124 protein-coding genes, 1 tRNA gene, 4 pseudogenes and 1 other annotated feature (2 of these 130 cut by a window edge) are annotated in these 111,774 nt (G+C 67.5%); of the genes and pseudogenes, 32 read left to right on the top strand and 97 right to left on the bottom strand.

Annotated features, from left to right (window positions below):
- On the bottom strand, positions 1-754 hold the 5' portion of the coding sequence (locus tag V9G04_14655) for a magnesium chelatase (GenBank protein MEI2714492.1). The gene continues 632 nt to the left of window position 1, outside the view; the window shows 754 of its 1,386 coding nt (coding positions 1-754); the start codon lies at positions 752-754; its stop codon lies beyond the left edge, outside the window.
- Positions 755-824: 70 nt separating this feature from the next.
- On the opposite strand from V9G04_14655, the gene V9G04_14650 reads away from it, so the two are divergent.
- Positions 825-1,073, top strand: a complete 249-nt coding sequence (locus V9G04_14650; protein MEI2714491.1) for a hypothetical protein — start codon at positions 825-827, stop codon at positions 1,071-1,073.
- Positions 1,074-1,104: 31 nt separating this feature from the next.
- A complete protein-coding gene (locus tag V9G04_14645) occupies positions 1,105-2,034 on the top strand; it encodes an SPFH domain-containing protein (protein ID MEI2714490.1) in 930 nt (309 codons plus the stop codon).
- 18 nt (positions 2,035-2,052) lie between these two features.
- Here the strand turns inward: V9G04_14645 and V9G04_14640 are convergent, their stop codons facing one another.
- Genes V9G04_14640 through V9G04_14605 form a run of 8 tightly spaced genes read right to left on the bottom strand, consistent with a single transcriptional unit; the run spans position 2,053 to position 6,458 of the window.
- Positions 2,053-3,261 (bottom strand): lipid-transfer protein, encoded by a 1,209-nt coding sequence (locus V9G04_14640; GenBank protein ID MEI2714489.1) that lies wholly within the window; start codon positions 3,259-3,261, stop codon positions 2,053-2,055.
- Positions 3,258-3,701 carry an OB-fold domain-containing protein gene (locus V9G04_14635; protein MEI2714488.1) on the bottom strand — a complete coding sequence of 148 codons (444 nt, stop codon included), beginning with the start codon at positions 3,699-3,701 and terminating at the stop codon, positions 3,258-3,260. The genes V9G04_14640 and V9G04_14635 overlap by 4 nt, the downstream gene beginning before the upstream one ends.
- Before the next feature lie 56 nt (positions 3,702-3,757).
- Positions 3,758-4,486 (bottom strand): VOC family protein, encoded by a 729-nt coding sequence (locus tag V9G04_14630; protein ID MEI2714487.1) that lies wholly within the window; start codon positions 4,484-4,486, stop codon positions 3,758-3,760.
- A gap of 8 nt (positions 4,487-4,494) precedes the next feature.
- Positions 4,495-5,025 (bottom strand): DinB family protein, encoded by a 531-nt coding sequence (locus V9G04_14625; protein MEI2714486.1) that lies wholly within the window; start codon positions 5,023-5,025, stop codon positions 4,495-4,497.
- A 41-nt stretch (positions 5,026-5,066) separates the two neighbouring features.
- Positions 5,067-5,426, bottom strand: coding sequence for a hypothetical protein (locus tag V9G04_14620; GenBank protein MEI2714485.1), 360 nt, complete (start codon positions 5,424-5,426; stop codon positions 5,067-5,069).
- Positions 5,427-5,479: 53 nt separating this feature from the next.
- The gene (locus V9G04_14615) at positions 5,480-5,950 is read right to left on the bottom strand and encodes a hemerythrin domain-containing protein (protein ID MEI2714484.1); all 471 of its coding nucleotides are present in this window, start codon (positions 5,948-5,950) and stop codon (positions 5,480-5,482) included.
- Entirely contained in the window at positions 5,947-6,177 is a 231-nt protein-coding gene (locus V9G04_14610; protein ID MEI2714483.1) for a hexameric tyrosine-coordinated heme protein, read from the bottom strand. Before V9G04_14610 ends, V9G04_14615 begins: the two co-directional genes overlap by 4 nt.
- Positions 6,178-6,221: 44 nt before the next feature.
- The gene (locus tag V9G04_14605) at positions 6,222-6,458 is read right to left on the bottom strand and encodes a hypothetical protein (protein MEI2714482.1); all 237 of its coding nucleotides are present in this window, start codon (positions 6,456-6,458) and stop codon (positions 6,222-6,224) included.
- 193 nt (positions 6,459-6,651) lie between these two features.
- On the opposite strand from V9G04_14605, the gene V9G04_14600 reads away from it, so the two are divergent.
- The gene (locus V9G04_14600; protein MEI2714481.1) at positions 6,652-7,800 is read left to right on the top strand and encodes an alkaline phosphatase family protein; all 1,149 of its coding nucleotides are present in this window, start codon (positions 6,652-6,654) and stop codon (positions 7,798-7,800) included.
- 74 nt (positions 7,801-7,874) lie between these two features.
- Positions 7,875-8,258: a pyridoxamine 5'-phosphate oxidase family protein gene (locus V9G04_14595; protein ID MEI2714480.1), complete on the top strand. Its 384-nt coding sequence runs from the start codon at positions 7,875-7,877 to the stop codon at positions 8,256-8,258.
- 74 nt (positions 8,259-8,332) lie between these two features.
- On the opposite strand, the gene V9G04_14590 is transcribed toward V9G04_14595, so the two are convergent.
- From V9G04_14590 to V9G04_14565, 6 genes are read right to left on the bottom strand one after another with little or no spacing between them, the layout of a single operon-like run.
- Complete coding sequence (locus V9G04_14590; protein MEI2714479.1) at positions 8,333-9,271, bottom strand: hypothetical protein; 939 nt, start codon at positions 9,269-9,271, stop codon at positions 8,333-8,335.
- A complete protein-coding gene (locus V9G04_14585; GenBank protein ID MEI2714478.1) occupies positions 9,268-9,891 on the bottom strand; it encodes a YigZ family protein in 624 nt (207 codons plus the stop codon). The genes V9G04_14590 and V9G04_14585 overlap by 4 nt, the downstream gene beginning before the upstream one ends.
- Positions 9,888-10,898, bottom strand: coding sequence for a YihY/virulence factor BrkB family protein (locus tag V9G04_14580; GenBank protein MEI2714477.1), 1,011 nt, complete (start codon positions 10,896-10,898; stop codon positions 9,888-9,890). Before V9G04_14580 ends, V9G04_14585 begins: the two co-directional genes overlap by 4 nt.
- 17 nt (positions 10,899-10,915) lie before the next feature.
- Positions 10,916-11,695, bottom strand: coding sequence for a TSUP family transporter (locus tag V9G04_14575; GenBank protein MEI2714476.1), 780 nt, complete (start codon positions 11,693-11,695; stop codon positions 10,916-10,918).
- Between the two features lie 3 nt (positions 11,696-11,698).
- Positions 11,699-12,115: a hypothetical protein gene (locus V9G04_14570; GenBank protein MEI2714475.1), complete on the bottom strand. Its 417-nt coding sequence runs from the start codon at positions 12,113-12,115 to the stop codon at positions 11,699-11,701.
- Positions 12,112-13,494, bottom strand: a complete 1,383-nt coding sequence (locus tag V9G04_14565; protein ID MEI2714474.1) for a cystathionine beta-synthase — start codon at positions 13,492-13,494, stop codon at positions 12,112-12,114. Before V9G04_14565 ends, V9G04_14570 begins: the two co-directional genes overlap by 4 nt.
- A gap of 87 nt (positions 13,495-13,581) precedes the next feature.
- On the opposite strand from V9G04_14565, the gene V9G04_14560 reads away from it, so the two are divergent.
- Positions 13,582-14,595, top strand: coding sequence for an SGNH/GDSL hydrolase family protein (locus tag V9G04_14560; GenBank protein MEI2714473.1), 1,014 nt, complete (start codon positions 13,582-13,584; stop codon positions 14,593-14,595).
- 63 nt (positions 14,596-14,658) lie between these two features.
- On the opposite strand, the gene V9G04_14555 is transcribed toward V9G04_14560, so the two are convergent.
- The 8 genes and pseudogenes from V9G04_14555 to eno form a co-directional block, all read right to left on the bottom strand.
- On the bottom strand, positions 14,659-15,255 hold the full coding sequence (locus tag V9G04_14555) for a Bax inhibitor-1/YccA family protein (GenBank protein ID MEI2714472.1): 597 nt from the start codon (positions 15,253-15,255) through the stop codon (positions 14,659-14,661).
- Positions 15,176-15,502: pseudogene (locus V9G04_14550) on the bottom strand (Bax inhibitor-1/YccA family protein). Before V9G04_14550 ends, V9G04_14555 begins: the two are co-directional and overlap by 80 nt.
- Before the next feature lie 125 nt (positions 15,503-15,627).
- Positions 15,628-15,701: transfer RNA gene (locus V9G04_14545), tRNA-Leu, on the bottom strand.
- Positions 15,702-15,719: 18 nt separating this feature from the next.
- Positions 15,720-16,551 (bottom strand): annotated as a pseudogene (locus V9G04_14540) (uracil-DNA glycosylase).
- Positions 16,548-17,453 carry an exopolyphosphatase gene (locus V9G04_14535; GenBank protein MEI2714471.1) on the bottom strand — a complete coding sequence of 302 codons (906 nt, stop codon included), beginning with the start codon at positions 17,451-17,453 and terminating at the stop codon, positions 16,548-16,550. Before V9G04_14535 ends, V9G04_14540 begins: the two are co-directional and overlap by 4 nt.
- Positions 17,454-17,473: 20 nt before the next feature.
- Positions 17,474-17,953, bottom strand: a complete 480-nt coding sequence (locus V9G04_14530; GenBank protein ID MEI2714470.1) for a DUF501 domain-containing protein — start codon at positions 17,951-17,953, stop codon at positions 17,474-17,476.
- A gap of 41 nt (positions 17,954-17,994) precedes the next feature.
- Entirely contained in the window at positions 17,995-18,558 is a 564-nt protein-coding gene (locus V9G04_14525; GenBank protein ID MEI2714469.1) for a septum formation initiator family protein, read from the bottom strand.
- A gap of 20 nt (positions 18,559-18,578) precedes the next feature.
- Positions 18,579-19,856 carry a phosphopyruvate hydratase gene (gene eno / locus V9G04_14520; GenBank protein ID MEI2714468.1) on the bottom strand — a complete coding sequence of 426 codons (1,278 nt, stop codon included), beginning with the start codon at positions 19,854-19,856 and terminating at the stop codon, positions 18,579-18,581.
- Positions 19,857-19,960: 104 nt separating this feature from the next.
- On the opposite strand from eno, the gene V9G04_14515 reads away from it, so the two are divergent.
- Together V9G04_14515 and V9G04_14510 are read left to right on the top strand one after the other, a co-directional pair.
- Positions 19,961-21,196 (top strand): APC family permease, encoded by a 1,236-nt coding sequence (locus tag V9G04_14515; GenBank protein ID MEI2714467.1) that lies wholly within the window; start codon positions 19,961-19,963, stop codon positions 21,194-21,196.
- 130 nt (positions 21,197-21,326) lie between these two features.
- Complete coding sequence (locus V9G04_14510) at positions 21,327-23,954, top strand: esterase-like activity of phytase family protein (protein ID MEI2714466.1); 2,628 nt, start codon at positions 21,327-21,329, stop codon at positions 23,952-23,954.
- Positions 23,955-23,965: 11 nt separating this feature from the next.
- Here V9G04_14510 and V9G04_14505 read toward each other — a convergent pair whose 3' ends face one another.
- From V9G04_14505 to V9G04_14490, 4 genes are all read right to left on the bottom strand, one after another.
- The gene (locus tag V9G04_14505; protein ID MEI2714465.1) at positions 23,966-24,553 is read right to left on the bottom strand and encodes a MazG family protein; all 588 of its coding nucleotides are present in this window, start codon (positions 24,551-24,553) and stop codon (positions 23,966-23,968) included.
- Complete coding sequence (locus V9G04_14500) at positions 24,550-25,230, bottom strand: hypothetical protein (GenBank protein ID MEI2714464.1); 681 nt, start codon at positions 25,228-25,230, stop codon at positions 24,550-24,552. Before V9G04_14500 ends, V9G04_14505 begins: the two co-directional genes overlap by 4 nt.
- A gap of 41 nt (positions 25,231-25,271) precedes the next feature.
- The gene (gene mfd / locus V9G04_14495) at positions 25,272-28,802 is read right to left on the bottom strand and encodes a transcription-repair coupling factor (protein MEI2714463.1); all 3,531 of its coding nucleotides are present in this window, start codon (positions 28,800-28,802) and stop codon (positions 25,272-25,274) included.
- An 86-nt stretch (positions 28,803-28,888) separates the two neighbouring features.
- Entirely contained in the window at positions 28,889-29,524 is a 636-nt protein-coding gene (locus V9G04_14490) for a lytic murein transglycosylase (protein MEI2714462.1), read from the bottom strand.
- Between the two features lie 234 nt (positions 29,525-29,758).
- Between V9G04_14490 and V9G04_14485 the strand changes: the two genes are divergently transcribed.
- Positions 29,759-30,436, top strand: coding sequence for an HNH endonuclease family protein (locus tag V9G04_14485; GenBank protein MEI2714461.1), 678 nt, complete (start codon positions 29,759-29,761; stop codon positions 30,434-30,436).
- A gap of 239 nt (positions 30,437-30,675) precedes the next feature.
- Here V9G04_14485 and V9G04_14480 read toward each other — a convergent pair whose 3' ends face one another.
- The 26 genes from V9G04_14480 to rpsJ form a co-directional block, all read right to left on the bottom strand.
- Positions 30,676-31,155, bottom strand: a complete 480-nt coding sequence (locus V9G04_14480) for a hypothetical protein (protein ID MEI2714460.1) — start codon at positions 31,153-31,155, stop codon at positions 30,676-30,678.
- A gap of 94 nt (positions 31,156-31,249) precedes the next feature.
- On the bottom strand, positions 31,250-31,699 hold the full coding sequence (locus V9G04_14475) for a hypothetical protein (protein MEI2714459.1): 450 nt from the start codon (positions 31,697-31,699) through the stop codon (positions 31,250-31,252).
- Positions 31,700-31,926: 227 nt separating this feature from the next.
- Positions 31,927-32,745, bottom strand: coding sequence for a type I methionyl aminopeptidase (gene map, locus V9G04_14470; GenBank protein MEI2714458.1), 819 nt, complete (start codon positions 32,743-32,745; stop codon positions 31,927-31,929).
- A gap of 5 nt (positions 32,746-32,750) precedes the next feature.
- Positions 32,751-33,326: an adenylate kinase gene (locus V9G04_14465; GenBank protein MEI2714457.1), complete on the bottom strand. Its 576-nt coding sequence runs from the start codon at positions 33,324-33,326 to the stop codon at positions 32,751-32,753.
- Positions 33,326-34,630 (bottom strand): preprotein translocase subunit SecY, encoded by a 1,305-nt coding sequence (secY, locus tag V9G04_14460; protein MEI2714456.1) that lies wholly within the window; start codon positions 34,628-34,630, stop codon positions 33,326-33,328. The genes V9G04_14465 and secY overlap by 1 nt, the downstream gene beginning before the upstream one ends.
- A 129-nt stretch (positions 34,631-34,759) precedes the next feature.
- Positions 34,760-35,200, bottom strand: coding sequence for a 50S ribosomal protein L15 (rplO, locus tag V9G04_14455; GenBank protein ID MEI2714455.1), 441 nt, complete (start codon positions 35,198-35,200; stop codon positions 34,760-34,762).
- Between the two features lies 1 nt (position 35,201).
- Positions 35,202-35,384 carry a 50S ribosomal protein L30 gene (gene rpmD, locus V9G04_14450; protein ID MEI2714454.1) on the bottom strand — a complete coding sequence of 61 codons (183 nt, stop codon included), beginning with the start codon at positions 35,382-35,384 and terminating at the stop codon, positions 35,202-35,204.
- The gene (gene rpsE / locus V9G04_14445) at positions 35,384-36,028 is read right to left on the bottom strand and encodes a 30S ribosomal protein S5 (protein MEI2714453.1); all 645 of its coding nucleotides are present in this window, start codon (positions 36,026-36,028) and stop codon (positions 35,384-35,386) included. The genes rpmD and rpsE overlap by 1 nt, the downstream gene beginning before the upstream one ends.
- A gap of 46 nt (positions 36,029-36,074) precedes the next feature.
- Positions 36,075-36,458, bottom strand: coding sequence for a 50S ribosomal protein L18 (gene rplR, locus V9G04_14440; protein ID MEI2714452.1), 384 nt, complete (start codon positions 36,456-36,458; stop codon positions 36,075-36,077).
- A gap of 3 nt (positions 36,459-36,461) precedes the next feature.
- Entirely contained in the window at positions 36,462-37,001 is a 540-nt protein-coding gene (gene rplF, locus V9G04_14435) for a 50S ribosomal protein L6 (GenBank protein ID MEI2714451.1), read from the bottom strand.
- A gap of 26 nt (positions 37,002-37,027) precedes the next feature.
- Positions 37,028-37,435 carry a 30S ribosomal protein S8 gene (rpsH, locus tag V9G04_14430; protein MEI2714450.1) on the bottom strand — a complete coding sequence of 136 codons (408 nt, stop codon included), beginning with the start codon at positions 37,433-37,435 and terminating at the stop codon, positions 37,028-37,030.
- An 82-nt stretch (positions 37,436-37,517) separates the two neighbouring features.
- Positions 37,518-37,703 (bottom strand): type Z 30S ribosomal protein S14, encoded by a 186-nt coding sequence (locus V9G04_14425; protein ID MEI2714449.1) that lies wholly within the window; start codon positions 37,701-37,703, stop codon positions 37,518-37,520.
- Between the two features lie 58 nt (positions 37,704-37,761).
- A complete protein-coding gene (gene rplE / locus V9G04_14420) occupies positions 37,762-38,364 on the bottom strand; it encodes a 50S ribosomal protein L5 (GenBank protein ID MEI2714448.1) in 603 nt (200 codons plus the stop codon).
- A 1-nt stretch (position 38,365) separates the two neighbouring features.
- Entirely contained in the window at positions 38,366-38,722 is a 357-nt protein-coding gene (rplX, locus tag V9G04_14415; protein ID MEI2714447.1) for a 50S ribosomal protein L24, read from the bottom strand.
- Positions 38,722-39,090, bottom strand: a complete 369-nt coding sequence (gene rplN, locus V9G04_14410; protein ID MEI2714446.1) for a 50S ribosomal protein L14 — start codon at positions 39,088-39,090, stop codon at positions 38,722-38,724. The genes rplX and rplN overlap by 1 nt, the downstream gene beginning before the upstream one ends.
- 109 nt (positions 39,091-39,199) lie before the next feature.
- Positions 39,200-39,478, bottom strand: coding sequence for a 30S ribosomal protein S17 (gene rpsQ, locus V9G04_14405; GenBank protein MEI2714445.1), 279 nt, complete (start codon positions 39,476-39,478; stop codon positions 39,200-39,202).
- On the bottom strand, positions 39,475-39,717 hold the full coding sequence (gene rpmC / locus V9G04_14400; protein ID MEI2714444.1) for a 50S ribosomal protein L29: 243 nt from the start codon (positions 39,715-39,717) through the stop codon (positions 39,475-39,477). Before rpmC ends, rpsQ begins: the two co-directional genes overlap by 4 nt.
- Complete coding sequence (gene rplP, locus V9G04_14395; protein MEI2714443.1) at positions 39,717-40,136, bottom strand: 50S ribosomal protein L16; 420 nt, start codon at positions 40,134-40,136, stop codon at positions 39,717-39,719. The genes rpmC and rplP overlap by 1 nt, the downstream gene beginning before the upstream one ends.
- A 3-nt stretch (positions 40,137-40,139) precedes the next feature.
- On the bottom strand, positions 40,140-40,967 hold the full coding sequence (gene rpsC, locus V9G04_14390) for a 30S ribosomal protein S3 (GenBank protein MEI2714442.1): 828 nt from the start codon (positions 40,965-40,967) through the stop codon (positions 40,140-40,142).
- Entirely contained in the window at positions 40,967-41,401 is a 435-nt protein-coding gene (gene rplV / locus V9G04_14385; GenBank protein ID MEI2714441.1) for a 50S ribosomal protein L22, read from the bottom strand. Before rplV ends, rpsC begins: the two co-directional genes overlap by 1 nt.
- Entirely contained in the window at positions 41,401-41,682 is a 282-nt protein-coding gene (rpsS, locus tag V9G04_14380) for a 30S ribosomal protein S19 (GenBank protein MEI2714440.1), read from the bottom strand. The genes rplV and rpsS overlap by 1 nt, the downstream gene beginning before the upstream one ends.
- A gap of 15 nt (positions 41,683-41,697) precedes the next feature.
- On the bottom strand, positions 41,698-42,531 hold the full coding sequence (gene rplB, locus V9G04_14375; GenBank protein ID MEI2714439.1) for a 50S ribosomal protein L2: 834 nt from the start codon (positions 42,529-42,531) through the stop codon (positions 41,698-41,700).
- Between the two features lie 28 nt (positions 42,532-42,559).
- Positions 42,560-42,862 (bottom strand): 50S ribosomal protein L23, encoded by a 303-nt coding sequence (gene rplW / locus V9G04_14370; protein ID MEI2714438.1) that lies wholly within the window; start codon positions 42,860-42,862, stop codon positions 42,560-42,562.
- Complete coding sequence (gene rplD / locus V9G04_14365; protein MEI2714437.1) at positions 42,859-43,770, bottom strand: 50S ribosomal protein L4; 912 nt, start codon at positions 43,768-43,770, stop codon at positions 42,859-42,861. The genes rplW and rplD overlap by 4 nt, the downstream gene beginning before the upstream one ends.
- A 5-nt stretch (positions 43,771-43,775) precedes the next feature.
- The gene (gene rplC, locus V9G04_14360) at positions 43,776-44,441 is read right to left on the bottom strand and encodes a 50S ribosomal protein L3 (protein MEI2714436.1); all 666 of its coding nucleotides are present in this window, start codon (positions 44,439-44,441) and stop codon (positions 43,776-43,778) included.
- 22 nt (positions 44,442-44,463) lie between these two features.
- A complete protein-coding gene (gene rpsJ, locus V9G04_14355) occupies positions 44,464-44,772 on the bottom strand; it encodes a 30S ribosomal protein S10 (GenBank protein ID MEI2714435.1) in 309 nt (102 codons plus the stop codon).
- Positions 44,773-45,150: 378 nt separating this feature from the next.
- Between rpsJ and V9G04_14350 the strand changes: the two genes are divergently transcribed.
- From V9G04_14350 to V9G04_14335, 4 genes are read left to right on the top strand one after another with little or no spacing between them, the layout of a single operon-like run.
- Positions 45,151-46,878 (top strand): DUF4129 domain-containing protein, encoded by a 1,728-nt coding sequence (locus V9G04_14350; GenBank protein ID MEI2714434.1) that lies wholly within the window; start codon positions 45,151-45,153, stop codon positions 46,876-46,878.
- Complete coding sequence (locus tag V9G04_14345) at positions 46,875-47,987, top strand: DUF4350 domain-containing protein (GenBank protein ID MEI2714433.1); 1,113 nt, start codon at positions 46,875-46,877, stop codon at positions 47,985-47,987. The genes V9G04_14350 and V9G04_14345 overlap by 4 nt, the downstream gene beginning before the upstream one ends.
- Positions 47,984-48,967: a MoxR family ATPase gene (locus V9G04_14340; protein MEI2714432.1), complete on the top strand. Its 984-nt coding sequence runs from the start codon at positions 47,984-47,986 to the stop codon at positions 48,965-48,967. Before V9G04_14345 ends, V9G04_14340 begins: the two co-directional genes overlap by 4 nt.
- Positions 48,968-48,977: 10 nt before the next feature.
- The gene (locus tag V9G04_14335; GenBank protein ID MEI2714431.1) at positions 48,978-50,270 is read left to right on the top strand and encodes a DUF58 domain-containing protein; all 1,293 of its coding nucleotides are present in this window, start codon (positions 48,978-48,980) and stop codon (positions 50,268-50,270) included.
- A 2-nt stretch (positions 50,271-50,272) separates the two neighbouring features.
- Here the strand turns inward: V9G04_14335 and V9G04_14330 are convergent, their stop codons facing one another.
- Positions 50,273-51,268, bottom strand: a complete 996-nt coding sequence (locus V9G04_14330; protein ID MEI2714430.1) for a stage II sporulation protein M — start codon at positions 51,266-51,268, stop codon at positions 50,273-50,275.
- Positions 51,269-51,351: 83 nt separating this feature from the next.
- On the opposite strand from V9G04_14330, the gene V9G04_14325 reads away from it, so the two are divergent.
- On the top strand, positions 51,352-52,185 hold the full coding sequence (locus tag V9G04_14325) for an RDD family protein (protein ID MEI2714429.1): 834 nt from the start codon (positions 51,352-51,354) through the stop codon (positions 52,183-52,185).
- Here V9G04_14325 and V9G04_14320 read toward each other — a convergent pair.
- Positions 52,142-53,467, bottom strand: coding sequence for an MFS transporter (locus V9G04_14320; protein ID MEI2714428.1), 1,326 nt, complete (start codon positions 53,465-53,467; stop codon positions 52,142-52,144). The two genes, V9G04_14325 and V9G04_14320, sit on opposite strands and share 44 nt — an antisense overlap.
- A 115-nt stretch (positions 53,468-53,582) precedes the next feature.
- On the opposite strand from V9G04_14320, the gene V9G04_14315 reads away from it, so the two are divergent.
- The 3 genes from V9G04_14315 (at position 53,583) to V9G04_14305 (ending at position 54,996) form a co-directional block, all read left to right on the top strand.
- Positions 53,583-54,029 carry a hypothetical protein gene (locus V9G04_14315; GenBank protein MEI2714427.1) on the top strand — a complete coding sequence of 149 codons (447 nt, stop codon included), beginning with the start codon at positions 53,583-53,585 and terminating at the stop codon, positions 54,027-54,029.
- Positions 54,030-54,167: 138 nt separating this feature from the next.
- Positions 54,168-54,650, top strand: coding sequence for a hypothetical protein (locus V9G04_14310; protein ID MEI2714426.1), 483 nt, complete (start codon positions 54,168-54,170; stop codon positions 54,648-54,650).
- Positions 54,651-54,756: 106 nt separating this feature from the next.
- Positions 54,757-54,996, top strand: a complete 240-nt coding sequence (locus V9G04_14305) for a hypothetical protein (protein ID MEI2714425.1) — start codon at positions 54,757-54,759, stop codon at positions 54,994-54,996.
- Here the strand turns inward: V9G04_14305 and V9G04_14300 are convergent.
- From V9G04_14300 to V9G04_14235, 14 genes and pseudogenes are all read right to left on the bottom strand, one after another.
- Complete coding sequence (locus V9G04_14300; protein MEI2714424.1) at positions 54,965-55,675, bottom strand: hypothetical protein; 711 nt, start codon at positions 55,673-55,675, stop codon at positions 54,965-54,967. The two genes, V9G04_14305 and V9G04_14300, sit on opposite strands and share 32 nt — an antisense overlap.
- Before the next feature lie 439 nt (positions 55,676-56,114).
- Positions 56,115-56,846 carry a tRNA (guanosine(46)-N7)-methyltransferase TrmB gene (gene trmB, locus V9G04_14295; protein ID MEI2714423.1) on the bottom strand — a complete coding sequence of 244 codons (732 nt, stop codon included), beginning with the start codon at positions 56,844-56,846 and terminating at the stop codon, positions 56,115-56,117.
- Between the two features lie 34 nt (positions 56,847-56,880).
- Positions 56,881-57,300, bottom strand: a complete 420-nt coding sequence (locus V9G04_14290) for a DUF2177 family protein (protein ID MEI2714422.1) — start codon at positions 57,298-57,300, stop codon at positions 56,881-56,883.
- Between the two features lie 23 nt (positions 57,301-57,323).
- On the bottom strand, positions 57,324-58,373 hold the full coding sequence (locus tag V9G04_14285; GenBank protein MEI2714421.1) for an alpha/beta hydrolase: 1,050 nt from the start codon (positions 58,371-58,373) through the stop codon (positions 57,324-57,326).
- A 9-nt stretch (positions 58,374-58,382) separates the two neighbouring features.
- On the bottom strand, positions 58,383-59,645 hold the full coding sequence (locus tag V9G04_14280) for a hypothetical protein (GenBank protein ID MEI2714420.1): 1,263 nt from the start codon (positions 59,643-59,645) through the stop codon (positions 58,383-58,385).
- Positions 59,646-59,649: 4 nt separating this feature from the next.
- Positions 59,650-60,267 (bottom strand): mismatch-specific DNA-glycosylase, encoded by a 618-nt coding sequence (locus V9G04_14275; GenBank protein MEI2714419.1) that lies wholly within the window; start codon positions 60,265-60,267, stop codon positions 59,650-59,652.
- A 216-nt stretch (positions 60,268-60,483) separates the two neighbouring features.
- Positions 60,484-61,677, bottom strand: a complete 1,194-nt coding sequence (gene tuf, locus V9G04_14270; GenBank protein MEI2714418.1) for an elongation factor Tu — start codon at positions 61,675-61,677, stop codon at positions 60,484-60,486.
- A gap of 97 nt (positions 61,678-61,774) precedes the next feature.
- Positions 61,775-63,839, bottom strand: a pseudogene (gene fusA / locus V9G04_14265) (elongation factor G).
- Positions 63,840-63,971: 132 nt separating this feature from the next.
- Positions 63,972-64,447: pseudogene (rpsG, locus tag V9G04_14260) on the bottom strand (30S ribosomal protein S7).
- Entirely contained in the window at positions 64,448-64,822 is a 375-nt protein-coding gene (gene rpsL / locus V9G04_14255) for a 30S ribosomal protein S12 (protein ID MEI2714417.1), read from the bottom strand.
- Positions 64,823-65,094: 272 nt separating this feature from the next.
- Complete coding sequence (locus tag V9G04_14250) at positions 65,095-65,331, bottom strand: hypothetical protein (protein ID MEI2714416.1); 237 nt, start codon at positions 65,329-65,331, stop codon at positions 65,095-65,097.
- Positions 65,332-65,358: 27 nt separating this feature from the next.
- Positions 65,359-65,928: a hypothetical protein gene (locus V9G04_14245; GenBank protein ID MEI2714415.1), complete on the bottom strand. Its 570-nt coding sequence runs from the start codon at positions 65,926-65,928 to the stop codon at positions 65,359-65,361.
- A 38-nt stretch (positions 65,929-65,966) separates the two neighbouring features.
- Complete coding sequence (locus tag V9G04_14240) at positions 65,967-66,431, bottom strand: MFS transporter (GenBank protein ID MEI2714414.1); 465 nt, start codon at positions 66,429-66,431, stop codon at positions 65,967-65,969.
- Positions 66,376-66,837, bottom strand: coding sequence for a MarR family transcriptional regulator (locus V9G04_14235; GenBank protein MEI2714413.1), 462 nt, complete (start codon positions 66,835-66,837; stop codon positions 66,376-66,378). The genes V9G04_14240 and V9G04_14235 overlap by 56 nt, the downstream gene beginning before the upstream one ends.
- A gap of 88 nt (positions 66,838-66,925) precedes the next feature.
- On the opposite strand from V9G04_14235, the gene V9G04_14230 reads away from it, so the two are divergent.
- Entirely contained in the window at positions 66,926-68,236 is a 1,311-nt protein-coding gene (locus tag V9G04_14230) for a glycoside hydrolase family 16 protein (protein ID MEI2714412.1), read from the top strand.
- On the opposite strand, the gene V9G04_14225 is transcribed toward V9G04_14230, so the two are convergent.
- Complete coding sequence (locus tag V9G04_14225; protein MEI2714411.1) at positions 68,197-69,675, bottom strand: NCS2 family permease; 1,479 nt, start codon at positions 69,673-69,675, stop codon at positions 68,197-68,199. The two genes, V9G04_14230 and V9G04_14225, sit on opposite strands and share 40 nt — an antisense overlap.
- 85 nt (positions 69,676-69,760) lie before the next feature.
- On the opposite strand from V9G04_14225, the gene V9G04_14220 reads away from it, so the two are divergent.
- Positions 69,761-70,039, top strand: a complete 279-nt coding sequence (locus tag V9G04_14220; protein ID MEI2714410.1) for a DUF2530 domain-containing protein — start codon at positions 69,761-69,763, stop codon at positions 70,037-70,039.
- Positions 70,040-70,042: 3 nt separating this feature from the next.
- Here V9G04_14220 and V9G04_14215 read toward each other — a convergent pair whose 3' ends face one another.
- Positions 70,043-70,819, bottom strand: coding sequence for a DUF3027 domain-containing protein (locus tag V9G04_14215; GenBank protein ID MEI2714409.1), 777 nt, complete (start codon positions 70,817-70,819; stop codon positions 70,043-70,045).
- A gap of 75 nt (positions 70,820-70,894) precedes the next feature.
- Between V9G04_14215 and V9G04_14210 the strand changes: the two genes are divergently transcribed.
- Entirely contained in the window at positions 70,895-72,301 is a 1,407-nt protein-coding gene (locus V9G04_14210) for an MFS transporter (GenBank protein MEI2714408.1), read from the top strand.
- Here V9G04_14210 and V9G04_14205 read toward each other — a convergent pair.
- The 3 genes from V9G04_14205 to V9G04_14195 form a co-directional block, all read right to left on the bottom strand.
- The gene (locus V9G04_14205) at positions 72,286-72,681 is read right to left on the bottom strand and encodes a cold-shock protein (GenBank protein ID MEI2714407.1); all 396 of its coding nucleotides are present in this window, start codon (positions 72,679-72,681) and stop codon (positions 72,286-72,288) included. The genes V9G04_14210 and V9G04_14205 overlap by 16 nt on opposite strands.
- Positions 72,682-72,772: 91 nt before the next feature.
- Positions 72,773-73,414, bottom strand: coding sequence for an HAD hydrolase-like protein (locus V9G04_14200; protein MEI2714406.1), 642 nt, complete (start codon positions 73,412-73,414; stop codon positions 72,773-72,775).
- 26 nt (positions 73,415-73,440) lie between these two features.
- Positions 73,441-75,057 carry an AMP-binding protein gene (locus tag V9G04_14195; protein MEI2714405.1) on the bottom strand — a complete coding sequence of 539 codons (1,617 nt, stop codon included), beginning with the start codon at positions 75,055-75,057 and terminating at the stop codon, positions 73,441-73,443.
- A gap of 47 nt (positions 75,058-75,104) precedes the next feature.
- Here V9G04_14195 and V9G04_14190 point away from each other — a divergent pair, with 47 nt between their 5' ends.
- Entirely contained in the window at positions 75,105-75,890 is a 786-nt protein-coding gene (locus V9G04_14190; protein ID MEI2714404.1) for an inositol monophosphatase, read from the top strand.
- A 15-nt stretch (positions 75,891-75,905) separates the two neighbouring features.
- On the opposite strand, the gene V9G04_14185 is transcribed toward V9G04_14190, so the two are convergent.
- From V9G04_14185 to V9G04_14175, 3 genes are read right to left on the bottom strand one after another with little or no spacing between them, the layout of a single operon-like run.
- A complete protein-coding gene (locus V9G04_14185; GenBank protein MEI2714403.1) occupies positions 75,906-77,093 on the bottom strand; it encodes an RDD family protein in 1,188 nt (395 codons plus the stop codon).
- Positions 77,094-77,107: 14 nt separating this feature from the next.
- Positions 77,108-78,322, bottom strand: a complete 1,215-nt coding sequence (locus V9G04_14180; GenBank protein MEI2714402.1) for an FHA domain-containing protein — start codon at positions 78,320-78,322, stop codon at positions 77,108-77,110.
- The gene (locus tag V9G04_14175; GenBank protein MEI2714401.1) at positions 78,319-79,137 is read right to left on the bottom strand and encodes a protein phosphatase 2C domain-containing protein; all 819 of its coding nucleotides are present in this window, start codon (positions 79,135-79,137) and stop codon (positions 78,319-78,321) included. The genes V9G04_14180 and V9G04_14175 overlap by 4 nt, the downstream gene beginning before the upstream one ends.
- A gap of 96 nt (positions 79,138-79,233) precedes the next feature.
- Between V9G04_14175 and V9G04_14170 the strand changes: the two genes are divergently transcribed.
- From V9G04_14170 to V9G04_14160, 3 genes are read left to right on the top strand one after another with little or no spacing between them, the layout of a single operon-like run.
- Positions 79,234-81,522 carry a helicase C-terminal domain-containing protein gene (locus V9G04_14170; protein ID MEI2714400.1) on the top strand — a complete coding sequence of 763 codons (2,289 nt, stop codon included), beginning with the start codon at positions 79,234-79,236 and terminating at the stop codon, positions 81,520-81,522.
- A gap of 9 nt (positions 81,523-81,531) precedes the next feature.
- Positions 81,532-83,184 (top strand): DNA repair helicase XPB, encoded by a 1,653-nt coding sequence (locus V9G04_14165; GenBank protein MEI2714399.1) that lies wholly within the window; start codon positions 81,532-81,534, stop codon positions 83,182-83,184.
- Entirely contained in the window at positions 83,181-84,527 is a 1,347-nt protein-coding gene (locus tag V9G04_14160; GenBank protein MEI2714398.1) for a cytochrome P450, read from the top strand. The genes V9G04_14165 and V9G04_14160 overlap by 4 nt, the downstream gene beginning before the upstream one ends.
- A gap of 15 nt (positions 84,528-84,542) precedes the next feature.
- Here V9G04_14160 and V9G04_14155 read toward each other — a convergent pair whose 3' ends face one another.
- The 3 genes from V9G04_14155 to V9G04_14145 all read right to left on the bottom strand — a co-directional run bounded on the left by V9G04_14155 (position 84,543) and on the right by V9G04_14145 (position 86,443).
- Positions 84,543-85,331, bottom strand: coding sequence for a hypothetical protein (locus V9G04_14155; GenBank protein ID MEI2714397.1), 789 nt, complete (start codon positions 85,329-85,331; stop codon positions 84,543-84,545).
- A complete protein-coding gene (locus V9G04_14150; protein ID MEI2714396.1) occupies positions 85,328-85,642 on the bottom strand; it encodes a hypothetical protein in 315 nt (104 codons plus the stop codon). Before V9G04_14150 ends, V9G04_14155 begins: the two co-directional genes overlap by 4 nt.
- Positions 85,643-85,723: 81 nt before the next feature.
- The gene (locus V9G04_14145) at positions 85,724-86,443 is read right to left on the bottom strand and encodes a GntR family transcriptional regulator (GenBank protein MEI2714395.1); all 720 of its coding nucleotides are present in this window, start codon (positions 86,441-86,443) and stop codon (positions 85,724-85,726) included.
- A gap of 102 nt (positions 86,444-86,545) precedes the next feature.
- On the opposite strand from V9G04_14145, the gene V9G04_14140 reads away from it, so the two are divergent.
- The 5 genes from V9G04_14140 to V9G04_14120 all read left to right on the top strand — a co-directional run bounded on the left by V9G04_14140 (position 86,546) and on the right by V9G04_14120 (position 89,382).
- A complete protein-coding gene (locus tag V9G04_14140; GenBank protein MEI2714394.1) occupies positions 86,546-87,073 on the top strand; it encodes an alpha-ketoglutarate-dependent dioxygenase AlkB in 528 nt (175 codons plus the stop codon).
- A 192-nt stretch (positions 87,074-87,265) separates the two neighbouring features.
- Positions 87,266-88,096, top strand: a complete 831-nt coding sequence (locus V9G04_14135; protein MEI2714393.1) for a hypothetical protein — start codon at positions 87,266-87,268, stop codon at positions 88,094-88,096.
- 60 nt (positions 88,097-88,156) lie between these two features.
- Complete coding sequence (locus V9G04_14130; GenBank protein MEI2714392.1) at positions 88,157-88,360, top strand: hypothetical protein; 204 nt, start codon at positions 88,157-88,159, stop codon at positions 88,358-88,360.
- Positions 88,361-88,362: 2 nt separating this feature from the next.
- Positions 88,363-88,770 (top strand): hypothetical protein, encoded by a 408-nt coding sequence (locus tag V9G04_14125; GenBank protein ID MEI2714391.1) that lies wholly within the window; start codon positions 88,363-88,365, stop codon positions 88,768-88,770.
- 3 nt (positions 88,771-88,773) lie between these two features.
- The gene (locus tag V9G04_14120) at positions 88,774-89,382 is read left to right on the top strand and encodes a hypothetical protein (GenBank protein MEI2714390.1); all 609 of its coding nucleotides are present in this window, start codon (positions 88,774-88,776) and stop codon (positions 89,380-89,382) included.
- A 122-nt stretch (positions 89,383-89,504) separates the two neighbouring features.
- Here V9G04_14120 and V9G04_14115 read toward each other — a convergent pair whose 3' ends face one another.
- Positions 89,505-90,242, bottom strand: coding sequence for a hypothetical protein (locus V9G04_14115; GenBank protein MEI2714389.1), 738 nt, complete (start codon positions 90,240-90,242; stop codon positions 89,505-89,507).
- 333 nt (positions 90,243-90,575) lie between these two features.
- Here V9G04_14115 and V9G04_14110 point away from each other — a divergent pair, with 333 nt between their 5' ends.
- Both V9G04_14110 and V9G04_14105 read left to right on the top strand, forming a co-directional pair.
- A complete protein-coding gene (locus V9G04_14110) occupies positions 90,576-90,749 on the top strand; it encodes a hypothetical protein (GenBank protein MEI2714388.1) in 174 nt (57 codons plus the stop codon).
- Positions 90,749-91,249, top strand: coding sequence for a hypothetical protein (locus tag V9G04_14105; GenBank protein MEI2714387.1), 501 nt, complete (start codon positions 90,749-90,751; stop codon positions 91,247-91,249). Before V9G04_14110 ends, V9G04_14105 begins: the two co-directional genes overlap by 1 nt.
- 133 nt (positions 91,250-91,382) lie before the next feature.
- Here V9G04_14105 and V9G04_14100 read toward each other — a convergent pair whose 3' ends face one another.
- The 14 genes from V9G04_14100 to V9G04_14035 all read right to left on the bottom strand — a co-directional run bounded on the left by V9G04_14100 (position 91,383) and on the right by V9G04_14035 (position 107,457).
- The gene (locus V9G04_14100; protein MEI2714386.1) at positions 91,383-91,514 is read right to left on the bottom strand and encodes a hypothetical protein; all 132 of its coding nucleotides are present in this window, start codon (positions 91,512-91,514) and stop codon (positions 91,383-91,385) included.
- Positions 91,511-91,864 (bottom strand): recombinase family protein, encoded by a 354-nt coding sequence (locus V9G04_14095; protein ID MEI2714385.1) that lies wholly within the window; start codon positions 91,862-91,864, stop codon positions 91,511-91,513. Before V9G04_14095 ends, V9G04_14100 begins: the two co-directional genes overlap by 4 nt.
- A gap of 99 nt (positions 91,865-91,963) precedes the next feature.
- A protein-coding gene (locus V9G04_14090; protein ID MEI2714384.1) for an IS3 family transposase occupies positions 91,964-93,231 on the bottom strand; the annotation gives its coding sequence in 2 pieces (ribosomal slippage) (positions 91,964-92,928 and positions 92,928-93,231; 1,269 coding nt in all).
- A gap of 331 nt (positions 93,232-93,562) precedes the next feature.
- The gene (locus tag V9G04_14085) at positions 93,563-93,844 is read right to left on the bottom strand and encodes a hypothetical protein (protein MEI2714383.1); all 282 of its coding nucleotides are present in this window, start codon (positions 93,842-93,844) and stop codon (positions 93,563-93,565) included.
- Positions 93,841-95,913, bottom strand: coding sequence for a phage/plasmid primase, P4 family (locus V9G04_14080; protein ID MEI2714382.1), 2,073 nt, complete (start codon positions 95,911-95,913; stop codon positions 93,841-93,843). The genes V9G04_14085 and V9G04_14080 overlap by 4 nt, the downstream gene beginning before the upstream one ends.
- Before the next feature lie 452 nt (positions 95,914-96,365).
- The gene (locus V9G04_14075) at positions 96,366-97,361 is read right to left on the bottom strand and encodes a recombinase family protein (GenBank protein MEI2714381.1); all 996 of its coding nucleotides are present in this window, start codon (positions 97,359-97,361) and stop codon (positions 96,366-96,368) included.
- A 97-nt stretch (positions 97,362-97,458) separates the two neighbouring features.
- Positions 97,459-98,699, bottom strand: a protein-coding gene (locus V9G04_14070) for an IS3 family transposase (protein MEI2714380.1) whose coding sequence is annotated in 2 segments (ribosomal slippage) — positions 97,459-98,417 and positions 98,417-98,699 — 1,242 coding nt in all. Because the reading frame shifts where the segments join, the coding sequence is not laid out codon by codon here.
- Positions 98,290-98,418, bottom strand: a sequence feature (AL1L pseudoknot). Its footprint overlaps the gene before it by 129 nt.
- A 275-nt stretch (positions 98,700-98,974) precedes the next feature.
- Positions 98,975-99,547, bottom strand: a complete 573-nt coding sequence (locus V9G04_14065; protein ID MEI2714379.1) for a LemA family protein — start codon at positions 99,545-99,547, stop codon at positions 98,975-98,977.
- A gap of 85 nt (positions 99,548-99,632) precedes the next feature.
- Positions 99,633-101,414 (bottom strand): DUF2207 domain-containing protein, encoded by a 1,782-nt coding sequence (locus tag V9G04_14060; GenBank protein ID MEI2714378.1) that lies wholly within the window; start codon positions 101,412-101,414, stop codon positions 99,633-99,635.
- A 40-nt stretch (positions 101,415-101,454) separates the two neighbouring features.
- Positions 101,455-102,204, bottom strand: a complete 750-nt coding sequence (locus V9G04_14055; protein MEI2714377.1) for an SRPBCC domain-containing protein — start codon at positions 102,202-102,204, stop codon at positions 101,455-101,457.
- Positions 102,204-103,061 carry a xanthine dehydrogenase family protein subunit M gene (locus tag V9G04_14050; protein ID MEI2714376.1) on the bottom strand — a complete coding sequence of 286 codons (858 nt, stop codon included), beginning with the start codon at positions 103,059-103,061 and terminating at the stop codon, positions 102,204-102,206. The genes V9G04_14055 and V9G04_14050 overlap by 1 nt, the downstream gene beginning before the upstream one ends.
- Positions 103,058-105,529, bottom strand: a complete 2,472-nt coding sequence (locus V9G04_14045; protein ID MEI2714375.1) for a xanthine dehydrogenase family protein molybdopterin-binding subunit — start codon at positions 105,527-105,529, stop codon at positions 103,058-103,060. Before V9G04_14045 ends, V9G04_14050 begins: the two co-directional genes overlap by 4 nt.
- Before the next feature lie 2 nt (positions 105,530-105,531).
- A complete protein-coding gene (locus V9G04_14040) occupies positions 105,532-105,996 on the bottom strand; it encodes a (2Fe-2S)-binding protein (protein ID MEI2714374.1) in 465 nt (154 codons plus the stop codon).
- 219 nt (positions 105,997-106,215) lie between these two features.
- Positions 106,216-107,457, bottom strand: coding sequence for a transcriptional regulator (locus tag V9G04_14035; GenBank protein MEI2714373.1), 1,242 nt, complete (start codon positions 107,455-107,457; stop codon positions 106,216-106,218).
- A gap of 93 nt (positions 107,458-107,550) precedes the next feature.
- Here V9G04_14035 and V9G04_14030 point away from each other — a divergent pair, with 93 nt between their 5' ends.
- On the top strand, positions 107,551-108,429 hold the full coding sequence (locus V9G04_14030) for an oxygenase MpaB family protein (protein MEI2714372.1): 879 nt from the start codon (positions 107,551-107,553) through the stop codon (positions 108,427-108,429).
- 226 nt (positions 108,430-108,655) lie between these two features.
- Here V9G04_14030 and V9G04_14025 read toward each other — a convergent pair whose 3' ends face one another.
- Positions 108,656-109,825, bottom strand: a complete 1,170-nt coding sequence (locus tag V9G04_14025) for an XdhC/CoxI family protein (GenBank protein ID MEI2714371.1) — start codon at positions 109,823-109,825, stop codon at positions 108,656-108,658.
- 98 nt (positions 109,826-109,923) lie between these two features.
- Here V9G04_14025 and gdhA point away from each other — a divergent pair, with 98 nt between their 5' ends.
- Positions 109,924-111,261 carry an NADP-specific glutamate dehydrogenase gene (gene gdhA / locus V9G04_14020; GenBank protein MEI2714370.1) on the top strand — a complete coding sequence of 446 codons (1,338 nt, stop codon included), beginning with the start codon at positions 109,924-109,926 and terminating at the stop codon, positions 111,259-111,261.
- A 6-nt stretch (positions 111,262-111,267) separates the two neighbouring features.
- Here the strand turns inward: gdhA and V9G04_14015 are convergent, their stop codons facing one another.
- On the bottom strand, positions 111,268-111,774 hold the 3' portion of the coding sequence (locus tag V9G04_14015) for a VWA domain-containing protein (GenBank protein MEI2714369.1). 621 nt of this gene lie beyond the right edge of the window; only the last 507 of its 1,128 coding nucleotides appear in the window; its start codon lies beyond the right edge, outside the window; it ends in the stop codon at positions 111,268-111,270.

Below are 111,774 nucleotides of genomic sequence, written 5' to 3'. Positions count from 1 at the left end.
GATAGTGCGTGCGGATCTCGGCGCCGAAGCGGTCTTTGAGTGGCGTGATGATCCGCCCGCGGTTGGTGTAGTCCTCCGGGTTGGCGCTGGCCAGCACCAGCACGTCGAGCGGGAGCCGCAAGACGTACCCCCTGATCTGGATGTCGCGCTCCTCCATCACGTTGAGCATCGCCACCTGGATCCGCTCGGCGAGGTCGGGCAACTCGTTGATCACCACGATGCCGCGGTGTGAGCGCGGGATAAGTCCGAAGTGGATCGTCTCGGGGTCACCGAGGTGTCGGCCCTCCGCGACCTTCATCGGGTCGACGTCGCCGATCAGGTCCGCAACCGAAGTGTCAGGGGTGGCGAGCTTCTCGGCGTACCGCTCGTCGCGGTGGCGCCATTCGACCGGCAGGTCGTCGCCCTGTTCCTGGGCCAGCCGCTGCGAGGCGACGGTGATCGGGTCGTACGGATGCTCGCCCAACTCCGAGCCCGCGATCACCGGCGACCACTCGTCGAGCAGGCTGACCATCGAGCGCAGCAGCCGGGTCTTGCCCTGCCCGCGCTCGCCGAGGAGGACCAGGTCGTGGCCGGCCAAGACCGCGCGCTCGACCTGGGGGATCACGGTCTCCTCGAAGCCGTGCAGGCCGGGCCACGGGTCGACGCCGTCTCTAAGCTTGGCCAGCAGGTTGTCGCGGATCTCCTGTCGCAACGTCTTCTGCTCGTGTCCGCTCGCGCGGAGTTCGGCCAGGGTCGAGATCGAGGGCGCGGTCACGAAACTCACGCTATCGCCGACCGCAACACCCCCACGGTTGATCTCATCGAGAACAGGGCAGGATGTGTCCATGCCGCTCGCGATCGCCTTCGTTGTCGCAATCGTGGCCGTTGCCGCAGGCACCATCGGCTACTTCCTGGGCGTGTCGGCCGGTGACAAGCGCCCGGGTGAGGCTGCCGAGATCGCCGAACGAGACGAGTTCATCGAGCATCTGCGCGAGTTGGCTTGGCAGCATCGAGACATCTCGCCCGAACTCTCCACCATCTTGATCGACGAGGTGTCCGCACGACACCGAAAGCAAATGCCCCCCTCGTCATGAGCAGGTCAGCATGAGTAGAAAGAATCCCTCCGTGAGCAACGTCAACACTGTCAAGGCCCGCGCGGGCGCCCTCGGGAAGGCGCTGGTCACCCTGGGGGCGATCCTGGTCGTCGGTCTCGGGCTGCTGATGTTCATCCGCCCCACGACCGTGTCCACCGGGCCCGACCAGGTGGCCCTGCACTACAGCGACGGTGCCTTCACCCCGCGCCGATTCAAGGAGTGCATCCCGAGCTCGACGCGCGCCTGGGACGGTCCTGGCGACAAGCACTATTCGTACCCGTCGTCTCAGCGCAACTACGTTTTCGGTGAGGGTGGCGATCGCGGCGCGATGACGTTCGTGACCAAGGACGGCATCGAGATGTCGGTCGACGGCGTGGCCGCCTTCATGCTCAACACCGAATGCCGGACCCTGCAGAAGTTCCACGACCTGATCGGCAACCGCTACTCGGCGTACATGGACTCGGCCGAGGGCAACGGATCGAGTGGCTGGCTGTCCATGCTCAGCGTCTATCTTTCACGGCCGCTCGAGACCGCTGTCGACAGGGCCAGCCAGAACTACACCTACACCGAGCTCTACACCGACCCCGCGGTGAAGGCGAAGTGGGAGCAGGACGTGCTCGCGCAGTTGCCCGACCTGGTCGGTCGCCAGATCGACGGCGACGAGGAGTTCTTCACCGACTTCGCGATCACGCTGCAGAAGCCGGTCCCGCCCGAGGCCGTGAAGGACGCGCTGGTCGCCCAGCAGGAAGCGGTCGCTCGCGCCAAGGCCAAGGAGGCCGAGGCGTCAGCTCAGGTGAAGGCCGCGCAGGCACAGGTCGAGGTCGAGAAGGCCGAAGCCGCCAAGATCGCCGAGCGGATCAAGGTGCTGGGGCGCGAGGGCTACCTCAAGCAGTACGCCATCGACCACGGGCTGAACCCGTATCAGCCCACGACCGGTGGGCTGATCACCAACCAGGACTGATCAGAGGACCAGGACTGATCAGCGGGCCAGCAGCACCGACGATCCGTGACCGAAGAGGCCCTGGTTGGCCGTAATGCCGACCCGGGCCCCTTCCACCTGACGGCCCTCGGCCTGACCCCGCAGTTGCCAGGTCAGCTCGCACACCTGCGCCAGCGCCTGCGCGGGCACCGCCTCCCCGAAGCACGCCAAGCCACCACTGGGGTTGACCGGGATCCGGCCCCCGATCGTGGTGTCGCCGTCGCGCAGCAACTGCTCGGCCTCACCCTCGCCACACAGTGAGAGGTCCTCGATCCAGTCGAGTTCGAGAGCGGTCGAGAGGTCGTACACCTCCGCCACATCGACGTCCGCAGGGTCGATGCCCGCTTCCTCGTACGCCGCGTCGCCGATGGACTGCTTGAAGGTGCGAACCGGTGGTTGAGGAGCAGCCGAAGGCTGCGTCTGGAAACCAGCCGGGTCCGTCGCCAGCAGCGGCATGTCGATCACCGTGTTGGGGAAGGTCGGCGTCACGGTCGAGATCGCCGCGATCCGGACCGGGTCGGCACCGATCTTGCGCGCGTACGCCTCCGAGCAGACCACGACCGCAGCCGCACCGTCCGAGGTCGCGCAGATGTCGAGCAGGTGCAGCGGATCGCTGACAACGGCTGATTCGAGGACGTCCTTGACGCTGACCTCCTTGCGATAGCGCGCGTACGGGTTGGCCAGACCGTGCCGCGCGTTCTTGACCTTGACGGCCGCGAAGTCCTCGCTGGTCGCGCCGTAGAGGTCCATCCGGCGGCGCGCGTAGAGCGCGAAGTACGCCGGGTTGGTCATGCCGAGAAGGCGGAAGCGCAGCCAGTCGGGATCGTCCCAGCGCTCACCGGCGTTGGGCGCGAGGAAGCCCTTCGGCGTGGTGTCGGCACCGACGACCAGTGCGACCTCGGACATCCCGGCCAGGATGCGCGCACGCGCGGTGTCGAGTGCCTGCGCACCCGTGGCACACGCGGCGTACGAGGTCGCGACCCGCGCGCCGTTCCAACCCAGCGCCTGGGCGAAGGTGGCGCCCGCGACATACCCGCCGTACCCATTGCGGACGGTCTCCCCGCCGACGATCAGGTCGACGTCGGTCCAGGGGATGCCCGCGTCTTTGAGGGCCGCGCGAGCGGCGACCACGCCGTACTCGGTGAATGGTCGGCCCCACTTGCCCCAGGCGTGCATGCCCACGCCGATGATCGGCACACTCGTGCTCACTGGTCGGCCTCCTGTCCCAACTCGGCAACCGGCAGCCAGCGCCAGATCAGCTCGCCCTCTCGGGCCTGCTCGATCACGAGTTCCATCTCGGCGCCGACCTTGAGGTCATCGACGCCATAGCCCTGCGCGACCTGGCCGAGGACCGTGATGCCCTCGGGCAAGGTGACGGCGGCAAGCGCGAACGGCTCGTACGGGTCCGTCGGCGGCTGGAACGGCGGCGGCGGCTGATAGCGGGCGTCGGTGTAGGACCAGACGGTGCCGTGGCGGGAGAGTTCGACGGTCTCGAAGTCCGTGCTGTCGCAGGAGGGGTTGCGGCAGAACGCGGCCTCACCGACCGGCGGGAAGTACGTCGACGCGCACCCTTCGCAGCGCGAGCCGAGCAGTGCAGGCGTGTCGCCGGTGGTGAACCAACCCTCGATGGCGGGCTTGAGATCAGGCATGGGGTCAGACTAGAACACGTTCTCGTTCTCGGGTTGGGCTGCGAGGTCGAGATACATCACAACTCCTTGGTGGCCGGGTCGCGGTCGGTGATGCAGTAATGCAGCCCCGCCGGGTCGGACATCACGGCCCAGAACTCCTCATCCAGCACCGTCCGGGCGCCGAGTTCTCGATGCCGCGCCACCTCGACCGGGCGGTGATTGGAGCCACAATCGAGGTGGGCTCGGGTGTCGCCCTCTGGTTCATCGAGGCGCTGCAGGAGTACGTCGAGGGGCAACTCTCCGCGCGGTCGCAGCCAGGCGAACTCACGGCGTCGTTCCAAAGGCTCGTCCCTCGCGTCGAGCAGTGCCTTCCAGAACGCCGACTCCTGCTCATAGATGTCGGCCGGGATGTCGAGGCAGACCTGATAGACGCCACCGGTCTGCCCACCCGGCCAGATGCGTACGGGTGGGCGCACGGCGTCACCGTGGTGGGAGACGAGGCAGAACGCCAACCCGCCCGGCGATCGCATCACGAAATAGCCGTGATCAGCCACTTCCATTGCCCCGAGGGCGACGGCCGCGTCAGCAGCCGCGCGTGGGTCGTCCACATGCAGGTCGAGATGGATCCGGCTCGGGCCTTCGCCCAGCCGTTGCGCCCTGAGAGTCGCGTCTCCCGTCGGCGGCAGGAGTGTCACGAACTCGGCGTACTCCCCGCGCGGTTCGCTGAGCGTGGCGCCCGTGACTGCGCACCAGAAGGCGGCTGCGACGTCGTACGACTCGGGCTCCAGGTCCAGGAAGACGGTCAACCAGCGGATCACAGATCGGTCGCCCCGTCGATGGACTCGCGGATGAGGTCGGCGTGACCGGTGTGGCGGGCGTACTCCTCCACCAGGTGCACCAGGATCCAGCGCAGTGTCGGCGTCTCGCGCCCGGCCCCGCGCTCGCGCTTGGCCTGCTGGTCGAGGCCGCCGGTCGCCAAGGCGGCGTCGAGGATCTTGTCGGAGTTGGCGATCGCGGTGACCAGCAGCGAGTCGAGTTCGGCGTACGACAGCCGCTCGGCAAGGTGCCAGTCCCAGTCGTTGTCGCTCTCCCAATCCACCTCGGCCCAGGGCTGCGACGGCGGCTGACCGGCCAGGACGTGGGTGAACCAGTAGTCCTCGACGAACGCCAAGTGGCTGAGCATCCCACCCAAGGTGAGCGGGCTCGGCCCGAGGGGTTGTCGCAACTGCTCGTCGCTAAGCCCGTCGGCCTGGCGCCGGATCGTGGCACGGAAGGCGTCCAGGAACGACCGCAACATCGTGACCTCGTCGGCGGCCAGCGGCGGGTCTATGCGCTGGATCGTCATGTCGAAGATGGTCTCACCGGGACGTTCGGTCTAGCCACGCATTAAGAGCCGCCGGTCCAGATCTCCACCGGCACCAGGGAATCGGTCGTGCTGTTGTTGCCCAACAGGCCATTGCCGTTGCTGCCCCAGCACATCGCGGTCCCGGCGCTGGTGACACCGCACGAACTCACCCAGCCGAGCGCCACCTGTTGCCAACTGCTGGGCATCTTCGCGGGGACCAAGGAATCGTGAGTCGTGCCGTCACCGAATCTGCCTGCGTTGCCGCCCCAGCACCATCTGCCGCCGTCTTGAGCGATGCCGCACGAATAGCCCTGGTCGGCTTGGATGTCCCACCAGGTGCCAGGCACCTGGAAGACCGCGTGTTCGCCCTGCTGTTGGGAAACGGTGGTGCCGTTGCCCAATTGGCCACTCTGCGCGCTGCCCCAACACCACGGTCGCGGTCGGGCGTGAGCGCTCAGGTTGTCGCCATCTGGCACACCCAGCCGTCCGGCATCGTCTCGGACTCGAGGGCATAGCGCACGTCGTCCGAAGCCTCTTGCGAGAGCAACTCATCGCCGGTCGGATACACGATCTGTTCTTCCTTGGCGTTGTGCGCTTCCAGGATCGCCGCGAACTCGGCCCAGGTCTGGCGTGCCTCGGCGGGCGCCCCCGCCGCCACCTGCTGCTCCAAGACCCTCAACAGGTCCCACAACTGCCCATGCTCTCTGAGCATCACCAGGATCGGCCCCATCAGCCCGCCGGCTCGCAAGGGTGGGAAGTGCATCGTCTCCTCCACCCAGATGTGATGGCGCAGGCCGGCGGCACCAGCTTTCAGCGCAGCCGCGTCCGGCTCTTCGGCCTCGAGCGACGCGGCGAAGGTGGCGAAATGCGCGTCGATCACATGGTGGTCGTCTTCGAGCACCTGACCGACCGTCTGCTCGCTCATCCGCGCCAGTACCCGTTCGCGGCGGCGATGGTCTGGAAATTGATCGCCACCACCTGTGAGGCGGCAGTCAACGCCTCGGCCGAACCGGCGTACTCCGGTCGCAACTGATGCAGCACCTCGGTGTCAGGCTGGGTGTACTTCACGCCGCGTCGACTCAGCGTGATCGCCAGTTCGAAGCCGGCCTGCGGCGTGTCGGTGATCAGGGTGGTCAGCCACTCGTCGGTCATCTCGGCTCCTCGGGCTCAGGGATTGTTTCCACTTTAGACCGTGTCTATTGCGGAGTGTGAGGGCCCCGTCCCCCTCCGCTCGGTCGCCCGGATTTCGTACGCCGAAAGGCCCGGTCACCGGTAGCGTTCGCGCCATGTCCCACCACGAACCCCACCCGGCGCGCGAGCAGATGATCCAGGCGCTGTGCGACCCGGCGTACGCACCCATCGTCGACCTGGTCGTCTGGGTCGAGGACGGGTTCGCGTACGGCGCCAATCACGTCGGCCGGGTGCGCTTCCACGACGACGCACCCTGCGAGGTGATCGCGGGCGAGAATCCGATCGGCTCGGAGGATCCCCTCGGGTTCTTGCCCTACCAGCTCGAACTCGACAACCCCTCCCCGGTGGTCTCGACCGAGAACGCCTATCCCCTCGCGTCGGTGCGACTCAAGAAGCTTCTTCGCCGATCCGGAACGGTCCCCCGACTTCGCGATCGTGCACACCCCGCGGCACTACTTCCCCGAGGAGCACGGGCACGTAGGCGAGCACGGCTCGCTCGACCTGATCCAGTCGCGCGCGCCGTTCATCCTTTCCGGTGTCGGGGTGAAACAGAGCGGGTTTGTCGACGCGTACGCCCGCCTCGTCGATGTCGGCCCGACGCTCGCATCGCTCGCGGGTGTGCCCGATGGCGACTTGGTCGACAAGGATGGAGCGGCGCTCGATGGCCGGGTTGTGACCGAGCACCTGACGGGTGAGAAGCCGCGCTACGTCATCGGGATGCTGTGGGACGGCGCGCATTGTGGCGAGTTGCTGGCGATGGCCGAGCGCGGTGAGGCGCCCGGGGTCGCGCGCCTGATCGCCAACGGGCTGGCCCTGCGCGGCGGCGGGATCTCGGAGTTCCCGAGCATCACGCTGACCAACCACACCGCGATCCTGACCGGCGTGGGGCCGGGTCGCCACGGCGTGATGGGCAACGTCTACTTCGACCGGATCAGCGGCGAGCGCGTGGTTCCCAACGACCAGTCGACCTGGCACCGCAGCGGCGAGTGGCTGCACGACGGTGCTCGGACGATCTTCGAGATGGTCGCCGACACGCTGCCCGAGGGCGGACTGCGTACGGCCAGCGTCGACGAGGCGATCGACCGCGGCTCGGACTACTCCACGATGGCGTTGATCCGCGGCTCAGGCGAGTCGGGAGCCGACGCTTTGGATGACGCGCTGCCTGACCCGCACACCTCGCCCTACCTCCGCAACCCTGCCTTCTTGGAGGACGACTATTTCCGTTGGGGTGTACGCGTCGACGATCTCGGGCTGCAGCAGATGCTCGATCTCTTCGCCACGCCGGAGTCCGCGCCGAAGCTGACCTGGTGGGCCAACGTGGTCACCGACTGCGGCCACCACGGCGCCGGTCCTCGTTCGGAGATGGCGCTGGACGCGTTCCGGCAGAGCGATGCTCGCCTGGTGAGTTTTCTCGAACACCTCGACGCACTCGGCATCACCGACCAGGTCACGTTCCTGCTCACCGCCGACCACGGCTTCGAGGGCTCACGCGAAGACGTACGCGGTTCGTGGAAGCCCGCCCTCGACTCTGTCGGGGTTCCATATCGCGACGAAGGCCCCGGTCTGGTCTATCTCGTCGGTTGAGTTGGGCCCGCCTGGGCGTTGAGTTGGGCCCGCCTGGGCGTTGAGTTGGGCTTGCCTGGGCGTACGGTCGAACTATGAGCATCCCGGTGAAGATCGAGTCGTTGGAAGCTGTGCTGCAGGACTTCGGTGTCGGCTATCTGCTTACCGTCGGCGACGGGCGTACGAAGGTGGTCACCGTCGACGCGAACCTGGACGGTGGCGTCGTACGACTGCCAGCCAGCCGCGGTTCCGCCGCCAATCTCGCCTCCAATCCGAGCGCGACGCTGCTGTTTCCACCTCCGGCACCACGCGGGTATGCCTTGCTGATCGATGGGACTGCGGAGGCAGACGGTGACGGCATCGACTTCACGCCCGAGAGCGCGGTGTTGCACCGCCCGGCGTCACATGCCGACGGGCCGGCAGCCCCGGTGAGTGCCGGTGACCAGACCGACTGCGATAACGACTGTCGGCCAGTTTGAGGCGCAACTCAAGGCCCAGGGAGGCGCAACTCAAGGCCCAGGGACACGGGACTCAACGCCTGGCGAGGGGGAACTCAACTTGACGTGAGGAGGCGTTCGCGCTGGACCTCAGCGTCCGCCAGGGCGCGCTGCGCGGCAGCCTTGCGGCGAGCGAGTTCGTCTCCGGTGGTGGAGAGGCCGGCTTGCAACTGCTGCACGCGCGCGGCTGCCTCCTTGATCCGCTCACGCACCGCATAGTCGCTGAAGATGTTGTCGAACCAGACGTCGAAGGTCCGGTTCATCTGGGTGATCTCGATCTGACCCACTGACCCGATCCCCACGTCGGCCAACTCGGACGCGAGCGCAGTCAGTGCTTGATCGGCCCGACGCATCAGGTCGCCCGCCTTGTCGAGGCGGTCGTACTTCATCATGTCGGAGAACACACCGCCGCTGAAGAAGGTGTCGTACGTCGCCCAACTCTGCGCTGATCCGAGATGTTCGGCGGCAGCATTGAGTGCGGAGTACGCCGAGCGGCAAGCCACGTCGGCCTCCTGGATCTGTGCCAGTTCGGCTCGGGTGAGCCCCACCTGCTCGGCCAATGCGGTCAACTCAGCGGCGGCCGGAGATGCGGAGGCGGAGAGTTCACGTTCTCGTTCTTGCAGGATCTCTGCTCGTTGCGCGGAGAAGTCACCCAGTGTCGCGATCCGTCGGTCCAGATCTTCCACTTCGCGGCGCGCGGCTTCGAGTCTGGCCTCGGCCTCCTGCGCCTGATAGGCAGCGGCTGCCGCCTCGGCCTCCTCCCGGTTGAGGTCCAGGTCGCGATTGCCCTTCAACGCCGACAGGATCCGCGTCATCGACAACGACCGCAGCCGTTCGACGTCGAACGACTCCTTCGCGTGCGCGGCGATCGCCGCATCGAGTCGGCGCTCGGCCTCGGCGCGATTCTGCTCAGCCACGTTCAACTGCCGCCGCAGCCCGGATGCCTCCGACTCACGTTGTGCCAACTCGGCCAGCCGCTCCAGCGCCGCGCTCATAGTGAGGAGCCTAGCCAGCGCTGCCCCGTCGACACCGGGGTCACCGTGCCCGCGGTGAGTTCGGCCACCAGGCCCGCCAACTGGTCCACCTCCGGCACCCCGACCAGCAACGTCACCGCCGAGTCGTACGCCACGTCCAGCACGCGCACCCCGCGACCTCGCAGGTCACTCTCCAATCGGCCGGCGTCGGCGTGCGAGACGCGCAGCGCGACCTCGAAGACCAACTCGAAACGCTTCAACGTCGACACGTCCAGCGCCGCGCGCACCGCGTCGCCGTACGCCCGCACCAAACCACCCGCACCCAGCAAGGTGCCCCCGAACCACCGGGTCACCACCGCCACCGTGTCGGTGAGACCGGCACCACGCAGCACCTCCAGCATGGGCGCCCCCGCGGTCCCCGACGGCTCGCCGTCATCCGACGAGCGCGCGATCGACGAGGTGGGCCCGAGGACGAAGGCCGAGCAGTGATGCCGCGCGTCCCAGTGCTCGCGACGCGCGCCGTCGATCACCGCGCGAGCCGCCTCTTCCGACGACACCGGAGCGACGACCGCGAGGAATCGAGAGCGCTTGACCTCGATCTCGGCACTCGCGGGCGCCGCGAGGGACACGTACGACTTCACGAGTCGCCGCCGGATCGCTCCCTCTCGGCGGCCTCCACGAACTTCTCGAAGCGCACGGACACCTCCTGGAACCCCTTATGCCGCTGCATCTGGGCATAGCCCTGGTAGGCGCGCATGTCGGCCTCGGTGAGCTCGACGCGATCGGTGAAGGGCGTGAGCAGCGCGCGCGGCCACAACTGTTTGGTGAGCACGACGTTGATCTCCATCGCGAGCACCGCCATCACCGCACCGAGCCACAAGAAGCCCACGAGCCCGAGGACCAGGCCGAACGTACGGTTCATCGAAGCGGCACCGACGAGCACGTGCTCGACATAGAGCGCCCCGACGTACTGCAACAACTGCCACATGATCGCGAGCGCGAACCCGCCGGGCATCGTCTGGAGGAACGGCGGGCGGCCGGCTGCCGCGAATCGGAACAACAGGGTGAGCATCGTGCCCACGATCAACGTGATCGCGATCGGCAGGAAGAACTTCAGCCCACCGCCCAGCCAACGCGTCAGCCAGTCGGTGCGCGCCACCACAGTGGAGAACACCGACACCACGAGCAGCGACGTCCCGGCGGTCAACAGCAAGACCAGCGTCTTGAGCCGCGACTGCACCGGATTGGGGCGACTGTTGCGCGGCACCGACCAGACCAGCCAGGCCGTGTTCTGCAGGCTCTGCCCCAGCCCCATCGACCCGTAGAGGGCGGCCAGCGAACCGAACACGATGCCGCCGACCGAACCCTGCAGGCCCTGCGGTCGTCCGATCTCGTCGCCGATGATCGGGAACTGCGACAGCGCGGAGTCGAGGATCACCTCCTGCCACTCGGGGCGACCGGCAAGGACGAAGCCCAGGATCGACGTGCCGAGCAGCATCAGCGGGAAGATCGCGATGAACGCGTAGTAGGTCATCGTGGCGGCCAGGTAGTTGCCCTGGTCGTCGAAGTATTTGTAGATGACGGCGAGCGGAAAGCCGACGCTCGTGTGCTCCCGCTGGAAGCGGTCCACGGGTCCGACGCTCGGCATGGGCGTGAGGCTATCGCTCACCACACCCCGAGCACGTCACCACCGATGCGGACCACAAACGCAGACACGATCAGCAAGAAGAACGCACGTACGAACTTCGCGCCCGCGCCCAACGCGACCCGCGCCCCGAGGTACCCCCCGGCCAGGTTGGCGGCGCCCATCACCAGGCCGAGTTGCCACATCACCGCGCCCTGCGGGATGAACACCACCAAAGCAGCGAGGTTGGTCGCCCAATTGGCCAGGCGCGCCTTGGCCGAGGCTTCCAGGAACGAGTAGCCCAGCAGGCCGACGAGTCCGAAGACGAAGAACGATCCGGTCCCCGGGCCGAGGGCCCCGTCATAGAAGCCGACCAGCGCCCCGATCAGCATCGCTCCCCAGGTGTGTCGCCGCCCCGCGTACCGCAGCGCCGTCTCCTCTCCGAGGGAGGGTTTGAGGAAGACGTACGCGCCCACGAGCACCAGGGCCACCAGCACGATCGGGTCGAACGCCGAGCGTGGGATCAGCGACGCCACGGCGGCGCCGCCCGCCGACCCGGCGAAGGCGCACACCATCAGCGGGACGAAGGTCTTGGGATCGGGCCTGAGCCTGCGAAAGTACGTGGCCCCCGCGACGGTGGTGCCACAGATCGAGGCCAGTTTGTTCGTGGCCAGGATCTGCACGGGACTCGCGCCAGGGAGGCCGAGCAACAGCGCCGGGAGTTGGATCAGCCCTCCGCCGCCGACAACCGCGTCGACGAATCCCGCCGCCAGGGCGGCCAGCGCCAGCAGCAGGACGATCTGGAGTGACAGATCCGCCATCGGTCAGCGCTGGATCTTGCCGACCAGGACCGAGTCGTAGTCGGTGGGATACACCGCACCGAGCCCAGGGCAGACCATCGTGGACGAGCCCGCGGGCGCGATCTCGGACTCGGACGTGCAGTTGATCGCGGCCACGAGTTCGCTGCCGAGTCCGAACTCGAGCCGGAACAGGGCGAACCTGGTGGTCTCCCCGGTGTTGGTCACCTTGAGATCCACGACGTCCGGCTGCTGCACGTCCTGGCCGCCCCGCGAGACCTTCGTACTCGTGAGGTGCCATCCTTCGGCTGCTTTGAAGCCGTTCCACTCGAAGACCTTGCCGACCTCGATCTCCATCGGCGCGTCGTGGCCTTCGCCCTGACCGCCTCCCGAGCAGGCCGCCAACGACAGGCTCACCAGCGCGAGGCCGAGGAACCTCCTCACGCTCCCGCCATGTGGGCCAACAGGTCTTGGCGGGTCAAGACGCCGACCGGTTTGCCGTCCTCGTGCACCAGCGCCGCGTCGGCGCTCTCCAGCAGCGCCACGGCAGCCGAGACGGCCTCGTTGGAACCAATGGAGGGCAGCGCCTCGGACATGTGGTCCTCGACGCGGTCGGTCAACTTCGCATGCCCGGCGAAGATGGCATCCAACAGCGCCCGCTCGGAGACCGCACCGGCAACCTCCGCGGCGACGATCGGCGGCTCCGCGCGTACGACCGGCATCTGCGAGACGCCGTATTCCTGCAAGATCGCGACCGCGTCGGCCAGCGTCTCGCCCGGATGGGTGTGGACCAGGTCCGGGATCGGGCCGGTCTTGGCCCGCAGCACCTCTCCGACCGTACGCTCGGCCGCATCCGTGCCGGTCTCGAAGCCGAACCGCGAGAGCCAGTCGTCGTTGAAGACCTTGGTGAGGTAGCCGCGACCGGAGTCGGGCAGCAGCACCACGATCACGGCGTCGTCGCGGCCTTCCTCGGCGAGCTCGCGCGCCAGTTGTGCGGCGGCGTACGCGGCCATCCCGGACGAACCGCCGACCAGCAGCGCCTCCTCGCGTGCGAGTCGGCGGGTGAAGGCGAACGAGTCCGCGTCGGAGACCTCGATGATCCGATCGGCGACGTCACGGTCGTACGTCTCGGGCCAGAAGTCCTCGCCGACGCCCTCCACGAGGTACGGGCGCCCGGTGCCGCCGGAATAGACCGAGCCGGCCGGATCGGCGCCGATCACCTGGACGTCGGGATTCTGCTCCTTCAGAAAACGTCCGATCCCGGTAATCGTGCCGCCGGTGCCGACGCCAGCCACGAAGTGAGTGATCTTGCCTTCGGTCTGGCGCCAGATCTCGGGGCCGGTGGTCTCGTAGTGCGAGCGCGGGTTGTGCGGGTTGGCGTACTGGTTGGGCTTCCAGGCACCCGGCTGCGAGGCCAGGCGGTCCGAGACGTTGTAGTAGGAATCGGGGTGCTCGGGCGCGACCGCCGTCGGGCACACCACGACCTCGGCGCCGTACGCTTTGAGCACGTTGCGTTTGTCCTCGCTGACCTTGTCGGGGCACACGAAGACGCACTTATAGCCGCGTTGTTGCGCCACCATCGCCAGTCCCACCCCGGTGTTGCCCGAAGTGGGCTCGACGATGGTCCCTCCTGGCTGCAGTTCGCCCGAGGCCTCGGCCGCGTCGATCATGCGTGTCGCGATCCGGTCCTTCACCGACCCGCCCGGGTTGAGGTATTCGACCTTCGCCAGCACCAGCGGTGACTCCAGGTCGTCCAGTGACCTGCGCAGCCGCAGCAGAGGCGTGTTTCCGATGAGGTCCAGCAACGAGTTCGCGTAGTCCACGCCCTCAATCTAGGCGTTGGAGCGAACGCGTGGTGAAACGCGACGACCGCCCGCGGGGGCAACCCCTTCGTCCGTATGGTTGCCGTCATGAGCAAGGTGACCGCGGCACGCAAGCTGGCCTCGGCCGCGGCGTACGGCGGGGGCGGCCTGTCACTGCTCGGCGCCGGTCTCTACGGAGTGCTGACCGCCGAGGCGAAGTTCGCGCGTTATCTGATCGGCGAGGCGAAGGACACCCCGCCGGACCCGACGGGGTGGTACGGCCGGGGGCGCCCCGGTCCGGGGATCCGGCTGGCGTTGCTCGGCGACTCCAGCGCGGCCGGCTATGGCGTGGATTCGGTGGAGGAGACGACCGGCGCGGTGCTCGCCTCCGGCGTCGCCCTGCAAGCCGACCGGCGGGTGCACCTGCGCTCGTTCGCCAAGGTCGGTGCTCGTTCGGCCGACCTCGCCGGGCAGGTGGATCGCGCACTGACGACCCACCCCGACGTGGTGGTCATCTTCATCGGCGCCAACGACGTGACCCACCAGGTGTTGCCCTCGGCCTCGGTGCGCTCGCTGGCGGAGGCCGTACGCCGGCTCGTCGAGGCGGGCGTCGAGGTGGTGGTCGGGACCTGTCCCGACCTTGGCACGATCAAGCCGATCGGCCCGCCACTGAAGCAGATCGCCCGCTCCTGGTCACGACGCTTGGCCGCCGCCCAGACCATCGCCGTCGTCGAGGAGGGCGGGCGTACGGTCTCGCTCGGCTCCATCCTCGGCGCGGAGTTCCTGGCCACGCCCGAGGTCCTTTTCGGACCTGACCGTTTCCACCCCTCCGCGGAGGGCTATCGGGCGATGGCCTCGGTCGTGGTGCCTTCGGTGGTCGCCGCCTTGGAGCTGGGACCGGAGACCGAGGCGGCGCCGCCGCGCGGTCGGGGCGAAGGGGTCCTTCCGGTGGCGACTGCCGCCGTAAAGGCGGTGAAGACGCCAGGAACCGAGTTGGACGGCACCGAGATCGCCGGCAGCCAGCGCGGCCTTCGCGGGCGCTGGGTCGAGTTGCGCCACCGTGTGCTCGGGCCGCCCAGCGAGGCCGAGGCGCCCGAGTCCGACGAGTCCACCGGGGACTGAAATGCCGGTGGCCCGTCTCCCACAGCAGGAAGAGACGGGCCACTGGAATCCTCTCACGCGAGGTCAGTCACCGCGCAGGATGGCGAGGATGCGCAGCAGGTTGGTGTAGATCCAGACCAGGCTGACGGTCAGGCCGAAGGCCGCTCGCCACGACTCGTGCTCGGGGAGACCGGCGGCGACGCCGTTCTCGACGAAGTCGAAGTCGAGGATCAGCATGAAGACACCCAAGGTGAGGCCGACGATCGCCATGACCAGGCCGAGGGTGCCGAACCCGAAGAGGCCGGTGTCGATGCCGAAGAAGCTCAGCACCAGGCTCAGGATGCCCAGGCCGACGACGCCGAACATGCCGGCGATGACGAAGGTGCGGAACTTGTTGCCGACCTTGATGTCGAAGAACTTGTACGCCGCCAGGGTGCCCGCGAAGGCGGCGAAGGTGCCGAGCACCGCCTGGCTGACGATCCCGTCGCCGAAGCTGGCATCGAAGAACTTGCTGATCGCGCCGAGGGCGACACCCTCGAGCCGCCGCGAAGGCCAGCACGAGTGCGGGGCTGATGACGCGCTTGAACGAGTTGACGATCGAGAGCACGAACGCCAGGCCGGCTCCGAGCATCGACAGCAGGGTGGCCCGGCTGAGCGCCTCTTGGCTGACCGCGACGTCACCGACGTACCACCAGGTCGCGGCTGCGGTCACGAAGACCAAGATCAGCGACATCGCGGTCTTCTGGACGACCGAGTCGATCGTCATCCGCCCGGCGTCTTGTGGGGTCGGCGTGCCGGTCTGCCAGTCGGCGGGCTGGCCATAACCCTCGTAGGGGTTGCCGTTGCCGGCGTAGGTCTGGTTCCCGTACGCATTGGTCTGGCCGTTGAACTCGGCTGACCGGTTGAATACCGGGTTGTTGCTTCGCATCGTGGTCTCTCCTCGGAGGCCGGGATCGTCGCCCGTTCAGGCGACATCTAGATCCGTGACGCCGCAGTTTATCGGGCGTCTCGCAACGTCCAACGTCTTGCGCGGCCCTCGTGTTCCCGCCTGCGTGCCCCGGCTGGGACTCGAACCCAGACTGAAGCGCTTTTAAGGCGCCTGCCTCTGCCGATTGGGCTACCGGGGCGACGTGGGAGTCAAGGGCTCAATCTAGTTGCTGGGCTCGGGTGAGCACCGCGTCGGTCATCTCGGCGGTCAGCCTGCCGGTGAAGGTGTTGTGCGGGCTGGGGTGATAGCAGCCCAGCAATGTGACATCCGGGTAGCCGTCGCGACTGAGCACCACCTCGGCGCCGTGGGCGAACTTCGGTTTCGCCACACCGGTGCGATAGCCCAGCGATTCGTACGCCCGCAGCGCCCCCGTCCAGCCGAAGGCCCCCAGCGCCACCACCGAGCGTACGGACGCGGACACCAGCTCGATCTCGCGCAGCAGCCAGGGCGCGCAGGTGTCCCGCTCGGTCGGGGTCGGCTTGTTGGCCGGTGGCGCGCAACGCACCGTGGCGATCATCCGCGCGCCGAGAAGCCGTTGTCCGTCGCCTGCATGCGTCGACGTGAGGATCGCCGCGAGTCCGCAACGGTGCAGCGCCGCGAAGATCCAGTCGGCGCTGGGGTCACCGGTGAAGATCCGGCCCGTACGGTTGCCACCGTTGGCCGCCGGAGCCAGGCCCACCAGAAGCACGCGCGGCTGCGGATCGCCCCACCCGGCGATCGGGCGGCCCCAATAGGGCTGGTCGGCGAAGCTGGCGCGCTTGGTCGCCGCCCACTGCTCTCGCCACGCCACGAGCCTGGGACAAGCGCGGCAGACCGAGACCCGCGCGTCGAGTTCGGCGAGGTCGTCGGTGCTCGCGAGCGCGCGTACGCCCGCAGCGGTGCGCGCGATGGGGGTGTCAGCCGACGCCGGATCGTCGGGCCAGCCCTCACCCAGCGGGCACCGGAGACTCGAAGAGCTCGCCGGTGACCGGGTGCGGGAGGGGGTTCACGACACCATCGACCACGCGATCCCGGAGAGGATGTCGGCATCCGCGAGTTGGAATCGTTCCACCTGGGTCCGGCGCAGGATCCGCGACCAGATCAGGGCGCCCGCCGCGACCACATCGGCACGGCCCGGGTGCATGTAGCCCAGGGCGCGGCGTTGTTCGATCGTCATCGCCAGCAGTGCCTCGATGTAGTCGTGGGTGTCGCTCACCGAGGGGTTAGCGCCCCGCAGGAGGCCAGCGTCGTACGTCTCGTGGCCCAGCACCCCCGCGGCGATCGTCCTGATGGTGCCCGACGTGCCGATCACGGTCCGCGCGCGGGCCAGGTCGACGCCCGAACCATCCAGGGCGTTATCCGCGTCGGCGATGCAGGCGACGATCTGTTCGGTGTCGGGCGGGTCGTCGTGCAGATGACGCTCGAAGAGACGGACGGAGCCGACGTCGAGCGAGACCGACTGCACCGGGGCGCCTCCTTCACCGAGGACCAACTCGGTCGACCCACCGCCGATGTCGACGGCCAGGATGGGCTCGGGGACCTCGCCGAGGTCGCGGGTGGCTCCGGCATAGACCAGCGCCGCCTCCTCCGCGCCGGACAACACCTCGGGGGTCACCCCGAGGAGTCGCTCGACGCGCTCGGTGAAGGCCGAGGCATTGCTCGCATCACGAGTCGCCGACGTGGCACAGAAGCGGATCCGGTCCGGAGTGACCTGGAAGTGGTCGAGAGCCTGCTTGAACTCCAGGAGTGCCCCGAACGTACGCATCAGCGCCTCGTCTGACAGTTCACCGGTGGTGTCCACTCCTTGACCCAGGCGCACCATGCGCGAGTCGAGCCAATAGACCTGCGGCATCGTGCCGATCAGCAACTTGATCGAGTTGGTCCCGCAGTCGATCGCGGCGATGGGCTTCATCGGGTGGCAGGGCTGAGGCTTCACAAGGAGTCAGTATCGACGCACGGACCCTCGGCCCACCACTCGCCCAGCAGGTCCAGCACCTCGTCGCCCAACGGATTGACGCCTCGTCCCTGCGCCAGGGACTGCCCCGCCAGCACGTGCAGGCACTTGACCCGATCGGGCATGCCGCCGGCGCTGATGCCTTCGATCTCAGGCACGTCGAGCCCGGCTCGGCGGCCGATCTCGGCACGAGCGGCCAGATAGCTCTCGTGGGCGCGGCGGTAGTGGGCCGCGAGTTCGGGGTCCTCGGCCAGGCGCTCCTGCATCTGTTTCATCAGGCCCGAGCCCTCCAACGTGCCGATCCGGGAGGCGGCGCGCGGACAGGTCAGATAGAACGTCGTCGGGAACGGCGTGCCGTTGGGCAGCCGGGGCTCGGTACTCACCACATCGGGCAGCGCGCACGGGCAGCGATGCCCGACCTCGTGGATGCCACGAGGTGGGCGACCCAAATTGTGCATGGATCGCGGCCTCGTCGCGTGGGTCGATGTCACCCATGCGGCTACTGCGTGCCGTCGATGTCGGTGGCCGGAACCCTCGATCCGGGCTTGGGCGGGTTGCCGGCCAATTTCACCGACTCCCAGGCCGAGTCCCACCACGCCGTCGGCACAGGTGGCTTGACGACGCTGTCGGGGTCGGCCAACTCGGCGCCTGCCTCCAGCGGCTTGCCGTCGGCGCCCGTCACGACGTACGACACCTCGCCCGGCATCAGATAGCCGAAGCGGGAGCGGGCCTGCTTCTCCACGAAGGCCGGATCCTGCCAGCGGCGCTTCTCGCGCTCGAGTTTGGCGATCTCGGTCGTGCGTTCGGCGATGGTGCTCTTGAGTTCGGCGATCTCCTTGCGCTGCTGGACGTACGCGCGCAGCGAGGAGGCGTACGACATGGCCAGCACCAGCAGCACCAGCGACAAGATCGCGGCCCGTCCGGTGAACTTCGGCCGGGGCGCGGAAGCCACCGCTTTCGCCGCGGACCGCGCGGAGCCCAGGCGTGCTGCCGGGCGCGCACCCGGTCGGCCAGGCTTGCGCCCACCCTGAGGCAGCGTGGTGCCGCGACGTCGTTCACTCACCGGCACCACGCTAGGCGAAATCAGGCGGAGAACCTCGGGAACGCGCCGGAGCCTGCATAGCGAGCCGCGTCACCGAGTTCGTCCTCGATCCGCAGCAACTGGTTGTACTTCGCCACGCGCTCGGAGCGAGCCGGCGCACCGGTCTTGATCTGGCCGCAGTTGGTCGCGACGGCAAGGTCGGCGATCGTGGTGTCCTCGGTCTCGCCCGAACGGTGGCTCATCATGTTGCGGAACCCGTTGCGGTGGGCCAACTCCACAGCGTCGAGGGTCTCGGTGAGCGAACCGATCTGGTTGACCTTGACCAGCATGGCGTTGGCCTGGCCGCCGTCGATGCCGCGCTGCAGCCGTTCGACGTTGGTCACGAAGAGGTCGTCGCCGACGAGTTGGACCTTGCCGCCGAGTTCCTCGGTGATCTGCTTCCAACCGTCCCAGTCCTCCTCGTCGAGGGGGTCCTCGATCGAGACGAGCGGATAGCTGGCGACCAGGTCGGCGTAGTAGGCGACCATCTCGGCCGACGACTTCTGCTGACCCTCGAAGGTGTAGGAGCCGTCCGCACAGAACTCGCTGGCGGCGACGTCGAGTGCCAGTGCCACGTCCTTGCCGGGCTCGTAGCCCGCAGCCTTGATGGCCTCGAGGATCAGGTCGAGCGCAGCACGGTTGGACTCGAGGTTGGGCGCGAAGCCACCCTCGTCACCCAGACCGGTGGCCAGGCCCTGCTTCTGGAGCACCGACTTGAGCTGGTGGTAGATCTCCGCACCGACCCGCAGCGCCTCACGGAAGGACTCCGCGCCGATCGGCGCGATCATGAACTCCTGGATGTCGACGTTGGAGTCGGCGTGCGAGCCACCGTTGAGGATGTTCATCATCGGCACCGGCAGCAGGTGTGCGTTGGGGCCACCCACATAGCGGTACACACTCAGGCCGGCGCTGTCGGCAGCGGCCCGGGCCACGGCGAGGGAGACGCCGAGGATCGCGTTCGCACCGACGCCACCCTTGTTGGCGGTGCCGTCGAGATCGAGCATGGTCTGGTCGATCAGGCGCTGGTCATCGGCCTCGAGACCCTCGATCGCGGGACCGAGCTTCTCCACGACGTTCTTGACGGCCTCTTCGACGCCCTTGCCCAGGTAGCGGTCCCCGCCGTCGCGCAGTTCCACGGCCTCGAACTGGCCGGTGGAGGCGCCGCTGGGCACCGCGGCGCGCGCGAAGGTGCCGTCGTCGAGCAGCACCTCGACCTCGACGGTGGGGTTGCCGCGCGAGTCGAGGATCTCGCGGGCGCCGACGGCTTCGATTGCGGCCATGGGATGTGCTCCTGAACGTGGGAATTGACGGTCATCGTCAGCCTAGCCATGCGTTCGGGCGACCGGTGAGTCGAGGTCCGGCGCAGGGGCTAGCGTGCTCCTCGATGAGCCAACCCACCCTTGCTCGCCGACTCGGCACCGGCGACGCCGTCGTCGTCGGTCTGTCCGCGATGCTCGGCGCCGGGGTCTTCGCCGCCTTCGCGCCGGCGGCTGCCGCCGCCGGGTCGGGGCTGATGATCGGACTCGGCATCGCGGCCGTGATCGCCTTCTGCAACGCGGTGGCGTCGGCGCAGTTGGCGTCGGCCTATCCGTCATCGGGAGGCACCTACCTCTTCGGGCGTGAGGTGCTGGGGCCGTGGTGGGGTTTCGTCGCGGGCTGGGGCTTCGTGGTGGGCAAGACCGCATCGTGTGCCGCGATGGCGATGACCTTCGGGGCGTACGCCTTCCCGGACCAGCAGTGGGCACAACGTCTCGCGGCACTTGCGGCCGTCGGTCTGCTGACTTTCGCCAATCTGCGTGGAGTCTCCAAGACCGCGCGGGTCGCGCTGGCCCTGCTGATCCTCACTCTGGCCACCTTGCTGCTCTTCCTGGTCGTGACCGCACCCAGCGCCGACGCACCGGCGTCTGCGTCCGCCCACGGTGGCCCGCTCGGAGTCCTGCAGTCGGCAGGGCTGCTGTTCTTCGCCTTCGCCGGGTACGCGCGAATCGCGACTCTCGCGGAGGAGGTACGCCGCCCGGAGGTGCTCGGTCGCGCGATCCTCACCGCACTCGCCGTCGCGGTCACCCTGTATCTGGCGATCGGGCTGTGCCTGTTGGGCGTCCTCGGGAACGACCTGGCGACGTCGTCGATGCCGCTGGCCGACGCCGCCCGCGCGGCGGGTGCGGCGTGGGCGGAGCCGGTCGTACGCATCGGAGCTGCGGCCGCATCCCTGGGCGCGCTGCTGGCGCTGGTGGCAGGAGTCGGGCGTACGGCCCTGGCGATGGCCCGCCACCACGACCTGCCCGGATGGCTGGCGCACGTGGAGCCACGCCACCAGGTGCCGCACCACGCCCAGATGCTGGTGGGCGTGCTGGTCGCGGCACTGGTGCTGGTGGCCGACCTGCGCGGCGCGATCGGCTTCTCGTCGTTCGGCGTGCTGCTCTACTACGCGGTCGCCAACCTCTCGGCGCTGCGTCAGCCCGTCGCGCAGCGGCGGTGGCCTCGCGCGTTGCAGGTGCTCGGCCTGGTCGGTTGCCTGGTGTTGGTCGCCACGTTGCCCTGGGAATCGGTGGTCGCGGGCATCGCCGTGCTGAGCGTCGGAGTGGTCGGCCGGCTGGTCGCGCGCCGGCGCCCGCGTTAATACAGACCAAAGCCCTCCGGCCTGTCGCGGCCCTTCCGTGCGGCGCCCGTCTCCGACACTTCTGTCCGTACTTCCACGGTGTTCAGTCAGGGTTCACCCCGGCGTCACCTGACCCGCCGACGGTTCGGCCATGCGTACGCACACACACCTGACCTCCCTCGTGGGCCTGGCCCTCGTCGGCGCGACCTTGGTCGCGGCCACCCACTCTGCCGATGCCGCCGATGACGCCACCAGCGCGTTCCAGCGCACCGCGACCTATCCGGTCTTCCAGAACCTGCCCGCCGGCGTGGACCCCAAGTCCACCACCGTGGCCGAGATCTCCGCGGTGAGCCAGGACGGCAACACGCTCTTCTACACCGACGCGCTCGGCAAGCGGATCGGCATCCTCGACATCACCGACTCCGCAAACCCGGTGGGCAAGGGCGCGATCAGCCTGGCGACCACCGGCCACGCAGACGACCAGCCGACGTCCGTAGCGGTTGTGGGCGACTACCTCGTTGTCGTCGTGGACTCCTCGGGCGGCGACTTCGTCAACCCGAGCGGCTACCTCAACGTCTATCGGATCAGCGACCGGTCGTTGGTCCGCACGATGGACCTCGGTGGCCAACCCGACTCGATCGCGATCAGCGCGGACAAGCAGTACGCCGCGATCGCGATGGAGAACCAGCGCGACGAGGAGGTGAACGACGGCGACATCCCGCAGAATCCGGCCGGCTTCGTCCAGGTGTTGGGACTCGCCGGTGCCCCGGACGCCTGGACGCGTACGAAGGTCGAACTCCCCGAGGCGCAGTTGGCCGCTGCCGGGTTGGCCGCCCCCAGCGATCCCGAACCGGAGTACGTCACCATCAACGCGGCGAACAAACTCGCGCTGACCCTTCAGGAGAACAACGGCATCGTCGTGATCGACCTGGCCGACAAGTCGGTGGAGAGGGTCTTCACTGCGGGCAACGCGCAGGTCGACGGCATCGACGTCACCAAGGACGCCACCTTCAACGCCACCGGCTCCCTCGATCTGCCCCGTGAGCCCGACGCGATCGGCTGGATCGACGAGCGTTATGTCGCGACCGCGAACGAAGGTGACTGGAAGGGCGGCACCCGCGGCTGGACGATCTTCGACACCACCACCGGCACCGTCGCGTGGGACGCGGGCAACTCCTTCGAGCGCCTGGCGCTCCAGCACGGCTTGTTCAACAACGACCGGGCCGCCAAGAAGGGCAGCGAACCCGAGGGCTTGATGATCGCGACGATCGGCGGCAAGCGCCGCGCGTTCGTCGGCTCCGAACGCAGCAACTTCGTGGCGGTCTATGACCTGACCGACCCGACCAAGCCGGTGTTCGAGCAGATCCTGCCCACCACCAACGGTCCCGAGGGCCTGCTCGCCGTGCCCGCGCGCAATCTGATCGCGATCTCGTCCGAGACCGACGACGCGAGCGTGTCCGTACGCGCGTCGGTGAGCCTCTATCGTTTCGGCGCCGGCGATGCGACGTTCCCGAGCATCCTGTCGGAGACCGACACAGAGGGCGCCCCGATCGGCTGGGGTGCACTCGGTGCCCTGAGCGCGGCTCCGGGTCGACCCGGTCACCTGTGGACCGCCAGCGACTCGGCGTTCAAGCCCGGTCGGCTCTATCGCGTGAACGTCGAGGCCAGCCCAGCCGTGATCGAACGCGCGCTCAATGTCAAGACCGCTGCCGGCGGCAACGCCAACCTCGACATCGAGGGTCTCTTCGCCCGTCCGCAGGGTGGTTTCTGGCTGGCCAGCGAGGGCGCCAACGGCGCCGGCAACCAGTTGATCCGCACCAACAGCGCCGGCACCATCCAGCAGACCGTCACACTGCCGGCCGACGTGGCCGCCAAGGTCGGCAAGTGGGGCTTCGAGGGTGTGACGGCCACCAACGCGGGCGGGAAGGAACTCGTGTACGTCGCACTCCAGCGACCGTTGTTCACCGACACCACCGCGGCCACCGGCGAGGTGGACGGCACCGGAGTGGCCCGGATCGGTCGCTACGACGTCGCGACGAACACCTGGTCGTGGTTCGGCTATCAGTTGGAGTCCACCTCGACGCCCGGCGACTGGATGGGCCTGTCGGAGATCACAGCCGTCGACGACGACACACTGGCCGTGATCGAGCGCGACAAGCTCAACGGACCCGCGGCGCGGATCAAGCGCGTCTACACCGTCGATGTGCCGGCCACGGGCGGGACGACCACACCGGTCAGGCTCACCAAGAAACTGGCCGTCGACGTCCTGCCCGCGCTGCGCGCCACCAAGGGCTGGACTCAGGAGAAGCTTCGAAGGTCTGACCATCGGTGCCGACGGCAATGTCTATGCCGTCACCGACAACGACGGCCTCAAGGACGCCACCGGCGAAACGGTGTTCCTCAAACTCGGCACGGCGACCTCGATCTTCGGTCCGGCGCTGACCACCAGCCCCACCCCGACCACGTCACCTACGACGACCACGACGACGGCTCCCCTCACACGGACGAAGTCCGGGCTGCGGGTCGCGTTGCTCAAGCGCAAGGGCGCGAAGCGGGTCGTACGCCTCAAGGCGCGCCTCAAGCCCGGCAGCGCGACCGGCAAGGTCGTGTTCAAGGTCAACGGCAAGCGGGTGGGCGTACGTACGCTGCGCGACGGGGCCGCCCGGATGAGGGTCACGGTGCGCAAGGGCGTCCGGGTCTTCCGGGTCGTCTACCGCGGCGACACGACGCATGCGGCGTCCACCGCTTCGGTGAGGCGCACGTTGCGCTGATTCGCTGATTCGCTGATTCCTAGTCACCCAGCCGGCGTACGGCCTCACGCAGCGATTGCTCGGGGTCGACGCCGGCTGTGTGCGCTTCGGCTACCAGCGCGAGGAGTCGGTCGCCGAGATCGTCGGAGACAGTCGGGTCAGCCAGCCCTGCTCTGGACCGACGATCGAGCACCTTGTCCGCATAGAGCAGGGCCGGCAGCGAGGCAGGCAGACCCTCGGTCACGGTCGTGCGGGACTTCTCGGCGGCCTTGACCGACTCCCACAGTTCGTTGACCGCCTGGGCGCCCGAAACCGCCACGTCGCCGAACACGTGAGGGTTGCGCCGCCGCATCTTCGAGGTGATGTCACCAGCAACGTCGTCGAGGGTGAACTCTCCGGCCTCCTCGGCGATCACTGCGTGGAAGACGACCTGCAAGAGCAGGTCACCGAGTTCCTCACGCAGGTGGTCGGCGTCGCCGGACTCGATCGCCTCGACTGTCTCGTGCGTCTCTTCCAGGAGATAGCGCACCAGCGACCGGTGGGTCTGCCCGGCTTTCCAGTCACACTCGCGCCGCAAGCGGCGCATCACGTCGAGGAACTCGCGCAGCGGATCCTCGACGTCGCTCACCGGCCGCAGACCTGGTTGTCTGCGAGGGAGTCGACATAGGCGGCGTACGCAGCCTGGTCGGTGCCGCGACCGGCCTTCGCCTGCTCGCTCCAGGCGTACGACGTGGTGTTGTCGACGCCGATGATCGTGGCGTCACCGAACGCGAGGTTGTACTTGGGGTCGATCTTGGCAGGGTTGTTGGCCACCCAGGTCGCGAAGGCGCTCTTGCCGGCTGCCTGGGAGTCATCGACCGACGGCGCCGCGTCCCCCTCGGCAGCCAGGATCTTCTCGCCCGCCGAGCGCATCACGTCCTGGACGTATTCCACCGTGGTGCCGATCACCGCGATGGCCTCGCCCTGCCCGGCAGGCAGTTTGGCGGCCGTGCCCTGCAACGCGCGCAACTTCTGGGCGTACGCCAACCCGGGCTTGGCGCCCTGCTCGTCGGCGAACTGCTCTGCGGCCGAGCGCAGCACCAGCATCTGCACGATCGTGCGCGCGATCTGGTAGTTGGCGTGCACCTCGTTCTGCGCCTTCAGATCACGGGTGCGCGCCTCGCACAGGTCACGCGTGTAGGTGGCGACCTTCTGCTCGGTGATCCGGTCGCCGCCCACCTGTGCGGCGATCCCCGGGTTCAGTCCCCCACATCCGGTCAGGCCCGCAAGTGCGAGGGCGATGACGGGCAGCAGTTTGTGCCTCACGAAGAACTCCTGGAGATCGCAGCGACGGTGCGGGGCTCAGTCTAGGAGGTGGGGTCGATGATCGTGTCGATGACCTCGCGAGCCCACTGCAGCAGCGCCACCCCCTGGATCGGCTTGCCGCCGATCACGGCCGTCTGCGGCCTGGGTACGAGCACCGACGACGTGGCCGGTTTGACCAGAGAGCCCTTGTAGAGACGCTGCAGTCGGACGACTCGTGACTCCGGCAGGTCCACGGGCGCGAACCGGACGTGCTTGCCCACGATCGTGATCTCGCCGATGCCCGCCTGCCGTGCCCGCGCGCGGAACCTCGCGACCAGGAGCAGCGAGATCACCGTCTCGGGCTGGGGACCGTAGCGGTCCTCCAACTCCTCCGCGATCTGATCCACGTCGTCGTCGGAGCGGACCTCCGACAGGCGCTTGTAGATCTCCAAGCGGAGTCGTTCGGACTCGATGTAGTCGTGCGGCAGATGCGCATCGACCGGGAGTTCGATGCGGACCTCGTTGAGTTCGGGCTCGGCGTCACCGCGAAATTGCGAGACCGCCTCCCCGACCATGCGGACATAGAGGTCGAATCCGACGTCGGCGATGTGGCCGGACTGCTCGCCGCCGAGCAGGTTGCCCGCGCCGCGGATCTCCAGATCCTTGGTGGCGATCGCCATGCCGCCGCCCAGGTCGGAGTGCTGGGCCAGGGTGGCGAGTCGCTCGTGAGCGGTCTCGGTGAGCGGCTTCTCGGGCGGATAGAGGAAGTACGCGTACGCCCGCTCGCGCGAGCGCCCGACCCGGCCGCGCAACTGATGCAACTGCGAGAGGCCGAGCATGTCGGCGCGCTCGATGATCATGGTGTTGGCGTTGGAGACATCGAGGCCCGATTCGACGATCGTCGTACACACCAAGACGTCGAAGCGCTTCTCCCAGAAGTCGAGCATCACCTGCTCGAGCTGGTGCTCCGACATCTGGCCGTGGCCGGTGGCGACGCGCGCTTCGGGGACGAGTTCGCGGATCTTGGCCGCGGCCTTCTCGATCGACTGCACCCGGTTGTGGATGAAGAAGACCTGCCCGTCGCGCAGGAGTTCGCGTCGGATGGCCGCGGTGACCTGCCGGTCTTCGTACGACCCGACATAGGTCAGCACCGGGTGCCGCTCCTCGGGCGGCGTCATGATCGTCGACATCTCACGGATGCCCGTGATCGCCATCTCCAGGGTGCGCGGGATCGGGGTGGCGCTCATCGAGAGCACGTCCACCGACGTGCGCAGCCGCTTCATCTGCTCCTTGTGCTCGACACCGAAGCGCTGCTCCTCGTCGACGATGATCAGGCCGAGGTCCTTGACCTTGATGTCCGGGTTGAGCAACCGGTGGGTGCCCACCACGATGTCGATCGAGCCGTCGGCCAGACCCGCGATGACCTCGCGGGCCTCCCTGTCGCTCTGGAAGCGGCTCAGCGGTTTGATCACCACCGGGAAGGCGCTCATCCGCTCGGCGAAGGTCGAGGTGTGCTGAGTGACCAGCAGCGTCGTGGGCACCAGCACCGCGACCTGTTTGCCGTCCTGCACCGCCTTGAACGCCGCGCGTACGGCGATCTCGGTCTTGCCGTAGCCCACGTCGCCGCACACCAGACGGTCCATCGGCACCGCGCGGCGCATGTCGGCCTTGACCTCCTCGACGGTGCTGAGTTGATCGGGTGTCTCGGTGAACGGGAACGCGTCCTCCAACTCGCCCTGCCATGGCGTGTCGGGCCCGAACGCATGACCCTTGGTGGCCTGACGTGCCGCATAGAGCTTGATCAACTCGGCGGCGATCTCGCGTACGGCCTTGCGGGCCCTGTTCTTGCGCTTGGACCAGTCGGCGCCTCCGAGCCGGTCGAGACTGGGCTGCTCACCCCCGACATAGCGCGTGACCTGGTCGAGGGAGTCCGCGGGTACGAAGAGCCGGTCGGGGGGCGCGCCGCGCTTGGCCGCGCCGTACTCCATCACCAGATATTCACGGGTCGCACCCGCAGCCTCACGCTGGCGCATCTCCACGAACCGACCGACACCGTGCTGCTCATGCACGACGTAGTCGCCGGGCTTGAGTTCGAGCGGGTCGATGGTGCGCTTGCGACGCGCCGGCATCGCGCGCATGTCGCGCGTAGTCGAACGCTGCCCGGAGATGTCGTCGCCGGTGAGCAGCACCAGCTTGGCCCGGTCGTCGACGAAGCCGTGCGCCAACTCGGCCGTCGTCACCGAGACCACGCCGTCGGCCACCTCGGGCAGATCGCCCTGACGGGCGGGCAGATCGTGCTCGCCGAGCACCTCGATGGTGCGCTGCACAGGACCGTGGCCCGGGTGCGTGATCAGGATCCGATAGCCCTCGGCTCGCCAGTGGGTGAGGTCCGCAACGGCCCTGGGCAGGTCTCCGGCGTACGCCGGCGCCGCCCGCTGCGGCAGCACCTCGACCGCGATATCGGCGTCACCGGCGGGCGTCTCGTCATCGAGTCCGAACGGGCTGATCGACCACCAACTCAGACCGCGCTCAAGCCCGTGCAGGCGTACGTCCGCCAGGGAGTGGAACGAGGCAGCCTGCAGGTCGATCGGGGCCTGTCCCCCACCGGCTGCCGCAGCCCACGACGCGCCCAGGAACTCCTCGCTGGTCGCAACCAGGTCGTGAGCGCGGGCGCGTACGCGTTCGGGTTCCAGCATCAGCACGTGCGTGCTCTCGGGCAGCAGATCGAGCAACAACTCCATGTCGTCGACCAGCGCCGGCGCCAACGACTCCATCCCCTCGACCGCGATGCCTTGCGCCAACCGGTCGCTGATGTCGAGCAGCTGCGGATGCGCCTGGCCGATCTCCGCGGCTCGTTGGCGTACGTCGTCGGTCAGCAACAACTCGCGACACGGCGGCGCCCACAGCCGCTGAACCGACTCCAAGGTGCGCTGATCGGCGACCGAGAACGAGCGAATCTCCTCGATCTCATCTCCCCAGAACTCCACTCGCAGCGGGTGTTCCTCCGTGGGCGGAAAGACGTCCACGATGCCACCACGGACGGCGAACTCGCCGCGCTTCTCGACCAGGTCGACACGTGAATAGGCCGCCCCGGCCAGCGCCGCGACCAGGTCGTCGAGCACCACGGTGTCGCCGGTGGAGATTTCCACGGGCGCCAGGTCGGCCAGCCCTTTCACCTGCGGCTGCAGCACCGAACGTACGGGCGCCACCACGACTTGAAGCGGGCCTGACCCGGGCGCCGTGCCCGGATGCTTGAGTCGTCGCAGCACCGCGAGACGACGCCCGACCGTGTCACTGCGCGGGCTCAGCCGCTCGTGCGGGAGCGTCTCCCAACTCGGGTAGTAGGCCACCGAGTCGGAGTCCAGGACGTCGCCGAGGGCGGCGACCAGGTCCTCTGCCTCACGGCTGGTGGCCGTGACCGCCAGGACCGTACGCCCGACTCCGGCCAGCCCAGCAGTGACGAACGGCCACATCGCGGCCGGGCCGGTGAGGTCCAAAGTCGTACGCGCCCCACTGTCGGCAGCCGCCAGCGCACCGGCCAGCGGCTGACCGGCGCAGACGACCTCAGTGACAGAGAGCAGGGACGGACTCATCGGGTTCCTTCGGGAAGGCGGGACATCACAACAACCCCCCTGCCAGCACGGGCAGGGGGTGCCGGATCAGTCTAGAAGGTGCGCCGTCAGCCGAACGCGGCGTAATGCACGGCCATGTCGAAGACCTTGCGCAGATAGTCGTCGGACTTGTTGTAGGACAACACCGCGCGCTCCCAGGTCGAGCCGTCGTACAGGCTCACGCCCGACGCGCACAGGTAGGCCGCGCTCGCCATCGCCGCGTCGTCGAGGTCTTGGGGGTTCTTGACGCCATCCCCGTCTCCGTCCGCGCCCCACCTTTGCCAGGTCTCGGGTAGGAACTGCATCGGTCCGAGCGCGTGCTCCCACTTGTTGTCGCCGTGCAGGCTGGTGCCGTACGACGTGGCCGGGATCGCGGCGTAGTTGCCGCGGCCGTCCAGTCGCGGTCCGATGATGTCGCGGCTGGGACGACCGTCGCGACCGAGTGCGTCTCCGTCCATGCGCCCGTGGTCGGACTCCACCTGTCCGACGGCGGCCAGGGTCGCCCACCCGATCTGACAGTCGGGCACCGACCATGCGGCCCTGGTGTAGGCCTGGAGGGCTTCGGCGGGAATGCCCAACCGGGTGGCGCGCTCGCGGAGTTCTCGGGAGATCGGCCAGACCGCCGAAGGCTGCGTGGTGTCGCGGCGATCTCGCGCCCGACCACCCGATCCCTCGCCGTTGGCCTGCGGCCGCGCTGAGTTCACGCTCGGGTCAGCCGTGGTCGACGGGGTCGCGGTCGAGGATTCCGGGAGCGTCAGCGGTTCGCTTGCTGCGCACCCGGACAGGGCAGCGCACAGCGCGACCCAACCCACGAACCTCACCCGAAACACGTGCTCCATTGTCGGGGTGACTCCCGGGCCAGGAGAAATCGAGTCCGCCTCGCCAGGCCCTGCGGTGTCGAACCGCCTGGATCGACACGCGGACGTACGATGCCGCCCATGCTCGCCAGTTCGGTCGCTCGCAGAGCGCTGGCAGCAGTGCTCGCGCTGGCCATGTGCCTGGGCGCCTACCCCGCGCAGGCGTCGTCTCCAGCCGGTGACTCGCTGCTGTCGCTGCTGGATCGAGTCAGGATCGTGGCCGCCCCCGGCTACCACCCGGGCTACGACCGGTCCTGCGACCCAGGCGCCTGCGTCTTCGGTTCACCTTGGACCGACGCGCACGCCGGCCCCTATGGGCACAACGGCTGCACCACGCGAGAGGACGTACTCCTGCGCCAGATGCGCCACATCGAGATGCGCTGGGGATCAGACTGTCGGATCTATCAGGCCAAGTTGCGAGATCCCTACACAGGCGAGCGGTTGAACTGGCGCGACGACGGCTACTTCATCCAGATCGATCACGTCTATCCGCTCTCCCGAGCCTGGCACGAGGGCGCCTGGGCCTGGACCCAACGCCGCCGGGTGCGTTTCGCCAACGACGTCGAGCGCGAACTCTGGGCCGTCTCCGCGCGGGCCAATCAGGCCAAGCTCGGCGCCACTCCGGCGCAGTGGATGCCACCGTGGCGCCGCACCTGGTGCCGCTATCTGCGGGCCTACCTCAAGGTCGCGAAAGCGTACGACCTCCCGGTCACCGCGGCCGACGCCCGGGTCGTACGCCGCGTCGCCCCCACCTGCTGACACTGCGGGGCCCGCCCTCGCCACACCTCGCAACGCTCGGCGTACCTCCGGCTCACTCCTCGGTCAGTCGGTCTTGAATTACGACTGACACTGCGGGGCTCCCCTCCAGCACACCTCGCAACGCTCGGCGTACCTCCGGCTCACTCCTCGGTCAGTCGGTCTTGAATTACGACTGACACTGCGGGGCTCCCCTCCAGCACACCTCGCAACGCTCGGCGTACCTCCGGCTCACTCCTCGGTCAGTCGTCTTCCCAGTCGCGTCTGGGACCCGTCGCCGCGTCCTGCTCGGCACTGCTCATCCGACTCGACACCGCCAACGACGCCACGGCGGTGACGGCCAGGGTGCCGACGATGACCACCAACGACAGCCAGATCGGGATGTCGGGAGCCCACTCGATGTGCTTGCCACCGTTGATGAAGGGCAACTCGTTCTCGTGCATCGCGTGCAGGATCAACTTCACACCGATGAAGAGCAGCAGGAACGCCAGGCCGTACGACAGGTAGATCAGGCGCTGCAGCAGCCCACCGATGAGGAAGTAGAGCTGACGCAGGCCCATCAACGCGAAGATGTTGGCCGTCAGCACCAGGTAGGGCTCCTTGGTGATGCCGAAGATCGCCGGGATCGAGTCGAGAGCAAACAGCAGGTCGGTGGTGCCGAGCGTGAGGATCACGATGAACATGGGCGTGATCAGGCGCTTGCCGCCGGAGGAGGTGAAGATCTGCTTGCCGTGCCATTCCTTGGTGGCGGGAAAGCGCTTCTCGACCCAGGCGACGAGCTTGTTCTCCTCGTACTCGTCCTCGTCTTCGCCGCCCTCACGGGCGAAGCTTGGCCGCGGTGTAGATCAAGAACAGGCCGAAGAGGTAGAACACCCAGCTGAAGTTGTTGATCGCCGCGGCACCTACCGCGATGAAGATCGCGCGCATGATCAGCGCCATCACGATGCCGATCATCAGGGCGTACTGCTGGAGTTCGCGCGGGACCGCGAACTTGCTCATGATGATGATGAAGATGAACAGGTTGTCGATCGAGAGCGAATACTCGACCAGCCAACCTGAATAGAACTCCAGCGCCAGAGTTCCGCCCGAGGTCCACCAGACGCCCAGGCCGAACAGGATCGCCAAGGACACGTAGATCGACAGATAGATCGAGCATTCCTTCATGCTCGGTTCGTGCGGTTGGCGACCCACGACCACGAGATCGAAGGTGAAGATGACCAATGCCGCCACGCCGGTGGCGATCCAGACCCAGGTGGGCACGTCCACGAAGATACTCCTCCGGAGGTTTAGGTTCGGCGCCGAGCACGCCGCTTGCTCCGGAGGTCTCTTCCGCCGGCGACACCGCCGACCGCGATACCGGGTGGGAGTGGCCCCTGGCCCTCACCACCGTACTGACGACATCGCTGCGGGGGAATACTCCCCTCCTGAGCGCAGAGTCTGACACGCCAGGTCACGGACGCGACAATTCGGGGGTTGAGCGGACACGTGTCCGCTCAACGACCGCCGTAGGGGACCCCCAGCTCGCGCAGCCGCGCTTCGCCACCGTCCTCGGCGGTCAATACCCACACTCCCGCGGGGGTCAGCGCGAAGGTGTGCTCGAAGTGCGCCGCCCAGGACCCGTCGTCGGTCACGACCGTCCAGTCGTCATCGAGCACCTCGGTCTCCTTGGACCCGAGGGTGATCATCGGCTCCACCGCGAGCGCGATGCCGTTGACCAGGCGCGCGCCACGTCCGGGCTTGCCGTAGTTGGGCACGTTGGGCGCCATGTGCATCGCGGTGCCGATGCCGTGGCCGGTGTAGTCCTCCAAGATGCCGTACGCCCCGCGCCCGCGAACATGACGCTCGACCGCGTGCGAGATGTCGGTAACCCGCCCACCTAGGCGTACGGCCGCCAGGCCCGCCCACAGCGATTCCTCGGTCACGGTCATCAGGTCGCGTACGTCCTGGGACACCTCGCCGACCGCGACCGTGAGCGCGGCGTCGCCGTGCCAGCCCTCCACGATCGCGCCGCAGTCGATCGAGATCACGTCGCCGTCCGCCAGCACCCGCTCACCTGGGATCCCGTGCACGACCTCGTCGTTGACAGACGTACAGATCACGGCCGGGAAACCGTGGTAGCCCTTGAAGTTCGAGGTCGCGCCGGACGACAAGATGTGGTCCTCGGCGACCGCGTTGAGGTCGGCGGTGGAGACTCCGGCACGCACCTCACCGCGCAGTTTCTCCAACGTGCGCGCGACCACGAGCCCGGCTCGACGCATCACGTCGAGTTGCTCCGCAGTCTTGATCTGGACCCCGCGATCGCGCAACCCCACGGGGATCAGCTCTCGGAGACGGCGTTCAGCGCTTCGCGGATCCGTTCTGTGACCTCGGCCACCTCACCCATGCCGTCAACCTCGACCAGCAGGTCGCGATCACGGTAGACATCGATCAACGGTGCGGTCTGCTCGGCGTACACCTCTTGACGGCGCCGGATCACCTCTTCGGTGTCGTCGGCGCGACCTTCGATCTGGGCGCGCTGCAGGAGTCGCTGCACGATCTCCTCGTCATCGACGGTGAGGACCACCACGGCGTCGAGCGCGTGGCCGGTCGCCGCGATCATGTCGTCGAGTTCCTCGACCTGGGCCAGCGTGCGCGGATAGCCGTCGAGCAGGAAGCCCACAGCCGCGTCGGGCTCGGCGATCCGGTCGCGCACCATCGCGTTGGTGACGCTGTCGGGAACGTATTCGCCCGCGTCCATATAGCGCTTGGCCTCGACGCCGAGCTCGGTGCCCTGAGAGACGTTGCGACGAAAGATGTCACCCGTCGAGATCGCCGGGATGCCGAAGCGCTCGGCGACGGTCTTGGCCTGGGTGCCTTTGCCAGCCCCGGGAGGGCCCATGATGAGAAGACGCATTAGCGCAGGAATCCTTCGTAGTTGCGCTGCTGGAGCTGGCTCTCGATCTGCTTCACGGTGTCGAGGGCGACACCCACCATGATCAGGAGCGAGACTCCACCGAACGGGAAGTTCTGATCGGCGTTGATGAACACGAAGGCGATCAACGGGATCAGGGAGATCAGACCGAGGTACAGCGCGCCCGGGAAGGTGATCCGGGAGAGCACGTACGCCAGGTAGTTCTCGGTCGGCTTGCCCGCCCGGATCCCGGGGATGAAGCCGCCGTACTTCTTCATGTTGTCGGCCACCTCTTGAGGGTTGAAGGTGATCGAGACGTAGAAGTAGGTGAAGAAGATGATCATCAGGAAGTACGTCAGCATGTAGAGCGGATGGTCGCCCTGCACGAAGTTGTTCGAGATCCAGTTGAGGACCTTGCTGTCACTGCCCTGGTTGAACTGCACCGCCATCGCCGGCAGGTAGAGCAGCGACGAGGCGAAGATGACCGGGATCACACCGGCCTGGTTGACCTTGAGCGGGATGTAGGTCGACGAGCCACCGAACATCTTGCGCCCGACCATGCGGCGCGCGTACTGCACCGGAATGCGGCGCTGGGCCTGCTCGATGAAGACCACGGCGGCCAGGATGATCAGTCCGATCACCAGCACGATCGCGAACACTCCCCAACCCTGGGTCTTCTTGACGCCCCACAGCGAGGCGGGGAACGTCGCGACGACCTGGGTGAAGATCAGCAGCGACATGCCGTTGCCGATGCCACGGTCGGTGATCAGTTCGCCCAGCCACATGATCACGGCCGTGCCCGCGGTCATCACCACGACCATCGTCAAGAACGCGGCCGTGCCGTCGTTGTGCAACAGGTTCTCGTTGCAGCCCTGGAGAAGCTGCCCAGAGCGGGCCAACGCCACGATGCCCGTGGCCTGCAGCACTGCCAGGCCCAAGGTCAGATAGCGCGTGTACTGGGTGATCTTGGTCTGCCCGGCCTGGCCCTCCTCCTTGAGCGCTTCAAGCCGTGGGATCACCACGACGAGCAACTGCAAGATGATGCTGGCCGTGATGTACGGCATGATCCCCAGCGCGAAGATCGTCAGCTGCAACAACGCGCCACCTGAGAACAGGTTGATCATGTTGTAGAGCCCGGCGTTGTCACCCTGCGCGGCCAGGTCGATGCACTTTTGCACATTCGCGACGTGGACGTTGGGCGTGGGGATCTGCGATCCCAGCCGGAAGATGACGATGATGAAAAGCACGAACAGCAACTTGCGTCGCAGGTCCGGAGTGCGGAAAGCGTTGACGAAAGCGCTGAGCACGAGATCCTTCTCCTCGGTGGGGCAGGGCTCGCGTGAGCCCGGGGAAGCCTAACAGGGCACTGGACGGCGAAAGAGGGTGCGTGCTCTCGAGGGTCCTCGAGGTGCACGCACCCTCATCGCAACGTGACGTCAGACGACGGTGACCGAGCCGCCAGCGGCCTCGATCTTCTCCTTGGCGGAGCCGGAGAACGCGTTCGCGCTCACCTGGACGGCCACCGAGATGTCGCCGGTCCCGAGCACCTTGACAGGCTGGTTCTTGCGAACCGCGCCCTTGGTGACCAGGTCCTCGATGGTGACGGTGCCACCCTCGGGGAAGAGTTCCCCGAGCTTGTCGAGGTTGACGACCTGGAACTCGACCCGGAACGGGTTCTTGAAGCCCTTGAGCTTGGGCAGCCGCATGTGGATGGGCATCTGACCACCCTCGAACGCGGCCGGCACCTGGTAGCGGGCCTTGGTGCCCTTGGTGCCACGACCAGCCGTCTTACCCTTCGAGCCCTCACCACGACCCACGCGGGTCTTGGCCGTCTTGGCTCCCGGGGCGGGACGCAAGTGGTGCAACTTGAGCGTCATATCACTCAACCTCCTCAACCGTGACGAGGTGACGCACGGTCTGGACCATGCCGCGGATCTCCGGGCGGTCCTCCTTGACGACGACGTCGCCGATCCGCTTCAGGCCGAGCGAGCGCAAAGTCTCGCGCTGGTTGGCCTGACGGCCGATGGCCGACTTCTTCTGCTGAACCTTGAGCTGTGCCATCAGGAAGCACTCCCCACGGCAGCGGCCTTGGCCGCAGCAGCCTCTTCGGCACCTGTCTGCTGCGCCTTGAGCAGCGCAGCCGGTGCGACGTCCTCGACACGCATGCCGCGGCGCGAGGCGACAGCCTCGGGCTCCTCAAGCATGCGCAGCGCCTCGACGGTCGCGTGCACGATGTTGATCTGGTTGGACGATCCGAGCGACTTGCTCAAGATGTCGTGGATGCCGGCGCACTCCAAGACGGCGCGCACCGGGCCACCGGCGATAACACCGGTACCAGGCGCAGCCGGGCGCAGCATGACCACACCGGCAGCCTTCTCACCCTGCACCGGGTGCGGGATGGTGCCCTGGACCCGCGGGACCTTGAAGAAGTGCTTCTTGGCCTCCTCGACGCCCTTGGCGATCGCGGCCGGCACCTCCTTGGCCTTGCCGTAGCCGACACCGACCAGACCGTCACCGTCACCGACGATGACCAGGGCGGTGAAGCTGAAGCGTCGACCACCCTTGACCACCTTGGCGACGCGGTTGATCGTGACGACACGCTCGATGTACTGGCTCTTCTCAGCACCGCGTCCGCCGTCACGTCCCCCGCGACGGTCTCCGCTGCGCTCGCCACCCGCGCGCTGTCCGCGCTGGGCTCCGCTCATGAGACTTCTCTCCTTAGTTTCTTGCTGACATGGGCCTGTGGGCCGGTCAGAAGGTCAGGCCGCCCTCCCGGGCGGCGTCGGCGAGGGCCGCGATGCGGCCGTGGTACTTGTTGCCGGCCCGGTCGAACACGACCGACTCGACACCCGCGGCCTTGGCGCGCTCGGCGACGAGGCCGCCGACCAGCTTTGCCTTGGCGGTCTTGTCACCCTCGGAGCCCCGCACGTCCGACTCCATCGTGGAGGCGTACGCGAGCGTCTTGCCGACCAGGTCGTCGACGACCTGGACCGAGATGTGCTTGGCCGACCGGGTGACCACCAGGCGCGGACGCTCGGCGGTGCCGGAGATCTTCTTGCGACCGCGGGCCTGACGGTTGAGACGGGCCTTGACCCGGCTCGCCGTGTGCTTGCGGTTCTTCAGCGAGATAGCCATGGATTACTTACCAGCCTTTCCGACCTTGCGGCGGATGTGCTCGCCGGCGTACCGGACGCCCTTGCCCTTGTACGGCTCGGGCTTGCGGAGCTTGCGGATGTTGGCGGCCACCTCACCGACAAGTTGCTTGTCGATGCCCTGGACGCCGAGCTTGGTGGGACCTTCGACCGCGAACGTGATGCCTTCGGGGGCATCGAACGTGATCGAGTGGCTGTAGCCGAGCTGGAACTCCAGCTGGGTGGGGCCCTTCGACAGCACGCGGTAACCGACGCCGACGATCTCGAGCTTCTTCTCGTAGCCCTCGGTGACGCCGACGACCATGTTGTTGATCAGGGTGCGGGTCAGACCGTGGCGGGCCTTGGAGTCGCGGTGGTCGTCAGGACGCTTGACGTCTAGAACGCCGTCGTTCTGCTCCACCGTGATCGGGCTGACGACAGTGTGCGACAAGGTGCCCTTGGGGCCCTTGACCGTCACCGCGGAGCCGTCGATCTGCACGTCCACGCCGGACGGGACCGTGATCGGGAGCTTGCCAATACGTGACATTGCTTCGTCTTCCTCTCGCCTCGGGCTTACCAGACGTAGGCGAGGACTTCCCCACCCACGCCCTTCTGGTTGGCCTGACGGTCGGTCAGCAGGCCCTGGCTGGTCGAGATGATCGCGACGCCGAGGCCACCGAGTACGCGCGGCAGTGCGGTCGACTTGGCGTACACCCGCAGACCGGGCTTGCTGATGCGGCGCACACCCGCGATCGAACGCTCGCGGTTGCGGCCGTACTTCAAGGTGATGTGCAGGGTCTTGCCCACTTCACCCTCGGCGGGCTCCTGGACGTCGAAGGAGGTGATGTAGCCCTCCTGCTTGAGGATCTCGGCGACGCCGGCCTTCAGCTTGCTGAACGGCATCGAGACCTCGTCGTGATACGCCGAGTTGGCGTTGCGCAGACGCGTAAGCATGTCTGCGATCGGGTCAGTCATCGTCATGGGTGTTGCTTCTCTCTCTGCTGCGGTTTCCGCACCCGGGACGGGCCACGGACCTGCAGCGGTCAGTGATGGTGGCGGATGCTCACCAGGAGGACTTGGTCACGCCGGGCAGCTCGCCGCGGTGCGCCATCTCGCGAAGGCAGATGCGGCACAGGCCGAACTTGCGGTAGACGGCCTTGGGCCGGCCACAGCGCTGGCAGCGGGTGTAGGCGCGCACCGCGAACTTGGGCTTGCGGGCGGCCTTGACCTTCAGAGCGGTCTTCGCCATATCAGTTCTCCTTGCTGTGCTGAAGGTTCAACTCGAACCCGCTCGACTTCGTCATCGCTCAGTTCTCCTTGAACGGGAAGCCGAGCTGCTTGAGCAGCGCGCGGCCCTGGTCGTCGTTGGTCGCGGTCGTCACGACGGTGATGTCCATGCCTCGCGACCGGTCCAGCTTGTCCTGGTCGATCTCGTGGAACATGACCTGCTCGGTGAGACCGAAGGTGTAGTTGCCGTTGCCATCGAACTGGTTGGGGTTGAGACCACGGAAGTCACGGATGCGCGGGAGCGCGAGTGACAGCAGTCGGTCGAGGAACTCCCACATCCGGTCGCCACGCATGGTGACGTGCGCGCCGATCGGCATGCCCTCACGCAGTTTGAACTGGGCGATGGACTTGCGAGCCTTGGTGACCATCGGCTTCTGACCGGTGATGACGGTCAGGTCCTTGATCGCGCCCTCGATCAGCTTGGAGTCCTTGGCGGCGTCGCCGACACCCATGTTGACCACGATCTTCACCAGACCGGGGACCTGCATGATGTTCGCGATCTCGAACTCGCTCTTGAGCGCGGGGATGATCTCCTCGCGGTAGCGCGTCTTCAGACGCGGCGTCACCTTCTCCTCCGCTGCGGGAGCTTCGGTGGTGTCGGTCTCGACAGTGGTGTCAGTCATGTCAGATCTCCTTCCCGGTCTTGCGGGAGATGCGCACGCTGCGCTCGGCGGCGTACTGCGACCCGTCGGGACGGCGCTTGAGCACCTCTTCACGCTTAAAGCCGACGCGGGTCACGCCGTCGCCCTCGACCAGCATCACGTTGGACACGTGGATCGGGGCCTCGGTGGTGATGATCCCGCCGGTGTTGCCACCGCTTTGCTGGATCGACTTGGTGTGCTTCTTGACGCGGTTGACGCCCTCGACGATGACCCGCTCCTGCTCACGCAGGACCTGGATCACCTTGCCCTTGGCGCCCTTGTCCTTGCCGGAGATGACGACGACCTCGTCGCCCTTCTTGATGTTCACGCTCTTCCCCATCACAGCACCTCGGGTGCCAGCGAGATGATCTTCATGAACCGCTTCTCGCGCAGCTCACGGCCGACGGGGCCGAAGATGCGCGTGCCACGGGGCTCGCCGTCGTTCTTGAGGATGACGGCGGCGTTCTCGTCGAAGCGGATGTAGGAACCGTCGGCACGACGGCGCTCCTTGACGGTGCGGACGACGACCGCCTTGACGACGTCACCCTTCTTGACGTTGCCACCCGGGATCGCGTCCTTGACGGTGGCGACGATGATGTCGCCGATCCCGGCGTAGCGACGGCCGGAGCCACCGAGAACGCGGATGCACAAGATCTCCTTGGCACCCGTGTTGTCGGCGACCTTGAGCCGCGACTCCTGCTGAATCATTGTTTCTCCTGGTTGTCGTGCCGGTTCTCAGTGAGTCTCGCTCGCTGAGCCTTGCCGAACTGGTGTGGTTGTTGCTCGAGGTGTACGTCGCGGGCCACGCCCGCGGCGATCACTTCGCGCGTTCGAGGATCTCGACGAGGCGCCAGCGCTTGGTCGCCGACAGCGGGCGGGTCTCCATGACCAGCACGCGGTCACCGATGCCGCAGTCGTTGTTCTCGTCGTGCACGTGCAGGCGTGAGGACTTGCGCATGACCTTGCCGTACAGGGCGTGCTTCACACGGTCCTCCACGACCACGACGATGGTCTTGTCCATCTTGTCGCTGACGACGACGCCCTCACGGGTCTTGCGCTGGTTGCGTGGGGTGGTGTCCACGGCGTTCTCGCTCATGCGTTCTCCTTCTCGCTGCCCGGAGCCGTACGGATGCCGAGCTCGCGCTCGCGTACGACGGTGTAGATCCGGGCGATGTCCTTCTTGACCGTGCGCAGACGGCCGTGGCTCTCGAGCTGGCCGGTCGCGGCCTGGAAGCGCAGGTTGAACAGCTCCTCCTTGGCCTCGCGCAGCTTGGCCTCGAGGTCGGCACCGTTGAGCTCATCGAGCTCGTGGGCCTTGGTGGCATCGGTAGCCATCAGAACTCACCTGCCTCACGGGTGACGAAGCGGCACTTCATGGGGAGCTTGTGCATCGCGCGACGCATCGCCTCACGGGCGGTGGTCTCGTCGACACCGGAAAGCTCGAACATGACGCGGCCGGGCTTGACGTTGGCGATCCACCACTCTGGCGAACCCTTTCCGGAACCCATGCGGGTTTCGGCCGGCTTCTTGGTGAGCGGACGGTCGGGGTAGATGTTGATCCACACCTTGCCGCCACGCTTGATGTGACGGGTCATGGCGATACGAGCGGACTCGATCTGGCGGTTGGTCACGTAGTGGCCCTCGACCGCCTGGATGCCGAAGTCACCGAAGGCCAGCGAGGTGCCACCCTTGGCAGCGCCGCGGCGCTTGGGGTGGTGCTGCTTGCGGTGCTTGATCCGACGGGGCATCAACATGGGTCAGCCCTCCTGGGTGTTCGGTGCGGCCTCGGCGCCGGTCGCGGCAGCCTCGGTCGCACCCTGGGTAGCAGTGGAGTCGGCGGGAGCGTCGTCGCGCTGGCCACGGGTGCCGCGGTTGGGACGCTCGCCGCCACGGGTGGGACGACCGGAACGGCCGGGAGCACCGGCGCGAGCAGCAGCCTGCGCCTGGCGCTCGGCGCGCGTGCCGGCAACCTCACCCTTGTAGATCCAGACCTTCACGCCGATGCGGCCGAAGGTGGTCTTGGCCTCGTAGAAGCCGTAGTCGATGTCGGCGCGCAGGGTGTGCAGCGGAACTCGACCTTCGCGGTAGAACTCCGTACGCGACATCTCGGCGCCGTTGAGACGACCCGAGCACTGGATCCGGATGCCCTTGGCACCCGAGCGCATCGAGGTCTGCATCGCCTTGCGCATCGCGCGACGGAACTGGACCCGGCCCGACAACTGCTCGGCCACGCCCTGAGCGACGAGCTGGGCGTCGATCTCGGGGTTCTTGACCTCGAGGATGTTGAGCTGAACCTGCTTGCCCGTGAGCTTCTCGAGTTCGCCGCGGATGCGGTCGGCCTCGGCGCCACGACGGCCGATCACGATGCCCGGACGTGCCGTGTGGATGTCCACGCGTACGCGGTCGCGGGTGCGCTCGATCTCGACCTTGGCGATGCCGGCGCGCTCCATGCCCTTGCTGAGCAGCTTGCGGATCGCGACGTCCTCACCGACGTAGCTCTTGTAGAGCTTGTCGGCGTACCAACGGCTCTTGTGGTCGGTGGAGATGCCGAGCCGGAACCCGTTCGGGTTGATCTTCTGGCCCATCAGGCGTCCTTCCCCTTCTTCTGCTTGCTCGCCACCACGACGTCGGCCGGCTGAACGGCCAGCGTGATGTGGCTGGTGCGCTTGTTGATCCGCGTGGCGCGACCCTGGGCGCGCGGACGCCACCGCTTCATGGTGGGCCCCTCGTCGACCATCGCGACCGAGACGACCAGGTCGGCCCGGTTGAGGTCCTCGGTGTTCTCCGCGTTCGCGACGGCGCTCTCCAGCACCTTGAACACGGTCTCCGACGCCGCCTGCGGGGCGAAGGAGAGCAGCACCAGGGCCTCGTCGACGGGCAGGCCGCGGACCATGTCGACGACACGGCGGGCCTTCATCGGCGAGATGCGCTGGTAGCGGGCACTGGCGAAGGCGCCGGGCGCGTCGCCCAGCAGCGTCTCGCGACGAGCGCTCGTACGGTTGCGTTCGGTGGTAGCCATCAGCGACGACGTCCCTTCCGGTCTTCCTTGACGTGTCCGCGGTAGGTGCGGGTGGGCGCGAACTCACCCAACTTGTGGCCGACCATGGAGTCGGTCACGAACACCGGCACGTGCTTGCGGCCGTCGTGCACGGCGATCGTGTGACCGATCATGTCCGGCACGATCATGGAGCGGCGCGACCACGTCTTGATGACGTTGTGCGTGCCCTTCTCGTTCTCCGCGTCGACCTTCTTTTGCAGATGGCCGTCGACGAAGGGGCCCTTCTTCAGACTGCGAGGCATCTTCGTTCCTTATCCTCAGCGCTTCTTGCCGGTCTTGCGGCGGCGGATGATCATGGAGTCGGAGGCCTTGCGCTTGCGCGTACGGCCCTCGGGCTTGCCCCACGGGGAGACAGGGTGACGACCACCGGACGTCTTGCCCTCACCACCACCGTGCGGGTGGTCGACCGGGTTCATGACGACACCGCGTACGGTCGGGCGCTTGCCCTTCCACCGCATCCGGCCGGCCTTGCCCCAGTTGATGTTCGACTGCTCGGCGTTGCCCACCTCGCCGACCGTGGCGCGGCAGCGCACGTCGACGTAGCGCATCTCGCCCGAGGGCATCCGCAGCGTGGCGCGCGAACCCTCACGCGCGACGAGCTGGGCGCTCATACCGGCCGAGCGGGCGATCTTGGCTCCGCCACCGGGGCGCAGCTCGATGCAGTGCACGGTCGTACCGACGGGGATGTTGCGCAGCGGCAGGTTGTTGCCGGGCTTGATGTCGGCGTTGGGGCCGGACTCCACGGGCGTGCCCTGGGTCAGGTCCTTCGGCGCGATGATGTAGCGCTTCTCGCCGTCGGCGTAGTGCAGCAGGGCGATGCGCGCGGTGCGGTTGGGGTCGTACTCGATGTGCGCGACCTTGGCCGGGACGCCGTCCTTGTCATAGCGACGGAAGTCGATGACGCGGTAGGCCCGCTTGTGACCGCCACCTTGGTGCCGGGTGGTGATCCGGCCCTGGTTGTTGCGGCCGCCCTTCTTGGGCAGCGGACGCGTCAGCGACTTCTCCGGCGTGGTCCGGGTGATCTCGACGAAGTCGGCCACCGAGGAGCCACGACGGCCCGGGGTGGTCGGCTTGTACTTGCGGATAGCCATTGTTCAATCAGTCCTTCGTATGACCCGGTCAGCTAACGGGGCCGAAGATGTCGATGCGGTGACCCTCGGCGAGGCTCACGATCGCGCGCTTGGTGTCCTTGCGCTTGCCCAGGCCGTTGCGCGTACGGCGCGTCTTGCCCTGGCGGTTGATCGTGTTCACCGAGGTGACCTTGACGTTGAACACCTTCTCGACCGCGATCTTGATCTCGGTCTTGTTGGCGTCCGGACGGACGAGGAAGGTGTACTTGTTGGCGTCGAGGAGGCCGTAGCTCTTCTCCGACACGACGGGCGCAAGCAGAATGTCGCGCGGGTCCTTGTGCAGGGTGCTCACTTGTCGTCCTCCTCAGCGTGGCTCTGCTCGATCGAAGCCTTGGAGCCGGCCTCGACGAAGCCGGCGGCCTCGGCCTCGGCCGCGGTCTTGAACCAGTACTCCGCGACTGTCGCGTCGTACCAACGACCGCCGGGGGCGTGGTACTTCATCGACTGGGCGTTGCCCTTGATCTCGTAGCCCTCGGGGCCTTCGCCCTCGGCGCCGGCCTTGACAGCGCCCTCGAACTGGGGCTCGTCGTCGGCAGCCACGTCGGCGAACGCGGCGACCTGGGGCTCGGCGGCCTTGGCGGGCTTCTCAGCCTTGGCGGTGCCGGAGGCCTTGGCGACGAACGCGTCGTACGCACCCTTGGTGAAGACCAGGTCCTCGGCGCACAAGACGTCGTAGGTGTTGAGCTGGTCGACCGCGACGATGTGGACCTCCGGCGCGTTACGCAGCGAGAGCCAGGTCAACGCGTCGGAACGCTCCAGCACGACCAGGAACTTCGTACGCTCGGACAGACCCGACAGCGTGCTCAGCGCGGCCTTGGTCGACGGCTTGTCGCCACCGGCCAGCGAGTCCACGACGTGGATCCGGCCGTTGGCCGCCCGATCGGAGAGCGCGCCACGAAGCGCGGCGGCGATCATCTTCTTGGGGGTCCGCTGGCTGTAGTTGCGCGGCTGCGGGCCGTGGACGGTGCCACCACCGGCGAACTGCGGAGCGCGGGTCGAGCCCTGGCGAGCGCGACCGGTGCCCTTCTGCTTGTACGGCTTGCGGCCACCACCGCGGACCTCGCCGCGGGTCTTGGTGGCGTGCGTGCCCTGGCGGGCCGCGGCCTGCTGGGCCACGACGACCTGGTGGATTAGGGGCACGTTGACCTCGACGCCGAAGATCTCGGCGGGGAAGTCCACGGACAGGGACTTGGTAGCCATGTCGCTCAGCCCTCCTGGTTCTTCTTGGCCGCGCTGCGAAGCACCACGAGGCCGCCCTTGGGGCCGGGGACGGCACCCTTGATCAGGACGATGCCCTTGTCGGTGTCGACCGCGTGCACGGTGACGTTCTGGGTGGTGACGGTGTCGCCGCCCATCCGACCGGCCATGCGGGTGCCCTTGAAGACGCGACCGGGAGTCGCGCAGGCGCCGATGGAACCCGGCTTGCGGTGGTTGCGGTGAGCACCGTGCGAAGCGCCGACACCGGAGAACCCGTGGCGCTTCATGGTGCCGGCGAAGCCCTTGCCCTTGCTGGTGCCGGTCACGTCGATGTCCTCGCCAGCAGCGAAGGTGTCGACGGCCAACTCCTGGCCGAGGGTGTAGGCGGCGGCGTCGGCGGTGCGGATCTCGACGACGTGGCGTCGCGGAGACACACCGGCGCTCGCGAACTGACCCGCCTCGGGCTTGGTGACCTTGCGCGCCTCGATCTCGCCATAGCCGACCTGGATGGCGTTGTAGCCATCGGTCTCGGGCTTGCGGATCTTGGTCACGACGTTGGTGGTCACCGCGATGACGGTCACGGGGACGACGCGGTTGTTCTCGTCCCACACCTGGGTCATGCCGAGCTTGGTGCCCAGCAGGCCCTTCACGTTGCGTTCCAGAGTCTTAGCCATCTCAGTATCTCTTTCGCCCAGCTCAGAGCTTGATCTCGATGTCGACACCGGCCGGAAGGTCGAGACGCATCAGCGAGTCGACGGTCTTCGGGGTCGGGTCGATGATGTCGATCAGCCGCTTGTGGGTGCGCATCTCGAAGTGCTCGCGGCTGTCCTTGTACTTGTGCGGCGAGCGGATGACGCAATAGACGTTCTTCTCGGTGGGCAACGGCACCGGGCCGGCGACCTTCGCACCCGTACGGGTGACCGTGTCCACGATCTTGCGCGCCGAGGTGTCGATCACCTCGTGGTCATAGGCCTTGAGCCTGATGCGGATCTTCTGTCCCGCCATCTGTCTCTCTCGTCCTTCTCGTAAGTGTCCAGTTCCCGACCCCCGCGGTCGGGCGTGTCGTGCTATTTCTCACGACGAGCCCGCGTCTTCCTCTTCAGGAATCGGGTCGTGTTGCCCGCGACGCCAGACACAAGGGTTTGTGCTGATCGCTTGGCCCGGGCCGTGAAACTGATGGCCCAGATCGGGGTGAGCGCACGTCAGCCACCGATCTCGTTCGGGAGAAGCGATTCAGCAGTCAATGTGCGTCGCACCCCGGCACCTGCCGGAGCAACCGTGCAATCTTGGCAGAGCCGGACGAGGAGACCAAATCGAGAAGAGGCGTCCATCTCAGCGCACCGAAAAGGTGTCGGATTGAGCGTGGCTGGAAGGATAGCGAGCATGACCGGCCCCGACGAGTATCCCGCCCCCGGAGCACCGGGATCGGCCTCGGACCCGCAATCGTTGCCGCCGACCCATCAATCCCCATCGACCTGGGGATGGGGGCAACCGCCCGGACCGGGCCTGCCCCCGTGGGCCCACCAGCCGGGCATGTTCGCCGGGGCGGCCCACAAGCCGGGCGCGATCCCGCTCCGACCGCTGACCCTGGGCGACATCTACGACGCTGCCTTCAAGATCATCAGGTTCAACCCCAAGGCGACCGTCGGCGCTGCGGTGTTGGTCGCGGGCGTGGCGATGGCCATCCCCGTCGTACTGACCGCGATCTTGACGTTCGCCCTCGACATGAGCATCGACCCCGAAGCCACCGACTTCAGTCAGCGCGACGCCATCGGGATGGCCTCGTCGCTGGGCTCCTTCGGCCTCGGCGCCGTGCTGCAGAGCCTCGGCCTGATCCTGGTCACCGGGATGATCGCGCGCGTCGTCGCCGGTGCGGCGGTCGGGCGCCGGATGACGCTCGGCGAGGCGTGGGCCGCCACCGCCGGCAAACGCTGGCGCCTGATCGGTCTGGCGCTGCTGCTCGGCTTCGTGACCACCTTGATCTTGGCCGTCTACATCGGCGCGTGGGCGTTGGTCATCCTGGCCTCCCCGTCGGGGTGGGTGATCGCCGGCTGGGCCGCGGTGAGCGTGCCGGCGTTCTTGATCTTCATGCCATGGTTCTGGATCCGGTTCTACTACCTGCCGGTGCCGGCGCTGATGCTCGAACCCATCGGCGTCATCGAGGCGATCCGGCGCGGCTACTCGCTGAGCTTCGCGCGCGTTCTGGCGTACGTTCGGCATCGCTGTCCTGACGCTGATCGTCGCCCAGATCGCCAGCAGCATGCTGGCCATGCCCTTCAGCTTCCTGGGACAGGTGGGCATGATGGCCGGAGCGACGACGCAGTACTTCCTGCTGATCTTCATGCTCACCCAAGCGGTGAGCACCGTAATCACCACCGCGTTCGTCGCCCCCTTCACCGGCAGCGTGACGGCGCTGCAATACCTCGACCTGCGGATCCGCAAGGAAGCCTTCGACGTGGAGTTGATGAATCGCGCCGGGATCACCCGCGCGTGAGGCCGCTCGCGATGCTTGCCGAGCCGCCTCTCGACCCGTCCGGGGCCGAGGGGCGCTCGCTGCTGCGTCGCGAGATGTTGAAGTCCGAATATGCCGATCAGGAGTACGTCTCGCGCTTCATCCAGTGGGTGCAGACCACACTGCTGCGGGCGATCGACGCGGCAAGCAACACCCCGCCGCTGCTGTTCTTCTTCGGCCTGATCCTCTTCCTGGCAGTCCTGATGGGCACTGCCTTCCTGCTCACCCGGCCGAGCCGGTCGGCGCGCAAGTCGGGAGGCAGCGGGGCAGAGGTCTTCGCGGACGGCCGGCGTACGGCCGCCGAACATCGCGCGTCAGCCGACGCCGCACTGGCGGACGGCCGTTGGGACGACGTCGTCCTGGAGGGGTATCGCGCCGCCGCCCTGCGCCAGATCGAGACCGGCCGCTTGGACGACCTGCCCGGTGCGACCGCGCGTGAGATCGCTGCGGCGGTGGCTGTCGAGTTCCCCACGCTCGGGGTCGAGATGTCACAAGCCAGCGCAGTCTTCGACCTGATCGCGTACGGCCACCGCGAAGCGATCCGTGAGCAAGGGGTCCGAATGCTGGCCCTGGACGACGCCCTGGCAGGTGCGCGATGAAATGGTGGCAACGACACCGCACGACGCTGCTCATCGCCGCGGGCCTGCTCTTCGCGTTGTCCCTCGCGGTGCTCATCGGCGGGTCGCGAACCAGCGCCGCACTCGACCCCGACAACCCGGCCCGCTCCGGCGCCAAGGCGATCGCCGAGGTGCTCGGCGACCAAGGCGTCGACCTCCACATCGTGCGTACGATCGAGGGTGTCGAGTCGATCGCTCCGTCCGCGTCCGACACGGTGCTCGTCACCGGCACCGAGAACCTCGGCACGCGTCCGCTCGACAGACTGCGCGAGTTGACCTCCTCGACTCGGGTGATCCTGGTCCTTCCCACCGCGCTGGTGACCGAGCACCTCGACCTGCCGAACGGCGTGAACACGTGGAGCGGACACAGCGCACTCTCCGACTGCACCGACCCCGAACTCGAAGCTCTCCTCGGGGACCTGCGGTTGGAGACGGACCAGAGCGCGGTCTACGACACCGATCAGGGTTGCTTCGCCACCGACGCAGGCGTGCTGCTGGCCCAACCCGAGCCGAACCTGCTGCTCCTGGGCGCGCCGTCGGTGATCGCGAACGGCCACATCCTCGACGGCGACAACGCCGCGATCGGTCTGCGGTTGCTCGGTCAGAGCGACCGACTGATCTGGTACGCCCCCTCCCCTGCGGAGAAGTTGAACTCCGGCGACAGCACGCTGGCCGCACTCCTGCCGAAGTGGTTGCGTCCGGCTCTCTGGCTGATCGCCCTGGCGCTGCTCGCGATGTTGTGGTGGCAGGGCCGTCGGCTGGGTCGCCTGGCCGTGGAGCCGCTCCCGGTCGTGGTGAAGGCCGTGGAGACGACCAAGAGTCGCGGCCGTCTCTATCGGCGCGCTCACGACCGTACGCACGCCGTGCGCGAACTGCGTGCCGCAACCCGTCGTACGCTCGCCGAACATCTGCGCCTGCCCCTGGACGACGTCGCGGCCCTCCTGCGTGAAGTGTCCAGACACACCGGCCGACCGCTCGAGCAGGTCACCTTCCTGGTCGACGACGCCGCTCCCGTCCCATCCACCGATGCCGACCTGATCGGTCTGGCCAACGCTCTGTCCGAGTTGGAGAAAGAGGTACGCCGCTCATGACCCAGACACCTGAAAACACTGGTCTGCCGACCGATCCGGTGCGTGAGCGGCTGGCCGCCGTACGCTCCGAGGTCGCCAAGGTCGTGGTGGGGCAGGACGCAGCCGTCTCCGGGCTCCTGGTCGCCCTGCTCTGCGGCGGCCACGTGCTGATGGAGGGGGTGCCCGGCGTGGCCAAGACGCTGCTCGTACGCACCCTCGCCGGCGCTCTCGACGTCGAGACCCGCCGCGTGCAGTTCACCCCCGACCTGATGCCGGGCGACATCACCGGGTCGATGGTGATCGATTCACACGCTGGCGAGTTGTCGTTTCGTGAGGGCCCGATCTTCACGAACCTGCTGCTTGCCGACGAGATCAACCGCACCCCGCCCAAGACCCAGTCGGCCCTGCTGGAGGCGATGGAGGAAGGCACCGTCTCCGTCGACGGCGTCTCCCGGCAATTGCCGCAGCCCTTCCTGGTCGCGGCCACCCAGAACCCGGTCGAGTACGAAGGCACCTATCCCCTGCCCGAGGCCCAACTCGACCGATTCCTGCTCAAGGTCGTGCTGCCGATCCCCGGACGCGACGAGGAGTCCGAGATCCTGCGGCGCCACGCGGCGGGATTCGATCCGCGTGACATCGCGGGGGCAGGCGTACGCCCCGTGGCCGGGCCGGCCGACATCGAGGCGGGTCGCCAGGCCGTCAAGACCGTCCAGGTGGCGCCGGAGGTCGTCAGTTATATCGTCGACATCGCCCGCGCGACCCGGATCTCACCCTCGCTGGAGTTGGGCGTGAGCCCGCGAGGCGCGACGGCGCTGATGCGTACGGCTCGGGCGTGGGCATGGCTCAACGGTCGCGACTTCGTGACGCCCGACGACGTGAAGACCCTGGCCCAGGCGACCTTGGCGCACCGGCTCGGGTTGCGACCCGAAGCCGAACTCGAAGGCGTGGACGTCAGCCAGGTGCTGTCCTCGGCGCTCGGCTCGGTGCCGGTCCCCCGATGAGGCGCTGTCGTTGATCATCTCCGGGCGAGTGCCGCTGCTGCTGCTCGCCGGGCTTGTCCCGGCGGTGCTGCGCCCTGCCATGAGCACGGTGTGGCTGTGGCTGCTGCTCGTCGCCCTGGTGACGTTGCTCGACTGGGTGCTGGCGCCACGACCGACGTCCCTGGCGATGCAACGTCCTCCCGTCGGACAGACCCGCTTGGGCTATCCGATCGCGACCCGGTTGCTCGTCCACAACCCGACCAACCGGTCCATGCGCGGCCTGCTGCGTGACGCCTGGCAGCCGACCGCAGGCGCGAGCGGCAATCGGCACAGACTCGACCTGGAGCCGCACGGTCGGACGCGTGCGGAGACCATGCTGACACCGATCCGTCGCGGCGACCTGCGCGCAGTCGGCGTCACCGTGCGCCTGTGGGGTCCGCTGCGGCTGGCTGCTCGCCAGGCGACGGTGGACATCGACGGCGCCGTACGCTCGCTACCACCCTTCGAGTCGCGCAAGCATCTGCCGTCGCGATTGCAGCGGCTGCGCGAATTGGACGGGCGCGCCGCGATCCGGGTGCGCGGTCAGGGCACGGAGTTCGACTCACTGCGCGAGTATGTGCGCGGCGACGATGTGCGCTCGATCGACTGGCGCGCCAGCGCACGCAGCCGCAACGTGGTCGTACGCACCTGGCAGCCCGAGCGGGACCGGCGCGTGGTGCTGGTGCTCGACACCTCGCGTACGTCCGCCGCACGCGTCGAGGACGTGCCCCGGCTGGATTCGGCGATGGACGCGGCACTCCTGCTCGCGGCTCTGGCCGCGCGAGCAGGCGACCGGATCGACTTCGTGGCAGGCGATCGGCGGGTTCGGTCGCGGCTGCGATCGGCGGGCTCGCGTGACGTCACGTCGAACCTGCAGGACGCGATGGCTGACCTCGAACCGGTGTTGGCCGAGGCCGACTGGTCGGGGCTGGCTGCCGCAGTGCAGCAGTTGGGGCGCCAGCGGGCGCTCGTGGTGCTGCTGACCCCGCTGGAGCCGGCTGCGATCGAAGAGGGGTTGCTTCCGGTGTTGCCGACCCTGACGGCGCACCATCGCGTCGTACTCGCCTCGGTGCAGGATCCCGCGCTGCCTGAGTTGGCTGCCTCGCGCGTGACGGTGGATCAGGTGTACGACGCGGCGGCAGCAGCACAGGTGTTGGGGCGACGGCGCAGGACGGGCGATCTGCTCAAGACGCTCGGTGTCGACGTGGTCGATGCCAGTGCGGAGTCGTTGCCGCCGAAGTTGGCCGACCACTACCTGATGTTGAAGCGGCAAGGGCTGCTGTAGAGCTATTGGGCGGTGGCGACCCGGTCTTCCAAGAGTTCCACGTCGAGATCGCCGGTGTCACCTGCCAGATAAGCGCTGCGGCCGAGGGTGAAGACGTACGCCAAGAACGCCAACTCGGCCACGATGCCAATCCCCACACGAGCCCACGTGGGCAACGGGGACGGCGTCACGAAGCCCTCGATCAGCCCACTGACGAAGAGCACGAGCACGAGTCCCATCGCAACCGTGCCGGCCGTACGCCCCTCTTGTGCGACGGACTGCACCCGGGTGAGCGGACCAGGTTTGATCCACGACCAGAACAGTCGCAGGCCGACGCCACCGGCGACGAAGACGGCGGTGAGTTCGAGCAGCCCGTGGGGCAGGATCAACCCGAAGAAGTGCCCGCCGTGATCGTGGCGGATCAGGATCGAGCCCATGATCGCGAGGTTGAGCAGGTTCTGATAGAGCAGCCAGATCACCGGCGCGCCGAGGATCCCGAACGCCAGACACAGCGCACTCACCCAGGCGTTGTTGACCCACACCTGGAAGGCGAAGTGCGAGGCTGCGCTCTCGGAGTAGTAGTTCTCGAAGTCGTGGTTGACCAGTTGGTCCACCTGGTCGGGCGTGAGCAGGCTCTGCTCGACCTGGGGGTGCCGCAGCAGCCACCACATCGCGATGCCGGTGAGCAGATAACTCACCGACATCGTGGTCAGCCACCACCAGCGCAGCCGATAGAGCGCGGCGGGGAAGCGTTCGGTCAGGAATCGGCCCACGCCTCGCCACGAAGCGCCCTTGGTGCCGATCGAGCGGATCCGGGCTCGCGCCAGGATCGACGACAGATAGGACACCAACGCGGCATCGGGCGCAGAAGTGCGTACGACCGACAGGTGGGTGGCGACCTGCTGATAGCGGTCGACGAACTCGTCGCTCTCCTCGCCCGTGAGACGACGGCGCTTGGTCAACTCCTCCAGACGCAGCCAGTCACCGGCGTGCGCGGTCACGTACGCGTCGAGGTCCACGCGGACACCTTATGCGGCGATTGGTTCGCGGTCCGGTCCTAAGCTTCCGGGCCCGATGCCTTGGGGTCCTATGCTCGGGGGCAATGTCCACCTCAAAGCCGGCGTACGCAGCGGGACGCCCCGAGTTCGCCACCTTGACCGCCGACGACCTGGTCACGGGTGAGGCGGTCGCGCTCGACCTGCCGCCGGCCAGCCTCGGCGCTCGGATGGTCTCGGGACTGATCGACGTGCTGGTCACGGTCGTCTTGGTGACGTTGCTGATGCTGCTGACGTTGTCTGTCACCGTGCACCTGGGCAACGCGCTGCTCAGGGCCTCGATGATCTTGTGCATGATCACGATCTTCTTGGTCTATCCGACGGCGATGGAGACGCTGACCCGCGGTCGGTCGCTGGGCAAGCTCGCGATGGGGCTGCGTACGGTGCGCGACGACGCGGGTCCGATCTCTGCCCAGCATGCGTTCGTGCGTGCCCTGATCGGGTTCGTGGAGATCTATGTCTTCACCGGTGCCCCGGCGTTCTTCTCGGCCTTGCTGAGTTCGCGAGGGAAGCGGCTGGGAGATTTCGCGGCCGGCACCTACGTCGTACGAGAGCGGGTGCGGCTGTCACTGCCCGCACCGCCGGTGATGCCGCCGCCCCTGGCCCAGTGGGCGGCCAGCGCCGACATGGCCGCGCTGCCGGTGGGACTGGCGCTGGCGATCCGTTCATTCCTGCAGCGGGCTCCCGAGATGGAGCCGGGGATGCGTGAATCGTTGGCGACCCGGCTGGCGCAGCAGACCGACCCGTACGTCGCCCCCAAGCCGCCCCCCTACACCCCCGCCGAGGCGTACCTCGCGGCAGTGATCGCCTCTCGGCGCGAACGCGACCTGGCCCGGCTCACGCGCGAGTCGCAGCTGCGCCAGCGGCTGACGTCTCGTTGAGCCGCGGGATCAGCAGGCAGGCCACCGCTGCTCCGACGCACAGTGCGCCCGCGGTCATCCAGGCGAAGAAGTAGTCGCCGGTGCCGCTGCGGATCAGTCCGGCATAACTCGCGGCGACCCCCGCGCCCACCATGTGTGCGGCAAAGACCCAACCGAAGACGACCCCTGCCTTGTCGATGCCGAAGTGTTGGCGACACAACGCGACGGTCGGCGGCACTGTCGCGACCCAGTCGAGACCGTAGAAGAGCACGAAGACGAACAGACTCGGTTGCACGCTCGGGCCGAGCAGCCACGGCACCACGAGCAGCGAGAGGCCGCGGAAGAAGTAGTAGAAGAACAGCAGGTAGCGGCTGTCCACGCGGTCGGTGAGCCAGCCCGAGGCGACGGTGCCGATGATGTCGAAGATGCCGATCAGCGCCAGCAGTCCGGCGCTGGTCGTCTCCGGCATCCCGTGGTCATGCGCGGCCGGGATGAAGTGGGTGCCGATCAGGCCGTTGGTGGACCAGCCGCAGATCCAGAAGGTGAAGAAGAGGATCCAGAAGGTCCTCGAACTCGAACTCTCCCTGAGCGTCCGGATCGCGATCGTGGCGGCGGAGACCCCGCCGTGACTCGGCGGTGGCGGTTCGACGTACCCCGCTGGGGCGCCGTACGGCGTGGTGCCGGCAGCTTTGGGCGTATCGGTCAGCAGCCACAGCACGAGTGGCACGAGGAGCAGGGCGAAACCGGCGACCAGCCCTGCCGCCCAGCGCCAACCTGGGCCGTCGGCGAGGTGGGCGATGGCAGGCAGGAAGACCAGTTGCCCGGTCGAACTCGCGGCCGAGAAGACGCCGATCACGACGCCGCGGCGCTCCACGAACCAGCGGTTGGCCACGATCGCGCCGAAGACCAGCGCCAGCGCGCCGGTGCCGATGCCGACCGCGAAACCCCACAGCAGCCACAGTTGCCACGGCGAGGTCATCACCAAGGTAAGACCGGAGCCGATCGACACCAGCGTCAAGGAGGCGGCCACGACCCGCTTGATGCCGAAGCGCTCCATCAGCGCGGCAGCGAACGGGGCGGTCAGGCCATAGACGATCAGGTTGAGGCTGACTGCGCCTGAGGTGGTCGCGCGCGACCAGCCGAATTCCTCTTCGAGAGGTACGAGCAGGGCTCCGGTGCTCGATCGGAAACCGGCAGCGCCGATCAGTGCCAACATCGTGATCAGGGCGACCCACCAGGCGCGGTGCAGACCGCGGCGTTGCCGGGCCGGCTGGTCAGCCTGGCGCTGCTCGGTCGTACTCACCGCCGCATCGTAGGGCCGTGGCCCGGTTTGGTGACCCCTCGGCGGGATTTCGTGACCCCTCGGCGGGATTTGGTGACCCCTCGCCAGGGGGACGGTTCCTCGCTAGGTTGCGGCCATGTCCGACCGTCCCGTCATCGACCGCCCCTTCATCGACCGCCCCTTCATCGACCGTCAGCGCCTGGCCGACCTCCGCGCGGCCGAGGAGCAACGCTTCATCGACACCCACCCACGCTCTGCCGAGTTGGCCGAAGAGGCCCGGGGCTCACTGTTGGCCGGCGTGCCGATGCCGTGGATGACCCGCTGGCCGGGCTCGTTCCCGCTCTTCGTCGACCAGGCGGTCGGGAGCGCGTTTCACCGACGTCGACGGCATCGAGTACGTCGACCTGTGCCTGGGCGACACCGGTGCGATGACCGGCCACGCGCTGCCGCAGCGTTCGCGAGGCCATCGACGAGCGGGCCGAGCGCGGCATCACCACGATGCTGCCCTCGTCCGACGCCGGCGTGGGTGGGCGAGGAACTCGCGCGCCGGTTCGGCGCTACCGCCGCTGGCAGTTCGCGATGACGGCGACCGATGCCAACCGGTTCGTACTGCGCTTCTGCTCGCTACCTCACCGGGCCGCCCGAAGATCGCGGTGATGGACTGGTGCTATCACGGCACGGTCGACGAGACGCTGGCCGTGCTGTACGAGCGACCGGTGCGGTGATTCCGCGTCCGGGAGCGCTCGGCCCGCAGGCGCCGGTCGACGCTGACCACGCGCGGTCGTACCCTTCAACGACCTCGACGCGCTCGACCGCCGCACTGGCGCACGGCGATGTCGCCTGCCTGCTGATGGAGCCGGCGCTGACCAACATCGGCATCGTGTTGCCCGACGACGGGCTACCTCGACGCCGTTCGCGAGATCACCCGTCGCCATGGCGTGCTGTCTGGTCAACGACGAGACGCACACCCTCTGTGCCGGGCCGGGCGGCGCCACGGCGTACTGGGGCCTCGAGCCCGACCTGTCGTGGTGATCGGCAAGCCGATCGGCGGCGGGATCCCCGTGGCGGCGTACGGCATGACCGCCAGAGATCGCCGACCGTGCTCGACGAGCCGATGCTCGGCCACGAGATCGACGTCGCCGGGGTCGGCGGCACGCTGACCGGGTCACGCGCTGGCACTGGCCGCGACCCGGGCGACGTCTGACCAACTGCCTTGCGCGCAGGAGGACTTCGACGTCGCGATCCCCCTGGCCGAGCGGTTCACGGCCGGCGTCGCCGGGGCGATCGAGGCGTACGACCTGCCGTGGCACGTGCAGCGCCTCGGCTGTCGCGCGGAGTACTGGTTCTGTCCCCCGCCCCGTACGGGCGCCGAAGCGGCCGCCGCGATCGACGAGGAACTCGACGGCTTCATGCACCTGTGGTCACTCAATCGCGGGATCCTGTTGGCGCCCTTCCACAACATGGCGCTCTTCGCACCGTCACACAGCGAGGCGGACGTGGACCATCACACCGCGGTGTTCACCGAGGCGCTGGCGGCTCTGCGGGCCTGACCGGTCCGCCGTCGTCAGGGCCGATCTGCTCGGCGATCAGGTCGAGGCTGTCGTCCGTACGCTGCTCGACCTCGCGCAGCGCCCAAGCCTGGGCACACAGCCGTTCCAACTCACGGCGTACGACCACCCGATCCTGATCCCCCAGGGGCTTGTCGAGGGTCGCGTCCGAGCCGTCGAGCAGCAGCACCGCGCAGGCGCGTACGCGCGCCTCCGACCCGGTGGTGCCGAGGTCGTTGACCCGCGAGAGCCGCTCGCGGCGCGGGGCGTCTGCGTCCCACCACCCGGTCTGTCGCGGATTGCTGACGCGTTCGGTCTCGTCCGGTGGCGCCCAGGCGCTGTGCGCGTAGTCGCGCTCGCGACTCGCGGCCAACCTGTGGAAGTCGGGCCAGGCCAGCCCGTGCGGGAGGGAGGTCGTGACGACCTGCGAGGCCTCGAGCGCTGTGTCGAGGGTCTGTGCTGCCGCCTCGGGCAGAGTCGCGGTGAGCGGGGGAAGCGCGTCGATCACCGAGCGTACGGCGTGGGAGACGCCGGTCTCCTTGGCCAGCAGCCGCGTCGTACGCCGCGCCGCCTCGCGCAGGGCGTACGCCTCGCTGCCCGCCGACCAGAGCACCTCACGCCAGCGCTCGCGATCCTGCGCGTCGCCGTGCTCGCGCCACAGACCGGTCGCAGCGGTGCGCACCTCACGCTCACGGGCGGTGAAGGTGGCCCAGGAGGTGTCGAAGGGTTCGGCGGGATCGGGTTCGGCGGCAGCGATGAAGTCCTGCCACGGTTGCGCGATCTCGTGGGAAGGTCCCGGTCCGGCAGGCGTGAGGCCATCCGGCGCACGATCACCACGACACCGACCGCGCTGAGCAAAGCGACGCCCGCGATGACCAGCGCCGTCTGCACTTCGTCGCGAGCCCAGGCCCGGTAGGCGAACACCGCGCCATAGAGCGCGGTGACGATCAGCCCCATGCACCCGACGGCGACCCCGTCACTGTTCTTGGTCGCCATCCGGTCGCGATAACTGGCCGCCTGGGAGGGCAACGGGAGTTCTGGACTCGGCATAGTCAACGAGCCGCGAGTGGGCTCGGCGTACCACTCCCGACGTTGGGCGGCGAGCCCGCCGAGGTCGGCGATCATTTCGCCCGTCGATAACACAAGTCGACGATCTCGCGATCGACCGCGATCCCCTTGCGCTCGAACTTCGTCACCGGGCGGTCAGCCCAGCGCGCAACCCGGCCGCCGTCCAACATCGGCTCGGCGTCGAGGACGGCCTGCATCTGCTCGGCGTAGTCAGCCCAGTCCGTGGCCAACCGCCACAGCCCTCCCGGCGCGAGCCGACCCGCCACGAGGCGCGCAAACTCCGCGTCCACGAGACGACGCTTGTGATGGCGGGTCTTCGGCCACGGGTCGGGGAAGAACGTCCAGAGCTCTGCGAGTCCCTCGCGGGCGATCAGGTGCTCCAAGAACCAGGCCGCGTCGACGGAGCAGAAGCGTACGTTCTCCGCACCCGCGTTGGCCGCCTCGGCAAGCCCGGCCGCCACACCGGGGCGCCACACCTCAAGCGCGAGCACATTGAGGTCCGGCCGCTGGGCGGCGAGCACGCCCGTCGCCTCACCTACCCCGGGGCCGATCTCGACGATCAACGGAGCGCTCCGCCCGAACCAGTGCGCCAGGTCGAAGTCTTGAGCATCCACCGCTTCGTCGGGGATGACCCAGCGCTCGGCGTACGCCTCCCAGGCCTGCTGCTGCTTGGGGGTGAACCGACTGCCGCGCCGCGAGTACGAGAGCACCTCGCGCATCCGACGCCCGTCGTCGGTGAGCTTGAGGTGGGGGCGGGCCGGAGTCACCGGGCGTTCGTCGGACACGGGAGGTGAGCCTAGGGGGTGCGCGACGACATCCTCATCTGGCCCAGTCGGGCAGCACCTGCACCACGGCGTACGTCACCGTGCTGACCGAGGCCGCCAGGAAGGCTCCCCAAGCCAGGTCGATCGGCACGATGGCGACCGGGAAGTCCTTGAGCACCGACAGGTTCGTGAGGTCCCAGGTCGCATACGTGACCAGGCCGAAGAAGGCGCCGACGAGCAACGCCCGCTGCCACGAGCCGGCGTCGACGGCCGGGTGGATCACGAAGTAGACCAACCCTGCCAAGAAGATCGCATAGAACACCACGGCAGCCGCGACGTTGGGACGCTCGGCCAGCAGATGCCCCAGGTGCTTGTCATAGAGCGGCTTGGCGAACGTGGTGAGCCACAAGAAGTCGATCACACAGAATGCGATCGCTGCGACGACATACTGCGTGGCCCAAGACGTGATCGACATGGACCGAGCCTGACACGCCCGCCCTAGCCGACACCCAATCCCGCACCGACGCCCACGCGCAGGGCACCGCATGCCTCCAACATCGCCTCGCGACCGGTGTAGCCCACCCCGGTGGCGTTCACGAAGGCGTGGATCAGGCCGTCATGGCGGCGCAAGGTGGTGTGCACTCCGGCAGCATCGAGACGCCGGGCGTACGCCTCCCCCTCGTCGCGCAGCGGATCGAATCCCGCCACGGCGACGTAGGCGGTCGGCAATCCGGACAGGTCGTCGGCGAGGAGGGGCGAGACGCGGGGGTCGCGGGGGTCGGCGCCGCCCAGGTAGTGCGCGGAATACCACTCCATCTGCTTGCGGGTGAGGAAGAAGCCCTCGGCGAACTCGTCGTACGAAGCGGACTGTCGCGACAGATCCGTGACGGGGAAGAACAACAACTGGAACGCCGGTCGTACGGCTGCCGTACGCAGGTCTTGGCACAACACGGCCGCCAGGTTGCCCCCGGCGCTGTCGCCACCGACGGCGATCCGGTCCGCGCGGTGCCCCCACTCCCCGGCCTTCGCGACGGCGTAGTCGAAGGCGGTCCGGGCGTCCTGCGTCGCGGCGGGAAACGGGTGCTCGGGCGCGAGTCGATAGTCGATCGACAGCACGCTGACCCCGGAGTGTTTGGCCAGGAAGCGACAGGCAGAATCCGCGCTGTCCAGACTGCCCAGGACCCAGCCGCCGCCGTGGAAGTAGACGAGCAGGCGGTCGGCGTCACGGTGCTCTGCACGATAGCGGCGAGCGGGGAGGGAGCCGTACGACGTGGGGATCTCGAGGTCGCGGACCTCCGCCAGCGGCAGCGGCGGTCCACCGAAGAGTGCGGCCTCGGCGTCGATGGTGCGGCGAGACTCGTCCACCGGCAGATCGGAGAAGTCGCTGTCAGGCATGGCGTTGAGCAGCCGTAACGCCGCTGCGACCTCGGGGTGCAGCGCCCTGCCCTGACGATCAGTGGGAGCACCGCCGATCAGGCGCTGCAGGCGTACGGGTGCCTTGCCGAGCGCGCTGACCACCAGCCTGCTCGCGGACTCTTCGAACGACATGGCGACAACCTACGGGGTGAGTCCGTCCCGCGGTGGCTCGTTGAGCAACCGCGACTCGGCCCGCTCTTGCCCGACCAGGGTCCAGGCCTGGCTGCACAAGCGGTAGAGCTCGCGCTCCATCGGCTCCCGCTCCACCTGTGACGCCGTCCCCTCGGTGAGTTCGAGCAGGATCGCGCGGACGCGTTGCTCGCCGCCGCGGATCGCCTCGACCGTGGTCACGGCTGCCGCACCCGAGTCGGCGTACGCCACCGAATCCAGATAGTCCGCCCAGGCCATCGCCGGACCGGGCGCCATCAGGACAGGCTGCAACTGGGGTCCGGCGTCGGGCAACAGCATCGTCGTGGCGATCGACACGAGCGCGGGAACGGCAGCCGCGAATGACCACACCGGCTCCTCCAGGACAAGCAGGGCGCAGGCCGCCGTGCCACTGACCAGGAAGGTGGCACAACCCATCTTGGTGTAGATCTCCGGTGGCCCCTGCCCAAGGTCGACCGCGAGTGCCTCCCTCGGGTCGGGCACCAGGGTGTCCGTTCCAGACTTGCGGGCATACATGGCGGCCCGCCTCCTGGCGTACGCCTCGAAGTCGAGGTCGTACTCGCCCATCCCCAACGCGCGGGTGGCCGCATCAGCAGCCGCATCGCTGGCATGGGAGGCATCCAGCGCCGACGGTCCGATCCTCGGTGGCAGTCGGTCGAGCGGGGAGACGGCACGCTGGTACGCAAGCGCTGCCTGCTCGCGGCGCCACACCTCGCTGATCGCCCACACGCGAGAGCCGATCTCCTGCACCTCGTCTCGCATGGAGTGCGGAAAGACCTTGCCCGTCCCACTGGCCAGGCGCATCAGCGTCTGCATCCGCGACGCCCGGGTGATCGCCTCCCCCCACGCCGGGTTGGCGGGCTCTACCGAACCCAGCCGCAGGCCCTCGCGCAGGTCCAGCCACGGCCGCGCCAGTGGTCCATCGAGATCCACGTGCCCGCTGCGCTTGCGCGCGTACCAGATCAGCAGAGGGACAGCCACGACGCAGCCGGCCATGGCGACGTAACAGATCTGCGCCAGCAGGTCGTGCCCCGTGCGCTCGGAGACGTCGATCATGTTGCCGAAGTAGACAAGTCCGAGAAAGCACACGAGCACGACCAGCACCGGCTTGCGGGTGTCCTTGGCCTCGACCGAGGTCAGAGAGCCCGCGGGATCAGGGACGGATACGTCGATGACCGGTTCGGCGTAATACTTCAGCCGCCTCTGCTGATGCTTGAGGATTTCGGTCTCGTCCACAGGCTTACTGTGCCACCGCGTCGGACGGCCCAATCATGCCTGCCACGCGTGCTGGCCCGGCGTACGCCGCCGCCAGCGAATCGATGGTCTCGTGGGCGTTGAGTCCGCTGGGATTAGGCACCACGAAGACCCGGCTGTTCCCCCACGACTCCGCCTGCTCGCCGACCTGCGCCTTGGGGTGGTCGAAGGCGCTGCGGTACGCGGTGATCCCCGCGATGGCGACCACTCGCGGTTGGCGCTGGAGGACCAGTTCGTGCAGCGCTCGACCCCCGGCACGCAGCTCGTCGCGGCTGAGCTCGTCGGCGCGCGCGGTGGCACGTCGTACGACATTGGTGATGCCGATTCCCCGAGCGAGCAACATCCGACGATCGTCCAGGGTCATCCCCACAGCCGGGTCGATCCCATGGTCGATGATGCCCGCGCGTAGCAGGGCCGGATAGAAGCGGTTGCCCGGATGGGCGAAGTGGGTCTGGGTCGCCGCAGTCCACAGGCCCGGGTTGATCCCGACAAAGAGCAACCTGGTGGCCGGTAGGACCCCGGCCTCGACCTCGGTTTGCTCGGGCAGCAGATCCGGCACCTCTGCGCCGCGGTACGACTCCAACTCAGCCCTGGTGAACCCCACGCCCCCATCCTCGCCGACCGGGCGCAAACGCACGCGTGAGGTGTGCCGACCGGGCGCAAACGCACGAGCGGGCCGATCGAGGACTCGTGCACATTCGCCCGGTCGGCGCGTCTGGCTCGTGCACATTCGCCCGGTCGGGAAATGGGGAACGGCCCCGTACTCCGGTAGGAGTACGGGGCCGTTCGTGAGATCAAGACCGGTCGAGGACCGGCTTGATCACTTCGTGATCTTGGTGACCCGGCCGGCGCCGACGGTGCGGCCACCCTCACGGATGGCGAACCGCAGGCCCTCGTCCATGGCGATCGGCTGGATGAGCTCGACCGACATCTCGGTGTTGTCACCCGGCATGACCATCTCGGTGCCCTCGGGGAGGGTCACCACGCCGGTCACGTCCGTGGTCCGGAAGTAGAACTGCGGACGGTAGTTGTTGAAGAACGGCGTGTGACGGCCACCCTCCTCCTTCGAGAGGATGTAGACGTTCGCCTCGAAGTTGGTGTGCGGGGTGGTGGTGCCCGGCTTGATCACGACCATGCCGCGCTCGACGTCCTCGCGCTTGGTGCCGCGAAGCAGCAGCCCGACGTTCTCGCCGGCCTGGCCCTCGTCGAGCAGCTTGCGGAACATCTCGACGCCGGTGACGGTCGACTTCTGCGACTTCTCGCGGATGCCGATGATCTCGACCTCCTCGTTGACCTTCACGATGCCACGCTCGATGCGGCCCGTGATGACGGTGCCACGACCGGTGATGGTGAAGACGTCCTCGACGGGCATGAGGAACGGCTTGTCCGTGTCACGCTCGGGGGTCGGGATGTAGTCGTCGACGGCCTGCATGAGCTCGGCAACCGACTCGCCCCACTTGGCGTCGCCGTTGAGGGCCGGGAAGGCCGCCACGCGCACGACGGGGATGTCGTCGCCCGGGAACTCGTACTCGGAGAGGAGCTCGCGCACCTCCATCTCGACGAGCTCGATGAGCTCCTCGTCGTCGACCATGTCGCACTTGTTGAGCGCCACGACCAGGGCGGGAACGCCGACCTGGCGGGCGAGCAGCACGTGCTCACGAGTCTGCGGCATCGGACCGTCGGTGGCGGCGACCACGAGAATCGCGCCGTCCATCTGGGCCGCGCCGGTGATCATGTTCTTGATGTAGTCGGCGTGACCGGGGCAGTCGACGTGCGCGTAGTGACGCGACTCGGTCTGGTACTCGACGTGGGCGATCGAGATGGTGATACCGCGCTGACGCTCTTCGGGCGCCTTGTCGATCATGTCGAACGCGGACGCCTCGTTGAGGTCGGGGTACTTGTCGTGCAGCACCTTGGTGATCGCTGCGGTCAACGTCGTCTTACCGTGGTCGATGTGACCGATGGTGCCGATGTTGATGTGCGGCTTGGTCCGCTCGAACTTCGCCTTAGCCACTGGGGCTCCTCCTGTTGTGTGTTTCTTGACTCGTGTAGGGACTGATTGTTGCGTGCCGAGGGTTCCGCGCCCTAATTCGCAGGGCGCGAGAAGCGACTTACTCGCCGCGAACCTTCTTGACGATCTCGTCGGCGATGTTCGTGGGAACCTCGGCGTACGAGTCGAACTCCATCGAGTACGACGCCTGACCCGAGGTCTTCGACCGCAGATCGCCAACGTACCCGAACATCTCGGACAGCGGCACCAGCGCACTGACGACCATGTCGCCGTGGCGCTCCTCCTGTGCCTGGATCTGACCGCGACGGCTGTTGATGTCACCGATGACGGTGCCCAGGAACGACTCGGGAGTCGTCACCTCGACCGCGAACATCGGCTCAAGCAGCACCGCCTTGGCCATCCGTGCGGCCTCCTTGAAGGCCTGGTTGCCGGCGATCTTGAACGCCAGCTCGGACGAGTCGACGTCGTGGTAGGCGCCGTCCTCGAGGCTGAACTTCACGTCCACCATCGGGTAGCCGGCGAGGACGCCGAACTCCATGGCGTCCTGGCCACCCTGGTCGACCGAAGGGATGTATTCCTTCGGCACGCGACCGCCGGTGACGTTGTTGGAGAACTCGTAGCCCGCGCCCAGCCCGGTCTCGGGGTCGATGTTGGGCTCGAGCGAGACCACGACCTTGGCGAACTGACCCGAGCCACCGGTCTGCTTCTTGTGCGTGTACGATGTGGTTCTCGACCTTCTTGCGGATGGTCTCGCGGTAGGCCACCTGCGGCTTGCCGACGGTCGCCTCGACGCGGAACTCGCGCTTCATCCGGTCGACGAGGATCTCCAGGTGGAGCTCGCCCATTCCGGCGATGATCGTCTGGCCGGTCTCTTCGTCGGTCTTGACCGTGAAGGTGGGGTCCTCGTCGGAAAGCCGCTGGATCGCGGTGCCGAGCTTCTCCTGGTCACCCTTGGTCTTCGGCTCGATGGCCACCTCGATCACCGGTGCCGGGAAGGTCATCGACTCCAGGACCACCGGGTTGGACGAGTCGGACAGGGTGTGACCGGTCTTGGTGTCCTTGAGGCCCATCACGGCCACGATCTGACCGGCGCCGACCGACGCGATCTCCTCACGCTTGTTGGCGTGCATCTGGTAGACCTTGCCGATCCGTTCCTTGCGCCCGTTGACGGAGTTCAGCACCGAGCTGCCCGCCTCGAGCTTGCCGGAGTAGACGCGGACGTAGATCAGCTTGCCCAGGTGCGGGTCGGACGCGATCTTGTACGCCAGGCCGGAGAACGGCTCGTCGTCCGACGGCTTGCGCAGGATCTCGACGTCCTCGTGGTCGGGCTTGTGGCCGACGATCGCGTCGATGTCCAGCGGCGCTGGGCAGGTAGCGCACCACGGCGTCGAGCAGCGGCTGCACACCCTTGTTCTTGAAGGCAGTGCCCAGCAGGACGGGGTTGAGCTTGTCGGCCAGGGTGGCGCGGCGGATGCCGTCGTGGATCTCCTCGACGGAAAGGTCCTCGCCCTCGAGGTACTTCTCCATGATGGCGTCGTCGGCCTCGGCGAGGGTCTCGAGGAGCTTCTCGCGGTACTCGTCGGCCTGGTCCTGGCAGCTCGGCCGGGATCGCCTCGACCTCGTAGTCCTCACCGATCTTGGTCTCGCCGCGCCAGGTAAGCGCGCGCATGCTCGATCAGGTCCACGACGCCCAGGAAGTCCTGCTCGGCGCCGATCGGCAGCTGCAGGATCAGGGGGGTGGAGTTGAGACGCTCGACCATCATGTCGACGCAACGGAAGAAGTCGGCACCCGTACGGTCCATCTTGTTCACGAAGCACATGCGAGGAACGGAGTACTTGTTGGCCTGGCGCCACACCGTCATGGTCTGCGGCTCAACGCCGGCGACACCGTCGTACACCGCCACTGCACCGTCGAGGACGCGCAGCGAGCGCTCGACCTCGGCGGTGAAGTCGACGTGACCGGGGGTGTCGATGATGTTGATCTGGTGGTTCTTCCACCAGCAGGTCGTTGCGGCCGACGTGATCGTGATGCCGCGCTCCTGCTCCTGCTCCATCCAGTCCATCGTCGCCGAACCCTCGTGGGTGTCGCCGATCTTGTAGTTGATGCCCGTGTAGAACAGGATGCGCTCGGTCGTCGTGGTCTTGCCGGCGTCGATGTGCGCCATGATGCCGATGTTGCGGACCTTGTTGAGGTCCGTGGTGATGTCGACTGCCACTGAAGAGTTCAGCGTTCCTTAGGTAGATAGTCGGGGGCGGTGGAGCGGGGGCGCGTACGAGACGTACGCACCCCCGGCTCATCACCAGCGGTAGTGAGCGAAGGCGCTGGTTGGACTCGGCCATCTTGTGGGTGTCCTCGCGCTTCTTCACCGCGGCACCAAGGCCGTTGGAGGCGTCGAGGATCTCGTTCATCAGGCGCTCGGCCATGGTCTTCTCGCGGCGACCCTGCGAGTACCCCACGAGCCAGCGCAGCGCCAGCGTGGTCTGCCGGTTGGGCTTGACCTCGACGGGCACCTGGTAGGTGGCACCGCCGACGCGGCGGGACTTGACCTCGACCGCGGGACTGGACGTTGTCGAGCGCACGCTTGAGCGTGACGTACGGGGTCGGTGCCGGTCTTCTCGCGGCAGCCCTCAAGCGCCGTGTAGACGATCCGCTGGGCGACCTGCTTCTTGCCGTCCATGCAGGATCTTGTTGACCAACTGGGTGACAACCTGGGACCCGTATACGGGGTCGATGTCGATGGGGCGCTTCGGCGCCGGGACCCTTGCGAGGCATTCAGCTCTTCTCCTTCTTCGCGCCGTAGCGGCTGCGGGCCTGCTTGCGGTTCTTGACGCCCTGGGTATCGAGCGCGCCGCGGATGATCTTGTAACGCACACCGGGAAGGTCCTTCACACGACCGCCACGCACGAGCACGATCGAGTGCTCCTGGAGGTTGTGACCGACGCCCGGGATGTAGGCCGTGACCTCGACGCCGCTGGACAGGCGCACACGGGCGACCTTGCGAAGGGCGGAGTTCGGCTTCTTGGGAGTGGTGGTGTAGACGCGGGTGCAGACGCCACGGCGCTGCGGGGATCCCTTCAGGGCAGGCGTCTTGTTCTTCGACACCTTGTCCTGGCGGCCCTTGCGGACCAACTGCTGAATAGTGGGCACCGGGTGGTTCCCCTTCTTCCTGCTCTCTGTACGCGCGCTCTGCCCGCACGGTGTCTGCTGCGTGCTCGGGTGGTGCTCTGCAGCTCGCGCTTGCTGCCCCCGAGGTCGGGCGTGTCGCCCTCCCTCCGACGTCAGCGGGACCCGATGCGGCTCCGTCAGACGCCGGATCTGCGCGCCGGAGTCGAGGGCCTGACTCCCCGACTGCGTGCCGGTGCACGCGCAACGGCCTGGTTGTCCCAGACACGAGCGAAGCGGGCTACCAGCGAGGCCTGCTACTCGCATGCAGAACGGCTGCCAGGCGCCACCGCGGAGCCGTGCGTAACGGAGTAGCGCCGACCCACGCCAGCGATCGTCAGCACGCCGCCGATCACCAGGCTCCACCGTGCGCCGAACGCGCTGCTCCGACCCAGCCCACGATCGGGCGCACCGAGCGGGGTGCCACCGAGGAAGATCATCAGATAGAGCGCCATCACCCGCCCCCGCATCCCGGCGTCGGAATGCAACTGCATGAAGGCGTTGGCCGACGTTGATCATCGTCAGGGCGGAGAGTCCGAGCAGCGGGCACGATCAGCGCGTACGTCAGGTACGACGGCATCAGCCCGGCGGCGATCTCCACGACGGCGAAGACCAGCGCGGCCCCGACCACCAACCGCAGGCGTACGGTCTCGCGGCGCGCAGCCACCAAGGCACCGGCGAGGGAACCGAACGCCATCGAACGTGCCCAGCAGTCCGTACGCCGTGGGACCGACCTTGCCGAACACCTCGGTCGCCATCAGCGCCGAGGTCATCTGGAAGTTCAGCCCGAAAGTGCCCACGACGAAGACGATGAGCAGCACCAGCACCAGGTCGGGGCGCGAGGCGATGTAGGCGAACCCCTCGCGGATCAGCCCCTTGCCCCGCGGTGGGGGCTCCGGGCGTGTCGCAGCAGTCGCGTGTCGAGAGTGCCGCAGTGCCCAGATCGGCGCGGCGTACGTCGCCGCGTTGAGCAGGATCACCCAGCCGGTGGCTGCGGCCCCGCCACCGAACGCGGCGATCAGCAGACCCGCAAGCGGCCGGACCCACGATGCGAGCGGCGTTGAAACTCGCGGAGTTGAGCCCGACCGCATTGGTGAGGTCGCCCGGATCGACCAACTCTGAGACGAAGCTACTGACGGGCCGGGGCATCGAACGCCGAGGCCGTGCCGAGCGCGAAGGCCAACACGTACACGTGCCAACTCTCGGCGGTCCCGGTCACCGCCAGGGCGCCGAGGATCGCGGCCGGGATGGCCATGCCCAGGTTGGTCAGCTGCAGCAGCGTGCGTTTGGGCATCCGGTCGGCGACGAGTCCGGCGAGCGGGCCGAAGAGCAGGAAGGGGAGGAATTGCAGCCCGGTGGTGATGCCGATCGCGGTGCCGGAGTTGGCGGAGAGTTGCAAGACCAGCCAGTCCTGCGCGACCCGCTGCATCCAGGTGCCGACGTTGGAGACGACACCGCCGGCGGCGTAGCGGCGGTAGTTGGCGTTGGCCAGAGATCTGAACGTGGGGCTCGTGGTGACTCCTTGAAGCAGTAAGTGATCAGTCGCTGATCGAGAGTTGGTGAAGCAGGGGTACGACCTGGCGCACCAGATCACGCTGGTCGGGTGGCAACTCGGCCAGGCGCCGGGCCAGCCAGGCGTCGCGGCGGTCCCGGTCGGCGAGCACGACCCCGCGGCCGTGCTCGGAGAGGCTGACCACGACGCAGCGGCCGTCGCGGGGATCGGCTCGACGTTCGACCAGGCCGAGATCCTCCAGGCAGTTCACCGTGCGGGTCATCGAGGGTGGCTGCACGCGCTCGCTGCGCGCGAGTTCACCGATGGTCTGCTGGTCCTCGCGCGCGAGGAGCCCCAGCACGGCCATGGCCGGCAGGCTCAGGTCGTTGGCGGGATGCCGCTCGACGGCCAGTCGCCGACGCAGTCGCATCACGCCGACGCGCAACTCCGCGGCGAGAGCCGCGTCACTCGCGGGCGACGGGGAGGTGACGGTCTCAGGCGTGGACATGACAGTTAGCCTAAGTCATTACTTAGGCTAACTATTCCCGGGTCCGTACTGTGAGGCTGACCCACGCCACACCTTCGAAGGGAACTGAGTGAAGTCGACACCGCCCGCCGGGATCGCCATCGCCTCGAAATTGCGCTCGAACCTGGGTTTGAGCCTGGGCTTGAGCCTGCTCCTGCTGACACTGGCCGGTTGCGGCTCGGGGTCGGACAATCCCGAGGCCACCAGCACGCCCACGACGAGCACGTCGCAGGCCTCCACTCCCCCCAAGAAGAGCCCGCCTCAACAGGTCACCGCCACGCTCGGGCTGCCCCTGGCCCAGGAGGGCCCCGACCCTGCGCCGGCCAGCGAGGCGACCGCTCCCCTGATCGTGAACGTCACTCCCGCCAAGGCCGGTTTCAAGGGACGCCCGGTGGAGTTGCAGAGCCGCCACGGTGACGGCGACTGGGAGACGACCGACTCGGGCGCGCTGGACGCCAAGGGTTCGGCGACCCTCGCCGCGCCTGCCGACGCCGGAGCTGAGATGCGAGTGATCGCGGCGGCCGACGGCGACTATGCGCAGGGAGAGTCCCAGACCTTCAAGAGCAATCCGGCCGCGTGGGCCGACGAGTTCGACGACGGCGACATGGAGGCGAACTGGGCGCACCGCGGCCAGGAGTACAACCCGAGCGGAATGCGGCTGTGCTCCAAGGGCGACGACAGCACCGTCGAGGGCGGCGACGGCACCCTCGAACTCTCCGTACTCGACGACCCGGCGCGCGATGACCTGTGCACCGCCAAGGCCGGCAACGGCAAATCGATCGGGCAGTACGACTACCGACTCAACGCCAACATCAACTCCAAGGCCCTCTTCCGCTACGGCACCTTCGCGGCACGGATCAAGTTCCAGCGCGGCGCCGGGCAGCACGGTGCGTTCTGGTTGCAGTCGAGCCAGGCGCCGGGCTCGGGCTCACCGGCCGAGGCAGGCGCCGAGGTCGACATCGTGGAGTTCTTCGGCGAGCACCCGAAGAAGAAGCTCGCCAGCTTCATCCACTACTACCCCGCAGCGGGCGCCAAGCCGGTCAAGGTGGGCGACTGGATGCCGAACCCGACCAGCCTGCTGGCCGACGCCGACGACGACTGGTGGAAGAACTACCACGTCTTCTCGCTGCAGTGGACGCCTGAGGAGTACGTCATCCTGGTCGACGGCAAGGTGGCCTGGCGTACGGACCAGGGTGTCTCGCAAGCCGACCAGATGATGGTGCTGAGCCTGCTGAGCTTCCGACTACGAGCTCAAGAACCTCGACGCCGAACTGCCTCAGACCATGTCAGTGGACTGGGTCAAGTACTGGCCCTACTCCGGCTGATTCACTCCCGCGCGGATCAGGTGAGCAAGCGGGTCAACGGGTTGATCGCGAAGTAGATCAGGAAGCCCACGGCCACGGCGTACATCAGCGGGTGCACCAAGCCGGCCTTGCCGCGGACCAACTTCAAGAACACGAAGGCCAAGATGCCTGCGCCGATACCGACAGAGATGGAGTAGGTATAGGGCATCAACACGATGGTGAGGAACGCGGGAATCGCGATCTCCAAGTCGTCCCAGTCGATCTCCTTGACCTGCTGCATCATCAAGAAACCGACCAGCACCAACGCGGGGACCGCGGCTTCGCTCGGGATGATGTTGACCAGCGGCGCCAAGAAGATCGACAGCAGGAAACAGATGCCGGTGAATATCGAGGCCAGCCCGGTGCGCGCGCCCTCGCCCACACCTGAAGCCGACTCGATGTAAGACGTGTTGGACGAGACTCCCGCAAGGCCACCCGCCGCAGCAGCGACCGAGTCAACGATCAGGATCTGCTGAGTATTGGGCGGCACGCCCTCCTCGTCGTTGAGTCCCGCCTCGGCACCGATGGCGGTCATGGTGCCCATCGTGTCGAAGAAGTCGGCCAGCATCAGCGTGAAGATCAGCAACACGGCCGCGACAACGCCGACCCGATCGAACGAGCCGAGCAGGTTGAACTCACCCAAGGTGCCGAAGTCGGGAAGGTCCACGATCTTGTCGGGCATCGTCGGCACGTTGAGGTTCCAGCCGTGAGGGTTGACCTTGCCGTCTGCACCGACCATCGGGCCGATCTTGCCGATCGCCTCCACGATGATCGCCAGCAGCGTCGTCACCACGATCGTGATGAAGATGGCCCCGCGCAACTCCAGCGCCCACAACGCGATCACCAGGCAGACACCGACCGCGAAGACCAGCACCGGCCAGCCTTCGAGTTCACCGCCAGGCCCCAGGGTTACCGGCACCGGACCGGTCTGCGTACGGCGTACGAAACCCGCGTCCACAAAACCGATCAGGGCGATGAACAGACCGATACCGACCGAGATCGCGATCTTCAACTGACTCGGCACCGCGTGGAAGACAGCTTCACGGAATCCGGTGAGCACCAGCAGCAGGATCACTGCGCCCTCGAGGACGACCAGGCCCATCGCGTCTGCCCAAGTCATCTGTGAGGCGATCGCGATGGCGACGAAGGCGTTCAGGCCCAGGCCGGTCGCCAAGGCGAGGGGGAAATTGGCCACCAGCCCCATCAGGATCGTCATCACTCCGGCCACCAGAGCAGTGCCTGCTGCGATCGCGGCCAGGTTCGGGGCGTCACCACCTCCGAGGAACTTTCCGTCGGCGTCGGTGGCGTACCCGAGGATCAGCGGGTTGAGCACGATGATGTAGGCCATCGTGAAGAACGTGACGACGCCGCCGCGGAACTCGCGCTCCACCGTGGATCCCCGCTCGGAGATCTTGAAGAATCCGTCGAGCCCACCGCGAGACGGGGGCGTGGCAGTCTCAGGCGCATCAGTGGTCATAGCGGCGGATCTTGTCAGGAAAACCACACATTGCGCGTCAGAACCGCCAAGATCGGGTCGCCGAGGTTTGGCGTACGCTCGTCGGGTGACCGACCGACTACCCGATTCGACCGCACACGAGATCGGCAAGCGCACCTACCTGGTGGCGAACGTGGCGCCCTTGGACGTCGACGGCATCCGTACGGTCACCGTCGGCTCAGCGCTGTGGCTGATCGGCTTCATCGCCCTGCTGCCCTTCTATGGGCAGTTGCAGGAGAACGGACGAGGCTGGTGGCCCTGGGCGTGCCTGGCCGGATTCGGGTTCGGCATGTTGGGCCTGGCGTACTGCCGGGCTCGCAAGAACCGGCTGGCCGCGGAGGAGTAGTCCTCAGAGACTTTCGAGTGCGTCGTCGAGGGTGTCGTGGACGTGATCGGGAAGCGCCTGCGGCAGGTGTCGCTTCTTCAACGCCACCTCTGAGTGCGCACCGCAGCCGTGGTCGAAACTGACCACGCGACCGTCATCGTTGGCGTTGCCGTTCGCGCACACGCCGAAGAGGTCGGAGAGGCCACCGTTGATCCGCAGCAAGAATCCGCAGCTGCGACACGTCGCGGGCGCCGACTGTGCCAACGGACTGCTCGGCCCGCCGTCGCCGTCGTACCATCGCTGCGCGGCCTGGTCGCGGCCCTGCGGTGAGAGCGTGCGTACGCGTCCCAACCCCAACTCCCCGGCCACCCGGCGCACCTGCGCCTTCTCGTCGCCTTCGAGGACGTCGTCGCCGAACGAATAGGTCGGCACCAGCCGCTCGTCGTCCTCCTCGACAGGCAGCAAGTCGCCGGGGCTGAGGTCGCCCGGCTGGATGCGTTCCTTGTAGGGCACCCAGTCGGGGGCGACGATCGCGTCGGGACCCGGCAGCAGCACGACCTCGTCGATCGTCACATGCCGTTGGCGTGGCGCGCGCGCCACCGTGACCGCCCACTGCCAGCCGACATAGCCGGGCTTGTGACAGGCGAACAGATGGGTCGTGACGCGCTCGTCCTCGCTGATCACACCGAGGTGGTCGCCGATCTCGTCGGTCTTCGCCTCGCCGGCCAGCGCCTCGCGAGCAGCGTCGACGGCGGCGACGGTCACCGAGTCGGTCTTGACGCGCGAGGTGGAAGGCAGCACCCCCGAATCATGACTCATGACTGGTCGCCGTGTCAGGTTGGCCCGAAGTCACCGACGTCAGGGAGGATTGCGCCCATGCCCTCCGACGACACCGACGAACGGACCGCCGATGTCCGTCGTGGCGGCGTCTTCGCGGGCGTACGCGCCGTCGGTCGCGGAGTCGGATCGGCCGGCCGGGGCGTCGGGCGACTCGGCTCCTTCACGTTGCGTCAGGCCCGCCGCGCCTCCACCGCCGAAGGCGCCGGTCAGTCGGGCTTGTCTCGCCTGATCGAACTGCACGCCTTCAACGCCGCCGGCGACGCGGCCGTCGCGATCTCCCTGGCCGGCACGCTGTTCTTCCAGGTCCCGACCGGTGAGGCGCGCGGACAGGTCGCGCTCTTCCTCGGCTTGACGATGCTGCCGTTCGCGATCGTGGCGCCACTGATCGGACCGTTCCTCGACCGCTACGCGCATGGTCGGCGCTGGGCCATCGGTGCGACCATGGCGATCCGGGGCATCCTCGCGCTGATGCTGGCCGGTGCGGTCGCGACGAACTCCCCCTGGCTCTTCCCGGCGGCGCTGGGATGCCTGGTGGCTTCCAAGGCGTACGGCGTCACCCGCGCAGCGACCGTCCCGCGGTTGCGTCCACCCAATCTCACGCTGGTCAAGGCCAACGCACGGACGTCACTGGCGGGAGTGGTCGGCGCCGCAGTGTCGGCGCCGCTGGCCGCGTTGGCGTCCCTCGCCGGTCCGGAGTGGTCACTGCGCTATGCGTTCGTGATCTTCACCCTCGCCACCATCTGGGCGATCCTGCTGCCCGCCAAGGTGGACTCCGCCGCCGGCGAAGGCACCATGACCATGCTGCCCTCCCAGCATCCCGAGCGTCCGCGTGGTCGAGGGCGCCCGCGGATGGCGATCCCGTCATCGGTCGCCTTCGCGCTGCGCGCCAACTGTGGACCGCGCTGGCTCTCGGGCTTCTTGACGATGTTCATGGCGTTCTTGTTGCGGGAGAACCCGATCGAGGGTTGGAAGCCGGAGATGCTGCTCGCTCTCGTCATCGGCGCAGCGGGCCTCGGCAACACGCTCGGCGTCGGCCTCGCGTCGTGGCTACGCAACGTCAACCCCTCGATCACCGTGGTGGTCACGCTGATCGCTGACGCCGCACTCGCGCTGGTCGCCGCACTCTTCTACGGCCTCGTGCCCCTGGTGCTGCTCGGCCTGACGGCGGGATTGTCACAATCGCTGGCAAAACTCTCGCTCGATTCGACGATTCAGCGCGACGTGCCAGAGCGCGTGCAGACCAGCGCGTTCGCGCGCTCCGACACCACGCTGCAGCTGGCGTGGGTCATCGGGGGCTTCATCGGCATCGCGCTGCCGCTGATGCCCCGGCTCGGGCTCGGCGTCGCCGCCGGAGCCCTGTGCGCATGGTTGCTGTTCGTGCTCGCGTCGCGCGCCTCAGGGCGTACGCCCTCCCGTGCCCGGGAGCCTCAGAGTTCGAGCTGATCGGCCAGGGCTCGCAGCACCTTGGCGACCGGTTTGGTGAGTTTGGCGTCGGGGTGGCGCCCGTGGCGGTAGGCCTCACCGAGGTTGTCGAGCGCGCGGATCGCGTCCTCGACGATGGTGGCCATCTCGTCGGGCTTCTTGCGCTGCGAGTTGCGCTGGTTGCGTACGACAGAGGCAGGTGCGTCGAGGACGCGCACCTGGAGGGCCTGCTCACCGCGGCGGCCCTGCGCGATGCCGAACTCGACCCGCGTGCCGTTGCGCAGCGTGGTCACCCCTTCGGGCAGCGCGTCGGCGTGCACGTAGACGTCCGGACCGCTCTCTTGCGAGAGGAAGCCGAAGCCCTTCTCGGCGTCGAACCACTTGACCTTGCCAGTGGGCACGGCTTCTCCTTGGGGTGTTGCTGCGATGGCGCTGCTGATCGGTGCGCGCCGACATGCTACGTGGCTGTTGCCACCCCCGGCCAACGGGTTGTCAGTCCGGGTTGTTCCCGCCGGCCCTCGCAGGATCCGCCCGCCAGTCCGTCAACCAGTCCGGGAAGTCGGTGAGGGCGGGCAACACCACGTCGGTGCCCGCCTCGCGCAGCTCGTCGGCGGAGCAGCCACCGGTCAGCACCGACACCGACAGGCAGTCGGCGGCTTTGGCCCCTTCGACGTCGTGGATGTGGTCGCCGACATAGATCTGGCAGCCCTCCCGGCGCAACACCTCGCCCTTGCCCGCACCCCACACCTTGCCTTCGAGGACATCGACATCCAGGTTGAGATGGTCCACGTGCAGACGGGCGTTCGGCGTGAACTTTCCGGTGACGACGACGATGCGTCCGCCGTGGTGGCGTACGGCAGCCAGCGCCTCGACCGCGCCGGGCAGCACCGGAACGCTCTGGATCGCGTGGTCGGGATAGAGCTCCCGGAACCGGTCGATCGCCGGACCCAACCGAGTGGCCTCGACGTAGGGCGCCAAGGTGTGGTCGAGCGGCGGACCGAGCTTCGCGGTGAGGTCCTCGACGGGCAGCGCGACACCGAGTTCGTCACCGAGTGCTTTCAACACCTCGACGAAGCCGGGCACCGTATCGATCAGCGTCATGTCGAGGTCGAACCCGACAACGAGGTCACTCACTCGGGTGAGCGTACGACGCGGCCAAGTCAGGCGAGTCCGAGTTTCGCGGCCGACTCCTCGCGCATCTGGACCTTGCGGATCTTGCCCGTCACCGTCATCGGGAACTCCTCGACCAGCATCACGTAGCGCGGGATCTTGTAGTGCGCGAGCTTGCCGGTGGCGAACGCACGTACGCCGTCCGCGTCGATCGGGTCGGCGCCGGCCTTCAATTTGATCCAGGCGCAGAGTTCCTCGCCGTACTTCTCATCGGGCACCCCGACCACCTGCACGTCCTCGACGTCGGGGTGGGTGTAGAGGAACTCCTCGATCTCGCGCGGATAGACGTTCTCGCCACCGCGAATGACCATGTCCTTGATCCGCCCCGTGATCGAGACGTTGCCGTCGTCATCCATCACGCCCAGGTCGCCGGTATGCATCCAGCCGTCGGCGTCGATCGCCTCCGCGGTCTTCTCCGGGTCCTGCCAGTAGCCGAGCATCACCGAGTACCCACGCGTGCAGAACTCCCCCGGCTCACCGCGTGGCACCGGGTCACCGCTCACGGGGTCGACGATCTTGATCTCGACGTGCGGCGCCACCCGGCCCACGGTCCCCACCTTGACCTCGAACGAGTCGTCCGTACGCGTTTGAGTCGACACCGGTGACGTTTCGGTCATGCCGTAGCAGATGGTCATCTCCTCGACGCCCGAGGCGATCAGCTTCTTCATCATCTCGGCCGGACACGGCGAACCCGCCATGATGCCGGTGCGCACGGACGCGAGGTCGTACGACTCGAAGTCCGGCAGCGCCCACTCCGCGATGAACATCGTCGGCACGCCGTACAGCGACGTGCACCGCTCATCGGCCACGGCCTTCAGCGTCAGGGCCGGGTCGAATCCGGGCGCGGGAATCACCATCGCAGCGCCGTGGCTGGAGCAGGCCAGATTGCCCATGACCATGCCGAAACAGTGATAAAACGGCACCGGAATCGCGACCCGATCGACCTCGGTGTAGCGGCAGACCTCCCCCACCAGGTAGCCGTTGTTGAGGATGTTGCGGTGGCTCAGCGTGGCGCCCTTGGGGTAGCCGGTCGTGCCCGAGGTGTACTGGATGTTGATCGGGTCATCGGGGGTCAATTCCGCCGCGCGCTCGCGCAGCGCCGCATCGTCGATCCCCGCGCCCTGCGCGATGAGCCCCTGCCAACTGGCCTCGTCGTCGAGGTACACCACTCGGGTCAGCGTGCTGTTGTGCTGGGCCGTCTCCTCGATCATCGCGCGGTAGTCGCTGGTCTTGAAGGCGGTAGCCGCGACCAGCAGGCGCAGTCCCGACTGGTTGACGGCGTAGGAGAATTCGTGGGTGCGATAGGCCGGATTGACGTTGACCAGGATCGCGCCGATCTTCGCCGTGGCGAACTGGGTCAGTGTCCACTCCGCACAGTTGGGCGCCCAGATCCCGACCCTGTCCCCTTTCGCGATCCCGGCTCCGAGCAGCCCCTTGGCCAGCGCGGTGACATCGCGGTCGAGCTCCGCCCACGTCCAACGTCTTCCGGAGGCGCACTCGATCAACGCGTCACGCTCGGCGTACGCCCCGACCGTACGGGCGAAGTTGGCGCCGATCGTCTCGTCGAGCAGGGCGGGACTGGTCTCTCCACGAGCGATCGAATCCATGAGGGCAACGTACGCCCGCACCTCCCTCAGCGACTAGCCTCGTCACCGTGCTGGCCACCGATGCCGTCTTGGAGTTGCTCCAGGAGACTGCGGACGAGTTCATCAACCCGCGCTTTCGCGCCTTGGCTGCCGGTGAGATCTCGGAGAAGCAGCCCGGCGACCTCGTCACGGTGGCCGATCAGGAGTCGGAGGTCGCGATCACCGCCGCGCTCCGGGTGGCCTATCCCGACGCGGTGATCCTCGGCGAGGAGGCGTACGCGCAAGACCACGGCCTGCTCGATGCCTTCCGTGCTGCCGAGCACGCCTTCACCGTCGATCCGGTCGACGGCACCAAGAACTTCGTCAACGGCTCCCCCGACCATGCGGTGATGGTGTCCGAGACCCGCGCCGGCGAGGTGGTACGTGCCTGGATCTGGCAGCCGCAGCACGAGTTGGCCTACGTCGCCGAGCGTGGCGCCGGCGCCTTCCGCAACGGCGAGCGGATGCGTACGCCCGGCGTTGCACAACCCTGGCGCGGCGTCACCTCGCGCAGGCGATGGATCGGTCGCACCCTGCCCGGCCTGTCACCCCTGGAGTTGACCTGGGTGTCGTGCGGGATCGATTACCCGCATCTGGTGGAGGGCGACGCGGCGTACCTGCTCTACGGCGGGACCTTCCCGTGGGATCACGCGCCCGGCAGCCTCCTGCTCGCAGAGTCGGGCGGATTCCTGGGGACCGCCGAGGGGCGGGCCTATTCGCCGATCGATCCGGCACCGTCCGGGCTGGTCGGCGCGGTGTCGCCCGAGGTCGGGGCCACCATCACCGGGTTGCTGGCGCAGACCGACTGGGCTTGATCGGATCGGGCCTGCTCAGCGCTCGCGGCTGACCGTCATCCTGCGATCGCCGAACTTCACCACGTCCCCGTCCAAGAGGGTCGCCGGCCGACCGGCACCCAACTGCTTGGAAACCCCCTGCCGGACCAGTGTCGAGCCGTTGGTCGAACCGCGGTCCATCACCAGCATCCCGCCATCGGGCGTCAACTGGATCTGGGCATGGGTCTTGGACACTGACATGTCGTTGCTCTGCAGCGGCACGCTGTGTCGCACCGGCTCACCGGGGCGTGCCTCGGGACGGCGTCCGATGATGCCCAGGCCCTCCACGATGAAGGACTGTCCGTCGTCGAAGGTCACCCGCCATCGTGACACCGGCGCCGTGGCCGTGGCGGGCGGCGGCGCCGGGGCACCACTGCGTACGACGGTGCGCCCGCTGTCGGGCGCGGGTGGTCGAGCCGGCCCGGATGGCATCGGCCCGGATGGCATCGGCGCGGAGGACATCGGCGCGGAGGGCTCCGGGGCCTGCGCCGGCTGACGTGGAGGCGGGGCTTGCGGGGGTGCCTGACGTACGGGGGGCGGCGCCGGTGGGATCGGCGCGGCCTGCGCCGGTTCGGACGGGGGCCTGGGCGCGGGCGTCGGCGTGCGCCGCGACGGCGCTGGTGTCGCGGTCTCGGCGGGCGCGGCGGGGACCAGGCGCATCGCGGTCAGGTTCACCACGTGCCGCGGCTGGGAGTCGGTCGCCTCCTCGGCCACCTGCCGCGGGCGCATGTCGACCACGACCGCCTTGCTCACGTGGTCGTGCCAGCCGCGGCGCATCCGGGAGGGATCCATCATGGCCGTCCAAGCCAAGGTCGCGAGTCCCAACCCCAGGGTGGGGATGGTGGCAACCCCGAGAACGAGCGTGCGCAGGAGTGCCGGACCCACGCCCGGGGGCGTACCCGTCCCGTGGTGCACCAGCCGCAGACCCATCGCGGCCTTGCCTGGCGAGCGTCCTGCCGCACCGAGCAGCACCGCGAAGATCAACGACACCAGGAGCACGACGCCGACGATGAGGAGTACGCCGGGCAGCACCTCCCCATGACGGAAGAACAGCGCCCACGCCCCCACCCCTGCCGCCGCGAAGAGGGTCCACGCGATCACGCGGTCGATCGCGAACGCATAGAAGCGGCGTTCGAGACCCGCAGCCGGGAAGGCGGTGGTCTCGTCGGGGGTGACGGCAGTCATCGGAGAGGCGCCGTTCACGCCTTGGTGATCTGGATGGTGACGCCGTCGGCCAGGTCCAGGATCGCGCCAGGGATCAACTGGACGGCGATGCCCGGCTGCAGGTCCTCGGGGGGCAGGCCCGGCTGCACCAGGACGGTGCCGTTGGTCGAGCCGAGGTCGGTGACGACCGCCGATCCGTGATCAGCACCAGCGCCCGGCCGAATCTCCAGGTGGGTCGAGGAGATCTCCTGGTTGGGGCTGGGCACGGTCAACAGCACGGGTTGTTCCTGAGAGGAGAATCGGCGCGCCTCGGGCGCACGCCCGACCAGCACGACGCGGTCGACTTCGACGATCTGGCCTGACGAAACGACCAGCCTCGCGACCGGCTTCGACACCACACTCGGCGGGGGCGGCTGCCCTGGCAGGCCCATGAGCGGACGGTCAGGCTCGTTGTCGCGGGCGCCATATTGCGTGTGCCCGTCGTGGGCGAGCGGGTCCGGCTGTGGCTCGGGCTCGGGCTCGACCACGGGTTCGGGCCTGACCACCGGTTCGGGTGCCGCCACGGGCTCGGGCTCGGCCACCGGCTCGGGCGCCACCACGGGCTCGGGCTCGGCCACCGGCTCGGGCGCCACCACGGGCTCGGGCTCGGCCACCGGCTCGGGCGCCACGACCGGCTCGGGGTCGGCCACCGGCTCAGGCTCGGCCACCGCTGCGCTTTCCAGCCCGGTGCTGTCCTCGGTGCCGGGGTCGACCAGCAGTGCGGTCACCTCGTCTGGCACGTCGCGGACGTCGGCCTCGTCGGTGCCACCCTCGCGCCAGACGACCCGACTGACGCGCACCAGCCCGGTGGTGATGCTCAGGTCGGCCGGCTCCGCACTCCCGTCGAGCTCGATCGACAGTGCGGCCGGATCCTCGAACACGTGCTCGGCCCAGGTCGCTGCCTGGTCGCAGGCCACCCGGACCTCTTCGCCTGCGGCGGTGGCACGTACGACCGCATCACCGCGCACCAGCACCCGACCGCCGTCCTCGCCGAGCACGACGAAGGCGGGCAGTGAACTCAACCCCGACGCCAGCAGCGCGTCGAGCACCTCGGAAAAGCCCGCTCCGGAGTCGACGGAATCCCACAGCGCGGCTACCCGATCGCGCTGAGCGGCAGGAAGGAAGACGGCCGTGTCGGCGCCCAGCACGGCGAACCAGTCGCCCGGAGCGAAGGCGCGTACGCCGGTGGTCACGAGATCTTGACTCGTCATGGCCGAGCCCCCAGTTTCTGTTCCAAGCTCACCGACATGGGCGAGTCGTCCGTCTCGGATGCGTGCAATCCCACCACATCCACCACGATGGCCGTGGCGTTGTCACGACCCCCTGCTTCCAAGGCCGCGCGGACCAGATGGTCGGCGGCGTCGCGGGGGTCGTCGAACTTGTTGAGCAGTTCGGCGATCACCTCATCGCAGATGAGGCCGCTGATCCCGTCGGAGCACAGGAGCAGCCTCTCGACCGAAGGCATCGGCAGCAGGAAGTAGTCCGCTTCCGCCACGCCCGGGCCACCCAACGCCCGCGTGACCACATGCCGCTCGGGGTGGGTGTCGGCCTCGGCTGCGGTGATCTCGCCGGCCTCGATCAACTCCTGGACCACCGAATGGTCGACGCTGACCTGCTCCAACGATCCGTCGAGAAGTCGATAGATGCGCGAGTCTCCGAGGTTGGCCAGCAGCCACTTGTGGAAGCCGTTGTCGTGGACGAGCAGGGCGATCACTGCGGTCGTACCGGCGTACCACCGCTGTGCACCGGAGGTGCGCTGCGCCTCGGCGTACTCCTGGATGCGGGCCTGGCTGCGCGAGAGCAGGTCGGCGATGGCCTCGGCGCCGGACTGTGGCGTGTGCTCGGAGTCGGCGAGCGCCGCGAACTCCTCGGCCACGATGCGGCTGGCCACGTCTCCCCCGGAGTGACCGCCCATGCCGTCGGCGACGACGAAGATCGGGGGCGCGGCAAGGAAGGAATCCTCGTTGACGCGCCGGACGTGGCCGACGTCGGTGGTGGCGCCGTAGTGCAACTCGACCCTGCTCATTTCACCTCCCCGAGATCCGACCTGGCTGAACCAGCCGGGAGAGAGTAGTGGGAGCGGACAAGGCTGCGCGAGCCGCGCGGCGGTAGCGTTGGCGAGATGGCGAAGGAGTCTGGTGCCCAAGCGGCACCTCGTACGCTCGCCGAGGTGTTGAGGTCCTGGCCCGCAGACCGGCTGGGCCGGCTGCTGCGCGAACGACCAGACCTTGCCACGCCCGCTCCTCACGACTCTGCTCAACTGGCTTCGCGGGCGGCGACTCGTGCCTCCGTCTCGCGCGCACTCGATCAACTCACCCATGGCGAGCTCTTGGTCCTTGATGCCCTGGTGATCGCCGGTCAAACCACACCTGAGGGTCTGAGCGCACTGGTTCGTGTGAGTGACGTTCGGAGCACGGCCGTCTCGGACGCGCTGGCCCACCTGGAGAACCTCGCGCTGTGCTGGCGCGCCCCGGAGGGACTGCGCCCACTGACGACGATCGCCGAACTCCTCGTCGGCACAGACGGGACCAGCGGGCTGCGCCCGATCGGGCCGGACCCACGTCCGAGCGACGCGATCGCGGCCGACCTCGAGGCGGTCTCCACCGAGGCCAGGGCGTTGCTCGCCCACGTGGTCGCGGCGGGAGGGACCGGACGCACACAGGCCGCACGCACGATCGGCGATCCTGCCGAGGCCCGTACGCCCGTGGAGGAACTGCTTGCCCGTGGCCTGCTGGTGCCTGCCGGCTCGGGCACGGTCGTGGTTCCCGGCGAAGTCGGCCTGGCGCTGCACGGTGGTCGTACGACCGACGAACCCGTGGATGTCACGCCCGAGTTGGCGACGGGGTCACGCGACCCGAAACTGGTCGCACGCGCCGCAGCTGGAGCCGCCTTCGAGCTCACCCGTCGGGTCGAGTTGCTCCTGGATCGGTGGGGCACTCATCCCCCGGCTGCATTGCGGACGGGGGGTCTGGGCGTACGCGATCTCAAGGCAGCGTCCACCCTGCTGGGAGTGGAGGCCGGGGAGGCCGCCCTGATCATCGAGGTCTGCTTCGCCGCCGGACTGCTCGCCACGGGAACCACAGCCGACGAGGTCGACGCCTGGCTGCCGACCGAGGCGTTCGATGCCTGGTCCACACTCGGGTCGGCGCCACGGTGGGTTCGGCTCGCGGGCGCCTGGCTCGCCTCGCCGCGCACGCCCGCGCTGGTCGGCACGCGAGACAGCGGCGGCAAGGCGATCAACGCACTGGCGCCGGAGTTGTCCAGCGGGCTGCAGGCTCAGACCCGGCGCGCCGCATTGGAAGAGATCGCCGCGCTGCCCGAAGGAGACGTGCTGGCCACAGGCACCGGGGTTCCCTCGCTCGTCGCCCGGATCCGCTGGCTGCGACCGCGCCGCCCGACCTCGCGCGATGCTCAGGTGGCGGCCAGCGTCACCGAGGCGGGGATGTTGGGCTTCGCCGGACTCGGTGCGGTGCCTGCGTACGCCCGGGCGTTGCTGCACGGCGATGCCGAGGAGGCCGTACGCCTGCTCGACCCGCTGCTCCCACAGCCTGTCGACCACCTGCTGGTGCAGGCGGACCTGACAGCCGTCGCGCCGGGACCGTTGACCTCCGAGATCAGCCGGGCGCTGCATCTGCTCGCGGATGTCGAATCGCGCGGCGGCGCCACGGTGTATCGCTTCGGCAAGGACTCACTGCGCCGGGCGTTCGACGCCGGCTGGTCGGCAACCGAGGTACACGCCTACCTGGAGGGCTTGTCGCGCACACCGCTGCCACAGCCACTGACGTACCTCGTCGACGATGTGGCCCGCACGTTCGGCACCGTGCGGGTCGGGCACGCGGAGTCCTTCCTGCGTGCCGACGACGAGGGCGCGCTCACCGAGTTGATGCACCATCCCAAGGCGGCGTCGTTGCGGCTGCGCCGGATCGCGCCCACGGTGATCGTCAGCGATACCCCCCTCGACGTGCTGTTGCCACGGCTGCGCGAACTCGGGGCCGCCCCTGTCGTGGAAGCGGCCGACGGGACCGTAGGTGTGGCGCGCGCCGACATCCAGCGCGCGCGTCTGCCCCGCACTCCTCGAGCGGTCGCGACCCGCGAGACGGCTCGCAACGAGGCACGGATCAATGCGGTCGTCTCCGCGATCCGAGCCGGCGACGCTGCCCGGGAGATCGGGGCGGCTCGACCGCGCGAGGCCACCAGTCCCACGGCGGCGCTGGCTGCGCTTCGCGAGGCCGTGGAAGCCCGTAGCACCGTGCTTATCGGCTATGTCGACAACCACGGCAGCACCAGCGAACGGATGGTCGATCCGCGACGCGTCGAGGGTGGCCAACTCACGGCGTACGACCATCGCAGCGACGACGTGCGTACGTTCGCCGTCCACCGCATCACGGTGGTCCAGCCGACGGCTCCGTAGGCTGGTTCGGTGCACGACGGCCCCCTGATCGTCCAGTCGGACAAGACCCTGCTGCTTGAGGTTGACCACGAGCAGGCGGTGGAGTGTCGCCGCGCGATCGCACCCTTCGCCGAGCTCGAACGCAGTCCCGAGCACATCCACACCTATCGCCTGACCCCGCTGGGGCTGTGGAACGCCCGAGCCGCCGGGCACGACGCCGAGCAGGTGGTGGACGCGCTACTCACGTACTCTCGCTATGCGGTGCCACACTCGCTGCTCGTCGACGTCGCCGAGACGATGGCGCGCTATGGCCGGCTGCGGTTGGAGAAGCACCCCACGCACGGGTTGGTCCTGTCGACCACCGACCGCCCCGTGCTGGAGGAGGTGGTCCGCGCCAAACGGGTGGCGGGGATGCTCGGCGCACGCCTGGACGACGACTCGGTCGTGGTGCATCCCAGCGAACGGGGCAACCTCAAACAGGCGCTGCTCAAACTTGGCTGGCCGGCCGAGGATTTCGCCGGGTATGTCGACGGCGAGGCCCACCAGATCGATCTGGCCGAAGATGATTGGCACCTTCGCGACTATCAGCGTGAGGCCGCGGAGGCCTTCTGGCACGGCGGGTCTGGGGTTGTCGTGCTGCCGTGTGGCGCCGGCAAGACGCTGGTCGGCGCTGCCGCGATGGCGCACGCGAAGGCGACGACTCTGATCCTGGTGACCAACACGGTGTCGGCGCGACAGTGGAAGGACGAGTTGCTCCGGCGTACGTCCCTGACTGCCGACGAGATCGGCGAATATTCCGGCGCCGTCAAGGAGATCCGCCCGGTCACCATCGCGACCTATCAAGTGCTCACGCATCGTCGCAAGGGCGTGTATCCGCACCTCGAACTCCTCGATGCCCGCGACTGGGGACTGATCGTCTACGACGAGGTGCACCTGCTGCCTGCCCCGATCTTCCGGATGACCGCCGACCTTCAGGCGCGCCGCCGGATCGGTCTGACCGCGACGCTGATCCGAGAGGACGGCCGGGAGGGAGATGTGTTCTCCCTGATCGGACCCAAGCGCTATGACGCACCTTGGAAGGACATCGAGTCGCAAGGCTGGATCGCGCCCGCAGAGTGTGTGGAGGTGCGCGTCTCGCTCAGCGAGTCCGAGCGGATTGCGTACGCCACCTCGGAGCCCGAGGAGCGTTATCGACTGGCCGCCTGCACCCCCGCCAAGACTCGCGTGGCCGAAGCGTTGGTGGCGCGACATGCGGGCGAACCGACCCTGGTGATCGGGCAGTACCTCGACCAACTCGACGAGATCGGCGCCGACCTCGACGCGCCCGTCATCAAGGGCGACACCACCGTGAAGGAACGCCAACGCCTCTTCGACGCGTTCCGCAGCGGCGAGATCTCGCTGCTCGTGGTGTCGAAGGTCGCCAACTTCTCGATCGACCTGCCCGAAGCGGCCGTGGCGATCCAGGTGTCGGGATCCTTCGGTTCGCGTCAGGAGGAGGCCCAGCGGCTCGGCCGCCTGTTGCGCCCCAAGTCGTCGGGACGGGCAGCGATCTTCTACACGGTGGTCACCCGCGACACCGTCGATGCCGATTTCGCCCAGCATCGCCAGCGGTTTCTGGCCGAGCAGGGGTATGCGTACGAGATCCGCGACGCGGACACCGTCCTGGGCGAGGTTGGCGAGTGAGGCCGCCACGGGCCGTGCGTACGCGGGTGCGCTGGGGCTTGGAGCACGGCGTGCCGCGTACGGTATTTCGTCGCCAGGCGCGTAGAGGCGAGATCTTCTCGCGGCTCACCTTCGAGCCCGAACTCCACGAGGATCCGACTCCGGCCTGGGCGCAGGTCCGCGCGCGAGGTCCGTGGACGCAGGGCGAGTTCGGCGCCTGGTCGGCACATCACGCGGTCGGGTCCGCGATCTTGCGCAGCGAGCAGTTCGGCGTCCCGCTTGGGGACGGCACCGGGAACCCGAGAGTCGATCGCCTGCTGCACGCCATGCGCGACCCTTGGTCCATCGGACCTATCGACCCGCCGTCCCTGCTTGCGCTGGACCCTCCCGACCACACCCGGCTCCGCCGCCTGGTGTCGCGGGCCTTCACGGTGCGCCGGGTGACCGGGCTCGAACCGTTGATCGCCGCCACCGCCGAGCGGCTGCTGGATCGGATGGAATCGATCCCCGGGCGTCGTGGTGATCTGGTGTCGCTGTATGCGGCCCAACTGCCAGTGGCCGTGATCGCCGATCTGCTCGCGGTGCCCGAGCGGGACCGTTCGCGGATCCTCGATTGGGGCAACGGTGCGGCGTTGCTGCTCGACGCCGGCTTGACCTGGCGCGATTTCCAGCGCGCGATGCGTTCGTTGCGCGAGTTGCACCAATGGATGGGCGAGCACCTGTTGCGGCTGGCTGCCGCCCCCGGCGATGACCTGCTGAGTCAGGCGATCGTCGCGTCAGCCTCCGCGCCGGAGCACGAACGCGCCAGCGACGACGAACTGCGGATGCTGGGAATGTTGGTGCTCGGCGCGGGCTTCGAGACGACCGTCAACCTGCTCGGCAACGCGGTGGTGCTGTTGGATCGCCACCCCGCCGAACGCGAACAGTTGTCGGCCGACCCTGACCTTTGGCGCAACGCGGTCGAGGAGGTGTTGCGCTTCGACTCGCCGGTGCAGTTCACCGCCCGCCGGGCGGTGCACGACGTACGCCTGGCGTCCCTGCCGGGACTTGGCGACCTGGCCCGGCTTCCCGAGGTCGTGCCGCGCGGCACGATGGTGATCACGATGAACGGCGCGATGAACCGCGACCCTGCGGTCTTCGAAGATCCCGACAGGTTCTACGTGGATCGGGCCAACGCGGCCGAGCATCTGGCGTTCTCTGCCGGCGCGCACTTCTGCCTCGGCGCCGGTCTGGCGCGCGCCGAGGGCGCGCTGGGGCTGCGGTTGCTCTACGACCGCTTCCCCGACCTGCGGGTCGCGGGCGCGCCGACGCGTCGTACGACACGGGTGCTGCGCGGGTATGAGCGGATCCCCGTCGTCTGGTGAGCGGGGAGGGTTGACTCAGCGGGTCGTGCGCAGTCGGCGTAATTCCTCGATCACGTCACGAACCCGGTGCAGGTCTGCCGCACGCTGACTGACCCAGTCGGTGACCTGCTGGTGCAGGCGCCGCAGTTCGTCGACGGCGTCGAGCACGGCGCGGATGTCTGCCAGGACGTCGAGGAACACCCCGATGCCTTTACGCGCCAGGTCGACGGCCAGCACGGCGACCGCCGCCAGCCCGGCGAGTCGGCGCAGCGCGGTGCGTACGAGTCGAGCCAGCGCCTTCCCCAGGCGCACGACGGCCCGCTCCACCACGACCGCGAACTGTTCGCACCCGTCCGCGATCCTGGCGAAGGCCCCGCGCGCTGCGGGCATCGCGCCCGACGCAGCGCTTGCCGCGACGCTGCCCGAGCAGGCGTGTCGTACGAACGCCGCTGCAGCCGCCCCCTCCCAGTCGACGAGCAATGCCCCCGGCGCCAGGCACGCGAAGTTGCCCGCCCAGGCATCGAGCGCATCCCCCAGCCGGCGACACGCGTCGGCGTTGCGCCGGATCGCGTCGTAGTCACCCGTCAGCGGCAGGATCAGGAGGTCTTCGAGTGAACCTGTCGGCAGGATCGGCAGCGCGAGATCGAACCCGACGCGCCGCAGGATGTCGTTGATCTGCGCGAGCACGTCGTTGGCCAGGTCACGGGTGCCGGAGAAACTGTCGTCCCAGCGCGCGAATGTCGGATCGTGCCTGATCCCGCTGTCGCCGGCGACGGGGGGTTGCAGCCAGGACTCGGGATCGCCTGGCAATGCCAGCCCGGTCATCGCGGGGCTCCCAGGGCGAGTGCCTGCGTCTGGTCGGCATCGGTGTGCGCGAAGCGCAGACCGGCCCGGCGTACGTCGAGGTCGACCTCGGCGAACCAGTCGTTGACCACACGCTCTGCCTCCGCGATCTCCTCCGACAGCCCGCGCAGTGCCTCGCCAAGCGGCCGGAGCAGACAGACCGCACTGGTCTCGAAGCCATCGGGGCGACAGACCTCGGTGCGCGTGTAGCCCAGACAACTGGCGCCTTGTCGGCGGACATCGGCAAGGGTGTCGAGGAGCGCCGTCAGGCCGTCGAAATCGAGTCGGATCATGTGACCCGGACTGCCCGGGCGCGCCGACCGGAAACGACCCCGCGTGTTGCTTGTGGACGGGAGCGTCGAGACAGCGCGGGTTCAGGCCTCCTGGCCGAGTTGCACGTACATCGTGAACGCGTCACCGCGGTAGGCGGCCCGCGAGACCTCGACCGGGCGGTCCTTGGCAAACGCGCGACGAGCCACGCGCATCACCGGCGAGCCGGGCGCCACCTCCAACAACCCCGCCTCCTCCGCGGTTGCGCGATCGGCAGAGATCGCGTCCTCGGCCCAGGTAGGTCGCAGTCCGCGTGCGGCCAGACCGGCGTACAAGGCTTCCGGGGGCGGCACGTGTACGAATCCCGGCAGCAGCACCTCGTGCAAGAAGACATCCTCGATCGCGATCGGCTTGCCGTCGCCACGCCGCAGCCGTCGCCAGTGCACGACGGAGTCGCCCGGCGACATGCCCAGCACGCGCGCCACTCCTGGCCCAGCCTGCTCCAGCCGCATCAGCAGCGTCTCGGACGAGGGCTCGAGGCCGCGCTGCTGGAGGTCGTCGGTGAAGCTCGTCAGCCGCCCTACCTGCCTGCGGGGGCGGGCCACGAAGGTTCCTCGACCGGGCGCCCGCTCCAGCAGGCCTTCGGCCACCAGGGCGTCCATCGCCTGGCGTACGGCCATCCGCGCGACGCCGAATTTCTGCACCAACTCGCGCTCCGACGGTGCCGGATCGCCAGCCACACGATCCTGTACGAGAGCGCGGACGTACTCGCGCACAGCGACGTGCTTCAGCGCGCGAGGCGCGGCGGCAACGAGGTCTTCCACGACGTCACAATAAGGCTGGTCTAGCCGGAGTGTCTGCCCGAAACGCTGCTGACTCACCGCTCGGTTACCGAACACTTGTTCGATCAACGGTACAGTGCCGGAATGGACTTCCAGGGGACGCTCTTCGCAGAACCGGACACGGCGCCAGTCGTACGCCACCAGCTGGGTTCCGGTGCCTGGGTCGACGTGGCGCACGACTGGCTGCGCGATCGCGATGAGGTGTACGACGCCTTGGCCTCACGGGTGCCCTGGCGCGCCGAACGCCGGGAGATGTACGACCGGATCGTGGATGTGCCGCGACTGCTGCACACCTATGGCGCTGGCGAGTCCTTGCCGCATGAGTCATTGGTCGACGCCCGTGCGCGCCTGAATGCGCACTATCGCGACGAGCTGGGCGAGGAGTTCGTCACGGCTGGCTGCTGTTTGTATCGCGACGGGCGCGACTCCGTCGCGTGGCATGGCGACCGGATCGGTCGGGGCGATCGCGAGGACACGATGGTCGCGATCGTGTCGGTGGGTGATCCGCGCAGACTCGCCCTGCGCCCGCGCGGGGGTGGCGCATCGCTGTCGTTCACGATGGCCCACGGCGACCTGGTCGTGATGGGGGGCTCGTGCCAGCGCACGGGCTAACCACCCGTTTGATTCCGTAAACCGGGAACGAAGCGAGACGACGGATACAGTTTCGACTACGGCGCCATGACACGCAGTTGAGCCAGCGGCTCCAGCCGGTCGCGACCGATAGGGCGGAGCCCACTTCGCGCAGTAGCCAGCGGCAGACGCGCATCCACCCAATCATCCTTCTTCATGAAAGGACCCCGCATCATGGCGCGTGGTTACGCGGCGTGGGCGGACGTCATGCGACGGACCGCCGATGGCCGAGACATCAACGAACTCTTCAATGAGATTCAGCAGGCAGCGCAGATCCAGAACGAGCAGCAGCAGAACTTCCTGTTGCTGTTCACCTACCCGACGACCTCGCCGGTCACGTCGGTGATCCAGACCCTCGGCGCGACCGACGCCGCGTTCGAGAAGGCCAGCGAGTACGGCATCCCGCAGTCCAAGCGACTCGTGCCGAACACGCTCGACATGGGCGCGACGTTCGACTGGTACGACAACCGCTGGGCGGCAACGTGGCGTTACCTCGCTGACGCGACGGCAGTCGAGATCGAGGGTGCGGCCAACGCGATCCTCGCTGCCGATCAGGACCTCGTGTTCACCGAGGTCATGAAGACCATCTACGGCAACGCCAACCGGAGCGTGACGGACCGCAACACGAACGCGTCGTACACGGTGTACGCGTTCGCCAACGGCGACGGCTGGACCCCGCCGACGTACGCGGGCAACACGTTCACCAACACGCACACGCACTACCGCACCAGCGGCGCGGCGGTCGTGACCAGTGGTGACCTGGACGAGATCATCGCGGACTTCAAGAGCCACGGCTACAGCGAAGAGAACGGCAGCCAGATCGTCATCTTCGTCAACTCGTCCGAGGGTGACGTCATCTCCGGCTTCCGCGTCGCCAACGGCGCGAAGGCGGACTTCATCCCGGCCCAGGGTGCGCGGTTCTACTCGCCGAACCAGTTGCTTGGCGAGCAGCCTTCCCGACGTTCGCCGGATTCCCGGTCAAGGGTGCCTACGACGAAGCCCTGATCATCGAGTCCAGCCGCATCCCCCGCCGGCTACCTGACGTCGATCGCCAGCGGCGGTGCCATGGCGTCCAGCAACCCGGTCATGCTGCGTGAGCACGACCGGTTCAAGGGTCTGCAGTTGATCGAGGGTGCGGAGAAGTACCCGCTGCAGGACTCCTACTGGACTCACGGCTTCGGCACTGGTGTTCGCCACCGCCTTGCCGGTCTGGTCATGCAGGTGACGGCCAACGCGGTCTACACGCCGCCCGCGCTGTACGTGAGCTGATCATGGCGAACCTGGCGATCAGCGCAGAGAACATCCTCGACGCGGTTGAGGATGGCAAGCGGTTGTGGCCGCACAACTCTGAGGTCGTCGCGGATAAGCGGGTCGAGAGGGCGGTTCTCGCCGCCCTCTCGATTCCGTTCGAGTTCGCGGACGACGGCCTCCCCGACATGCCGGACGTCAACGGCCAGACGCTGATCGTCTCGTGCAAGGAGGACAACTGCGTGATGCCGGTCCTCGACGCGATGACGAATCTGTTCGTCATGCATCACCCGTGCGACCGGTGCGCGCTCAACGTCCAACCGTGTGGCCGACTGTGGGTCAACGCCGGTGCCACCATCGTGGAAGTTGCCTGCTGCGCGCGATGCGTGAAGGAACTCAACCGCGACTTCCCCAACATCGTGTGGAGGTAGGTCATGGGTCGCCGCATCGGCCACAGCGACGAACGCTGGGCGATCATGGAACTGGAAGGGACCGCCGAGGTCCGTTGCGTCTCACCCACCCAGGCAGGAACGCAATGCAAGCGGGTCGCGCTCCAAGGTTCCATCGTCTGCGACAAACACGGCGGCCACCTTCCCAACGTCCAGAAGCGAGCCAAGGAGCGGTACGTCAACCTCGCGGACAAAGCGCGTGCCGTCGTTGAGTCGATACTCGACAACCCGAACTCATCGGACGCGTCGAAGTTGAAAGCCGCGGAGATGGTCAACCGCGCCACCGGCATGGAGGACGCCAAGAAGGTCGTCGTGGACGTGGACACCGATCCGCTCATGCGACTCATGGGTGATCTGCTGAAGCACCCGGACGCGCTGGTCGAATCGACGCCGCCTCCTGCGATACCAGCGATTGAAGCGGCCCCGGTCGTGGAGGGTGAAGTGGTCTCCACCTACGAAGAGCCGGTGCTCTTCGATGAGTACGACCTCTCGCACAACGTCATCAACATGGAACCCAAGATCGTCAACGGATCGGACACGCCGCCGAAGCACATCAGGGAAGCGATGGAACGCCGCGAGCGACGCGGCACGTAGGACTCCCGCGTCTGTCTGGTCTGAGGTCGACCTTCCACCCAAGTGCCGGGTACACCAGACAGACGCGGGTCAAGCGGCCCCGCCTCGGTGGTGACGGACTGCCGGGCGGGGTCGCCATGCGGTTACGGCCAATACAGACGCACCGGATTCTGCGCGCCCTTCTCGGGCACCAGGCGTCTGACGCTGGTGCCGACGAAACGCGCCGTTAACTCTGGGTCTGTGTGCCCGTGAAAGCCGAAGCGTTGTTCTTCGCCTGGCTGCTCGGACTTGTACCAGTCGTCGATGACGTAAGCGCCGCGCACGACTCCGAAGGCCACGCCCATGGCCAGCCTGACCTCGGTGCGAACGCGAAGCCCAACCCGCCAATGTCCTCGAGTGGATTCGTAGATCTGAGCATCGGACATGTCCGGTCGCCAGGCGCGGTTGATGATGAACATCACCGTCGGCTCGGTCAGTGGCGGTGCATCAGGAGCAGCCCATCTCGCGATAGCGGCTCCCACGGTTGCCAGTCCATGGGCCGCGCTCTCGTGGCCTCCCATGATGTTGGTCAATGGAACACCCTGCGCCCTGAACGCGTCGATCACACTTTGCTCAACAACGAACGCCTCGGCGTCTGTCGCGAGACCGCTGCGAACTATGAGGTGTTCGACCTCTAGCCCAGCGCTCTCGATCTGCCGGATCCGGTGCAGTTTCGCGCGCTCCGTCGCCGGGTCCGCGCCAGCAGCTTCAGCGACATGCGCAAACACGCGACTGCCGACACCTTTCCCTACGTAGAACACCTGCCCGTCGCGCGGGTCACGAAGGAGGTAGACGTATCGCCCGAGCGCCTCAGCGACCTCGACGGGAACGATGTGAGCCAAACAGCACCCCCCCTGTCCAAATGAACAGAAGTGAACGCACCAATAGGACTTCACAACCTACGTGCGAAGGGGCGTGCTGTCATGCTCCCGCGCGGCTTCGCAATGAGACTTCACCCTGATCGGTTGCGCTGTCGCAGATCGTGATGGAAACTTGCCGCGATGCCACCCACTTCTGAGGGTGTCAGCGGCAGAAGCGCTTAGGAAGCCCCTCGCTGGCCTGGAACACGGCCTGTATGCGCCGCCGGACGAGATCCGGTCGGCGTGAGCGTGCCCGTCTCCCGCTGATCCTCTTCCGGCCCCAGAGACGCGGGCGGAATCAAGGAGGTCGGCAGCATGCCGAACCCATTCATCCGAAAGAGCCGTAAGCAGGAGTTCCTCGACCACTTGGGAGCGGTTGCCATGCAGGCGGCTGCCGAGGTGCTGCGCTCCCATGACGACGAGGCCAAGCGGTACGGCATCGAAGGCATCCATCTCACTCTGGATCTGCACGAGATTGGTCGGGACTGATGCCCACCGTGAGTGACGGGCTGCGCGAGCCCAAGAAGTTGATGTGGGGGCGGTTCTACGTCTGTGCCGTCGTGCCGCGTGAGTTGGCCGTCCCGGCGCTGACATGGCTGTGGGAGAACCACCAGCCAGCCAAGCGTCAGCGGATGATCGTCACTGGAGCCACCATCAGCGAGACAGCCGAAGATGCTTTGGTCGAGTTGGAGTTGGGGATGGAGTACGTCGCCCGGGGCGCCAACTCGCATGACGTTCGCCGGAAGGTATGGCAGGCACTCACCGTGGTCAGCGGCACTAAGAACCTCATGGCCCGCGTCGAGGCAAAGCAAATCGCCCAGGTCTGGCTCGACTTCAGGGAGTATCGGCATAAGGACCCGCAGTGGCTGGAGGACAAGGCGTTCGCTGCCGGTGCGGTCGCTGATGAAGTGCTTGGCCGCGACGACTGGCTGGCCGACGACTTCGACGACAACGGCGGGGACGACCAGATGCCCTCTGAGCCCGCATAGATCGCTGGTCGGCCAGATACCCGTCCGCTAGGTAGAAGACGCCTGGCGGGCGGGTTGCGGTCGTCTGGCGATGTAGAAACGACAACCGCCCGCCTCCAGTTGTTGGAGACGGGCGGTCGGCTGAGGCAGGAGGTCAACCGGGAGGTCGGAGCAACGCGGCCAGACGGTCGAGCAGGTCGGGATCGGTGATCTTGACCGGCACGCCCGACGCCTCGCAACTGGCGATGAGGTACGCCTCATCCTCGGGTGAGAGTTCGTGAGTCATCGCGCCGCTCCCTTCGGAGTGGGACGGACACCAGCGCGGTCGAGCACGCGGGCGACCATGTACGGCTGCCACGGTCGGATCGTGCCGTCAGGTCGGGCGACGTGCTCAGCCGTCAGGTCACGCGCGATCTGGGAGACGGACGCGCCCGCCTGGAAGCGAGCAACGATGTCAACCAGTGGCGGGCCAACGATGCCGACAGGACGGCCAACGTGCTTGCCCTCGCGCTTGAGTCGAGCAAGTGCCGCCTTAGTGTTGCGGCTGACGCGGCGGCGGTACCACTGCGCGACGGCAGCGTGCATGTGTGCGGGCAACTCGCCGTCGTCCGTCGTGGTGTCCACGCCGTCGATCACCGTGAAGATCGGCTAGCCCTCCCGCACCGAACAGTCGATGAGTCCAACCGAGTCCGGCATGTCGCGACTGAACCGCACTGGGTCTGATGGAGGCTCGGGCTATTGGATTCCGACCAAGGGCTGGTCGGTCCGTTCCGTAGCGTAGAACGTCTCCTCGAACTCTGCTGGTGGGATGTCGTTGAGGTAGCCGTGCAGACGGTCGTGGTTGTGCCAGTGGACCCAGCTCAGCGTGGCGAGCTCGAGGTCCTCGACCGTCTTCCACGGGCGGCCCTCACGCGCGGGGCCACGGACCAGTTCGGCCTTGTAATAGCCGTTCACGGTCTCGGCCAGCGCGTTATCGTACGAATCGCCGACAGTGCCGATCGAGGGCATCGCGCCGATCTCAGCCAGACGCTCGCCGTAGCGAATCGAGGTGAATTGACTGCCGGCATCCGAGTGACACCGCAGGCCAGGGAGCTGGGTCCCGCGTGACCACCGGGCCATCTCGATGGCATCGAGGACCATAGTGGTCCGCATGTGCGAGGCGACCCGCCACCCCACGATCGTGCGGGAGTAGGCGTCGATGATGAAGCAGACGTAGGCCACCGCGGCCCAAGTCGGCACGAATGTCAGATCGGTGACCCACAGTTGGTTCGGGGCCGTGGCGGTGAAGTCGCGGCCGACCAGGTCCGGGTGGCGCGGCATGCCCGGATCGGGCTTGGTGGTACGGACCCGCTTGGTGCGCCGGACCCCCTCGATGCCGGCGGTGCGCATCAGGCGGGCGACCTGGTCACGGCCGATGTCATGTCCAGCACGTCGTGCGGCCTTCCAGATCTTCCGGGCGCCGTAGACCCGGAAGTTGTCCTCCCACAGCTGCCGCACTACCGGTCCCATCACCTCGTCGCGCTGCGTGCGAGCCGAGGGTTGGCGGTTCTTGAACTCGTAGTAGCTGCTCGGGGCCACCTGCAGCACGTGGCAGATGAGCTCGACCCCCAGACGCCGGCCCGCGACCACGTCGTCACGGTTGGCGTCGATGAACGCGGCTACTTCTTGTACTGGCGGTCGAGCTCCGCCCCGAAGAAACTGGCGGCCCTCTTCAAGATCTCGTTGGCTCTCTTGAGCTCCCGGTTCTCCTGCTCCAGCGCCTTCAGCCTGGCCGCGTCGCTCGTGCTCAGACCCGGCACGTGGCCCTCGTCGATGTCGGCCTGCTTCACCCAGGACCGAACTGACTCGGTGCCGTACCCGAGCTGGGCTGCGACCCGCTGCACTGTGCCGTGCTCAGTTCCCAGCTCGGCACGCAGCGTCCTGACCATCCGCACCGCAGCGGCCTTTTCCTCAGGGCTGTAGCGACGTGTGGTCGGCTTCCCCGGGGTGGTGTCCTTCGGCATGAGTCCATCCTCGTTTCCAAACGATGGAGACTCCAACCAACCCAGTGCAGTTCACTCCGACGGATGTGCTCGTGGACGATGGTGATGCAGCCATAGACGTTCACCAACGCTTCCCGCACTTCCTCGTAACGATTGCGCGAGAACTGCACATCACCGTCCGACGTGTAGCCAGTCGGACGCACCGACCCGACGCGGTACCCGTCCGGGGTGGAGTACCAGGGACGATGGAGCGCGGTGTTGAGAGTCCGCTTCCGCTTCGCCTTGCGCCGATCTTCCTTCTCTCCTTCTGCCTCCGGCCAGTACTGCGCCGGGAGCCACAGGACGGCACCCATCACGACCACCCCTCGCCGAGTCGCACTGGACGTTTCAACCCGATGCCGGTGATCGCCCTCATGCCGCCCTCGGTCCCGATGCGAGCGTTCTTGTCGAACGGGATACCTCGCCCGCCCTCGCAGCGACGGCGCATCTCTTCCACGAGCCCTCTCGGCTTCAACCGCTGCTTGTGGTCGATCTGGTTCTCGGCGCACCAGATCGCGTACGCCTGCTGCAGATCGGCGCGAGTGATGTACTCGCCCGCGCCGAACTCGATCCACTCGTCCACGAAGTCCTTCATCGGATCGGACTCGACTCGGAAATCACCCGAATCAGCACCGAACTCGGGTCCCGCAGCTTGTCGCGCATGTACTCGTGCGCGCCTTCCACGAGCCAGTTGAGGATGCCCGGCCCCTCGGACTCGATCAGTCGCGAGGCGAGCAACTCGTTCTTGATCCCGTTCGCGATCTGCTCCGACAGAGGCAGGGCCTTGTCTGACCCCTGGGCCTCACGGATCTTGTTCTTGAAGTCGAGCACCCGCATCCGCCGCCACATGCCGTCGCTCGTGTCGTCCACGACAGGCAGGTGGTTGGACATGAACCACAAGGTGTGGGTGGTGTTGAACTCGAAGGAGTTCTTGTAGAGCCACCGCCCCCGCTGCTTCGTCTCATCCGTGTACGCCTTGATCGCCGCCGCGTTGAGGGCGACCTCCTGGTTGGACTCCGACGACACCACGAGCCGCCGACCGAACAGCAGCGCCGAGAACTTCTCGTCTGGACCCGACCGCCTGCCGGTGATCGCATCCACCGGGAACGCCCGCAACGCGTAGTCGCCCATGACCCCGGCGACTGTGTCGAGGAACACGGTCTTACCGTTGCCGCCCTCGCCCGTCATCACGACGAAGACGCCCGACCCCTTGTCACCGATGAGCGTCATCCCGGCCAACCGCTTGAGGTAGCCGATCATCTCGGCGTCTCCCTTGGTCATCCACCACAGGAACCGCTCCCAGTTGGGTGCAGTCGCTGATGGGTCGTACTCGATGTGAGTCCGCTGGGTGATGTAGTCGTACGGCGAGATGGTGCGCACGATCCCGGTCTTCAGGTCGATCACGCTCGATCCGGCAGCGACCAGACACGGGTCGTCGTTGAGCGACGTGCCCTCGATCTGGAGTCCGTAATCCGACTTGCCGAGTTCGGTCATGGAGGTAAGCGACCCGCGCCGCTCCGCCGACTTGCAGTGACGCATCCACTGTTGACCAGCGGTGGCGTCGGTGATGAGCGAGCTCATTCCCATCATGTCCTTGACGGTCTCGCCCGCGAGTGCGGCGACCTCCTCGTCTGAGACCTCGCGCCAGATGAAGCCGTCCCACTTGAGCCAGCCCCGCCACAGCACCCAGATCAACCGACCGCCGACGTATCGAGCAAACCGCTTCGAGTTGCCCAGGTCGGTGTTGTTGATCCCATCGGGTCCGGTGGGATTCTGAAGACCAACGTCACCATCGGAGTAGTCCTGCCGCCACGCGGACTCGACACACTTCTTGACCTCGCCCTGTGGGAACGGCGGATCGCAGTTGGCCGCAGCGTTGAGGGCAAGCAGCATGACCGCCGACTTGGAACTGTCGCCCAACTGACGCCGCCACCTACACGCCGCACGGAACAGAACCTCGTCACGCTGGCCCTCGGCAACACCCTTGAGAATGTCGTCCGTTGACGGCAGTGGGAAACCGTTGCCGTCCACCACTACGCGGGCGAGAACGTCGATCACGTCCTCCGGCGTGGACGCGATCGCGTGGCCCCAGTTCTCCCACATGTAGGAGCCGCCACTGATGTGGTTGCTTCCCGGCATCACCACATATCCACCTGCCGCCTTCACATCGACGCCCGGCATCCAGTTGGTGCGGTTCGGCACGGTCTCGCCTGCGGGGTACTGGAAATACAAGTGACGACCAGCGCCACCCGTGATCACACTCAGCGTTGGCGGCAACGCGCCGTCGCGCCGCATGGTCTCGTACTCCTCGAATGAATCGAACCCGTTCTTGCGTGGGTCGATGTCGATGACCAGCAACGCCGAGTCCGGACCGCACGCGACACCCCAGTTGCAGTCGGGGTATTGCTCCATCCAAGACCGAACCTTGGAGACGCTGTCCGTTGCGTCCTTGACGCCGTTGGTGCTGCGCGGGTGCTTTCCAGGACCAGGGCAGTCCTTTCCTCGACTGCACGCGCAGTGTCCCCGGTGGATCTCGTAGACCGGGAAGATGTGCCAACCTCGGCTCACATAGTCGAGCGGCGACAACTCGATACGGTTGTCGCTATCGGCCCCCTCCGCGCACTTGGCGTCCGCGGTTGGGGTCGTTCCCATGTTGTCACTCATCGCGCCGCCGCCTTCCGCAGAAGGTCAGCGCAGCGCTGAACTTGAACCGGGTCAGTGACCCTTGGGGACTCGCCGCGCTCCTTGCGCTGGCGTCGGCCGGACTTCTTTCCCGCATCGCGGAGCGCGGCCTTCGTTGAAGTGTCCAAGAGAGGACTCCATTCGTAACGAATGGACCTCGCCTGACGTTGCTCCGGCTCAACCCTGACTTCGGCCTGTGGCCTACTTTGCGAGTCCGTCTGTGCAACGCGCCTGCACCTTGGAAGGTGGGTCCCCGAGACGCTTGGTTCTCGGATCCGTTGTCACTGGGTTAGGTCTCGTCCCAGGTCAAACCACTTGGCGTCCGCTTCGATGACTGAGCCAGTTTCGACCCCGTCATTCTCAGCGGGATCAATCTACAACACCGGAGAGGACGCCTCCGCGAAACTGGCTCAACTCACACCGCGAAGCCGTCATCACTCGAAACCGACGCGCTTGTCGAGCACTCGCGCCTTACGCGCCGTCTCCTTGGCGGTGTCCGCGAACGGTCGCATCGACTCACCCTTGGGATGGGGACCGATCACGACTCGTGGCGTCAGCATCTCCAGCAAGAGGCGGCGTTCGGCGGCGGTCAACTTCTCCCAGCCAGCGGATGGGTCCGGCAGGTCCGCGAGTCCTGCTTGCGCTTGGAGTTCGTCGCGCTCCTGCTCTGCGCTCTTGATCTTGGCGTCGATCGACTTCTTCGCGCTGAGGTACTGATCGCGGTCGATGATCTTGTGAACGCGCATGTCGTCGTACGCCTCCTTCAGATCCTCCTTGAAGCCCGTGATCCGATCAGCCAGAGCAACTAGCTGGTCGTGTCGGTTGTCGTCCGCCAGCGCCGCCCTCTGCGCCCGAGGGGATGTCCAGAGGTCGACCACATGGCCGACCACGAACTCCTCCAGCGACTCGGCGTCGATCCGCACTCGACCTGGACACTCCGGGTTGAGGTCGCGGCGGCCCATGTAGGTCCTACTCCGTCGACCGGGAATCTCGACGGCAGCGACCAAACGACCTCCGCACCCACCGCAGTACACGAGTCCGGCCAGCAGGTGTTTACGCTTCCCGCTACCCGGCGTCGCGTTCTTGCGCCCAGGGTGATGCAGAAACTTCACCAGTCGCTCGTGCGTCTCTCGGTCGAGAACCGCCGGCCACTCAGCGTCGAAGACCTCCCCCTTCCAATGCACGAGCGCGGCCAGGTGTGGGGACTCGAGAAGTTGGGAGACCGCTCCCCCGGTCCACCGGCCACCTTTCACCTTCATCACGCCTGCGTCGTTCCATTCGTCCGCGATCGACCTCAGCGACTCGCCGCGCAGGACACGCACGGCAGCGTCGCGGATCAACTCGGCCTCCGACTCGCGCAAGACGACCTCGACCACGCGACGACCGGAGTACCGCTTTTTCCCGTCCTCACCAATCTCGAACGCAGGCAAGTCGGGACGGTCGTACACGTAGTCGTACCCGAACCATCGCGGCCCGCCGCCAACCCTCTGAACCGCCCCGGCGAGTCCGGAGGCTGGGTTTGGTGGCTCAGCCGGTTGGCGTGAGCTCGTTTCTTGCAGCGTAGTGCAGTTCCTCGGCCGCCATGGGCGTGAGGTCGGAGAGCGCCTCGTGAGGGCGCTCGTTGTTGAAGAAGTCGACCCAGTTCAGGGTCTCTAGTTCGACGTGTTCGACGCCGCGCCAGGGACCTTCAGGACGTATGAGTTCGGCTTTGTAGAGCCCGATCTGGGACTCGGCGAGGGCGTTGTCATAGGCATCGCCAACAGACCCGACTGAGGGGTCGACCCCCTCGTCGACGAGGCGCTGGGTGAAGGCAAAGCTGACGTATTGAGACCCTGCATCGGTGTGATGGATGAGGCCGGAAAGGTCGGTGACACCGGCCTGCTGGCGGGTCCAGATCGCATGCTCAAGGGTGTCGAGCACCAGGTCGGTCGTCATCCGCGTGGCGGCCCGCCAGCCCACGATCCGACGGCTGAAGACGTCGAAGATGAAGGCGACGTAGACAGTGCCTGACCAGGTCGCGACATATGTGAAGTCGGCGACCCATAGCTGGTTGGGCCTGCTCGCCCAGAACTGCCGATCGACCAGGTCCAGTGGTCGCTCGGCGGCCGGGTCGCCGATGGTGGTCCGGAACTTCTTCAGACGTAGCGCCCCGACCCAGCGTTGTTCACGGTAGAGCCGCTCGACGGTGCATCGAGCGACGTCATGGCCCCGTCCGCGCAGGTGCAGCCACATCTTGCGTGCACCAAACCGCGCGACCAGCTTCTGCCGGTTGCGCTCGGCGACCATGATCTCGACCAGCTCCGCGTCGCGGATCTGCTGCTTGGAAGGCCGGCGTGAGCGAGCCTCGTAGTAGGTGGACGGAGCGATCTTGATCCCGTGCTCACTGAGCACGCGGCAGATCGGCTCGACCCCGAACTCCACCTTGTGGTCCTCGATGTAGTCGATCAGAACCTGTTGGGGCGGTCGAGCTCCGCCGCGAAGAAAGCCGAAGCGCTCTTCAAGATCTCGTTCGCCCGCCGCAGTTCGGCGACCTCTTTCTTCAACGCCTTGATCTCAGCGATCTCCTCGCTGGACTTGCCGACGCGGACACCGCCGTCGATCTCGGCCTGCCGCAGCCACTTACGCAGCGATTCAGTAGAGGTGATGCCCAGCTTCGCCGCGACCGACCTGATCACGGCGGACTCGTGCGGATAGTCCCGCCTGGACTCCATCACCATCCGCACTGCGCGCTCACGCAGCTCGGTCGGGTACCTCGAGGGACGTGCCATGAGAGTGATCCTTCCAACGAATCAGCTCTCCGGACATGCCGGGGCGGTTCAGAGACGTGGTTTCGAGACGCTCGCTCCGCTCGCTCCTCAACCACCGGCAACGAACCCCTCCCCCGGCGAGCTCCTCAACCACCGGTAACGAACCCCTCCCCCGGTGAGCTCCTCAACCACCGGCAACGAACCCCTCCCCCGGCGAGCTCCTCAACCACCGGTAACGAACCCCTCCCCCGGTGAGCTCCTCAACCATCGGCAACGCAAGCCCCCCGGATGGGGGATCAGAACTGCACGGTGGGGGCCTGCTCGTGGCCCGAGGGCGCGTCGTAGAACTCGCGAGCCGAGACGCCGGCGATGCCGGTGAGGAACATCCACGGGATGGTGCGTACGAGGGTGTTGAGTCTGGTGACGGCGTCGTTGTAGTACTGCCGGGCGAACGAGAGTTGGTTCTCCGTCTCTGCCAACTGCTTCTGCAGCTCGAGGAAGTTGGTGCTGGCCTTGAGTTCGGGGTAGTTCTCCGCGACCGCGTTCACGCGTACGAGGGCCTGCTGAAGTTGCGCGTCGGCGGCGGCCTTCGCGGGGACGTTGTCACCCTCGGCGGCCTGGGCGACCGCGGCGCGGGCACGCGTCACCTCTTCGAAGACCTCCTTCTCGTGGGTGGCGTACCCCTTGACGGTGTTGACCAGATTCGGGATCAGCTCGGCGCGCCGGGTGAGCTGGACGTCGATGCCACCGAGCGCCTCCTGGGCGCCGATGTCGGCCGTACGCAGCTTGTTGAAGCCGGCGATCACGAAGCCGATGAGGCCCACGATCAGCACGCCGATAACAAGGATGGAAATGACGGCGAGGGTCATCTCGCGCACCTCTCTGTTGGGTCGGTCGGCCGGGACGGTCGACCACTAGGGATATACAGGTCTGCTCTATGCAGCGCCGCCGGGCTCACCACGACCCGCCTCCGCCACCGCCGCCACCACCGCCGCCGGAGAACCCGCCACCGCCGCCGCCGGAGAAGCCACCGCCTCCGCCGCCGGACGACTTCGGTGCGATGGAGGCTTCGTACGCCGAGATCGACGAGTCGACGGTGCGTTCGAAGGATCGGGTCAGCGAGTCGATCGAGGAGGTCGGATCCGAGTACCCCTGGCTGGTCACATAACCGTGGGCGAAGTGCGCCGGTGCGGGCGGCTCGACGCCCATCTCGGTGCGGAACTTGTCGGCCCACACATCGGCACAGCCAAAGGCAACCGCCCACGGCAGATAGGCCGTGTAGAGCTCTTCGCGACCGGAGAACTCGAACCGATCGATACTCGAAGGAGTGGAAAGCACCCGATAGAAGCCGCCGACTTTAGACCACAGGTCGCGCCCTGATGGCGTACGCCGGGTGCTCGAACCTGGCCGGAGTGTCGGCAGCGCCGCGATCGCGAACCAACCTGGGATCACTGCTGCCAGGCTCATGGCGACCGGGTTCCACACGATCAGGGCCCCCGCAAGCAGCAGCCCACCGATGACGAGCAGCCCACCCGCCGCACCAGCGCCTGCCATCTCCAGGATCTTGTTGCGCGCACCCCAGGACTGCACGGCCCCAGTGAAGCCCCGCATCTCCGAACGCAGTTGCTGACCCGCCGTGATGTCGCTCGGCTCGGCGACGAACGAGCCACCCTGCCCTGGCAGCAGCCTCGCCACTCGCGCGGTGATCGGGTCCAGGCCGTTCCAGCGGTCCGCGCCACCGACGTCGGTGATGGTCCAGGTCTTCGCGTCGCGCTGAACCTCCACCGCGCCCTTCTCGGCTGCGTACATCAACGACGCGACGAAGGCGGACCTGTCCGAGCGTTCGTTCAGGACGTACGCCGCCTGCGCGGGCCCGACCCCCTCGGGTGGCGCGTACATCAGCGGGAAGGGCGGATCATCTTCGCGAGACGCGCGAGCCAGCAGCATGCCAATACCCCCGGCGAGCAGACCGAGCAGCAGGACGACTCCCAGCCCTATCTTCGAGGTGCCCAGCACTGGATCCCACCGTCCCGACCACCACAAGGAATGCCCCGACTCGGGAGTGGGTACGTCGAGGCCGACCTTCAAGGTCACCGGAGTGCGTGGCTCGAGCTGCCCGGTCTGCACGGTGATGGTGTTGCCGTTGGCCTTGGCCGTGCAGCCCGACGTCTCACCCTGGCCGACCGCGCAGCGTACGTCCTCCGGCGGAGCCGGCAGATTGACGGTCAGCACGGATTTCTCGATGCCTTGCGCCCAACCGCCCGGGATCAGGTTCCAATAGAACTGCGATCGAGTGCCGTCCGTGCCCTTCTCGATGACCCCGTCGATGCGGTAGCGGATGTCGTACGTCGAGACGCCGCTGGGCAGCGTGTAGTAGGCGTTGCCGATCTTCGCCACCCGATACCGGCCCTTGCCCTCGGTCAGCATCTCGAAGTTCTCGGGCGAGCCGTCGCGGGTGACCTCGATGTTCTCGGGGATCCGACGAGCACCCGGCGCGCTCGGATCGTGGGTGTCCCAGAAGCGGAAGATGCCGCGGCGGCTCTCGTACTCCGGGATGTCGACGGGGATGGTCTCGTGAGCGCGCAGCGTGCCGTCGGCGTCCAGATCGAAGGTCGCCCGGTAGGTCATGATGCGCGTCGGCTCGTACGACTCGGTGCCCGAGCCCGAGGAGCCGTACGCGAGCACGGGCACGCAGACGGCGGCCAGGAGCAGCACCGCCGCGATCAGCCTCTTCACGGCCCGGAGCCTAGCCAGCAGCGGTAAAGCCGAAACCCGGTCAGCGTCGCAGGAGTCGGCGCAGCACGAGTAGGACGACCAGCCCTCCGAGCGCCTGCTTCCAATAGCTCTTCACCAGCACCGGCAGCACCGTCGCACCAAGATCGAGCGCCTCGTCCTGTCGCGGGGGCGGCGGAGGGAGCGTACGAGGCTCGCGATGCGGAACCGGTGGGGGTGTCACGGAGTCAGTGGGCACGTCGGCGGCGTGCTTGGGAGGCAGCGCGGCGGTGGCCTCCTGTTGCGCTTGCGGTGCTTCGACGGGTTCGCCCCCTGGTGGCTCGTCTGAATCGCCTGCGGCGGCCTCGGCAGCCGAGAGCCGCGACTCCAGGCATGCTACGAACTGGCCGAGCAGTTTGTCGGAGACGTCTTGCATCACGCCACGACCGAACTGCGCGGGCTTGCCGGTGATCGCGAGGTCGGTCAGCACCTCGACCGCGGTCGACGTCGCGCTCGCGCGCACCATCGACAACGTCACCTTCGCGCCAGCGGTCCCGTTGCCGCGCTTGTCCTTGCCCTTGGCGTCGACGACGAAGCGGTGGTTGTCGTCGTCCTTCTCGACGAAGGTGCCCGACCCGTTGTACTGCAACGCGATCGGGCCGAGTTTGACCTTGACCGATCCGTTGAAGGTGTCGTTCTCGACCGCAGTGACCTGCGCGCCGGGGAAGCACTGGGCGACTTCGGCGATGTCGTTGAAGTGTGCCCAGGCCTCCTCGACGTCGACGGGGACCGTGAACGTGTGGGTGAGATCCATCAGGCTTGTCCAGCAGCCTTCAGCACAGCCCGGCGCGCCAGCACGGTCGCGAGGTGCTGGCGATAGTCGCTGTCCCCGTTGAGGTCGCTCGGCGGGTTGGTGCCGTCTGCGGCCTGGTCGCACGCAGCGCGTACGCCGTCCTCGGTTGCTGCCGCACCAGCCAGCGCCGCCTCGGTGGCAGTGGCCCGCAAAGGCGTGGAGCCCATGTTGGTCAGGCCAATCTTGGCTTCGCTGATCGTGTCCCCGTCTGCCTTGACGGTCGCCGCGACCGCCACGATCGGCCACTGGTGCACCACGCGTACGAACTTCTCGTAGTGCGCGCCCCAGCCGGTGTGCTTGGGGATCCGCACCTGCGTGAGGATCTCGTCGTCACCGATCGCGGTCTCGAAGAGATCGACGAAGAAGTCCGCGGCGTCGACGGTGCGGCTGCCACTCGGACCGGCGATCACGAACTGCGCCCCGAGAGCCAGGGCCGGAGCTCCAAGGTCACCGGCAGGGTCGGCATGCGCCAGTGCCCCACCGAAGGTGCCGCGGTGACGAATCTGCGCGTCGGCGACCTCGCGAGCCGCCTTCTGCAGCAGCAGTGCGTGCTGCTCGACCAGCGGGTCGTGGGCCACCTCGTGGTGGGTGGTGAGCGCGCCGATCACGAGCGCGTCACCGTCCTCGCGGATGCCCTTGAGCGAGTCGATGCGACCCAGGTCGATCACCATCTCAGGAGCGTTGAGCCGCATCCGCAGGACGGGAAGCAGGCTCTGGCCGCCGGCGATGATCTTGGCGTCGTCGCCATGCTCGGACAGTGCCGCCAACGCGTCCTCGACCGAGGTGGGCGCCATGTAGTCGAACTGCACGGGGATCATGCCTGGACTCCTTCCCCGCTGGTGCCGGGATCCTGATTGGGTGCGCCTTCGTCGAAGTGCGGCATCGCCGACTCTTCTGTCTCTGCCGCGCCGTCGCCGGCATGGATCGCCTTCCAGACCCGCTCGGGCGTGCACGGCATCTGGATGTCGTTGACGCCGAACTGGCGTACGGCATCGACGACCGCGTTGACCACTGCGGGGGTCGACGCGATCGTGCCGGCTTCACCGACGCCCTTGGTGCCGAGCGTGTTGGTGGTGCAGATGCTCGGCTGGTCGGTGTGGACGACGTCGAATGAGATCGTGTCGGCCGCGGTCGGCAGCAGGTAGTCGACGAACGACCCGGACACCAGCGTGCCCGACTCGTCGTACACCGCCTCCTCCCACAGCGCCTGCGCGATGCCCTGCACGAGGCCGCCGTGCACCTGTCCGGCCACGATCAGCGGGTTGATGATCGTGCCGATGTCGTCGCAGCAGGTGTATTTGCGCATCTTGACCGCGCCGGTCTCGGTGTCGACCTCGACCGCGCACAGGTGGGTGCCGTGCGGATAGTTGAAGTTGACGGGGTCGTAGGTCGCCTCGGCGTCGATGCCAGGCTCCATGTCCTCGGGGTAGTTGTGACTGGCGAACGTCGCGGTCGCCAACTCCTGGATCCCGACGCCCGCGTCGGTGCCCTTCACCCCGAACCTGCCGCCGCTGAAGTCCAGGTCGTCGACGCTGGCCTCCAGCAGGTGGGCGGCGAGCGGCTTGGCCTTCTCGATCACCTTGTCGACCGCCTTGACCAGCGCCTCGCCACCCACGACCAGTGAGCGGGAGCCGTACGTGTCCAGGCCCTTGTGGCTGACCTGGGTGTCGCCGTGCAGGATCTCGACGTCCTCGAAAGGTACGCCGAGCCGGTCGGCCACGATCTGGCTGAACGCCGTCTCATGACCCTGGCCGTGCGCACTGGTGCCGGTGACGACCTCGACCTTGCCGGTGGGCAGCATGCGTACGCTCGCGTGCTCCCAGCCGCCTGCGCCGTAGTCGAGGCTGCCCAACACGCGACTCGGCGCCAGGCCGCACATCTCGGTGAAGGTCGAGACCCCGATGCCGAGTTGGACCTTGTCTCCGTTAGCTCGTCTTTCGGCCTGCTCGGCGCGCAACTCGTCGTACCCGAACACCTGCTTGGCCGCGGCTGTCGCCGCCTCATAGTTGCCGGAGTCGTACTCCAATCCCGCAACCGTCGTGAACGGGAACTCCTCGTGCTTGATCCAGTTCTTCTCGCGGATCTCGAGCGGGTCCACGCCCAACTCGACGGCCAACTCGTCCATCATCCGCTCGATGGCGTACGTCGCCTCGGGCCGCCCGGCACCACGGTAGGCGTCGGTCCAGGTTTTGTTAGTCAGCACCGTCTGGCAGTTGAACTGATAGGCCGGGAACTTGTAGATCGCGTTGAACATGAACGCGCCGAGCACCGGCACGCCGCCGCCCACGAGCGAGACGTACGCCCCCAGATCCGCGAGGAGTTCGACTTTGAGGCCGGTGACCGTGCCGTCTTTCTCGGCGCTCAGCGTGAGTTTTTGCCACTGGTCGCGGCCATGGTGACCGCTGAGCAGCGACTCGCTGCGGGTCTCGGTATACTTGATCGGCTTGCCGAGCTTGCGCGCGACCGCGAAGACGATCATCTCCTCCGGCGTCTGCTGGAGTTTGCCGCCGAAGCCGCCGCCGACATCTGGGGCGATGACGCGGATCTTGGACTCGGGTACGCCGGTGGTCGCGGCGAGCGCGAAGCGGAGGATGTGCGGGATCTGGGTGGCTGACCAGAGCGTGATCTGCTCACCGGTCGGGTCGCAGACCGTGCTGCGCGGCTCCATGAAGGCCGGGATCAGCCGCTGCTGGCGATATTCGCGCTCGATGACGATTCCGTCTGCGCGTGCCTTTTCGATCGCCTCGTCGACATTGCCGCCGGTGCCGGCTTCGGCGGAGTCGAACTTCCAGAAGGCGCTGTTGTTGCTGCCCAGATCTGGGTGCGCGAGGACCGTGTCTGCGTGCGCGTCCTTGAGGTCGAGCGCGGCCGGGAGTTCCTCGTAGTCGACGTCGACCAGCTCGGCCGCGTCGCGGGCTTCGGCGGCGGTGCGGGCGACCACCACGGCGACGATCTCGCCGGCGAAGGCCACCCGGTCGGTCGGGATCGGCAGGTGGTTGGGCGTCTTCTGGTCGGGCGTGATCGGCCACGCGTTGATGCACACGCCCTGCAGGTCAGCGAGGTCCGCACCGGTGAAGACCGCGACGACGTTGGTGGCCTGCTCGGCCTCGGTCTTGTCGATGTTGGTGATCGTGGCGTGCGCGAAGGGGCTGCGGACCATCGCCAGGTGCAGCAGTCCGGTGGGTTGCAGGTTGTCGGTCCAGCGCGTACGCCCGGTGATCAGCCGCTGGTCTTCCTTGCGGCGGCGGTCGCGACCGATCTCTTTTTCGTTTGCGGTGGCGGTCATCTTCACTCACCCGCCTTGGCTGCTGTGAGAACGCTCTTGACGATGTTGTGATAGCCGGTGCAGCGGCACAGGTTGCCCTCCAACCCGAGGCGTACTTCTTCCTCGGTCGGGTCGGGGTTCTCGTTGAGCAGGTCGACGCTCTGCATGATCATGCCGGGCGTACAGAATCCGCATTGCAGACCGTGGCACTCGCGGAACGCCTCTTGCACCTTGTGGAGCTTGTCGCCGTCAGCGAGACCTTCGATCGTAGTGACCTCGGCGCCGTCGGCCTGGACGGCAAGCACGTTGCAGGACTTCACGCTGCGGCCGTCGAGGTGCACAGTGCACGCACCGCAGTTGGAGGTGTCGCAGCCGATCACGGTGCCGGTCTTGCCGAGCTTCTCGCGCAGATACTGCACCAGCAGCATGCGTGGCTCGACGTCGTCGGAGACCTTCGCCCCGTCGACGGTGAGGTTGATCTTGGTCATCGGTTTGCTCTCCTTGGTCGCGGTCGTCCGAGCATCCTGGTGTGACCCAGGTCACCTAAGCGTCGAACGTACGGCCGGCCGGTTGGTGATGGGTTGGCGAGAACCGACACGTCTACGGAACCGTTGGAGTCCCCGGCTGGCCGGGGACTCTCATGGTGTGTAACCAATGCCTTGGTTACTAACCGTGAAACTCACCGGGCAGCCGGTGACTCTCCACCCTCACCGCTGGGCCGCGGCCAACTTTCCCTTCAGCAGGGCCTTGTCGGGGTGGGGGGACTCCCCCAGCGCGCGCAGGGCCGCCTCGACGACCTCGGTGTCGTACGGCGCGATCTCCGCGTAGTGCAGCACCGCCGCCGAGTCCGGCGACGCGAGCAGCGCCTCGCGTACGGCTACCGCGACGTATTCGGCCAGCTCGGTCAACCGTGGCGAGTTCGTCCCGGGCAGCAGGTCGCCGCCGTAGACCGACACCGCTGCCGCCACTTCACCGCGGCGCAGCAGGCGGAGCACCTCGTCGATGTCGGTGCGGACCGGCATGGTCAGGCGGTAGGGCCGAGACGACAACTGACCCGAGAGCGCCGCGCGTAGGTGTGAGACCTCGGCCTTCAACGTGGAGACGGTGACAGGTTCATCGCCGTAGAGATGCGCGTGCAGATGCTCCAGCGACAACCCGTTCGGACTGAGCGCGAGCAAGGCGAGGATCTCGGTCTGGCGCCGGTTGAGCAGCAGCCGCTGGCCGTCGAGGAAGGCCTCGGCGGTGCCGAGCAGGGTCAGCGACAGACCGGGGCCATGGGTCGCCGCTGGCGACGGGTCGTCGTACGCCAGCCGCGAATGCGGCAGCGCGGTCTCGATCAGACGGGCCAGTACGCGCGCCGTGGCCAAGCCGATCGGGTGGGTGCGCTCCCACATCGTCGACAGGTCGATCACGCCGAGTTGGCGCCCGGTCGCGGGGTCGTGCACGGGCGCGGCCCAACACACCCAGTTGTGCACGATCGGGGCATAGTGCTCGGCGCTGAAGACCATCGACGGGTTGCCGTGGCGCAGCGCGAGGTTGAGCGCGTTCGTGCCGACCGACCCCTCGTCCCAGCGCCCACCGGCCACGAAGTTGACCGACTCGGCCTTGCGTCGCATCACGCGACCGCCGTAGGTCCACAGGATCCGGGTCTGTTCGTCGGTGACAGCCAGGACGAGGTCGCCGTCCTCGGCCGTACGCCGCAACTCGGCCTCGACGCGTTCGATCGCCACCTGCAAGGGGCTGGACTCGAAATAGGCGCGCGTCTCACTCTCGTCGTCGAGCGGCGCGTGGCTGATCTCGTGGTCGAGTTCCGCAGCACTCGACCGTTGCCAACTTCTCCAGATCTCCGGACGCACCCGCTCCTCGACCGCGTCACCGTTCTCGACGAACGCGGTCCAGGCCTCGACCATTCGACGACGGCGGTCGGACAACTCGGCGGGTGTGTTCATGTTCCCCCAGACCTCACGTAATGCGGCTCACCGTAGCCCGCGCCCGGCAATCGTGCAGAAGTTGTCCCGCAATCCGCGGGCTAGGCTCACGAGATGACCTTGCTCGATGCGGTGCAGGAGCGGCTCGGGACCGAGTTGTTGCGACGTGTCGCCGGACCGGATGCCGATCGGCGCCGCGAGGTGGTGCATGGCGCCCAGGGGCCCCGCTGGTTCGAGGCGGACTCCCCCATCGGCTGGGTGCACGGGGACGCGTCGATGTTCATCGGCGGGATCCGCGCGATCATGCTGCAGTCCCTGCATCCCGCGGCGATGCAGGGCGTCGCCGACCACTCGGGCTACCGAGGCGACATGTGGGGTCGACTGGCGAAGATCTCCTACTACATCGCGACCACGACCTTCGGGACCGAGCGTCATGCCGAGCAGGTGATCGACGCGGTGCGTCACGTTCACGAGTCGGTCACCGGCACGATGCCGGACGGCACGGCGTACGCCGCCAACGATCCACACCTGCTCGGCTGGGTTCACGCCGCCGAGATCGACTCTTTCCTCACGGCCCATCGCGCATTCGGCGCGCGCCGGCTCACGCGCGCTCAGCAGGATGAGTACGTCGGCCAGACCGCCCGGGTCGCGCGCCGGATCGGGGTGCTCGATCCGCCGACCACGCTGGAGGAACTGAAGGGGACGCTGGCGGCGTACGGTCCCGAGTTGCGCGGCACCGATGCCGCGCGGGACGCGATCGGCTTCCTGGTCAAGCACCCTGATCTGCCGTGGGCGGCACGTCCGGCGTACTGGTCCCTGATGGGCGGCGCGATCACGCTGCTGCCCCCGTGGGTGCGCACCGAACTCGCGCTGCCCGCGTGGCCGGGTGTCGTCGACGCGCCCGTACGAGCCGTGGGGTCGCTGTCGACGACGACGGTGCGGTGGGCGATGGCCCCCGGGCATGCACGGGCGCGGAGTATGCGTCCGGCGTGACGTGGTTTCGAGACGGCCGCTGCGCGGCCTCCTCAACCACCGGTGACCGCTCCACCGACGCAGGGTTTCGAGACGGCCGCTGCGCGGCCTCCTCAACCACCGGTGACCGCTCCACCGACGCAGGGTTTCGAGACGGCCGCTGCGCGGCCTCCTCAACCACCGGTGACCGCTCCACCGACGCAGGGTTTCGAGACGGCCGCTACGCGGCCTCCTCAACCACCGGTGATCACGCGTGGATGCGGCCCTCGCGGTCGCCGAGGCGGTCACCAGAGCCACCCCACTGCAACTGGATGATCTCGGCCGCGATCGACACCGCGGTCTCCTCGGGCGTACGAGCGCCCAGGTCGAGCCCGATCGGAGACGACATCCGCGCGATCTCGTCGTCGGTGACCCCCACCTCGCGCAGTCGCGCGAGTCGGTCGTCATGTGTCTTGCGAGAGCCCATCGCGCCGATATACCCCACGGCGGGCAGACGCAGCGCCACCTCCAAGAGCGGCACATCGAACTTGGGGTCGTGGGTGAGCACGGTGATCACCGTGCGCGCGTCGAGCCGACCGGCATCACGCTCGGCGGCCAGATAGCGGTGCGGCCAGTCGACGACAACCTCGTCGGCCTCCGGGAAGCGTGACGTCGTGGCAAAGATCGGGCGGGCATCGCAGACGGTGACGTGATAGCCGAGGAACGCCCCGACCCGCGCGACGGCCGCCGCGAAGTCGATAGCGCCGAAGACCAGCATCCGCGGCTTGGGCGCGAACGCCCACACGAAGACCCGCATCCCCTCGCCGCGGCGCTCGCCGTCGGGGCCGTACTCCAAGGTCGCGTGATGTCCCGCGGCCAGCAACCCGAGGGCGTCGTCGTGGACGGCATGGTCAGCACGCTCCGAACCGATCGACCCCGAGATGCCGGGGCGAGTCGGCTGGGCTTCGTCAGGACCCGTGCGTACGTGGGGCACCACCTCGTCGGGGCGACAGATCATCCGCCGTCCCAGCCAGGCAGGATCCGGGTGCACGACCACGGTCGCGACGGCGACCGGGCGACCGGCCGCGATGTCAGCCGCGACCTCGCCCAATCCAGGGAAGGTCTTGCGATTCACCTTCTCCACGTAGACGTCGAGAATCCCACCGCAGGTGAGCCCGACCGAGAACGCGTCCTCGTCCGAGACCCCATAGCGCACCAACTCGGGGACACCCGAGGCCACGACCGACTCACCCAACTCATAGACCGCGCCTTCGACGCAGCCACCACTCACCGAGCCGACGGCCTCACCGCTCGGACCGACGATCATCGAGGCTCCGGGGGGCCGCGGCGCGGACTGAAAAGTGGCAACCACGGTGCCGAGACCGACGGTCTCGCCGGCCTCCCACCAGGTGAGCAAGTCGTCCAACACTTCGCGCACAGGTCCTCCTGCCCCAGCGTCATGTGAGATGTCCACTGTAGGGGCGCCGGGTCAGGCCAGCAGTGAACCATGGCAAGGTGCCCCCCATGTTCGACGCACTGCACCCCAAACTCCAGCCCCTCTTCGAGATCGTGCTCGAGCGCAACGCCGGCGAGCCAGAGTTCCACCAGGCCGTCTACGAGGTGATGCTGAGTCTGACCCCGATCGCCGGCGAGCGGCCCGAGTACGCGCAGTGGTCGGTGCTGAAGCGGATGTGCGAGCCGGAGCGACAGATCATCTTCCGGGTGCCGTGGGTTACCGACACCGGCGAGGTGCAGATCAACCGGGGCTACCGCGTCGAGTTCAACTCAGCGCTCGGCCCCTACAAGGGCGGCCTGCGGTTCCATCCCAGCGTCAACCTGTCGATCATAAAATTCCTCGGCTTCGAGCAGGTGTATAAGAACGCCCTGACCGGGATGCCCATCGGCGGCGGCAAGGGCGGCTCCGACTTCGACCCCAAGGGCCGCAGCGACCGCGAGATCATGGCGTTCTGTCAATCCTTCATGACCGAGCTCTACCGCCACATCGGTGAATACACCGACGTCCCGGCCGGTGACATCGGCGTCGGCGGTCGCGAACTGGGCTATCTCTTCGGGCAGTACAAGCGGATCACGAACTCGTACGAGGCCGGCGTGCTGACCGGCAAGGGAGTCGCCTGGGGCGGGTCGCTCGTACGCACCGAGGCCACCGGCTACGGCACCGTCTTCTTCGCCCGCGAGATGCTCGCGACCACCGGAGACTCGTTCGAGGGCAAGAAGGTCGTCGTCTCCGGCGCGGGCAACGTCGCGATCTATGCCGTCGAGAAGGTGCACCAACTCGGCGGCACCGTGATCGCATGCAGCGACTCCGGCGGCTACATCGTGGACGAAAAGGGCATCGACCTCGAACTGCTCAAGGACATCAAGGAGGTGCGCCGCGAGCGCCTGAGTGCGTACGCAGACGCGCGCCCCGGCGCGCGCCACGTCACCGACGGCTCGATCTGGGACGTCCCCTGCGACGTCGCACTCCCGTGCGCGACCCAGAACGAACTCGACGGCGGGCACGCCAAGCGCCTGATCGACAACGGCGTACGCCTGGTAGCCGAGGGCGCCAACATGCCCTGCACGCCCGACGCGGTGAAGGCTTTCCAGAGCACCGGCGTGCTCTTCGCGCCGGGCAAGGCCTCCAACGCGGGCGGAGTCGCCACCTCTGCTTTGGAAATGCAGCAGAACGCGTCGCGCGACTCGTGGTCGTTCGAGGAGACCGAGGCCAAGCTCGACGAGATCATGGTCGGCATCCACACCCAGTGCGTGACCACGGCCGAACAGTACGGCGACCCGGGCAACTATGTGATGGGCGCCAACCTCGCCGGCTACATCAAGGTGGCCGACGCGATGGTGGCGCTCGGTGTGATCTGAGCCGACTCAGGATCGCTCGATCACGTCCGCCAGCTCGGCGAAGGTCGCCAGCGAGTGCCCCGCCACAAATTCGTGGCAGAAGGGCAGCGCGGCGATCACGCCGGCCTGGATGGGTTCGTACCCGGCCTTCCCGCGGTGCGGATTGGCCCACACGACGCGGTGGGCGATGCGGTGCAGGCGTGCCATCTGCTCGCGCAGCAGGTCTGGTTCACCGCGCTCCCAGCCGTCGCTGAAGACCACCACGACCGATCCACGCGCCATCCCGCGCTGACCCCACCGGTCGAGGAAGAAGCGCAGTGTCTCCCCGAGTCTGGTGCCACCCGACCAGTCGGGCACGGTCTCGCCTGCCGCGACGATCGCACGATCCGGATCGAGGAGTCGCAACGCGCGGGTGATGTGGGTCAACCGGGTGCCGATCGTGAAGGTCTCGACCACGCCGCCGGTCCTACGCGCCGACTGGGTGAAGCGGTGGGCCAGGCGCAGCAGCGCATCGGCGTACCCGCTCATCGAGCC

Origin of the sequence: Nocardioides sp., assembly GCA_037045645.1 — a bacterium.
GTDB lineage: Bacteria > Actinomycetota > Actinomycetes > Propionibacteriales > Nocardioidaceae > Nocardioides.
Note: the sequence above shows the minus strand (reverse complement) of the source record. Positions and strands in the feature narration are given on the sequence as shown.

Excerpts from the sequence above, each read along its gene's own strand:
- V9G04_14650 (MEI2714491.1), top strand. The coding sequence starts at position 825 with ATGCCGCTCGCGATCGCCTTCGTTGTCGCAATCGTGGCCGTTGCCGCA.
- V9G04_14635 (MEI2714488.1), bottom strand. The coding sequence starts at position 3,701 with ATGCCTGATCTCAAGCCCGCCATCGAGGGTTGGTTCACCACCGGCGAC.
- V9G04_14625 (MEI2714486.1), bottom strand. The coding sequence starts at position 5,025 with ATGACGATCCAGCGCATAGACCCGCCGCTGGCCGCCGACGAGGTCACG.
- V9G04_14615 (MEI2714484.1), bottom strand. The coding sequence starts at position 5,950 with ATGAGCGAGCAGACGGTCGGTCAGGTGCTCGAAGACGACCACCATGTG.
- V9G04_14610 (MEI2714483.1), bottom strand. The coding sequence starts at position 6,177 with ATGACCGACGAGTGGCTGACCACCCTGATCACCGACACGCCGCAGGCC.
- V9G04_14595 (MEI2714480.1), top strand. The coding sequence starts at position 7,875 with ATGAGCATCCCGGTGAAGATCGAGTCGTTGGAAGCTGTGCTGCAGGAC.
- V9G04_14590 (MEI2714479.1), bottom strand. The coding sequence starts at position 9,271 with ATGAGCGCGGCGCTGGAGCGGCTGGCCGAGTTGGCACAACGTGAGTCG.
- V9G04_14580 (MEI2714477.1), bottom strand. The coding sequence starts at position 10,898 with ATGCCGAGCGTCGGACCCGTGGACCGCTTCCAGCGGGAGCACACGAGC.
- V9G04_14575 (MEI2714476.1), bottom strand. The coding sequence starts at position 11,695 with ATGGCGGATCTGTCACTCCAGATCGTCCTGCTGCTGGCGCTGGCCGCC.
- V9G04_14560 (MEI2714473.1), top strand. The coding sequence starts at position 13,582 with ATGAGCAAGGTGACCGCGGCACGCAAGCTGGCCTCGGCCGCGGCGTAC.
- V9G04_14535 (MEI2714471.1), bottom strand. The coding sequence starts at position 17,453 with ATGAAGCCCATCGCCGCGATCGACTGCGGGACCAACTCGATCAAGTTG.
- V9G04_14530 (MEI2714470.1), bottom strand. The coding sequence starts at position 17,953 with ATGCACAATTTGGGTCGCCCACCTCGTGGCATCCACGAGGTCGGGCAT.
- eno (MEI2714468.1), bottom strand. The coding sequence starts at position 19,856 with ATGGCCGCAATCGAAGCCGTCGGCGCCCGCGAGATCCTCGACTCGCGC.
- V9G04_14515 (MEI2714467.1), top strand. The coding sequence starts at position 19,961 with ATGAGCCAACCCACCCTTGCTCGCCGACTCGGCACCGGCGACGCCGTC.
- V9G04_14510 (MEI2714466.1), top strand. The coding sequence starts at position 21,327 with ATGCGTACGCACACACACCTGACCTCCCTCGTGGGCCTGGCCCTCGTC.
- mfd (MEI2714463.1), bottom strand. The coding sequence starts at position 28,802 with ATGAGTCCGTCCCTGCTCTCTGTCACTGAGGTCGTCTGCGCCGGTCAG.
- V9G04_14485 (MEI2714461.1), top strand. The coding sequence starts at position 29,759 with ATGCTCGCCAGTTCGGTCGCTCGCAGAGCGCTGGCAGCAGTGCTCGCG.
- V9G04_14465 (MEI2714457.1), bottom strand. The coding sequence starts at position 33,326 with ATGCGTCTTCTCATCATGGGCCCTCCCGGGGCTGGCAAAGGCACCCAG.
- rplO (MEI2714455.1), bottom strand. The coding sequence starts at position 35,200 with ATGACGCTCAAGTTGCACCACTTGCGTCCCGCCCCGGGAGCCAAGACG.
- rpmD (MEI2714454.1), bottom strand. The coding sequence starts at position 35,384 with ATGGCACAGCTCAAGGTTCAGCAGAAGAAGTCGGCCATCGGCCGTCAG.
- rpsE (MEI2714453.1), bottom strand. The coding sequence starts at position 36,028 with ATGAGCGGAGCCCAGCGCGGACAGCGCGCGGGTGGCGAGCGCAGCGGA.
- rplR (MEI2714452.1), bottom strand. The coding sequence starts at position 36,458 with ATGGCTATCTCGCTGAAGAACCGCAAGCACACGGCGAGCCGGGTCAAG.
- rplF (MEI2714451.1), bottom strand. The coding sequence starts at position 37,001 with ATGTCACGTATTGGCAAGCTCCCGATCACGGTCCCGTCCGGCGTGGAC.
- rpsH (MEI2714450.1), bottom strand. The coding sequence starts at position 37,435 with ATGACGATGACTGACCCGATCGCAGACATGCTTACGCGTCTGCGCAAC.
- V9G04_14425 (MEI2714449.1), bottom strand. The coding sequence starts at position 37,703 with ATGGCGAAGACCGCTCTGAAGGTCAAGGCCGCCCGCAAGCCCAAGTTC.
- rplE (MEI2714448.1), bottom strand. The coding sequence starts at position 38,364 with ATGACTGACACCACTGTCGAGACCGACACCACCGAAGCTCCCGCAGCG.
- rplX (MEI2714447.1), bottom strand. The coding sequence starts at position 38,722 with ATGGGGAAGAGCGTGAACATCAAGAAGGGCGACGAGGTCGTCGTCATC.
- rplN (MEI2714446.1), bottom strand. The coding sequence starts at position 39,090 with ATGATTCAGCAGGAGTCGCGGCTCAAGGTCGCCGACAACACGGGTGCC.
- rpsQ (MEI2714445.1), bottom strand. The coding sequence starts at position 39,478 with ATGAGCGAGAACGCCGTGGACACCACCCCACGCAACCAGCGCAAGACC.
- rpmC (MEI2714444.1), bottom strand. The coding sequence starts at position 39,717 with ATGGCTACCGATGCCACCAAGGCCCACGAGCTCGATGAGCTCAACGGT.
- rplP (MEI2714443.1), bottom strand. The coding sequence starts at position 40,136 with ATGTTGATGCCCCGTCGGATCAAGCACCGCAAGCAGCACCACCCCAAG.
- rpsC (MEI2714442.1), bottom strand. The coding sequence starts at position 40,967 with ATGGGCCAGAAGATCAACCCGAACGGGTTCCGGCTCGGCATCTCCACC.
- rplV (MEI2714441.1), bottom strand. The coding sequence starts at position 41,401 with ATGGCTACCACCGAACGCAACCGTACGAGCGCTCGTCGCGAGACGCTG.
- rpsS (MEI2714440.1), bottom strand. The coding sequence starts at position 41,682 with ATGCCTCGCAGTCTGAAGAAGGGCCCCTTCGTCGACGGCCATCTGCAA.
- rplB (MEI2714439.1), bottom strand. The coding sequence starts at position 42,531 with ATGGCTATCCGCAAGTACAAGCCGACCACCCCGGGCCGTCGTGGCTCC.
- rplD (MEI2714437.1), bottom strand. The coding sequence starts at position 43,770 with ATGGCTACCAAGTCCCTGTCCGTGGACTTCCCCGCCGAGATCTTCGGC.
- rplC (MEI2714436.1), bottom strand. The coding sequence starts at position 44,441 with ATGGCTAAGACTCTGGAACGCAACGTGAAGGGCCTGCTGGGCACCAAG.
- rpsJ (MEI2714435.1), bottom strand. The coding sequence starts at position 44,772 with ATGGCGGGACAGAAGATCCGCATCAGGCTCAAGGCCTATGACCACGAG.
- V9G04_14350 (MEI2714434.1), top strand. The coding sequence starts at position 45,151 with ATGACCGGCCCCGACGAGTATCCCGCCCCCGGAGCACCGGGATCGGCC.
- V9G04_14345 (MEI2714433.1), top strand. The coding sequence starts at position 46,875 with ATGAAATGGTGGCAACGACACCGCACGACGCTGCTCATCGCCGCGGGC.
- V9G04_14340 (MEI2714432.1), top strand. The coding sequence starts at position 47,984 with ATGACCCAGACACCTGAAAACACTGGTCTGCCGACCGATCCGGTGCGT.
- V9G04_14325 (MEI2714429.1), top strand. The coding sequence starts at position 51,352 with ATGTCCACCTCAAAGCCGGCGTACGCAGCGGGACGCCCCGAGTTCGCC.
- V9G04_14315 (MEI2714427.1), top strand. The coding sequence starts at position 53,583 with ATGTCCGACCGTCCCGTCATCGACCGCCCCTTCATCGACCGCCCCTTC.
- V9G04_14290 (MEI2714422.1), bottom strand. The coding sequence starts at position 57,300 with ATGTCGATCACGTCTTGGGCCACGCAGTATGTCGTCGCAGCGATCGCA.
- V9G04_14285 (MEI2714421.1), bottom strand. The coding sequence starts at position 58,373 with ATGTCGTTCGAAGAGTCCGCGAGCAGGCTGGTGGTCAGCGCGCTCGGC.
- V9G04_14250 (MEI2714416.1), bottom strand. The coding sequence starts at position 65,331 with ATGCAGTTGCATTCCGACGCCGGGATGCGGGGGCGGGTGATGGCGCTC.
- V9G04_14245 (MEI2714415.1), bottom strand. The coding sequence starts at position 65,928 with ATGCGGTCGGGCTCAACTCCGCGAGTTTCAACGCCGCTCGCATCGTGG.
- V9G04_14235 (MEI2714413.1), bottom strand. The coding sequence starts at position 66,837 with ATGTCCACGCCTGAGACCGTCACCTCCCCGTCGCCCGCGAGTGACGCG.
- V9G04_14225 (MEI2714411.1), bottom strand. The coding sequence starts at position 69,675 with ATGACCACTGATGCGCCTGAGACTGCCACGCCCCCGTCTCGCGGTGGG.
- V9G04_14210 (MEI2714408.1), top strand. The coding sequence starts at position 70,895 with ATGCCCTCCGACGACACCGACGAACGGACCGCCGATGTCCGTCGTGGC.
- V9G04_14195 (MEI2714405.1), bottom strand. The coding sequence starts at position 75,057 with ATGGATTCGATCGCTCGTGGAGAGACCAGTCCCGCCCTGCTCGACGAG.
- V9G04_14185 (MEI2714403.1), bottom strand. The coding sequence starts at position 77,093 with ATGACTGCCGTCACCCCCGACGAGACCACCGCCTTCCCGGCTGCGGGT.
- V9G04_14180 (MEI2714402.1), bottom strand. The coding sequence starts at position 78,322 with ATGACGAGTCAAGATCTCGTGACCACCGGCGTACGCGCCTTCGCTCCG.
- V9G04_14175 (MEI2714401.1), bottom strand. The coding sequence starts at position 79,137 with ATGAGCAGGGTCGAGTTGCACTACGGCGCCACCACCGACGTCGGCCAC.
- V9G04_14170 (MEI2714400.1), top strand. The coding sequence starts at position 79,234 with ATGGCGAAGGAGTCTGGTGCCCAAGCGGCACCTCGTACGCTCGCCGAG.
- V9G04_14155 (MEI2714397.1), bottom strand. The coding sequence starts at position 85,331 with ATGACCGGGCTGGCATTGCCAGGCGATCCCGAGTCCTGGCTGCAACCC.
- V9G04_14150 (MEI2714396.1), bottom strand. The coding sequence starts at position 85,642 with ATGATCCGACTCGATTTCGACGGCCTGACGGCGCTCCTCGACACCCTT.
- V9G04_14140 (MEI2714394.1), top strand. The coding sequence starts at position 86,546 with ATGGACTTCCAGGGGACGCTCTTCGCAGAACCGGACACGGCGCCAGTC.
- V9G04_14135 (MEI2714393.1), top strand. The coding sequence starts at position 87,266 with ATGGCGCGTGGTTACGCGGCGTGGGCGGACGTCATGCGACGGACCGCC.
- V9G04_14130 (MEI2714392.1), top strand. The coding sequence starts at position 88,157 with ATGGCGTCCAGCAACCCGGTCATGCTGCGTGAGCACGACCGGTTCAAG.
- V9G04_14125 (MEI2714391.1), top strand. The coding sequence starts at position 88,363 with ATGGCGAACCTGGCGATCAGCGCAGAGAACATCCTCGACGCGGTTGAG.
- V9G04_14120 (MEI2714390.1), top strand. The coding sequence starts at position 88,774 with ATGGGTCGCCGCATCGGCCACAGCGACGAACGCTGGGCGATCATGGAA.
- V9G04_14110 (MEI2714388.1), top strand. The coding sequence starts at position 90,576 with ATGCCGAACCCATTCATCCGAAAGAGCCGTAAGCAGGAGTTCCTCGAC.
- V9G04_14105 (MEI2714387.1), top strand. The coding sequence starts at position 90,749 with ATGCCCACCGTGAGTGACGGGCTGCGCGAGCCCAAGAAGTTGATGTGG.
- V9G04_14100 (MEI2714386.1), bottom strand. The coding sequence starts at position 91,514 with ATGACTCACGAACTCTCACCCGAGGATGAGGCGTACCTCATCGCCAGT.
- V9G04_14085 (MEI2714383.1), bottom strand. The coding sequence starts at position 93,844 with ATGAAGGACTTCGTGGACGAGTGGATCGAGTTCGGCGCGGGCGAGTAC.
- V9G04_14080 (MEI2714382.1), bottom strand. The coding sequence starts at position 95,913 with ATGAGTGACAACATGGGAACGACCCCAACCGCGGACGCCAAGTGCGCG.
- V9G04_14065 (MEI2714379.1), bottom strand. The coding sequence starts at position 99,547 with ATGACCCTCGCCGTCATTTCCATCCTTGTTATCGGCGTGCTGATCGTG.
- V9G04_14055 (MEI2714377.1), bottom strand. The coding sequence starts at position 102,204 with ATGGATCTCACCCACACGTTCACGGTCCCCGTCGACGTCGAGGAGGCC.
- V9G04_14050 (MEI2714376.1), bottom strand. The coding sequence starts at position 103,061 with ATGATCCCCGTGCAGTTCGACTACATGGCGCCCACCTCGGTCGAGGAC.
- V9G04_14045 (MEI2714375.1), bottom strand. The coding sequence starts at position 105,529 with ATGACCGCCACCGCAAACGAAAAAGAGATCGGTCGCGACCGCCGCCGC.
- V9G04_14040 (MEI2714374.1), bottom strand. The coding sequence starts at position 105,996 with ATGACCAAGATCAACCTCACCGTCGACGGGGCGAAGGTCTCCGACGAC.
- V9G04_14035 (MEI2714373.1), bottom strand. The coding sequence starts at position 107,457 with ATGAACACACCCGCCGAGTTGTCCGACCGCCGTCGTCGAATGGTCGAG.
- V9G04_14030 (MEI2714372.1), top strand. The coding sequence starts at position 107,551 with ATGACCTTGCTCGATGCGGTGCAGGAGCGGCTCGGGACCGAGTTGTTG.